This window comes from Methylobacterium oryzisoli (assembly GCF_046557895.1).
In the GTDB taxonomy this organism is placed as follows: domain Bacteria; phylum Pseudomonadota; class Alphaproteobacteria; order Rhizobiales; family Beijerinckiaceae; genus Methylobacterium; species Methylobacterium oryzisoli.
Window position 1 is genome coordinate 1 of record NZ_JBKIBX010000008.1, and the last position, 99,533, is coordinate 99,533.

Sequence of the window (99,533 nt, forward strand, 5' to 3'; positions counted from 1 at the left end):
CCGTGGTCCACGTGACCGATCGTCCCGATGTTGCAGTGCGGCTTCGTCCGCGAAAACTTTTCCTTGGCCATATCCCTCACCTGCGGCAAGCCCGCCCACGACGTCCAAGCCGGGCGGAAGGCGCGGCCCGCTTAGAGGGTCTGCGGGCCGCGATCAAGTGCGGCCGTGCGCCGGCGCCCGCGCGGAGGACCGGCCGCGCGCGCGCGAACAGGCCCGGGCAGGGCCGGAACCCTCCCGGGGCAGATCATCGCGGGGAATGAGACGGAAGGTTCCGGCGCGTCAGCGCAGGCGGCCGGGCCGGGCCGGCTCGAACACGATCCGCCGATGGAAGGCGCACCAGCTCTTGCCGTCCTGCACCGGCGCGCCGCAGCAGACCGCGCGGTCGTTCGGCTCGCCGATGATGAACTTGCACACGAAGGCGCCGGATTGCGCGAACGGAATCCGGTGCTCCGGCGACGGCTCCTGGACGGTTTCGGCGGGAAAGAGATGCGACATGCGCACGAGCTGATTCATCGGTGACTGGCTCACGGGCCTCCACTCGGTCCTCATCGGTGGAGGACGACAGGCCGGTTCGAGATGGGAAACACGATACGCCGCCCGTGTGGCCCGTACGGCGGGCACGGGTCGCAGGGTCGGCGCGATTCAACCAATCTGGGGAGGAGCGTGTGGGATTGCAAGGGCTTCGGCCCTCCGACCAAGGGCGTCCGGCGCAGGGCGGGGCTTCGCCGTCTGCATCGCCGCCAAGATCGCCGCCAAGATCGCCGCCAAGCCTGGAGCAAGCCCGGAGGCCGCGGCGCTTCGGCTTCCGCTGCCGCGAAAAGCGGTCTACGCCCGGTCCCGTGGGGCCTGCGCGCCGTCAGGCTCGCGTCGGAGTTCCGCCCATGCGTTTCCTCGTGACGGGTACGGCCGGCTTCATCGGCTTCCATCTCGCCCGCCGCCTGCTCGCCGCGGGCCACGCCGTCACCGGCATCGACGGGATGACGGATTACTACGACGTCGCCCTCAAGGAGGCCCGGCTGGCGGAGCTCGCCGCCCTGCCGGACTTCACGGCGCGGCGCTTCATGCTGGAGGAGCCGGGCGCCTTCGCGGTGGCGATGGCGGAGGCGAGACCCGACATCGTCCTCCATCTCGCGGCCCAGGCCGGCGTGCGCTACAGCCTGGAGAATCCCGGCGCCTACGTGGCCTCCAACATGGTCGGCACCTACGAGGTGCTGGAGGGCGTGCGCCTTCATCCCGTGCGCCACTTCCTGTTCGCCTCCACCTCCTCGGCCTATGGCGGCAACCGCGCGGTGCCGTTCCGCGAGACCGACGCCACCGCCTCCCCGCTCACCATCTACGCCGCCTCCAAGATCGCCGGGGAGGCGATGGCGCATGCCTACGCGCATGTCTGGGGCGTGCCGACCACGGCCTTCCGCTTCTTCACCGTCTACGGCCCCTGGGGGCGGCCCGACATGGCGCTCTACCTCTTCACCCGCCGGATCCTGGCGGGCGAGCCGGTGGAGGTCTACGCCCACGGACGGGCCGAGCGCGACTTCACCTACATCGACGACCTGATCGAGAGCATCTGGCGGCTGACGGCGCTGCCGCCCGCCGTCGGCGCTCCGGTCTCGGCGGCCGACACGCTGAGCCCCGTGGCGCCCTACCGCCTCGTCAATATCGGGGCGGGCCGCCCGGTGAGCGTGAGCGCGATGCTCGACGTGCTGGAGGCGGCGCTGGGCCGTAGGGCCGAGCGCCTGCTGAAGCCCCTGCCCCCGGGCGACCTCGTCCGCACGGTGGCGAGCGCGGATCTGCTGCGCGACCTCACCGGCTACGTCCCGGCCACGCCGATCGAGGTCGGGATCCCGGCCTTCGTGGCGTGGTATCGGAAGCATTACGGTGAGGAGGCGGCCCCTGCCCCGTGAGTGCGGCTTGTCACGCTCCGCGGGGGCGTGCTCAATCGAGGGCATGTCCCACTCCCTCGACACGTCCGGCGAGAATGCGGCCGAGAGCGCGATGACCCCCGCGCCCGCCGGCGCCCCGCGGCAGACGCGGCGCTACGCCCAGAAGCGGGACGCCATCCTGCACGCCGCCGCGGCCCTGTTCAACGAGGCGGGGGTGAAGGGCGCGACTCTGGCGGACGTCGCCCGCGGCGTCGGGCTGATGACCAACAGCGTCACCTACTACTACCGCCGCAAGGAGGACCTCGCCGCCGCGTGCTTCCTGCGCACGATCGCGGTGCTGGACGATCTGGTGGCGCAGGCCGAGGCGGCGCCCGACCCGGCGGCGCGGCTGGCCCGCCTCCTCGACCTCTACTGCGCCCGGCGCGCCGCCGTGGCGGCCGGGGACGAGCCCGACACCGCGGTGCTGCACGACGTGCGCGCCCTGCCCGAGCCGCAGGCGGAGGCGGTCTTTTCGGCCTATGCGGGCCTCTTCCGCCGCCTGCGCGGACTCTTCGACGGCGAGCACCTCGACCGGGCCGAGCGCAACGCGCGCACGCACCTCCTGCTCTCGGTCGTGCACTCGGTCCGGCTGTGGATCGGCCGCTACGAGCCGCGCGATTACGGCCGCGTGGCCGCCCGGGTCACCGACCTGCTCGTCGAAGGGCTCGCCGGGCAGGCGGCCCCCTGGGCGCCCGGCCTGCTGCCGGAGCCCGTGCCGCCGCTGCTGCTGCGCGAGCCCGAGAGCGAGATCTCGCCGGAGGCCTTCCTGCGGGCGGCCACGATCCTCATCAACCAGCAGGGCTACCGCGGCGCCTCGGTGGAAAAGATCTCGGGGCTTCTCAAGGTCACCAAGGGCTCGTTCTACCACCACAACGACAACAAGGACGACCTCGTCGCCAACTGCTTCGCGCGCAGCTTCGCGCAGATCCGGGCCGTGCAGGACGCCGCCGACGCGGCCGGCGGGACCGGGTGGGAGCGGATCTGCACCGCCTCGGCGACGCTGGTGCGCGCGCAGCTCGGCCCGGCGGGGCCGCTCCTGCGGGTCACCGCCTTCAGCGCCCTGCCGGAGGGGCTGCGCACCGAGACGCGCCGCACCATGAACCGGCTCGCGGAGCGGTTCACCTTCTGCCTCGTGGACGGCATGGCGGACGGCTCGGTGCGCGCCCACGACGCCGGCATCGCGGCCCAGCTCGTCAGCAGCATGATCAACGCGGCGGCCGAACTCCCCGCCTGGGTGCCGGGCGTGACGCCCGAGACGGCGGCCGACCTCTACGCGCGCCCGCTCTTCCTCGGCCTGTTCGCCCCGCCGGCGTAGAAAGACCGGTACGGCGGAGCCGGCGTGCGCGGCGGGCCCGCTTTCGAAAACACGGTTTTGCTCGCCCGCGGTTGGCGCTAGGGTCGCGTCCGATCAGGCGCCGGGGCGGACGCGACCCCGGGCACGGGAGGAAGCTGCGATGGATTTCACCCTCTCCGAGCGGCAGCGGCACTGGCGCGACCGCGTGGCCGCGTTCATGGACGAGCACGTCCGTCCCGCCGTGCCGACCTACAAGGCCGAGATGGAGGCGTTCGGGACGGATCGCTGGCAGCCCGTGCCGGTGATCGAGCGCCTGAAGCCGCTCGCGCGCGAGGCGGGCCTCTGGAACCTCTTCCTGCCGCCCTCGCCCCAGCACGACGAGGGCGACTTCCGCGGCGCCGGGCTCACCAACCTCGACTACGCGCTCTGCGCCGAGGAGATGGGCCGCATCTCCTGGGCCTCCGAGGTGTTCAACTGCTCGGCGCCCGACACGGGCAACATGGAGGTGCTGCACCGCTACGGCTCCCCGGCCCAGAAGGCGCGCTGGCTCACCCCCCTGATGGCCGGCGAGATCCGCTCGGCCTTCCTGATGACCGAGCCGGACGTCGCCTCCTCGGACGCCACCAACATCGAGACGCGCCTCCGCCGCGACGGCGACCACTACGTGATCAACGGCCGCAAGTGGTGGTCCTCGGGCGTGGGCGATCCGCGCTGCGCCGTCGCGATCGTGATGGGCAAGACCGACACCGGCGCCCCCCTGCACCAGCAGCAATCGCAGATCCTCGTGCCCCTCGACACGCCCGGCGTGACGGTGGTGCGGATGCTGCCGGTCTTCGGCTACGACGACGCGCCCCACGGCCACGCCGAGGTGATCCTCGACGACGTGCGCGTGCCGGCCGAGAACCTGATCCTCGGTGAGGGCCGCGGCTTCGAGATCGCGCAGGGGCGCCTCGGCCCGGGCCGCATCCACCATTGCATGCGCACCATCGGCGTCGCCGAGGAGGCGCTCGCCAAGATGTGCCGCCGCCTGCTGGAGCGCGTCGCCTTCGGCAAGCGCATCGCCGACCACTCGGTCTGGGAGCAGCGCATCGCGGAGGCGCGCATCGACATCGAGATGACGCGCCTCCTCTGCCTGAAGGCCGCCGACATGATGGACCGGGTCGGCAACAAGGGCGCGAAGCTCGAGATCGCGATGATCAAGGTCGCGGCCCCCCGGATCGCCCTCAAGGTGCTCGACGACGCGATCCAGGCCTTCGGCGGCGCGGGCGTCAGCAGCGATGCGGGCCTCGCCTACGCGTATGCCCGCATCCGGACGCTGCGCCTCGCCGACGGCCCGGACGAGGTGCACAACCGCTCGATCGCCCGCCTCGAACTCGCGCAGTACGGCAACCGCGAGCGGCCGAAGGGCTGATGGGGCGCGGCTCAGGCGACGGACTCGCCCGTCTCCCGGCAGCCGCACGCTTCGAGGCCGCCGCGCATGTGCGGCGGCACGGGGGCCTCCGCCGTGACCGGCGGCTTCTTCGGGTAGAGCGGCAGGCTCAAGGCCCGGGCGTGCAGCTGCAGGCCGGGGCCGCCGTGGCGCGGGGCGCCGCCGTAGATCGTGTCGCCGCGGATCGGCCAGCCCATCGCGGCGCAGTGCACGCGCAGCTGGTGCGTGCGCCCGGTCACCGGTTCGAGGGCGAGCCACGCCGTGCCCGGCCCGCGGCCGAGCACCCGCCAGCGGGTCAGCGCCGGATCGCCCGCCGGATCGGCCTTCATCCACCAGCTGCGCGGATCGTCCGAGCGCCGCGCCAGGGGCAGGTCGATGGTCCCGGCCTCCTCCGCGGGACCGCCCTCGACCAGCGCCCAGTAGGTCTTGTCCACCGCGCTCCCGGCGAAGAGCCGGCCGAGCCGCGCCAGCGCCTTGGCGTGGCGCCCGAGCGCGAGGCAGCCCGAGGTGTCCCGGTCGAGGCGGTGGGCCGCCTCCGGGCGGCGCGGCAGGCCGAAGCGCAGGCCGTCGAGGTGCTGGACCAGGGTCTCGCCGCCCCGCGGCCCCGGATGCACCGGCAGGCCGGCCGGCTTGTCGATGACGAGCACCAGGGCATCGCGGTAGAGCACCCGCGAGACTATGTCTTCGACGATCATGGCGGCCCCGGTCGTCCTCGAAGCTGGTCGCGGCGGCCGGGACGATCCCGGCGCCCAGACCTCTGGAGCAAGTGCGGATGAGCGACAACACCAAGCCGGGGTGGTTCGGCCGCCTGTTCGGACGAAAGGGCGAGACCAAGGAGGCCGAGGAGGCGCCGCCGACCGTCACGCCGTCGGAGGGGGAGCCGGACTACGCCACCGCGGCCGAGGAGAACCCGGCCGCGAGCCCGACGGTCACCGAGGCCTCGCCCGACACGGAGACCGACCGCGACCTCGCCCCCGAACTCGCGGGGGCCGATCTGCAGCCGATCGACGGCGAGCCCGAGCGCCCGCCGGGCGGCACCGCCGGGCAGGCGCCGGCTACGCCAGAGGCGCCCGACGGCGCCGTGGAGGAGCCGGAGGACGAGGATGACGGGGCGGATCATCCCCTCGCGCTTGCGCCCCAGGCTGCGCCTGACGAGGCGGGCGAGAAGCGCGGCTGGTGGAGCCGGCTCACCGGGGGGCTGCGGCGCACCTCCTCGGCCCTCTCGGAGCGCGTCACCGGCCTCTTCACCAAGCGCAAGCTCGACGCGACGACGCTGGAAGAACTGGAGGACGCCCTGATCCAGGCGGATTTCGGCGTCGAGACCGCCATGCGGATCTCGGAGGCGGTGGGCAAGGGCCGCTACGAGAAGGGCATCGCCCCCGACGAGGTGCGGGCGATCCTCGCGGCGGAAGTAGAGCGGGCGCTCGATCCGGTGGCGCGGCCCCTCGTGGTCGAGGGCGGGCATAAGCCCTTCGTGATCCTGATGGTCGGGGTCAACGGGGCCGGCAAGACCACGACGATCGGTAAGCTCGCCCAAAAATTCCGGGCGCAGGGGCGGAGCGTGATGTTGGCGGCCGGCGACACCTTCCGGGCCGCCGCCATCGAGCAGCTCAAGGTCTGGGGCGAGCGCACCGGCGCGCCCGTGATGGCCCGGCCGCAGGGCGCCGACGCCGCCGGCCTCGCCTTCGACGCGCTGCAGGCGGCGCGCGAATCCGGCACCGACGTGCTGATGATCGACACCGCCGGCCGGCTCCAAAACAAGGCCGGACTGATGGCGGAGCTGGAGAAGATCGTGCGGGTGATCACCAAGCTCGATCCGGAGGCGCCGCACGCGGTGCTCCTCGTCCTCGACGCCACGGTGGGCCAGAACGCCATGAGCCAGGTCGAGCTCTTTCAGAAGACCGCGGGCGTCACCGGCCTCGTGATGACGAAGCTCGACGGCACGGCGCGGGGCGGCATCCTGGTGGCGCTCGCCGCCAAGTTCGGCCTGCCCGTCCACTATATCGGGGTCGGCGAGGGCGTGGACGATCTCGAAGCCTTCGCGGCCCGGGACTTCGCCCTGGCGATCGCGGGCCTCGACAAGGACGGCTGAGACTGGCTCCGCCTAGCGGAGCCAGTCTCAGCAGCCCGCGCGGCGCTTGAGCGAAGCCCAAATCCGCCATCCCGAAGGGATCACGCGAATTTGGCACGAGATCCCTGTGTGATCCGGTTCACGGATCGCCCGGCCGTCCGCGGCGACCCTGGCGTCGGGAGGGCCACCATCGCGGCTCCCCGACACAGGAGGGCGGCATGGCTACGATCACCGGCGACCAGAACTGGTTCTTCAAGGACGATACCCTCGTCGGCGGCGAGGAGGACGACGTCATCTACGGCCGCGACGGCAGGGACAAGATCCACGGCGGCAACGGCCAGGACACGCTCTACGGGGGCAACGGCGACGACACGCTGAGCGGCTGGGGCGGGCGCGACGTCCTCGACGGCGGCTACGGCAACGATTCGATGGCCGGCGGCACCAGCGGCGACACCTTCATCGACATCGTCGGCGTCGACACGATGAACGGCGGCGACGGCGACGACCACGTCGACTACTCAGGGTATGCCGGCTGCGTCGTCGTCGACCTCGTCCAGGGCACCGCCCGGCAGGAGAGCCGCCTGTTCGTCGTCGGCGAGGGCGAGCGGTTCGTCGGCGAGGGCACCGACACCCTGATCTCGATCGAGGATGTTTCGGGCGGCGATTACGGCGACACGATCCGGGGGGACGGCGACGGCAACCGGCTCTCGGGCGGCTACGGCGGCGACCTGCTCGACGGGCGCGGCGGCGACGACGTGCTCGGCGGCGGGGCCGGGACCGACACGCTCACGGGCGGCAGCGGCGCCGACACCTTCCTGTTCGATTCGAGCCTCGCCTCGGCCGGCATCGACCGCATCACCGACTTCAACGCCGCGGACGACCGGTTCCGGCTCGACCGCAGCATCTTCACGGCTCTCGATTTCGGGACGCTGTCGGCGAGCGAGTTCAGGATCGTCGACACCGCGGCGCCGACCGGGCTCGACGCCGACGACCGGATCATCGTCTCGTCCTGGAACGGCTACGTCTACTACGATGCGGACGGCTCAGGCTCCGGCGGCGCGGTCGCCATCGCCGACCTCGACGTGGCCGACATGGCAGGGATCAGCGCCCAGGATTTCGTCGCCCTGTGAGGCGGCGCGGGACGGCGCCGGCCACGTCCGGCGCCGTCCTCACGGCAAGGCGGTCGCGATGTCGGTCCGCGCGAAGTCGCCGCCCTTGTAGAGAAGCGGCGCGTCGAGCGTCCGGGCGAGCGCGTAGGCGAAACAATCGCCGTAGTTCAGCCCGGCCGGGTGCCGGCCCTTGCCGAAGCGCGCGAAGGCGTCGGCGGCGCTGCGGGCGAGGGCATGATCGACGGGCAGGATGTCGATGCCGCGGCGCTGGATCCACGCGTCCAGTGCGGCGCGACCGCCGAAGCGGCTCTCCGCGATCATCGCGCATTCGAGATAGTTGCCGGCCGACATCACGCACCGACCGGCCCGGGACATGGCCTCCGACAGCGCATCGGCATCCGCCTCCAGGGTGGCGATCGCCACAAAGACGGAACTGTCGACCACGATCACGACGGCAGGCCGGACTCGTCGTAGCCGAGCACGTCGTCCGGACTGCGTGCGTCGAGCACGTGACCGGTGCGCCATTGTGCCTGCAACGCGCGGTCCGCTGCCAAGCCCTCGGCGATACGGCGCTCCACCGTTCGTTCCTCCGTCAAGCGGTCGCGCTCGCGGCGCAGCAGATCCAGCAGCAGGTCGCCCGGATCGCGCCCGGTCTGCGCTTCGATCTCGGCAAGCAGCGCCTCGGCTTCGGGGTGATCGATGGCGATGGACATCGTGCGGCCTCGGGACGGGATGCGGGCGGAGCCGCGACAGTCTAATGGTCGGACGGCCGCTGCGCGATGCCGTGCGCGACCGGTTCCAGATCAGGCCCCGTCCATGAAGACCGAAGACGTTCCGCCCAAGACCCACCTGCCGCCGCTGGTCAAGCTCGCCCTCGAACTCGGGCCGCTCGGCCTGTTCTTCCTCGGCAACGCCTACGCGGACCGGTTCGGGGTCGCGCCCGACCACAGGCTGTTCGCGGCGACCGGGCTGTTCATCGCCGCCACGCTCGCGGCGCTCGCCATCCACTACGTGCTGGTGCGGCGCCTGCCGATCATGCCGCTCGTCTCGGGCGTCGTCGTGGTGGTGTTCGGCGGGCTCACGCTCGCGCTGCAGGACGAACTCTTCATCAAGCTCAAGCCCACCATCGTGAACAGCCTTTTTGGCGCGGTGCTGCTCGGCGGCCTCGCCTTCGGCAAGCCGCTCCTCTCCCTCGTCCTCGACAGCGTGTTCGATCTCGACGAAGAGGGCTGGCGCAAGCTCACCTTCCGCTGGGGCCTGTTCTTCTTCGTGCTGGCGGCGCTGAACGAGATCGTCTGGCGCACCCAGACCACGGATTTCTGGGTCGGGTTCAAGGTGTTCGGCATCATGCCGCTGACCATCGCCTTCGCGCTGGCCCAGACCCCGCTCCTCCTGCGCCACGAGCGCAAGGCCGAGGGGGCCTGACCGGCGGGAAAGGCCGATGGGAACCGCGGGCGGGATCGCGCGATTCCCGCCCTCATGGACTCCGTCGACGATCTCGCGCGCAAGGCGCTCGTCATCCATCGCAGGCTCTGCGCCCTGTACGGCTGCCCGATCCCGTACTTCCACAGCCTCGATCCGCTGAGCGAACTCGTCTCCTCGCTCCTCTCCCACCGCACCCGCAACGCGGAATCGGGCCGCGCCTTCAAGGCCCTGCGCGCCCGCTACCCGGACTGGGCGGCCCTGATCGAGGCGCCGACGGCGGAGGTCGAGGCCTTGATCGCGGGCGTCACGTGGCCGGAACTCAAGGCGCCCCGGATCCAGGCGATCCTGCGGGCGGTGCGCGGGCAGCACGGGGCGCTGAGCCTCGACTTCCTGGGGGACCTCGACGTGCCCGCCGCGCGGGCGTGGCTCGAAGCGATCCCCGGCGTCGGCCCGAAGACGAGCGCGGCCGTCCTCTCCTTCAGCACGCTGCGGATGCCGGCCCTGCCGGTGGACAGCCACCATCACCGCGTCGCGCAGCGCACGGGCCTGATCGGCCCGCGGGTGGATGTCGGCCCGTCCCACGCGATCCTGCGGGCCCAACTGCCCCCGGACTGGAGCGCGCAGGCCCTCTACGACAACCACGAGGTGCTGATGCTGCACGGCCAGCGCTGCTGCCATCACCGCGCGCCGGCCTGCGGGCGCTGCCCCCTCCTCGACCTCTGTCCGACCGGCCTCGCCCGGCAGGCGCCGCCTGCCGCAGAGGGGACGAGGTCCTGTGCCGCGCCGCAGCCGACTTGACCGGCCGGAGGGGATGGGTTCAGAACGCCGCGCCCGCGGGCCGCTCCCCACCCTTCTTGCCGAGGTCACCCGACGACGATGCCCGCGTTCCAGGAACTCGTCTTCTCCGGCGTCCAGCCGACCGGAAACCTCCACCTCGGCAACTATCTCGGGGCGATCAAGCGCTTCGTCGCGCTGCAGCCGGCCTACGAGACCTGCCTGTACTGCGTGGTCGACCTCCACGCGATCACGGTCTGGCAGAACCCCGACGAACTCACCGCCCAGATCCGCGAGGTCACGGCGGCGTTCCTGGCGGCCGGCATCGATCCCGCCCGCTCGATCGTCTTCAACCAGAGCCAGGTGCCCCAGCACGCCGAACTGGCCTGGATCTTCAACTGCGTGGCCCGCCTCGGCTGGCTCAACCGCATGACGCAGTTCAAGGAAAAGGCCGGCAAGGACCGCGAGAACGCCAGCATCGGGCTCTACGACTACCCCGTGCTGATGGCCGCCGACATCCTGGCCTACCGGGCCACCCACGTGCCGGTGGGCGAGGACCAGAAGCAGCACCTCGAACTCACCCGCGACATCGCGCAGAAATTCAACAACGACTTTTCGGCCGCGATTACCGCGCGGGGCCACGGCGAGGCCTTCTTCCCGCTCACCGAGCCGCTGATCGGCGGTCCGGCCGCGCGGGTGATGAGCTTGCGCGATGGCACCAAGAAGATGTCGAAGTCGGACCCTTCCGACTACTCGCGCCTCAACCTGACCGACGACGCCGACGCCATCGCCCAGAAGGTGCGCAAGGCCAAGACCGACGCCGAGCCCCTCCCCTCCGAGGTCGCCGGCCTCGCCGGGCGCCCCGAGGCGGACAACCTCGTGGGCATCTTCGCCGCCTTGCGCGACGTCACACGCGAGGAGGTGCTGCGCGACTACGGCGGTGCGCAGTTCTCGGCCTTCAAGGGCGCGCTGGTGGATCTCGCCGTCGAGGCGCTTGGGCCGGTCGGCGCCGAGATGAAGCGCCTCGTGGCCGATCCGGGCCATATCGACGCCGTGCTGGCGGATGGCGCCGCCCGGGCCGAGGCCATCGCGGCGCCCAACCTCGGGGCCGTGAAGGACATCGTGGGCTTCGTGCGGCGGCGCTGAGGCCGCGCCTCACGCCGTTTCCGAGGCCAACTCCCGCTCCGCCCCGCGCGCGAGCACATCGGCTCGCGTGAGCCCGTGGCGCGCCGCGTAGTCGTCGATCCGCTCCCAGAGATCGGTCGGCAGATCGCTCGGCATCGCGCCCTCGGCGTCGACCAGCACCGCGATGCCGTCGCGATTCTCCGGATCCGCCATGATCGCGTCGAGAGGCGATGGCGCCGGGATCGCCTCGCCGTCCTGAAGCATTCCGTCGAGATGCAGGGCCAGCGACTCGGCGGCCATCCGGCGGGCCTCGTCCAGCGTGCGGCCTGCGCTGATGCAGCCGGGCAGGTCGGGGAACGAGACGCCGTAGTCGCTGCCGGCATCCTTATGGATCAAGGCGATGAACGAGCGGAGCATGATCTCATCTCAGGCGTAGGCCCGCCTGCTTCTCGATGTTGCGCAGCGTACCGATCGGCAGGTCGCGCTTGGGATGCGGCACGGTCACCCGGCCGGCCTTGCGCGGATGCCGAAACTGCACGTGGCTTCCCTTCTGCGCGACCCTGTACCATCCATCCGCTTCGAGGACCGCGATCAAGGTCCGGCTGTCCATCCGCGGTACCTGCCGTATCGGTTCGATCGTGCAATGGAACTGCGGGTGGGGCAAGCCGCGTCCCGTTCAGAAGGAGACCCGATCCGTGCCGATCCAAGCCCTGATCTTCGACGTCTTCGGCACCCTGCTCGACTGGCACGGCGGCGTCGCCCGGGAGGCCGAGCGCCTGCTCGGGACCCTGCGGCCCGACCTCGACGGCGGCGCCTTCGCCCGCGCGTGGCGCGACTGCTACCAGCCCGGCATGGAGCCGATCCGCGCGGGCGCGCGCGCCTACGCGGATCTCGACGTGCTCCACGCCGAGAGCCTGGACGACCTGCTTGCCGCCTGGCGCATCGACGGCGTCGCGCCGGAGGCCAAGCGGGAACTGGTGCGGGCGTGGCATCGCCTCGACGCGTGGCCCGACGTGGCCGACGGGCTCGCCCGCCTGCGCACGCAATTCCTGCTCGCCCCCTGCTCGAACGCGCATGTGCGGCTCGCCATCGCGCATGCGCGGCGCAACGGCCTACCCTGGGACGCGGTGCTCGGCGCCGAGTTCGCCCGCGACTACAAGCCCAAGCCCGCCGTCTACCTGCGCGCCGTCGAGGCGCTGCGGCTGGAGCCCGCCGAGGTGATGATGGTGGCCGCCCACAGCTTCGACCTCGTGGCCGCGGCCGGCTGCGGGCTCGCCACCGCCCACATCGCGCGTCCCGACGAGAGCGGCCCCGGCACCGGCGAGGCGGCCCCCGCCTGCCCGGTCGACGTGGCAGCGCGCGACCTGCGCGACCTCGCCGACCGGCTCGGCTGCTGAGGGAGCGCCCTCAGCCCTGGCCGCGAGCCACCCGGGCCTCGTAGGCCGGCAGGTCGATCAGCCCCTCGGCCTTCGCCCGCGCGGCATCGCCCTCCGGCAGCACCTCCTGCAGCAGGTCGATGCGCTTCCAGAGCGCCTGCGGCGTCTCCCGGTCGGCCGCCGGCACGTACCGGGAGGTCTGCTCCTTGCGGTAGGTGTGGACGTAGCGCGGGCAGTTCACCCAGACCTTCGCGACCGCGACCCGCACGAGGTACTTCGCCTCCGGATAGGCGGCGAGCAGCGGCCCCTCGCGCTCCAGCCGCGCGTTGCCCTGCACGCGCAGCCGGTGCGGCGTCTCGAAGTCGATGAACAGGAGGCCCACCCGGCCCTGCCCGGCGATGTTGCCCACCGAATAGAACATGCCGTTGCCGTCGTAGCCCGGGAAGACCAGGGTGGTGGCGTCCGCCACCCGCACGAAGCCCGGCGCGCCGCCCTTGTAGGAGACCGTGGGATTCCCCTCGGGATCGACGGTCGAGAGGAAGAACATGTCCCGCGCCTCGATGAAGGCGCGCTCCTCGTCGCGGATCTCGGCGTGGACGAAGTCGGTGTCGAGCCACTCGGCGAGCCGCGTCGTCCCGAACTCCTCCTGCAGGGCGCGATGCGCCGCGGAGTAGAGCGAGCCCATGTGTCCTCCTCGTGCCGTTGGCTTGGGCCGCCGTCGGCGGCCGGGCGGATCGTCGCCGGACGGCGTCCCGCGCGCAATCGGCCGGAAGTCCGGTCGGGACAGTCTCCCGCGCGACGATCCCTGGCTCCGGGCACGAAAACGCCGGCCCCGCGGGAGCGGGGCCGGCGCGACGGGCGGCGAAGGACCGGTCCGTTGAGGCCGATCAGTTCTTCGACTTGTCGACCAGGGCTTTTTCCTTGATCCACGGCATCATGCCGCGCAGGCGCTCGCCGACCTCCTCGATCGGGTGGGCGGCGTTGCGGGCGCGGGTGGCCTTGAACGAGGTCTGGTTGACCCGGTTCTCCAGCATCCAGTTGCGCGTGAAGGTGCCCGACTGGATGTCGGTGAGCACGCGCTTCATCTCGGCCTTGGTCTCGGGCGTGATGATGCGGGGACCCGTCACGTACTCGCCGTACTCGGCGGTGTTCGAGATCGAGTAGTTCATGTTGGCGATGCCGCCCTCGTAGATGAGGTCGACGATCAGCTTCACCTCGTGCAGGCACTCGAAATAGGCCATCTCGGGGGCGTAGCCCGCCTCGACCAGCGTCTCGAAGCCCGCCTTGATCAGCTCGACGAGACCGCCGCAGAGCACGACCTGCTCGCCGAACAGGTCGGTCTCGCACTCCTCCTTGAAGGTCGTCTCGATGATGCCGGCGCGACCGCCGCCATTGGCCGAGGCGTAGGAGAGCCCGAGATCGTGGGCGTTGCCGGACGCGTCCTGCGCGATGGCGATCAGGGTCGGCACGCCGCCGCCGCGCAGGTACTCGGAGCGCACCGTGTGGCCCGGGCCCTTCGGCGCGACCATCAGGACATCGAGGTCGGCGCGCGGCTCGATGAGGTTGAAGTGCACGTTGAGGCCGTGGGCGAAGAGCAGCGCCGCGCCCTGCTTCATGGTGCCGTGCAGCGAGTCGCGGTAGATGTCGCCCTGCAGCTCGTCGGGGGTGAGCATCATGACGACGTCGGCCTGCGCGGCGGCCTCGGCCACCTCCATGACCTTGAAGCCCTCGGCCTCGGCCTTCTTGGCGCTGGCCGAGCCCTTGCGCAGGGCGATGACCACGTCCTTGACGCCCGAATCGCGCAGGTTCAGCGCGTGGGCGTGGCCCTGGCTGCCGTAGCCGACGATGACGACCTTCTTGCCCTTGATCAGATTGATGTCGGCGTCGCGATCGTAATAGACCCGCATGGCGGCTCCCCCCTGTGTCGAGTTGGTGGAGGTGGATGTTCACGCTCCGGGCGCTGGAGCGGCCGTGCGATGCGGCGGCCTTTTAGCCGGGCGATCCGCGACAGGGAATAGGCTTGCGGCACAAGCGGGGCCGGAAAGACGGCCAAAGCGCCCTGAACCACCCGGCGGGCGCGGGAGCCTCAGGGTCGTCCCTCGGGCTCCGGCGCGGGCCGGAAGGCCCGCTCTAGCGCGCCCGGCCCCCGCTCACCACATGTCGAGCGCGACGCGGGCCTCGTCGGACATCCGGCTCTGATCCCACGGCGGGTCGAACACCATCGTCACCGTGCAGCCCTGCACGCCCGGCACGGCCGAGACGGCGTTCTCGACCCAGCCGGGCATCTCGCCCGCCACCGGGCAGCCCGGGGCCGTCAGGGTCATGTCGATCGCCACGTGGCGGTCGTCGGCGATGTCGACCTTGTAGATCAGGCCGAGCTCGTAGATGTCGGCCGGAATCTCGGGATCGTAGACGCTCTTGAGGGCGGCCACGATGCCGTCGGTCAGCCGGTCGATCTCCTCGGGCGGGAGCGCGGAGCCGGTCTCGGGCGCGGTGTCGGTCATCGGCGGGTCCTACGCGAACATCATCTCGGCCTTGGCGAGCGCCGCCACCAGCGCATCGACCTCGGCCTGCGTATTATACAATCCGAACGAGGCGCGACAGGTCGAGGTCGTGCCGAAGCGCGCGAGCAGCGGCATCGCGCAATGCGTGCCGGCCCGCACGGCCACGCCCTGGCGGTCGATCACGGTGGCGATGTCGTGGGCATGCGCCCCCTTCACCTCGAAGGAGATCACCGCCCCCTTCTCGCGCGCCCGCCCGATGATCCGCACGCTGTTCATCTCGGACAGGCGCTGGTGGGCGTAGGCCGAGAGGGCCGCCTCGTGGGCGGCGATGCGCTCGCGGCCGAGCTCCATCATGAATTCGAGCGCGGCCCCGAGGCCCACCGCCTCGATGATCGCGGGCGTGCCGGCCTCGAAGCGGTGCGGGGGCTCGTTGTAGGTGATCGCGTCCTGCGTCACCGTCTGGATCATCTCGCCGCCGCCCTGGTAGGGCGGCAGCCGCTCCAGCCACGCCTTCTTGCCGTAGAGCACGCCGATGCCGGTCGGCCCGTAGACCTTGTGGCCGGTGAAGACGAAGAAGTCGCAGTCGAGCGCCTGCACGTCGATCGGCTGGTGCACCGCGCTCTGCGCCCCGTCGAGCAGCACCGGCACGCCGTGCGCGTGGGCGATGCGCACGATCTCGCGGGCCGGCGTCACCGTGCCGAGCACGTTCGACATGTGGGTGATCGCCACCATCTTGGTGCGCGGCGTGAAGAGCTTCTCGTATTCCTCGACGAGGAAGTTGCCCTCGTCGTCCACCGGCGCCCACTTGATCACCGCCCCGCGGCGCTCGCGCAGGAAGTGCCAGGGCACGATGTTGGAATGGTGCTCCATGATCGAGAGGATGATCTCGTCCCCCTCCCCGATCAGCCCGGCCCAGCCCATCGACGAGGCGACGAGGTTGTAGGCCTCGGTGGCGTTGCGGGTGAAGATGATCTCGTCGGTGGAGCCGGCGTTGAGGAACTGGCGCGTGGTCTCGCGGGCGCCCTCGAACCCCTCCGTGGCGGCGTTCGCCATGAAGTGCAGGCCGCGATGCACGTTGGCGTAGGCCGTCTCCATCGCATTCGTCATGGCGTCGATCACCGCCCGCGGTTTTTGCGCGGAGGCGGCGTTGTCGAGGTAGACGAGCGGCTTGCCGTAGACGGTCTGCGACAGGATCGGAAACCGCTCCCGGATCGCCGCGACGTCGTAGGGCTGCAGGACGGGTGCGTTCATCGCCATCTCTTTTCGTCTGAGGCCGCGGGGCCGGCCCGGTGCCGGCCCCGTGCGGGGCTCACCGGCGGCCGGCGAGCCAGGTCTCCACGACGCCGATCATCGCCTCGCGGGCGCCCTCGTGAGTGATCGATTCCAGCGCCTCGCCGAGGAAGGCCTGGACCAGCAGCCCCTCGGCCTCGGCTCGCGGCAGGCCGCGGGCCATGAGGTAGAACAGGAGGTCGTCGTCGATCGCCCCGCAGGTCGCGCCGTGGCCGCAGGCCACGTCGTCCGCGAAGATCTCCAGTTCCGGCTTGTTCATCATCTGCCCCTCGTCGGAGAGGAGGAGGCAGTCGGACTTCATCTTGCCGTCGGTCTTCTGGGCGACCTGCTGCACGATGATCTTGCCCTGGAACACGCCGGTGGCGTCGCCGTCGATCACGGTCTTGAACTGCTCGCGGCTCACCCCGCCGACGGCCGCGTGATCGGCGAGCAGCGTCGAATCGGCGAGTTGCCCGTCGCCGAGCATCGTCGCGCCGTTCACCGCCGCGGTGGCGTCGTCGCCCGCGAACAGCAGGTAGATCTGGTGGCGGGAAAACACCGCGCCGGCCACCACGTTGACGGTCTCGACATGCGAGCCCGCGCCGAGCCTCACCGAGATGGTCGAGAGCGCCACGGCCTCGGCGCCCTCGGCGTTGAGCCGGGTGTGGCGCAGCACCGCCCCGTCCTCGATGATCGCATCGAGGGCGTCGTTCGGCTGGTAGGCGGTGCCGCCCGGGCCCTCGTGGCTCTCGAACAGGGTGAACTCCGCCCCCTCCTCCAGCACCACCAGGGTGCGGGTGGCGGTGGAGAACGCCTCGCCGCCCGTGGCGACGAAGCGCAGGTGCACGGGCCGCTCCACCTTGGCGCCGGCCTCGACCCGGATCAGCGCGCCGTCCGCCATGAAGGCGGTGTTGAGCTGGTAGATCGGGTTCTCGTTCGCCTGCGCCACCGGGGCGAAGCGCTGGGTGAGCGGGTCGCCGTCGGTGAGCGCCTCCGTCAGCGGCGTCACCGTGACGCCGGCCGGGAGCGCGCCGAGGTCCGAGAGCGCCGGGACGAGGTGGCCGTTGACGAAGGTCAGCCGCGCCGCCTCGGTCTCCGCGAACCCCTTGGCGGCCTTGACGGCCTCGCGCGCCGTCTCGGCGCCCGGCGCCTCGGCCGGCGGGGCCGCCTCGCGCAACGCCGCGCGCAGGTCGGAGTACTTGAACGCCTCGACCCGACGATGCGGCAGGCCGGCCGCCTCGAAGAAGCGGAAGGCCTCCTCGCGGGCGATGGCCGAGCCCGGCAGCTTCAGGCGCCGGACCTCGAACAGCTTCGACAGGCCGGTCTCGGCCGCCGTGCGCAGGGTGGTGATGTCCGCCATGGTCACGCCGCCTCGGTCGCGCGGTACTCGGCGTAGCCGCTGGCTTCGAGTTCGAGCGCCAGTTCCTTGCCGCCCGACCGCACCACCCGGCCCTGCGACATGACGTGCACGGTGTCGGGCACGATGTGGTTGAGCAGGCGCTGGTAGTGGGTGATGACGAGGAAGCTGCGGTCCTTGGCGCGCAGCGCGTTCACACCCTCCGACACGATGCGCAGCGCGTCGATGTCGAGGCCGGAATCGGTCTCGTCGAGGACGCAGAAGCGCGGCTGCAGCAGCGCCATCTGCAGGATCTCCATGCGCTTCTTCTCGCCGCCGGAAAAACCGACGTTCAGCGCCCGCTTGAGCATGTCGCGGTCGATCTCGAGCGTGTCGGCGGCCCCGAAGACGCGGCGCATGAAGTCGGGGGTCGACAGCTCCTCCTCGCCGCGCGCCTTGCGCTGCGCGTTCAGCGCCGATTTGAGGAACGTCATGGTGGCGACGCCCGGGATCTCCAGCGGGTACTGAAAGGCCAGGAAAATTCCGGCCGCCGCGCGCTCGTCGGGCGCCATCTCCAGGATATTCTCGCCGTCGAGCAGCACCTCGCCGTCGAGCACCTCGTAATCCGCCTTGCCGGCGATCACGTAGGAGAGGGTCGACTTGCCCGAGCCGTTCGGGCCCATGATGGCCGCCACCTCGCCGTCGTTCACGGTGAGGTCGAGGCCGTTGAGAATGCGGTTGTCCTCGATCTGGACGACGAGATTCTTGATTTCGAGCATCGGATTCCAAAGTCCTTCGAATTGTCTGCGCAGGGATCGCGTGACGGCGGTCCTCGCCCGACGGCCGCCGCTGCGGCCGTCCCGGGTCGCGAGGCCGGCATCTCCGGGACGGGCCTGCCGCGGGCCGCGCGGTCCGGGGTGACGGCGCGCCCCGGGGGCCCGCCGCACCCGGCCGCGTCAGCCCACCGAGCCTTCCAGGCTGATCGAGATCAGCTTCTGGGCCTCGACCGCGAACTCCATCGGCAGTTGCTGGAGCACGTCGCGCACGAAGCCGTTCACGATCAGCGCCCGCGCCTCCTCCTCGCCGAGGCCCCGCTGCTGGCAGTAGAACAGCTGGTCCTCGGAGATCTTGGAGGTGGTGGCCTCGTGCTCGAACACGGCGGTCGCGTTCTTCGACTCGATGTAGGGCACCGTGTGCGCGCCGCACTGGTCGCCGATCAGCAGCGAATCGCAGTTCGTGAAGTTGCGGGCGTTGGTCGCCTTCCGGTGCGCCGAGACGAGGCCCCGGTAGGTATTCTGCGACCGGCCGGCCGAGATGCCCTTCGAGATGATCCGGCTCGTGGTGTTCTTGCCGAGATGGATCATCTTGGTGCCGGAATCGACCTGCTGCATGCCGTTCGACACCGCGATCGAGTAGAACTCGCCCTGCGAACCGTCGCCGCGCAGGATGCAGGACGGATACTTCCAGGTGATGGCCGAACCGGTCTCGACCTGCGTCCACGAGATTTTCGAGTTCGTGCCGCGGCAATCGCCGCGCTTGGTCACGAAGTTGTAGATCCCGCCGCGGCCCTGGGCATCGCCCGGGTACCAGTTCTGGACCGTCGAGTACTTGATCTCGGCATCGTCCAGGGCGATGAGCTCGACCACCGCCGCGTGGAGCTGGTTGTCGTCGCGGCGCGGCGCCGTGCAGCCTTCGAGATAGGAGACGTAAGAGCCCTTGTCGGCGATGATCAGGGTGCGCTCGAACTGGCCCGTGTCGCGCTCGTTGATGCGGAAGTAGGTCGACAGCTCCATCGGGCAGCGTACGCCCGGCGGGATGTAGACGAACGACCCGTCCGAAAAAACGGCCGAGTTCAGGGTCGCGAAGAAGTTGTCGGTCACCGGCACGACCGAGCCCAGGTACTTGCGCACGAGGTCCGGGTGCTCGCGCAGGGCCTCGGAGATCGGCATGAAGATGACGCCGGCCTTGGCGAGCTCGGCCTTGAAGGTGGTGGCCACCGAGACCGAGTCGAACACGGCGTCCACCGCCACGCGGCGCTCGGGCGCGATGCCCTCCAGCGCCTCGACCTCGCGCAGCGGGATGCCGAGCTTCTCGTAGGTCTTCAGGATCTCGGGATCGATCTCGTCCAGCGACTGCGCCGCCTTCCGCTTCGGGGCGGCGTAGTAGTAGATGTCGTTGTAATTGATCCGGTCATACGACACGCGCGCCCATTCCGGCTCCTTCATGGTGAGCCAGCGGCGATAGGCGTCGAGCCGCCATTCCAGCATCCATTCCGGCTCGTCCTTCTTGGCCGAGATGAAGCGGATCACGTCCTCGGAGAGGCCCTTCTCGGACTTCTCCATCTCGATCGTGGTCTCGAATCCGTACTTGTACTGATCGACGTCGATGGCACGAACGCGATCGATCGTCTCCTGCACTGCAGGCATACCCGTCTCCTACCGCTGACGGCTTCAAGGGCCGCGGGTTGATGACACGGCCGGTGCGGGGCACGCGCTCACGCGGCCCTCTCCCGGCGCTTATATAGGGACGAAATCAGCCGATCGAAGACCGCGAGGAAGCGATCCACGTCCGATTGCCGGCTGTTCCATCCCAAACTCACACGCAGCGACCCGGCGGCAAGCGCCGCCGGCACCCCCATGGCGGCCAGCACCGACGAGCGTCCGACCTTGCCGGAGGCGCAGGCCGATCCCGACGAGACCGCGACGCCGTCGAGGTCGAGCGCGATCAGGGCGGTCTCCGCCGCCAAGCCCGGCACCGCGAAGCAGGTCGTGTTCGGCAGGCGCTCCGCCCCCTCCCCGAACACCACGGCGTCCGTCGCCCGGGCGCGGATCCCGGCCTCCAGCGCGTCCCGCAATCCCGCCAGACGCGCGGCTTCCGCCGCCCGCGCGCGGCCTGCGATCTCGGCCGCGACGCCCGCGCCGACGAGGCCGGCCACGTTCTCGGTGCCGCCGCGCAGGCGCGCCTCCTGCCCGCCGCCGCGGTGAAAGACCGGATCGAGGGTGACGCCGGGCGCGAGCACCAGGGCGCCCACGCCCTTCGGCCCGGCGAACTTGTGCGCCGACAGGCTCAGCGCGTCGAGGCCGCACGCCGCGAGGTCCAGGCCCACTCGCCCGGCGGCCTGGACCGCGTCGCTGTGGACGAGCGCGCCGCCATGGCGGCGGGCGAGTGCCACCACCGCATCGAGGGGCTGGATCACCCCGGTCTCGTTGTTGGCGGCCTGGACCGAGACGAGGACGCCCTCGCCCGCGAGCCCGGCGAGGCGCGCCTCCAGCCAGCCGAGATCGATCACCCCGCGGGAATCGACCGGGATCTGGTCCACCGACGCGGCGGGAAAGCGGTGGCCGGAGAGCACGCAGGGGTGCTCGGCGGCGCCGACGAGCAGGCGCGTCGGCACGGGCGCGTCCCGGCGCCGCAGCCCCCCGGACAGGGCGGCGTTCGCCGCCTCCGTGCCGCCGCTCGTGAACACCACGGTCCCGGACCCCGCGCCCGCCAGCGCGGCGATGCGCGCGCGGGCGGTCTCCACCGCCGCCCGGGCGGCACGGCCCTCGCGGTGGATCGAGGAGGCGTTGCCCGGCAGGTCGAGGAGCGCGCGCGCGACCGCCTCCGCCACCTCCGGCCTCACCGGCGCGGTGGCGTTGTGGTCGAGATAGATGCGCGGTCCTGCCTCCATCCGCCGATTTCCTTTGCCTTGCCCCCGGGTGGGCGTGCTAAGGCGCGAGCGCAACACGCTTTCCGCACGCCGCCGGAGGGCAGGCGATCGTCCTGGCCACTCAGTTTGGAATTGTTCTAATCGGTTAGAACCATTCTAAGAGTGCTTGTAGGCTAGAGCGTCCCCGAGTCAAGGCTCGCACCGGACCGGACGCAGTCGCATTGCTTCCCTCAGCCGCGAGGCCAAGCCCAAGAGGTTCGTGAATGCCCGAGGTCATCTTCGCCGGTCCGGCTGGCCGCCTGGAGGGACGTTACCAAGCCCCCAAGCAGAGGGGCGCCCCGATCGCCATCGTGCTGCATCCGCACCCGCAATTCGGCGGCACGATGAACAATCAGATCGTCTACAACATGTTCTACACGTTCGCGAACCGGGGCTTCGCGGCCCTGCGCTTCAACTTCCGCGGCGTCGGCCGCAGCCAGGGCTCCTTCGACCACGGCGCGGGCGAACTCTCGGACGCGGCGGCCGCCCTCGACTGGGTTCAGGCGGTCAACCCGGAGGCGCGGGCCTGCTGGATCGCGGGCGTGTCGTTCGGGTCGTGGATCGGGATGCAGCTGCTGATGCGCCGGCCGGAGGTGGAGGGCTTCATCTCGATCGCCGCGATGGCCAACCGCTACGATTTCAGCTTCCTGGCCCCCTGCCCCTCCTCGGGCCTGTTCGTGCACGGCTCCGAGGACCGGGTGGCGCCGGCCCGCGAGGTGATGCCGGTGATCGAGAAGGTGAAGACCCAGAAGGGCGTCATCATCGAGCACCAGGTCGTCGAGGGCGCCAACCACTTCTTCGACGGCAAGATCGACGAGCTCACCCAGACGGTCGAGACCTACCTCGACAAGCGCCTCGGCAAGAAGGACGAGGCGGCCGCGTAGGCCTCGCTCGCCGCTCCGGCGGTCGGAACGATGCCGCGGCAACGCACTGAGCGGACGTGGTTTTGGCGATTCTGCTCAGGCGCCCCGCGTGATATCCTGCGCGTCGTCGCGTAGGGGCGAACCGGATGTCACCTGTCGCTGCCAGAGCGGATCACGCGCGGCCGGTCTCGGCGCACGCCTTCCGCGCCTTCCAGGCCACGCGTCCGGACGGCGAGCGGTGGGAACTGATCGCAGGACATCCGGTGATGATGGCGCCCCCGACCCTGGCCCACAACCGGATCGCCGGGAATCTGGAGCGCCTCCTGAACGATGCCCTGGCCCGGCACGACCCGGGCCGGCTCGCCAACCAGCGCCCCGGGATCGAGATCGGCCAGCCGGACGATCTCTACTGGCCCGAGCCGGACGTGGCGGTGATCGATGCCGACTTCGCGCCGGGCCAGCGTTTCGTGGACCGGGCCTACCTGCTGGCCGAGATCGTGTCGGCGAGCGATCGCGACGTGGTGCCCGGCGGCGCTGAGCCCTGGCTCACGGTCAAGCGCAGGCTCTACCGGGCGCATCCGGCCTGCACCGCGATCCTGGTGATCGAGCAGGATCGGATCGCCGTCGAGGTCGAGTCGCGCACCGGGGCCGGCTGGTCCGCCTCCGGCCTCGGGGCCAGCGACCGCCTGGTGCTCCCGGCCTTCGGCCTCGATTGTCCGGTGGTCGGGCTCTATGCGGGCACGCCCGCGGCGCGCGGCTGACACCTCACGCCGCGTGCACCACCGGCACTGCGGGCGATCCTTCCCATTCCGAGTTAGCCGGGATCGACTCGCCCTTCATGATGACGGTGAGCGGGCGCAGGCGCGCGTAGTCGCCGACCGACGAATCGTACAGCACCGTGGCGAAGGCCCCGACCGTGACGCCGGTGCCGACATCGACCCGCCCGACCTTCATCACCCGGTCCTCGTAGAGGTGGGTCTGCAGGGCCGACATGCGGTTGACGACCGAAAAGTCGCCGATCGTCACGCAGTCGAATTCGGTGATGTCGGTGGAGAGCAGGCAGACGCCCTGGCCGGTCCGGGTGCCGAACAGGCGCAGCACCCAGGGCAGGAAGGGCGTGCCCATCAGGTGCTCCAGCAGCACCTTGCCGGCGAGCCCCCAGTACATCACCGCCACCGCCTCGGTGCGCATCGCCCACCACGACCACATCGGGTGCATGCCGGGCCGGTAGGCGCCCATCAGCAGCCACTTGACCGCGACCACGACGAGCGTCTGCAGCACCGCGATGACGAGGCTGACGGCCACGAACCCGAAAGCGAGCCCGGTCCAGTCGCCCGCCAGGATGGCCGGATAGAACACGAAATCGATCGCGATGATCGCGAAGGTGATGAACAGCATCGGCGAGAAGGACGAGGTGAAGGCCTCGAACACGCCGCGCCCGAGGCGGGGCCAGAGTCCCGGCTCGAAGGTCTGGCGCTGGCCGACATCGACCCTCTGGCGGGTCGGCAGCTTGATCGGCGGCGAGCCGAACCACGTGTCGCCCGGGGCCATGCGGTCGTTGGCCGGGGGCTTCGACTTGATGCCGATGAGCACGTCGTCCGGGATCGTGGCACCCGGCGGCACCACCGCGTCGTTGCCGACGAAGACCCGGGCGCCGGTGCTGACGGGTTCGAGCGTCATGTAGCCGTGGCGCACCTCCTCCTCGCCGTACACGACCTCGTCGGCGATGAAGTTGCGCGCTCCCACGCTCGCGAGGTCGTAGCGGCCCGCGAGGTTGGTGGAGATCTCGGCCCCCTGCCCCATCCCGGCGCCCATCAGCCGGTACCACGCCCGCATGTAGACGGTGGCGAAGAGGGAGGAGAGCGTCTCCAGCATCACCTCGGCGGCGAGCGCCACCGCCCATTTGCGCAGGTAGACGCCGCTGTGGAGCGCGTAGCGGCCCGGCCGCAGCCGCGGCAGCACCAGCCAGCGGATCGCCGCGATCAGGAAGACCGTGCCGGCCGTCATCAGCATGGCGGTCGGCCAGGTGAGGAGCGGCAGGTAGTAGTGATAGTCGATGTCGGTGAGCTCGCCGAGCCGGTCGCTGATCTGGTCGAAGATGTAGAAGGCCGGGAAGATCGGCAGCAGGCCGATGGCCGGCACCGCCGCGAGCAGGACCGCGTAGGCGGCCAGGAAGGCGGCCTGGCGCGCGCCTGAGACGGGCGGCGCCTCGGGGAGCGCCGCGACGTCGACCGTGCCGACCTTGCGGCCGGGTGAGCCGTCCCAGATCTCCGCGTCCCCCACCACCGTGCCGGCCGGCACCGTGGTCAGGTCGGCGATCTCGGCATGATCGCCGATCCGCGCGCCGACGCCGATGACGCAGGACGTGCCGATCGAGGCCCCGTCCCCGATCGCCACGCGGCCGATCACGAGCTCGTCGCCCACCACCTCCGCGTTGGCGATGACGCAGCGCCCGCCGAGCGAGGCGCCGCTGCCGATGCTCAGGAGGTCCGGCGCGCCGACGTCGATGTCCGACACGATGGCGTCGCGGCCCACCTTGGCGCCGAGAAGCCGCAGGTAGATGCGGATCATCGGCGAGCCCTGGAGCCACTTCACGTGGACGAGGGGCGTGAGTCGCTGGGTCAGCCACCAGCGGAAATAGTAGACGCCCCAGAGCGGATAGCGCCCCGGCCGGGTGCGCCCGAGCACCAGCCACTTCGTCGCGATGGCGATCAGCGCCGTGACGGCGTTGAGCCCGATATAGACGAGCAGCAGCACCGCCATCTCGCCGAAGAAGCCGAGTTCGCCGCCGGTGATCAGCAGGTAGGTGACGAAGATGCCGAGCCATTGCGCCGTGGAGAGCGCGATGACGAAGGGCAGCACCAGCCCCTGCGCGAGGCCGCATAGGAAGCGGCGCATCAGCGGCGGGGTCGCGAAGGAGAGGTCGTGCGTGGCGGTCTCGGCGCCGACGCCGCCGGTGCGCGCGATCAGGCTGTCGGCCATCGCCCGCAGGGTCCGGTGCGCGTAGACGTCCTGCAGGGTGATCGAGGCCAGCGCCGGCGCCTCGCGCACGCCCGAGACGAACCGGGCGGCGAGCAGCGAGTGGCCGCCGAGATCGGCGAAGAAATCGGCCTCGAAGGGGATCGCCTGCTCGCCGAAGGCGCGCTTGGCGGCGACGAGCAGCGCCGCCTCCGTCTCGTTGCGCGGCTCCTCCTGCTCGCCGGTCGCGGCGGGCTGCGTCAGCGGCAGGGCCCGCAGGGCCTTGCGGTCGACCTTGCCGGAGGCGGCGAGCACCGGCAGCGTGGCGACCAGTTCGAAATGCCCCGGCACCATGTAGGGCGGCATCTCCGCCCCGAGCTGCGCGCGCAGGCGCGGCGTCTCGATCACCGCGCCGCGCTCGGGCACCAGGAAGGCCACGAGCCGGTCGACGCCGTCGTCCTGGCGCAGCACCACGGCGGCCTGCCCGATGCCCGCCTGCGCCCGGATGCGGGTCTCGATCTCGCCGAGTTCGACCCGGAAGCCGCGGATCTTGACCTGATCGTCGATCCGGCCGTGGAAGAGGATGCGCCCCTCCGGATCGAGGGAGACCGCGTCGCCGGAGCGGTAGAGCACCGGGTCCGCGCCGTCGCCGCCGAAGGGGTTGCGGATGAATTTCTCGGCCGTCAGATCGGGCCGGGCGAGGTAGCCCGCGGCCACGCCCGGCCCGCCGATCAGGAGTTCGCCCTGCACGCCGGGACCGACGAGCGCGAGCGCCTCGTCGACGATGTAGGCCGTGTAGTTGGGGATCGGTCCGCCGATGGTCACCGGCTCGCCGGGGCGGATCTCGGCCGCGGTGGCCACCACCGCCGCCTCGGTCGGCCCGTAGGTGTTGAACAGGCGCCGCCCCGGCGTCGCCCAGCGCGCCACCAGCGGCTCGGGCAGCGCCTCGCCGCCGAGCAGGATCAGCCGCAGGGAGGGCACGTCCCGGGTCATCAGGGCGAGCAGCGTCGGCACCGTGTCGAGCACGGTGATCCCGGCCTCGGCGAGGAGGTCGGGCAGCGCCTCGGCGTCGCCCATCATCGCCGGGCTCGCGACGAACAGCGTCGCCCCGACGAGGTAGGGGACCCAGATCTCCTCCATCGAGAGATCGAAGGCGACGGAGGCGCCCTGGAACACCACGTCCTCGGGCGCGACGCCGTAGAGGTCGTTGGCCGAGCGCAGGAAGTGGCAGATGTTGCGGTGGCTGATGACGATGCCCTTGGGCACGCCGGTCGAGCCCGAGGTGTAGATCAGGTAGGCGGGATGATCGGGCGTGAGGCCGGCGGCGCGCAGGTCCGGGGCCGGGCCCTGCGCCGCCTCCGCCACCTCGGCCGGCGTGAGCGCGGGCACGCCCTGCGGCGCGCGGGGCTGCAGCGCCTGCGAGACCACCAGGGCCTTGGCGCCCGCATCCTCCAGGCAGACCGCGACCCGGTCGGCCGGCGCCTCGGCGTCGAAGGGCAGCCACGCCGCGCCCGACTTGGTGATGCCGATCTGCGCGACGAGGAGGTCGGGCGAGCGGGCCATCCACAGCCCGACCACGTCGCCCGGCCCGATGCCGCGGGCAGACAGCCCGCCGGCGATCGCGTCCGAGCGCGCGTCGACCTCCGCGTAGGAGAGGCGCGCGCGCGCGGCATCCGCCCCGTCGACGAGGGCCGGGTGATCGGACCGCCGCCGCACCGTGTCGCGGAAGATCTCGGCCAGCACCTCGTCCCGCAGGAGATCCGGCCGGACAAGCCCGCGCAGCACGGCCTGCGGGCTCTGGATCGGGCGGGCGGTCTGACTCATCGTCTGCTCCACGGGCGGGGAACGACGCCGACGACGGCGACGCAGTTCCGGACCGTCCGGCCGTCAGCATGGCGCGGTGGGGTGCGAAGGGCGGTGTCGTGGAGCACGGCGTTGGCGCGCAAGGTGGACGGGAACGGGGCCGGTTCGTGGCAGAGCGGCGGCGGGCCGGTCCCGCCTCGCCCGTGGCTTACCGCGCCGGCTCCGCCCGCGTCCACCGGGAAGCGGGGCGCGGGAATGCTGAGCCGCACGAGCGGCCGGCCGCGGCGCCGTGCGATCGACGCCGCGCTGTGGGGTTGCCGCAACAGGGGTGATCGGGGCGTGCGGCCCCGCGCCGTCAGGCCCTCAGGGCATAGACCGGCGCGGCGTCCGGCGCCTCGGGCGCGCCCGGCATCAGGCTGGCGCCGAGCTGGCGGGCGGCGAACTCGATGAAGGCGCGGGCCTTGGCGGGCATCAGGCGCGAGGTCGTGACGATCGAGACCGGGAGCGGCGGACCGCTCCATTCCGGCAGGACACGCACCAGGGCGCCGATCTTCAGGTCGGCCTCGGCGTCGAGGAGCGGCAGGAGCGCGAGGCCGCGCCCGTCGAGGGCGAAGCGCCGCGCGAGCGGCAGGCTGTTGGAGGACACGGCCGCGCTCACCGTGACGGCGCGCGTCTCGCCGCCGCGCGACAGCCGCCAGGAAACGTCGCACGCGGTCTGGCCCGCCACCACGGCGGCGTGCTGCGCGAGATCCTCCGGCTGGCCCGGCATCCCGTCGCGGGCGAGGCAGGCCGGCGCGCCGAACACGCCGGTGGCGAGGCACCCGACCCGCCGCGCGATCATCGAGGCCTCGCGCGGTTCGTCCGTGACCAGCGCGAGGTCGTAGCCCTCGGCCGCGAGGTCGGCCACAGAGGGCCGCAGGTCGAGATGGACCCGGACGTGCTCGTGCTCGCTCATGAAGTCCGCCACCACGGCGGGCAGGTGGTCGAGCGCCCAGCCCTCCGGCGGCGCGGCGATCCGCAGGAGGCCGCTCGGCCCCCGCGCCTGCGCGATCAGGTCGTCGAAGGTGCGCTGCGCTTCCTCGACGAGGCGGAGCGCCTGTTCGTAGAACGCCTCGCCGTAGGGAGTGAGCACGAGCTTGCGGGTGGTCCGGTCCAAGAGACGCAGGCCGATCGTCGCCTCGAACTGGGTGATGCGCCGGGAGAGGGACGAGATCGGCACGTCGAGGGCCGCCGCGGCTTGGCTGAAGCTCTTGCGCTTCGCCACCTCGACGAACAGGGCCATGTCGCGCAGCACTTGCGGATGAGCCAAGCCTTCCTCCGGAACAGCCGCGGACGCAGGGTCACGCTCACCGGAGATTGCCTCTCTAGGTGTGATTTTTCAACTCTAGATGCGGAAATTTCGTCAGATGGAACGGCATCTTGCCACGGATGGATTACAGTTTTCCACAATCATGCGTTGTTCTTGGGGTGGCGCGGCACTTGCCGCAGGATCAGGTGCGGACGGGCGGCCAGCAGCGTGCCGGCCGCGAAGGTCGCGGCGGCGAGCGTCGCCGTCCCGGCGAGCCCGATGAGCGGCCCGGCCGCGCCCGCAGCGGCCGCGCCCGAGACGCTTCCGAGGTTGAGCACCGCCATGTAGAGCTCGAACTGGGTCGCGGCGCTGCCGCTGCCGCGGCTGGCGCCCATCAGCGCGGGCACCAGCGCGACGACGAGGAGCGCCGGGGCAAGGCTCGCCAGGGCGAGGATCGCCGCCCCCGCGGCGTCCGCGCGCCCGGCCGCGATCAGCAGGGCGATCCCGCCGAAGGAGGCCGCGCAGGCGAGGAGCAGCCCCCGCAGCGCCGGCACCGGTCCCGCCCGGTCGGCCCAGAATCCCACCGCGAGGGCGCCGAGCGTCCCGGCGAGGAGGCCGAGGCCGGCCTGCGCGCGCGACAGGGCGCCGGACTCCCAGCCGATTTCTTGCACCAGGGCGACGCCGAGCCGGACCTCGAACAGGGCGAGGGTGAAGTCGATCGCGAAGCAGAGCGCGAGGAGCCGCAGGGACTGCGGCCGGCGCATCGCGGCGAGGAGCCGGCGCAGGAATCGCCCGAGGGGCCGGCGCCGGCCCGGCCCGCCCGAGACCCGGCGGGACGGCAGGATCAGCGCGTCGCCCGGCGCCTCGCGCACCGCCACGGCGAGCAGGCCCGCGAGCCCGCTCGCGGCGAGCAGGATGCGGACGCTCGCCGGGAAGCCGAGGGTGCCGAGCGACCACGAGAACAGCAGCGTGCCGGCCGCGGTGCCGAGCACGAATCCGGCGCGGCTGCAGGCGCTGGTGCGGCCGAGTTCGGCTGTCGGCACGTGGTCGAGGATCAGGCGGTCGGCGGCGGTGTCCATCAGGGCCGCGAAGGCGCTGTGCAGGCAGAAGACCGCACCCACGAGGCCGAGCGACCGCTCGTCCGGAATGAGCAGCAGCAGCGCCAGCGCGGCCTGCGCCCCGAGGAGCCCGGCGATCAGCCACGCGCGCCGCCGGCCGAGGCGGGAGGGCCCCGCCCGGTCGAGGAGCGGACCCCAGAGCAGCGGCTGCACCGCCCAGGGCAGGCCGGCGAGGGCGAAGTGCTGCCCGACCTCCCCGGCCGACATCCCCAGCCCCGCGTAGTGGTTGGCGAGCGCCGTGAGCGAGAAGCCGGCCACGAGGCCCTGGTAGGCATAGGCCGCCAGGAACGCGGCGTAGCGCCATGCGGGGCGCGCCAGGGTGGGGATCGCTGTCATCCGGGCTCCTCGTCGCACGCCATCCTGGCGGGACCGGGGCTCGCAACCTGGCAGGTCTCGCCGTCCTCGGCGCGGTTGACGCGGCGGCGCCCGGCGGGGCAACACCGCCGCGCCGACGGCGAGGATGTCGGCGGAATGCCGGAGCCCCGCATGTCCCACCCCGTCTCCCCGCTCGCGCCGCAGACCTTCCCCGACCTGCCGCCCATCGCGGGCGTCCGGCTGGCGACCGCCCAGGCGGGGATCCGCTACAAGGGCCGCACCGACGTCCTGTTCCTGCTGATGGAGCCCGGCACGCGCGCCGCCGGCGTGTTCACGCGCTCGAAATGCCCCTCGGCCGCGGTGGATTGGTGCCGCGAGCATCTGGCCGGGGGCGCGGCGCGGGCGCTCGTGGTCAATTCCGGTAACGCCAACGCCTTCACGGGCCTGAAGGGCCGCGAGGCGGTGGCCAGGACCGCCGCCATCGCCGCCCAGGCGGCGGGCTGCGCGGCCGAGGAGGTCTTCGTCGCCTCCACGGGCGTGATCGGCGAGCCGCTCGATGCCGGGAAGTTCGAGGGCGTGCTGGAGGATTGCGCCGGCCGGGCCGAATCCGGGGCCGCGCACTGGACCGAGGCCGCGCGCGCCATCATGACCACCGACACCTTCCCGAAGCTCGCCACGCGCCGCGCGCGGATCGGCGACACGGAGGTGACCCTCAACGGCATCGCCAAGGGCGCGGGCATGATCGCCCCCGACATGGCGACGATGCTCTCCTTCGTGTTCACCGACGCCGTGCTCGACGCGGCGGTGCTGCAGCACCTGCTCGGCCAGGGCACGCGGCGCAGCTTCAACTGCGTGACGATCGACGGCGACACCTCGACTTCAGACACGCTGATGCTGTTTGCCACCGCCAAGGCCGGCAACGCGCCGGTGGCGGACCCGGCCGACCCGCGTTTGGCGGCCTTCGCCGCCGCCCTCGATGACCTCCTGATCGAGCTGGCGCAGCTCGTCGCCCGCGATGGCGAGGGCGCGCGCAAGTTCGTGACCGTGGAGGCCGAAGGCGCGGTGGACGACGCCTCGGCGCACCGCATCGCCCTGTCGATCGCCAATTCCCCCCTGGTGAAGACCGCGGTGGCGGGCGAGGACGCCAATTGGGGCCGGGTGGTGATGGCGGTGGGCAAGGCCGGCGAGCCGGCCGACCGCGACCGCCTCGCGATCTGGTTCGGCGACGTGAGGGTCGCGGTCGAGGGCGCGCGCGATCCGGCCTACGACGAGGCCGCGGCGAGCGCCGTGATGCAGCGGCCCGAGGTGACGATCCGGGTCGATCTCGGCCTCGGCGCGGGCCGGGCGCGGGTGTGGACCTGCGACCTCACCAAGGCCTACGTCGAGATCAATGGGGATTACCGCTCGTGAGATGCCCCACCGTCCTCGCCCCCTTGGTCCTCGCCGCCTTCGCTCTCGCGGCGCTCGCTGCGCCGGCCGCGGCCGACGAGGGGCGCATCACGGTGATCGGGCGTGCCAGCATCGAGGCCGTGCCGGATTTCGCCACGGTGGAGATCGCCGTGGAGAGCCGCGGGCCGACCGCCGCAGCGGCCCTCGACCAGAACTCGACGGCGGCCCGCAAGGTGATCGCCTTCGCCAAGGAGTTCGACGCCGAGACCGCCACCACGGCCGTGATCCTGCAGCCGGTGACGCGCCCGGTGCGCGATGCGAGCCGCATGGGGCAGGAGGCTCCGGACGGCTACCGGGCCTTCAACGCCGTGCAGGTGCGCCTGAAGGCCCTCGGACGCCTCGGCGAGCTGATGCGCCGCAGCCTCGACGGGGGCGCGGACCGGATCGGCGGCGTGACGTTCGGGCTGCTCGATCCGACCAGGACCGAGGACGAGGCCCGCACGGCGGCCGTGAAGGACGCGATCCGCCAAGCCCAGGGCCTCGCCGAGGCGGCGGGCGTGCGGCTGGGCGCCGTCGAGCAGATCGTCTCGCCGGCGCGGACGGACGGGCCGGTCTATGCCGGCCGCGCCATGGCCGCGAAGGCGCGCGGGCCGAGCGTGCCGCTGGAGGCCGGCACCGTGACGGTGGAGGCGGCCGTGGAGGCGACGTGGCGCATCGCGGGCGCGCCCTGAGCGGCCCGCCCGCCGCTTCCCAAACGCGCCGCGCCGCGCTAACCGCCCCGCATGGCCGATCCCGCCCCGCTCAAGCTCCTCCTCGTCGTCGCCGTCGCGCTCGTGGATGCGGACGGGCGGGTGCTGCTGGCGCAGCGTCCGCCCGGCAAGACGCTCGCCGGCCTGTGGGAGTTTCCCGGCGGCAAGATCGAACCGGGCGAGCGGCCCGAGGAGACGCTGATCCGCGAACTCGCGGAGGAACTCGGCATCGCCGTGAAGGAGGCCTGCCTCGCCCCCCTCACCTTCGCGAGCCACGCCTACGAGAGCTTCCACCTGCTGATGCCGCTCTACATCTGCCGGCGCTGGGAGGGGTTCGTGCAGGCCCGCGAGGGGCAGGCGCTGAAATGGGTGCGCCCGCGCGACCTCGCCGCCTACCCGATGCCGCCCGCCGATCGGCCGCTGCTGCCGGCCCTGGTCGATCTTTTGGGTCCTTGAGTCTTCCGGGACGCTGAGCGCCATCGCCCGCGTCACCCCGCCCGGGCCTCGCGTCCTTCTGCGCGCCGGTGCAGGCTCAGTCCGTGAACTCCTCGATCGCGTCGACCTTGTTCGGGTAGAAGGCGATGTGGTCCTTGATCTGGGCCACCGCCGGATAGGGCGCCTCGTAGCTCCACACCGCGTTCGGCCGCTCCACGCCCCCCGCCGTGAGCGCATAGTAGCTCGCATCACCCTTGTAGGGGCAGTGCGTGACGTGGCTCGTGCGCTCGTAGAGGTCCCAGGCGGCGTCCTCGCGCGGGATGTACTGCACGGGCGGCAGCCCGGCCTCCGCGAGCGTCAGGGCCCGGGTGGTCTCGGCGACGATGACCCCGCCGAGCATCACGCGGATGCGGTGCGGGTTCGGCGTGATGGTGATCGGGTGGTCGGGGCCGGGTTCCTTCATGTCGAACTCCTGTGCTCGGTGGTGCCCAGCGCGTCGGCGAGGCGCATCTTGGCGCTGCCGGGCCGCAGCGGCTTCTGCTGGCTCTCGTGCGGCACCCAGCCCGAGAGCCAGATCACCTCGAAGGTGGCGCGCACGCGCCCGTCGGGATCGGCGAAGCGCGCCGCGTAGAGGGCGGCGGCCCGCATCAGGGTGGCACGGCGCAGCGTCCCGCGCCGCTCGCGCAGCGCGTTGGTGAGCCCCATCGCCCGCAGGTCGCGCATCAGCCCGAACGGGTCGGCGTAGCGCACCGGCAGGGTCTCGCTGTCGGCGACCGGCAGGGCGAAGCCGGCCCGTTGGAGCAGGCCGCCGAGGTCGCGCACCTCCGCGAAGGGGGCGACGCGGGGGCTCACGCCGCCCTCGACCTCGCTCTCGGCCTCGGCGAAGACCTGCCGCAACTCGGTGAGCGTGCGCCCGCCCAGCAGGCAGCCGATAAAAAGCCCGTCCGGCTTCAGCGCCCGCCGGATCTGGATCAGGGCGCCCGGCAGGTCGTTGGCGTGCTGGAGCGACAGCAGGGACACCGCGAGGTCGAACCGCTCCTCGCCGAAGGGCAGCGCCTCGGGGTCGCCGACCGCGAGCGCGACGCCCGCCTGCGGCGCCTCCGTCAAGGGCGCCTCGGCTATGGGCGCGAGGCGCACCACCGCATCCGCCCGGCCGCTCGCGCGGAGCCACGCGGCGGCGGCCGGGACCGGCGTGCCGCAGTCGAGCGCCAGGGGGAAGCGGCGCAGCACGGTGCCCATCCGCTCGCCGAGATCGTCGAGCGCCCGCGCGACCAAAAAGTCCGCGAAGCCGAGGCGGTGCGCCCGCGCGAGGCGCCGCCGGATCAGCCCGGCATCGAAGAGGGACGGCATGGACATCGCCGGTAGATGGCGCGATGGCGCCCGCCGCGCCAGTGCGGCGGATCCGGACGGCGACCGTGCCGCGCCGGATCCGGTTGCGGGCCGCCGGTCCGGCGCTAGGCTGGCCCGGTTGACGCAAGGAGAGGACGGCGCGTGGACGAGACTTCCAGCCCGGTCCGGCCCGACCCGGCGCGCCTCCTGCGCCTGCTCGCTTCGGTGCCGGGGCTCGCGGGGCGCGGCCTCGTCGGCCTGATCTATCCCCCCGTCTGCATCGCCTGCGAGGGCGCCACGGGCACGCCGCACGCCCTCTGCCCCGCCTGCTGGAGCGGCATGCGCTTCATCGAGCGGCCCTTCTGCGAGCGGCTGGGAACCCCCTTCGCGGTCGATCTCGGCGTGCCGGGACTTCTGTCCCCGGCCGCGCTGGCGGACCCGCCGGTCTTCGGGCGGGCGCGGGCGGTGGCGCGCTACGACGACACCGCCCGGCGCCTCGTCCACCGGCTGAAATACGAGGACCGCCTGGATCTCGCCGGGCCGATGGGCCGGATGATGGCGCGGGCCGGCCGCGATCTCCTCGCCGAGGCTGACGTGGTGGTGCCGGTGCCGCTCTGGCGCTGGCGGTTGTGGCAGCGGCGCTTCAACCAAGCCGCCCTGCTCGCCCGCCACGCGGCGCGCGGCAGCGGCGTGCCGGTGGAGCCGGGGCTGCTCGCCCGCGTGCGGCGCACCCGGCCGCAGGTCGGCCTCAGCCGGGCCGGCCGGGCCGAGAACCTTCAGGGCGCGCTGCGGGTGCCGCCGGCCGCGAAGGCGCGGCTCCAGGGCCGGCGGGTGCTGCTCGTCGACGACGTGACGACCACCGGCGCCACCGCCAACGCCGCCGCCCGCGCGCTCCTGCGCGGCGGGGCGGCGGCGGTCGACGTGCTCACCTTCGCGTGCGTGGTGAACGACGGGCTCGGGCCGGCCGCCTGAGCATCATCCGCCGCATCGGGGACCGCTTCGGCGGCGAAGAGGGTGCGGGAACGAGAGCCTCCGCAGACCGGCCTGGGACCAATCTGCGGCGCCGCCGCTCACACCCAGCGGCGCCCGGCCGTGTCGAGCACCAGCACCCGGCCCTGCCAGATGTCCAGGTGCGCCGCCTCGGCGGGCGTCGCGTGGCCGAGGGCCACCAGGATCGCCCGCGCGACGCCGCCATGCGCCACCATCACGGTGGGGCCGGCCAGGGCGTCGAGCACGGGCCGGACCCGCTCGACCAGCATCGCGTAGCTCTCGGCGCCCGCACCGGGCGGGCAATAGCCCCAGCGGTCGCGGTCGCGCGCGGCGGCGCGCCCCGGATCGGCGCGACGGATCTCGCGCCACGTCAGCCCCTCCCAGGTGCCAAAGCCGATCTCCCGCAGGCGCGGCTCCAGCGCGTAGGCGGCGGGATCGAGGCCGAGCGCGGCGCGCAGGCCTTCCATGGTCCGGCGGGTGCGGGTGAGCGGGCTCGCCACGTATACGGGCCGGTCCGCCTCGCCGGCCAGGATCCCGGCGAGGCGCCGCCCCGCCTCCTCGGCCTGCGCGACGCCCTTGGCGTTGAGCGGCGTGTCCTGCTGCCCCTGCAGCCGGCCTTCGGCGTTCCAGTCGGTCTCGCCGTGGCGGACGAGGTAGAGCGGGGAGCGGGTCATCGGCAGGGCGGCACGGAACGGGGGTCGAACGGCTCCGTTATCGCTGGCATTTCCCGCTCCTCCCCAAGACTGTCCCGCTCTCCCGATGTCGAAGAAGACGAAGTCTGACAAGCCGCATCACGACGGTCACCCGCGGCCCTCCTCGGCCAGCTGGGCCGCCGAGGCCGGCGGCTTCGCCGCGACGAGCCCCGGTTCGCTCGCGGCCCACGTGCCGGTCCGGCCCGACCCCTGCCCGGGCATCGTCGTGAGCCGGCCGGGCCGGCCCGTCGATCTCGCGGCGGTCGATCCCGACGGGCCGCCCGATTCGGACGGGAAGGCCGCCGCCGAGACGGCGCTCGCCGCGGAGCGGGCGCGCATCGTCGATCTCCAGGAACGGCTCTACGCCGAGCACCGGCGCAGCCTGCTGGTGGTGTTCCAGGCGATCGACACCGGCGGCAAGGACGGCACCATCCGCCATGTTTTCGAGGGCGTGAACCCGCAGGGCTGCCAGGTGTGGTCGTTCAAGACCCCCTCGACGGAAGAACTCGATCACGACTTCCTCTGGCGCTACCACCAGCACACGCCGGCGCGCGGCATGATCGGCGTGTTCAACCGCAGCCACTACGAGGACGTGCTGATCGTCCGGGTGAAGAACCTCGTGCCGGAGGCGGATTGGCGGCTGCGCTACGACGTCATCAACGATTTCGAGCGGCTGCTGACGCTGTCCGGCACCACGGTGCTGAAGTTCTTCCTGCACATCTCCCGCGACGAGCAGAAGAAGCGGCTGGAGAGCCGGCTCGCCGACCCGCACAAGCGCTGGAAGTTCGACCCGGCCGACCTCGTGGAGCGCCGCGCCTGGGACACCTATCAGGCCGCCTTTCAGGACGCGCTGACGCGCTGCGCCACCGACCACGCGCCCTGGTACATCGTGCCGGCCAACCGCAAGTGGTTCCGCAACCTGCTCGTCGCCCGCACCATCGCCGACACGCTGGAGGCGATGGATCCGCGCTTCCCCGCGCCGCCCGAGGGGCTGGACGATCTCACGGTGCCGGATTGACGGTCGGCCGGGCGGGCCGCAGGCCGCGCCGCATGGCGGGCTCCTCGACCACGAGCCAGCTCGCGATGCCGAAAAGCCCCGCGAGGCCGAGCGCGATCAGGGTCACCGACCAGGGCGACAGGCCCGGCGCGTACAGGACCAGCTGGTTCTGGATCGGCCACGCGTAGAGGTAGAGGCCGTAGGACGGGTCGAGCCGGTTCGCCGCGAGGCTCGCCGCGCCCGGCGGCACCGCGAAGGCGAACCAGAAGACGAGGTAGCCGCCCAGCACCACGAAGGCTGGCTCGGCGAGCGGCGCGCTGAACAGGAGCGGCACGAGGAGCGCGGCCGCGAGCGCCGCCCCGCGCCCCGAATAGGCGATGCGGTGGCGCCAGAGGTAGAACGCCCCGCCGCAGCAGAAGACGGCCGCGAAGCGGATCATGCTGGCGAGCCGGAACCCCGCCTTGTCGGAAAACCCCAGCGCCGGGATCTGGCCGCGCAGGGCGTAGAGGAGGCAGAGGCCGGCGAGCAGCGCGAGGAAGACCCGCGGTCGCCGCAGCACGCCGAGGATGCCCAGGAGAAGGACGAGGAGGTAGCAGCCGAACTCGTAGGAGATCGTCCACATCGAGCCGTTCAGCAGCGGATAGGGCAGCCCCGCGAAGGCACCCGGCACGTCGGGCGGTGCGAGGAGCGCCATGCGGCCCAGCGCCTTCAGCCACGCCGCGGGCGTGACGACCCCGCCCGCGAGCGGGGCCACGACGGCGACGCAGACCAGGGAGGCGACGAGGAAGCCCGGATAGATCCGCAGGATGCGCCGCGCCAGATACGCACCGGGCGAGACCGCGCCGAGGTAGCTGCGGGTGATGAGGTAGCCGCTGATGAGGAAGAATCCGTCCACCGCCACCTCGCCGAAGGAGACGGTGCCGAAGACCCGGGTGAGGATCTCGCGGGAGCGGTTGCCGTCGATCAGTTCCGGCGAATGGGCCACCACCACCAGGGCGGCGAACAGCAGGCGCAGGAGGCCGAGGTTGTTGGCGCGGTGGGACGCGGCCTCCTCGGGCCGCCGGGTCACGATCATGTCTGCCGTCTCGGAGCGGGCCGGCGCGGCCACGCTCAAGGATCGGGACCCTAGAGGGGTTTCCCGGTGGTGTCCGGCAGAATTCCGGGTCAAACCGGCGGAAGCGCGGCGGCGTGGCCGTAGGGACGCGAAGGCCCCGTGCGGGCTGGACAGGCCGCCCGACGCCTGCCATCGTGGCGCGAAACATCATTTCGCAGGGCGGAAACGCGCATGATCAGTGCGGATCTTCGGGGACGCTGCGTCCTCGTGACGGGCGGGGCGTCGGGCATCGGGCTCGCTGCCGTCACGCTGTTTGCCCGCTGCGGCGCGGCGGTGGCGCTCAACCACCTGCCGGAGGATCCGCGCGGGCCGGAGGCCGTGGAGCGGCTCAAGGGCGATGGCCTCTCGGTCGTCGGCATCCCCGGCAACGTGGCGGTGCCCGGCGAGGCCGAGGCGATGGTGGCCCGCGCGGTCGAGGCGCTGGGCGGGCTCGACGTGCTGCTCAACAACGCCGGCACGCCGGCCTCCAGCCAGCCGATCGACTTCACCGACCTCGACGCGATGACCGAAGAGTTCTGGCAGACGATCCTGACCACGAACCTGATCGGTCCCTATCGCTGCGCGCGGGCGGCGGCGCCGCACCTGAAGACGCGGCGGGGCTGCATCGTGAACACAGCCTCGATCGCGGGGCTGGGGCGGCGCGGCTCCAGCATCGCCTACTCGGCCGGCAAGGCCGGGCTCGTCAACCTCACCCGCAGCCTCGCCCGGGCGCTCGCCCCGGAGGTGCGGGTCAACGCCGTCGCTCCCGGCCTCGTGGAGACGCCCTGGACGCAGGGCTGGCCCGAGGCGCGCAAGGCGACGACGCTCTCGCGCACCCTGCTCGCCCGCCTCGCCAAGCCCGAGGACATCGCCGAGACGATGCTCTTCCTCGCGGCCGGTGCCGCCTACATTACCGGCGAGACGATCGTGGTGGATGGCGGCCACGACTGAGGCGGTCGCGGAGCCTCCGGGCTCCCGTCCACGGACCCACGAGGAGCACCGCATGTCCCGCAAGACCGTCATCACCTGCGCGCTGACCGGCTCCTTCGACACGCCGTCGAAGAACCCGGCGGTGCCGGTGAGCCCGGAGGCGATCGCGCGATCGGCGATCGAGGCGGCGCAGGCCGGAGCGGCGGTGGTGCACATCCACGTGCGCGACCCGAAGACGGCCAAGCCCAGCATGGACCTCGCCCTCTACCGCGAGGTGGTGGAGCGGATCCGCGAGCGTGACGGCGACGTGATCCTGAACCTCACCACGGGCGCGGGCGGGCGCTACGTGCCGGGCGAGCCCGATCCGGCCCAGGCCGGCCCCGGTACCAGCCTCGCCTCCCCGGAGGTGCGCACGCGGCACGTCACGGCCCTGCGGCCGGAGATCTGCACGCTCGACGTGGCGACGATGAATTTCGGCGAGCACACCTTCCTCAACACGCCCGCGCACCTGCGCGCCATGGCGGCCCGCATCGCGGAGGCCGGCACGCGCCCGGAGATCGAGGTTTTTGACCTCGGCCAGATCGAACTCGCCAAGCACCTGATCGCGGAGGGACACCTCGCCCGCCCGCCGCTGTTCCAGCTCTGCCTCGGCATCCCGTGGGGGGCGCCGGCCACGCCCGAGACGCTGCTGCAGATGCGCGACCGGCTGCCGCCGGACGCGGTGTGGTCGGCCTTCGGCATCTCGCGGGCCGAATTCCCGATGGTGGCGCTGGCCGCCACGGCCGGCGGCCACGTGCGGGTGGGCCTGGAGGACAACCTCTATCTGTCGCGCGGGCAGCTCGCGCCGAGCAACGCGGCGCTGGTGGAGAAGGCCGCGACGCTGCTCTCGCTCCTCGACTGCGCCCCCGCCACGCCGGCCGAGGCCCGCGCCCTGTTCGGGCTCGCCCCGCGCTGACGCTCAGGGTCCGGCGGGCGTCCCGCCTCTTCTAGGGGATCAGGCGCGCGACGACCGCGCGCACGTGGGCGCGATCCATCGGCTCCGGATCGACCGACCGATGGATCGAGAGGCCCTCGATCAGGGCATCCAGCACCTTGGCGGTGTCGGGCGCGAAATGCTGCCGGAGCGCCGCCCGGCTCTTCTCCATCCAGTCCTGCATGACCCGCCGCAGCGGCGGATTGCGGGCCGCGAACGCGTAGAGTTCGTAGCTCAGCAGCATGGTGCGGGGCGTGGCCCAGCTCTCGTCCACGATGAGGTCGACCACGGCCTCGCAGGCCTCGTCCGGGGTCGCGGCGGCGGCCAGCCGCTCGGTGAACCGCGCCGACACGGTGTCGGCGAGCAGCGTGAACGCCTCGGTCAGCACCTCGTCCAGGCCCGCGAAGTGGTAGGTCATCGAGCCGAGCGGCACGTCGGCCGCCGCCGCGATCCGGCGGTGCGTCGCGCCGGCGACGCCGTGCTGGGCGATGACGTCGAGGACCGCCCGCAGGATGCGGGCGCGGCGGTCCGGATCGTAGCGGCGCGGGGACGTGGGCACGCGATCCTCCTGAGGGCGGCGAACCCCGCCGCCCGGCGGCGGTTGGCATTCTGGGACGATGCGTACATATGTACGCATCGCCGGGAGGGCATGGAAGCGCCTCCCTGAGGCGCGGTGGGCGTGAGCCCCCCACCGGCCCGGCTCCGAGGATGGGGAATGCCGATGCGCAGCGAACGCGAGAAGATGCTGGCGGGCGAGCTCTACGACGCGCTCGATCCCGAGCTGGTGGCGGACCGCTACCGGGTCCGGGACCTGTGCCTGAGGCTCAACGCCACGCGCGACGAGGAGGAGGCGCTGCGCCGCGACCTGTGCAAGCAGATCTTCGGCAAGGGCGGCGATACGGTCTGGATGCAGCCGCCGTTCTTCTGCGATTACGGCTCGAACATCGAGCTGGGCGAGCGCGTCTACTTCAATTTCAACTGCGTGGTGCTCGACGTGTGCCGGGTGCGGATCGGCGATTTCACGCTGTTCGGCCCGGCCGTGCAGATCCTGACGCCGCTGCACCCGTTCGACGCCGCCCTGCGCCGCAAGCAGGAGAACGGCAAGCCGGTCGACATCGGCTCGGACGTGTGGGTGGGCGGCGGCGCCCTGATCCTGCCGGGCGTGAGCATCGGGTCGCGCACCGTCATCGGCGCGGGCAGCGTGGTCACGCGCGACGTGCCGGAGGGGGTTTTCGCGGCCGGGAATCCCTGCCGCGTCATCCGCGAGATCGGCGAGGACGAGCGGCAATCCTACGCCTCCGCGCCCTGAGGGCGAGACCGTCCGGCCCACCCGAACGCGGAGCGGATGGGCCGATCTGCCGGGAGGGCGCCGTCGTCGACGGCTCCCGAGCCCCGGCTCTGGTGGTCTTAGGCGCGCCCGCCCCGCACTGCCGCAATGCCCGCGAGTCCGGCGAGCGCCAGCGAGATCAGCACGTTCCAGCCCGCCAGCGACAGGCCGAGGAAGCGCCACGCGGCCTCGGTGCAGCTCACCACGCGGGTCTGTTCGAGGGTCTTGAGGAAGTCCTTGACGTCGGCGGGACCGGCGCCCGCGCCGCCGCCGCAATCGCTCGGTCCGGGCCAGAAACCCCACTCCGCGCCCGCGTGGTAGGCCCCGAGGCCCGCGCTGGCGAGGAACAGCAGCGCCAGCCCGGCCAGCACCCAGCGGGCGAGGCCGCGGGGCAGCAGCGCCGCTGCCGCCGCGAGCGGCAGCGCGAGGTAGTAGGGCTGGCGCTGCTCCAGGCAGAGCTTGCACGGCACGTAGCCGAACCCGTGCTGGAAGATCAGCGCGCCGCCCAGCGTGGCGGCGGCGGCGAGGAGCACGAGGAGCGCCGCCGGGCGCGGCGCGGTGAGCGCGGTCATCGAACGCCTCAGAGCAGGTAGCGGAACCCGACGAAGCCGAGCACCACCACCGCCGCAAAGCCTCCCGCGACCGCGTTCAGGTGCCGGTCGAGCACCGTGCGGATGCCGACGCCGTAGCGGTTCACGAGGCCGGCCAGAGCGTAGAACCGCGCGCCGCGCGTGACCAGCGACAGGAGCGTGAACCACAGGAGGTCGTAGCCCGCGAAGCCCGACGTGATGGTGACGAGCTTGTAGGGGATCGGCGTGAGGCCCTTCAGCAGGATCACCCAGTGGCCGTACTGGGCGTAGGATTCGCGAAAGGCCTCAGCCTTGGCCGAGAGCCCGTAGAGGCTGAACAGCCAGACCCCGACCGAATCGTAGAGCAGCGCGCCGATGGCGTAGCCGAGCAGGCCGCCCGCCACCGAGGTCAGCGTCGCCACGAGGGCGTAGCGCCACGCCCGCTCGGGCCGGCTCACCACCATCGGCACCAGCATCACGTCGGGCGGGATGGGGAAGAACGAACTCTCCGAGAAGGAGACCGCGCCGAGCGCGTAGGGGGCCGTGGGCCGCGCGGAGAGCGCGAGGATCCACTCGTAGAGGCGACGGAGCATCGATGCGGTTGCCTGCGTGTGTGGGAGTGCGGTCGCGCCCTCTCAACACAGGATTGCGGCAGGGACGAGGGCGCCCGGGGCCCGCACCCTGCCGGCGAGGCAGGGCACGGGTCCGCGGGCGTGCAGTCTGGCGCAAGGAGGCGCCGCGCCGGCCGGTTCTTCCGGGGGAGCGGGGCCGCCCCGCGGGGGCAGGCCCCTCCCCGGCCCGCGGGCGGTCCCGGTGGCCGGGACCGCGCCTCATACCAACGGCCCAGGATGCTGACGCATCGGGCCGTTGAGTTATCTCGAATTTTCGACATCAAGCCAAGGGCTTGACGAAAATTCGAGAGCGGAACCAACGGTCATTTCCAATGACCGTTGGTATCAGAGCGGCTTCTTCAGCAGCCGGGCGAAGAGCCCGACGATGCCCTCGCGGAACAGCAGCACGCAGACGACGAACACCACGCCCTGGATGATCGTCACCCAGGCGCCGAACTGCGCGAGGTAGTTCTCCATCGCGATGATCACGAAGGAGCCGAGGATCGGCCCGAACACCGTGCCCATGCCGCCCACCAGCGTCATCAGCACCACCTCGCCCGACATCGACCAGTGCACGTCGGTGAGCGAGGCGAGCTGGAACACGATCGCCTTGGTGGCGCCGGCCACGCCCGCGAGCGTGGTCGAGAGCACGAACACCGCGAGCTTGTACTGGTTGGCCCGGTAGCCGAGCGAGATCGCGCGCGGCTCGTTGTCCCGGATCGCCTTCAGCACCTGGCCGAACGGCGAGTGGATGATGCGGTAGATCAGCAGCAGGCCGGCGAAGAAGATCAGCGCCACGAGCGCGTAGAGCACCCGGTCGTCCGCGAGGCTGATGACGCCGAACAGGTGGCCGCGCGGCACCGCCTGGATGCCGTCCTCGCCGCCGGTGAACTTCGCCTGCAGCGAGAAGAAGAACACCATCTGGGCGAGCGCCAGGGTGATCATCGAGAAGTAGATGCCCTGGCGCCGGATGGCGAGCGCCCCGAACACGAGGCCGAGCAGGGCCGCGGTCAGCGTGCCGGCGAGGATCGCCAGTTCCGGGGTGAGGCCCCAGTGCTTGGCGCCGTAGGCCGAGACGTAGCTCGCCATGCCGAAATAGGCGGCGTGGCCGAAGCTGAGGAGTCCGCCGTAGCCGAGCAGAAGGTTGAAGGCCAGCGCGAACAGCGCGAAGCACAGAACCTTCATCAGGAACACGGGGTAGAGGACCAGCGGCAGGACCGCGAGCGCGACCGCGATGCCGATGAAGACCATGCGGTGGAACGCCTTGGCGTCCTTGCCCTCCGGCAGGGCGGGGGCGATCGGGGTGGCGTCGTCGGACGCCGTGGCGGCGGAATGGGCCATCTCAGGCGGTCCTCGCGGAGGCGGAGAGCGGAAGGGCGGACATCAGGCGGTGCGTCCGAACAGGCCGGCGGGCTTCACCAGAAGCACCAGCACCATGATGACGAAGATCACGGTCGAGGAGGCTTCCGGGTAGAAGACCTTGGTGAGGCCCTCGATGAGGCCGAGGGTGAAGCCGGTGATGATGGAGCCGAGGATCGAGCCCATCCCGCCGATCACTACCACGGCGAAGACCACGATGATGATGTCGGCGCCCATGTTGGGGTTCACCGAGTAGACGGGGGCGGCGAGCACGCCCGCGAAGGCGGCGAGCGCCACGCCGAAGCCGTAGGTGAGTGTCAGGAGCAGCGGCACGTTCACGCCGAAGGCCTGGACCAGCGTCGGGTTCTCGGTGGCGGCGCGCAGATAGGCGCCGAGCTTGGTCTTCTCGATGATCAGCCAGGTGGCGAGGCAGACGATCAGCGAGGCGACCACGACCCAGCCGCGGTAGTTCGGCAGGAACATGAAGGGCAGGCGCTGGCCGCCCGAGAGTTCGGACGGGATCGCGTAGGGCAGCCCCGAGACGCCGTACTCGTTGCGAAACAGGCCCTGGATGATCAGCGCCAGACCGAAGGTGAGCAGCAGGCCGTAGAGGTGATCGAGCTTGTAGAGCCGGGCGATCAGCACCCGCTCCATGATCACGCCGAACAGGCCGACCGCGAGCGGCGCGAGGAGCAGCGCCCACCAGTAGCCGATGCCGGCGTAGTTGAGCAGCATCCAGGCCACGAACGCGCCCATCATGTACTGGGCGCCGTGCGTGAAGTTGATGATGTTCAGGAGGCCGAAGATGATCGCGAGGCCGAGCGACAGGATCGCGTAGAACGAGCCGTTGATGAGTCCGAGCAGGAGTTGCCCGAACAGCGCCTGCATGGGAACGCCGAAGATCATGGTCATGGCTGGTCAGCGACTCGTGCGGGGGGAAGGCCGGGGCAGGCGTCCCGGCGGTATCATAACAGGGCTCGCGGGCCGCGGCACCGGAGCCCTGCGCCGTCGCGGGGTGCCGGCGCGGAGGGTGGCCGCGCCGGCGCCCGGGTCAGCTCTTGGTCAGCTCTTGCCGACGAGGGGGCAGCCGCCCTCGCTCATCGGCCGGAACGCCTCGTCGCCGGGAATGGTCGCCAGGGTCTTGTAGAGGTCCCACGGGTCCTTCGACTCGGCCGGCTTCTTGACCTCGAACAGGTACATGTCGTGGATCTTGCGCCCGTCCGGCCGGATCGTGCCCTTACCGAACAGCGGGTCGTCGGTGGGCAGGTCCTTCATCTTGGCGACCACCTGACCGCCGTCCTTGGCCGATTTCATCGCCTCGACGGCCTTCAGGTAGTGGATCACGCTACCGTAGACGCCGGCCTGCACGGCGGTCGGCTTCTTGCCGTTGAAGGTCTTGGCGAAGCGGTCGGAGAAGGAGCGCGTGGCGTCGTTGAGGTCCCAGTAGAAGGGCTCGGTGAGCACCAGCCCCTGCGCCACCTTCGGGGTGAGCGAGTGCACGTCGGAGGAGAAGACGAGGAGGCCCGCGATGGCCTGGCCGCCCTCGGTGATGCCGAACTCCGCCGCCTGCTTGATGGCGTTGATGGTGTCGCCTCCGGCATTCGCCAGCCCGATCACCTTGGCGCCCGACCCCTGCGCCTGGAGCAGGAAGGACGAGAAGTCGGCGGTGGGGAACGGCGTCTTGACCGAGCCCACCACCTTGCCGCCGTTCTTGGTCACGACCGCGGTGGTGTCGCGCTGCAGCGCCTGCCCGAAGGCGTAGTCGGCGGTGAGGAAGAACCACGTGTTGCCGCCGCGCTTGACCATGGCGCCGCCGGTGCCGTTGGCGAGCGCCACCGTGTCGTAGGTCCAGTGCACGGTGTTGGGCGAGCATTGCGCGCCGGTGAGATCGGCCGTGCCGGCCCCGGAATTGACGAAGGCCTTGTTCTTCTCGCGCGTCACCTGGCTGATCGCCAGCGCCACCGAGGAGGTGGGCACGTCGAAGATCGCGTCCACGCCGTCGCGGTCGTACCACTGGCGGGCGAGCGAGGCGCCGACATCCGGCTTGTTCTGGTGGTCGGCGGAGACGATCTCGACCTTGAGGCCCTTGTCGGCGGCCTTGAAATCCTCCACCGCCATGCGGGCGGCCACCACCGAGCCCTCGCCCGAGATGTCGGCGTAGACGCCCGAGCGGTCGTTCAGGACGCCGATCTTCACCGGCGTCTGCGCCTGGGCCGCGGCCGTCATCAGGGCGCCGGCCGCACCGGCGAGCAGCAGTCGCTTCAGCATCGCAATCCTCCTCCTGTGGCGGAGCCCGCACCAGGCGCCGCGCTTCGTTGTTGGCCTCGACCCGGAACGGCCCGGGCCGGCGGATCCCTCGGCGGAGGGCCCCCGGGGCCGACTCCGCTCCGGGTCGTGTTCCTGCATCACGATCGCCGTCGACCCTGTGACGGACGCGGCGGATGACGCGGCGCTCACGGCTGCGCCCGGTCGAGCCGCACCACGCTGCCCCGTCCGACGAGGGGGCAGCCGCCCTCGCTCATCGGCCGGAACACCTCGTCGCCCGGGATCGTCGCGAGCGTCTTGTAGAGGTCCCATTCGCCCTTCGATTCCGAGGGCCGCTTCACCTCGAACAGGTACATGTCGTGGATCTTGCGTCCGTCCGGCCGGATCGTGCCCTTGCCGAACAGCGGGTCGTCGGTGGGCAGGTCCTTCATCTTGGCGACCACCTGACCGCCGTCATGCGCCGAGCCCAAGGTCGCGACGGCCTTGAGGTAATGCAGGACGCCCGCATAGACCCCCGCCTGGGCGGCGGTGGGCTTGCGCGCGCCGAAGCGGGCGGCGAAGCGGTCGGAGAAGGAGCGCGTGGCGTCGTTGAGGTCCCAGTAGAAGGGCTCGGTGAGCACCAGCCCCTGCGCCACCCGCGGGGTGAGCGCGTGGATGTCGGAGGAGAAGATCAGGAGCCCGGCGAGCGCCTGCCCGCCCTCCGTGATGCCGAGCTTGGCGGCTTGCCGGACCGCGTTGATGGTGTCGCCTCCGGCATTGGCCAGCCCGATCACCTTGGCGCCCGAGGCCTGCGCCTGGAGCAGGAAGGGCGAGACGTCGGAGGCCGGGAACGGGGCCTTCACGGCTCCCACGACCCGCCCGCCCCGGCCGGTGATCACCGCGGTGGTGTCGCGCTGCACCGCCTCGCCGAAGGCGTAGTCGGCGGTGATGAAGAACCACGTGTCGCCGCCGCGCCTGACCATGGCGCCGCCCGTGCCGTTGGCGAGCGACACGGTGTCGAAGGTCCAGTGCACGGTGTTGAGCGAGCATTGCAGGCCGGTGAGGTCGGCGGTGCCCGCGCCCGAATCCACCAGGACCTTGTTGCGCTCGCGGGCGACGTGGTGGACGGCGAGCGCCACCGAGGAGGTCGGCACGTCGAAGATCGCGTCCACGCCGTCGCGGTCGTACCACTGACGGGCGATGCTCGCGCCGAGATCGGGCTTGTTCTGGTGGTCGGCGGAGACGATCTCGACCTTGAGGCCCTTCTCGGCGGCTTTGAAATCCTCCACCGCCATGCGGGCGGCCACCACCGAGCCCTCGCCCGAGATGTCGGCGTAGACGCCCGAGCGGTCGTTCAGGACGCCGATCCTCACCGGCGTCTGGCCCTGGACCGACCCCGCCGTCGCCAGGGCGAGGACGACGGCGAGGAGGAACGGCTTGCGCATCACACCCCGAGATAGGCGTGGAGCTTGTCGATGTTGGCGTCGAGGTCGGCGTTGGGGATCATGTCGATCACCCGGCCCTGCTCCACCACGAAGTGCCGGTCGGCGACCGTCTGGGCGAAGCGGAAGTTCTGCTCCACCAGCACGATCGTGTAGCCCTCGCTCTTGAGGCGGGCCAGCGTCCGGCCGATCTGCTGCACGATCACCGGGGCGAGGCCCTCGGTCGGCTCGTCGAGCAGGATCAGCTTGGCGCCGGTGCGCAGGATGCGGCCGATCGCCAGCATCTGCTGCTCGCCGCCCGAGAGCTTGGTGCCCTGGCTGCCCGAGCGCTCCTTGAGGTTCGGGAACAGCGTGTAGATCTGGTCGACGGTCAGCCCGCCGGGCTTCACCCGCGGGGGCAGCATCAAGTTCTCGTAGACCGAGAGGCTGGAAAAAATGCCGCGCTCCTCCGGCACGTAGCCCAGCCCGAGCTTGGCGATGTTGCGCGAGGGCATGCCGATGGTCTCGGTGCCGTCGTAGCGGATCGAGCCCTTGCGCTTGCCGAGGATCCCGATGATCGCGCGCAGCGTCGTGGTCTTGCCGGCGCCGTTGCGCCCGAGCAGCGTCACCACCTCGCCCGGCCTCACGTCGAAGGTGATGCCGTGCAGCACGTGGCTCTCGCCGTACCAGCCCTCCAGGCCCTGCACGGAGAGGAGCGGGGCCGTCGCGGCCGCCTTCGTCGTCTTGAGCGCCGCCTCAGCCATGACCGGCTCCGATATAGGCCTCGACCACCCGGGGATCCTTCGAGACGGTGGCGTAGTCGCCCTCCGCCAGCACCTGGCCGCGGGCCAGCACGGTGATGCGGTTCGACAGCGAGGCCACGACCGAGAGGTTGTGCTCGACCATCAGGATGGTGCGGTCCTTCGAGACGCGCCGGATCAGCGCCGCCGTGCGCTCGACGTCCTCGTGGCCCATGCCGGCCATCGGCTCGTCGAGGAGCAGCATCTCGGGATCGAGGGCGAGCGTGGTGGCGATCTCGAGCGCCCGCTTGCGGCCGTAGGACAGCTCCACCGCCGGCACCTCGGCGAACTCGGCGAGGCCCACCGCCTCGACCAGCGACAGCGCCTCCTCGTTGAGGGCGCGCAGGACTTTCTCGGAGCGCCAGAAATCGAAGGAATCGCCGCGCTTGCGCCGCTGCAGGGCGATCCGGACGTTCTCCTTCACGGTGAGGTGCGGGAAGACGGCCGAGATCTGGAACGAGCGCACGAGGCCGAGGCGGGCCACGTCGGCGGGCCTCATCTTGGTGATGTCGCGCCCGTTGTAGCGGATCGAGCCCGCGGTGGGCGTGAGGAACTTGGTGAGCAGGTTGAAGCAGGTCGTCTTGCCGGCGCCGTTCGGCCCGATCAGGGCGTGGATGGTGCCGCGCGCCACCCTCAGCGCGACGTCGTTCACGGCCCGGAAGCCCTTGAACTCCATCGTCAGGCCTTCGGTCGACAGGACGATGTCCTGCGGGGAGCCGCCCGGTCGGGGCGCCTCAGCGTGGACGGTGGGTTGAGCCATCGCGATGCGTCACCCCTGCGTTTCCTCGATTGCGCCTATGCGCCCTTGGTATGGCCTCACAGCATGGCGCCAGGGGCTGAGTCAACCGGCGCCGCCGTTTCCGGCGCGGATGACGCCTCATCCGTTCGATTGAGTCCGATTGCTGCCGTTGCGGCGCTCTTGTCTGGTCGAAGCCGCGACTTTCCCGGATCGATCGGGCCCAACCGGCACGATCAGCGCGAGAAAGCGGGCTCCCGGGCGGGTTTCCGGGCGGGCGGGTCCGCCGCGCTGCAGGGCGCCCCCGCCCCGTCCCGTCCGCCCGGCGCGCAGGTCTCCTCCAGCCACAGGGCGAGGACGAGCGCGCCTGCTGCCGGCACCGCCAGCGCCACGAAGGCCCAGGTCCATCCGAGATGGATCGCGAGGAGGCCGCCGACCCACCCCGAGAGCGCGCCGCCGACGCCCTGGACGGCCGCCACCGTGCCGAGCGCGGTCTGGGTGCGGCCGGACCCCCAGGTGAGGTCGGCCACCACCACCGGGACCGCGACGCCGATCACGCCGGACGCCACCCCGTCGAGCACCTCCGCGAGGATCAGCCAGGCCGGGTCGTCGAGGAAGGCGGAGAGCAGCGCGCGCACCGGCAGCACCGCGCAGGCGACGAGCAGGAGCTGGCGGCGCCCGCGCCGGTCGGCCATCGAGCCGGCGAGCAGCGCCACCGGGATCATCACGAGCTGCGCCACGATCACGTAGCGGGCGGTCCAGCCGGTGCCGTCCTGCCCCGCCGCCACGAGCTTCTGGCCGAGCAGGCTCAGCATCGAGCCGTTGGAGAGGTTGAACAGGGCGAGCGCCGCCGACAGGAGCAGCAGCCGGCGGTCGGCCAGCACCGAGAGGATCGCCGACCGTTCCGGCTTGTCGTCCGGATCGTCCTCCTTCCAGCCGACGGCCCGGCGGGCGTTCCAGCTGGTCTTCGGCGTCATCAGCGCGGCGATGATCGCGGCGGCGGCGAGCAGCCCCAGCACCCAGAAGGCCACCACCGGCCCGACATACGGCGTGCCAAAGCCGATCACCAGGGCGGCGCCCAGGATGCCGACGTGGTTCCAGGCCTGGTTGCGCCCCTGCTGCCTGGGAAAGGCCTGCTTGCCGACCATGCCGAGGGTCAGCGCCGCCACGGCCGGCACCACGAGCGTGCCGCCGAGCGCGGCGACGAACTGCGCGGCCAGGACCGCCGGGAAGGAGCGGGCCACCATCAGCAGGAGCGTGCCGCCGAGGATCGCCGCGCAGGCCGCCGCGATCAGCAGGCGCGGGCGCCCGGCGCGGTCGACGAGCGCGCCGAGCGGTCCGCTCAGCGCCAGCGTGGCGAAGCCCACGAGCGTGGTGAGGAGGCCGACCTGGCTCGGGCTCCACCGCGCCGTCTGCGCCAGCCACGTGCCGAGAAAGGGGCCGAGCCCTCCCTGGATGTCGCCGACGAAGAGGTTGATGAGCGCGAGATGGGAGGTGGCCTGCATCGACGCGAAGATCCTCGTGCGAGCCGTTGCCGGCCGGTGGGCAATAACGCGCCTGAGGCGAAAAGGGTCTGCGAGCGGGGCCGTGTCACGGGCTCGGCACCGCGCAGGCCGCGGCGATGCGGGCGAGCAGCGGGTCCGCGACGCCCATCGCCACGAGGTGCTGGTGGGTGTTGCGCACGTAGTCGGGATTGGCGCCCGAGCGCCCGAGCCCCTGGCGCACGAGGCGCAGCAGCTCCGGCTCGGGCAGGCGCCCGGCATATTGCGGGTGGGTGCGATCGACGAGGTATGTGACGGCGCTCACGCGCCGCCCGTTGTCGAGGTTCACCCCGAGCACCCGCTCGACATAGACCGCCGTTACCTGCTCGCGCTCGCGCAGGTAGGCCAGCGTGGCGGCCGCCTCGGGCTCCGCCACCCGGAAGGCGACGCCCCGACAGCTCCCGCCGCGATCGAGGCCGAGCACGAGGCCCGGCCGCTCCGGCGTGCCGCGGTGGACGTGGGAGAGCACGCAGAGCGCCCGGTGGTAGCCCCGCAGCCGCGCGGGCCGGCGCTCGATCACCGGAAAGCCCGGGCGCCACATCAGCGACCCGTAGCCGAACACCCACAGGTCCACGGGCGCCGTTCTGGTCTCCATCCTCTCCTCCGGCTTCCCTTTCCCGGCTTCCCTTGCAGGCGGCGGCCGGTAGCAGCTAGGGAAGCCCCGATTCAACGGCAACCCGGCACGAGCCGCCGGGACAGCGGGAGAGGTGGCCGATGACGCAGGCGCCGGAGACGACGGATCCGAAGCCCGCCGGCAGACGGCGCGGGCGCATCGGCCTCTTTCTGCCCTTCGGGCTGCTCCTCCTCGTCGCGGTGCTGTGGTCGGCCGGCTGGGTCTGGGTGCGGGGCCGCGCCGCCGAAGAGATCGACGCGTGGTTCGCCCGCGAGGCCCAGGCCGGACGCACATGGACCTGCACCGACCGCGCGGTCGGCGGCTATCCGTTCCGGCTCGAACTGCGCTGCGCGGCCTTACGCTTCGTGCGGTCCGACGTGACCTTCACGGTCGGGCCGGTGGTGGCGGTGGCGCAGGTCTACCAGCCGCGCCACGTGATCGTGGAGGCGACCGGCCCGTTCCACGTCGAGCAGGACGGCAAGGTCGGCGACGTCGACTGGCGGCTCCTCGAAGGCTCGATCCACCTCGCCGCCGGCGGGTTCCAGCGCGTCTCCCTCGTGGCCGACGCGCTGAAGGGACAGGTCGCGGGCGTGGAGCCCCAGCCGATCCCCTTCACGGTGGGCCATCTGGAGGTGCATGCGCGCCCGACCCCCGGCCGCTTCGACACGGAGGGGGCGGTGGACGTGAGCGCCCGCGTGGCCAAGGCCACGCTGCCGCTGCTCGATCCCCTGCTCGGCGGCCCGGAGCCGGCCGACCTGGCGCTCGACGCCACGGTGAACCGGGCGGCGGGCGTGCGCACGCGACCGCTCGCCGTGGAGCTGGAGCGCTGGCGGAATGCCGGCGGCAGCGTCGACCTCACCCGCCTCACCGCCGAGAAGGGCAAGAGCCGGCTGCAGGTGCAGGGGGCCCTGCGACTCGACGAGACCCACCGCCTCGCGGGCGAGCTCGACGTGCGGACCGCCGGCCTCGACGCGGTGATCGCGCCGCTGATCGCCGAGCAGCTCGGCGGGCGGATCGGGGGCGACGGCGCGGCGCTGATCGGCAACCTCGTCGGCCAGTTCCTCGGGGGCGGCCGGCGGCGCGAGCCCGCGCCGGGTGCGGGACCCGACGGCACGCTGAAAGCCCTGCCGCCGGTGCGCCTCGCGGGCGGGCGGGTGTCCGTCGGTCCCTTCGCGATCCCGAACCTGCGCCTCGATCCCCTCTACTGAGCCGCGATTGCCGCGCCGGCTCAGTTGATCGGGTCCTCCGCGCCGCGCGGCGTCATCGCCTGTTCCAGCTTGGTGAGGAGGTCGCGCAGCGAGATGATCGCGTCGAGGTTGCCGCGCAGATGCGCCACGGTGGCGCGGCGTACGACGACCTGGCCGTTCTCGTCGAGTTCCTGCAGGGCGGCCGTGAGCAGGATGCGCCCCACGCCGCCGGATCCGCCGGCCGCGGTGGCATCCTCGAAATAGATCAACGGCGCGTGGCCGATATCGATCGTCCCCACCGCATCCGAGGCCGCTCTGACTGCAGCAATCCGCCTGTCGCCCATCGCCGTCGGCCCCTCTACTCGCTCTGGTTACTCACGAGACGACAAGTCTCGCGCCGAGAAGACGGCAAAAATTTGGGCGAGAGTATTTCACGTATGTTAATCGAGCCCGATGCAATTGAGGGTGGTCTAGAAGACGACAGCGGTTGTGCGGCGCCGCTCGGCCCTCCGGGGTGTCACGCCGCCAGCCGGAGATCCGGGTCGGCGGCGTGGGCGACACCGTGGGCGGCGGCGCCGATCTGATCGAGCTGGGAGCAGTGGAGGAGCCGGACCTCGAACGCCGCGGCGAGCGTGCGCACGGCACCGCCGATGCGGCCGTTGGTGACGATGCAGGCGACGTTGCACGCCTCGCGCCGCGCTGCCGCCACCACCTCCTGCACCGCACGGCACTCGATCTCGGTCGCCGCGTGGTGGAGATGGGCGGCCACGCGGTTGCGGCCGTTCTCCAGGATCAGGTGGGCGCCCTCCCGCCGGTCGGTTCCCTGCGGCAGGACCGTCCAGTCGAGGTGCTTCAGGCACCGTGCGACCAGCCGCGAGAAGGCCGCCGAGGAGACGCTCGCCCGGTCGAGGAAGGTCCAGGACTCGATCTCCCGGTTCAGCAGACCGGCGAACTCGGCGTTGAGCGCGCGCTCGAAGTCGCCCGGCGTGACGAGGATCCGGTCGCGCCCCGGCACGTGGGTGCGATAATGCTCGCGCAGCTGCTGGCGCCAGCGCGTCTCGAACTCCTCCGGTGACCGCGACCAGTGTTCGAGCCAGCGCTTCTCGATGACGTAGCGCTCCGCATGCGGCCGCAGGACGTCGCGGCATCGGGCCGTCAGACGATTGCGGCGATGCGCGACGAGCATCAGTGCCGCCGAGATCACCGCGACGGCTGCGATCACTGTCGTCGTCATGCTGATTGCGCCGTCTCGTTCGGGAGCCGGCAGAAGTCTCGGCCGGCCTCGCTTAACCGAGCGTTTCGGCGCGCCCAAGGTGTCGTCCGCCCGCAGGCGGGTCGTGTTCAGGGTGAATCGCGCGTCAACGCCGCCCTACGACCGCTGCGCCCCGGCATTGCTCGGCGCCGTGCGGTCGTCCTCGTGGGTGTGCGGCGTGGTGGTGCCGGTCTCGCCCGGGTCGCGCGTGCGCAGGCGCTCGGGCACGGTCTGGTCGGGTGCCGGGATGTTGGGCGCCTGTTCGCGGCTCTTCTGCGGCGTGTCGACGGCCTGCGCCAGCAGCACCGCGCCGATCGTGCCGAGCACGAGACACGCGTGACGATTCATCGACGTCATGGCGGGCGCTCCTCCTCTGCAGCAGGGAATGATCCGCACGGTCGAAGGGTTCCGGCGAGGGATGGCGAACCGGAGCGGCGCCGGCCCTCGATCAATGCAGGGCGAGGCGGGCGGTGCTCCCGGGACGACCGGTATTGTTCGTCGCGGTGCACGATCGCGATTGTGCGAGCCGGAGGGAGTCCGGGCGTGTAGCTTTACCGGGCGGGATCTGCCGTGATGGCGGCGCATCTCCGCCAACAGATGTCACTCGGTGAAGGGAACGCCCATGAAACGAACGCTGCTCGCACTGGCCACGATCCTCGGCCTCGTCGCGTCGGGTGCGCAGGCCCAGGAATCCTATCCGTCGCGGCCGATCACGGTGATCGTCCCGTTCGCGGCCGGCGGCACGACCGACATCGTGGCCCGGCTCATGGCCGAGCACATGAGCCGCACGGTCGGACAGCAACTGGTGGTCGAGAACGTCACCGGGGCGGGCGGCACCCTGGGGGTGACCCGGGCCTCCCGGGCGGCGCCGGACGGCTACACCCTCCTGATGGGCAACCTCGGCACGCAGGCGGCGAGCGTCGGGCTCTATCCGAAGCTGGCCTACGATCCGCGGACGGACTTCGAGCCGATCATGAACTCGGCCGCGACGCCCATGCTGGTCGTCGCCAAGAAGGACCTTCCGGTCAAGGACTTCAAGGAGTTCGTCGCGTACCTCAAGGCCAACGCCGCGAAGATGAACTACGGCACCGGCGGCGTCGGCTCGACCTCGCATCTGACCTGCCTTTTTCTCGAAACCCTGCTCGGGGTGAAGCCGCAGCACGTGCCCTACCGCGGCTCGGGGCCGGCGCTCACCGCGCTGCTCGGCGGCCAGGTCGATTACGTCTGCGACCAGACGGTCGGGATCGTGCCGACCGTCCAGGCCAAGCAGGCCAACGGCCTCGTCGTCGCGGTCGAGCACCGCCTCGCCGTCGTGCCGGATGTCCCGACCTCGGCCGAGCAGGGCCTGCCCCAGTTCCAGGCCACCGGCTGGAACGCGCTGTTCGCCCCGAAGGCCACGCCCAAGGAGATCGTCGCCAAGCTCAATGCGGCCGCCCGCGCCGCACTGGCCGACCCGACCACACGCAAGCGCCTCCTCGACATCGGCGCGGAACTCCCCGACGAGGCGGGCCAGACGCCTGAGGCGCTGGGCAAGCTCGTCAGCTCCGAGATCGACAAGTGGGTGCCCATCATCCGCTCGGCCGGCGTGACGGGCCAGTAGGCCGACAGCCCTCGCCCCCGGGAGCGGGAGAGCCGGCGCCCTCCCGTCGCCCCGCTCGGGCGGCCCACACGCCCCCATCGTGTGGTATACTGAATACCTTGGTCCCCCTTTCCGGCCCGTACCGGTCCGGCTACTCGGATCGGCAGGCCGGCCATTGACGCCCGCCACATGGTGTCAACTGGCGTCAACGGCCCCGCTTCGCTAGTCTTCTGGCGTATGCGGACGGCGAGGCGGGCCGGGAACCGTTGTCGCCCCTGTGGCACACATCGGCGCTTCGATAGAACGGCAGCACGCATTCGGGGGAAACCATGCCGCGCAATGTCCTGATCCTGGGAGCCTCGTACGGCTCGTTGCTCGCAACGAAGCTGCTGATGGCCGGTCATAACGTGACGTTGGTCTGCCGACGGAAGACGGCCGACCTTGTCAACCGGGACGGGACCGAAGTCCGCATCAAGCTGCGCGACGAGCCCGATCACCGGGCCATCCTGTCGCGCGACCTGCCCGGCACGCTGGACGCAGCGCCGCCCGAGGCCATCGATCTGTCCCGCTACGATCTCGTCGGCCTCGCCATGCAGGAGCCGCAGTACAACAACCACACGATCCGCGTCCTGATGATCAAGATCGCCGAGGCGAAACTGCCCTGCCTCTCGATCATGAACATGCCGCCCCTGCCGTATCTCAAGAGAATTCCCATCGTCGCGGGCATGGACCTCGAAGACGCCTACACCAATGCCGGCGTCTGGGACCGGTTCGAGCCGGGATTGGTGACGCTCTGCTCGCCCGATCCGCAGGCCTTCCGGCCGCCCGACGAGGCGGCGAACGTCCTTCACGTCGGGCTGCCCACGAACTTCAAGGCCGCGACCTTCGCCGACGAGACGCACAACCGCCTGCTCCGGGATCTGGAGGCGGACATCGACGCGGTGCGGCTCGACGGCCAGGACGTGCCGGTGAAGCTCAAGGTGTTCGATTCGCTCTTCGTGCCGCTGGCGAAATGGTCGATGCTGCTGACCGGCAATTACCGCTGCATCACGCCCGACGAGCCGCAATCGATCCGCGACGCCGTGCACGGCGACCTCGCACGGTCGCGCACGATCTACGAGCACGTCGACGCCGTCGCGCGGCGCCTGGGCGCCGATCCGGAGGATCAGGTGCCCTTCGAAAAATACGCCAAGGCGGCGGAGGGGCTGCTCAAGCCCTCTTCGGCGGCCCGGGCGGTGGCGAACGGCGCCCCCTTCATCGAGCGGGTGGACCTGCTGGTGAAGCTGATCTCGCATCAGCTCGGCATGCCCACCCCTGAGATCGACCGGACGGTCCAGATCGTAGATCGCAAGCTCGAAGAGCGGATCATCGAGGGCTGAAGGGAAGCCGGCTGTACGGGCCTGATTCGACGGCCGCAATTTTCTCGCGGGTTCCCCTCTCCCGGGTGGGCTTGCGGATTCACATGTCGCCGAATGAGGCGCGGGATCCCCTCTCCCGAGCGGGCTTGCGGATTCACACTTCGGGTCGGGCACGTTCTCCTCTCCCCGCGTGCGGGGAGAGGGCTTCGGACCCCTTGTCGGGTCCGAAGCGAGGCGGCAGCCGAGGGTGAGGGGGCGGTGCCGAATGAGGCTCCTCAGGAAACGCCCCCTCACCGTCGCGGCGAACCTCCGGTTCGCTGCTCGCTGCTTGCACGACAAGGTGCAAGCAGCCCTCTCCCCGCACGCGGGGAGAGGAGATCCTGCGTCTCACGCGGCGAGGTGTGAATGCGGTAGCCCGAGCGGGAGAGGGTAGCGGCCGGCGTGCCGTCGGGCGGTCCATCCCGTCGCGTTCCTCCGGACATCCGCTCGCAACCGCTTGACCCCGAGCGTCTTCGCCTACCAAGCTCCGGCAGCCCGATCTTGCGCAAACACCCCGGACCACGTGCCCGGGGGCAGGACCAATCGGAGGCAGTCACCCGGATGGCGATCGATCAGGCTCAGGGGCAGCCCCCCTCCTCCACGGCGCTCGAACGCGACGCCCGCTTGGTCTCCACCGACCACAAGGTCGCGCCGAGCGAGATCGCCATCGGCGTCGTCATCGGGCGCGCCGCGGAGTATTTCGACTTCTTCGTCTTCGCGATCGCCTCGGTCGTCGTCTTTCCCAAGGTCTTCTTCCCCTTCGCGGAGCCCGTGACCGCGACGCTCTACTCCTTCGCCATGTTCTCGCTGGCCTTCATCGCCCGGCCGGTCGGATCGGTCATCTTCACGGCGGTCGACCGCCGGCACGGCCGCAGCATCAAGCTGACCATCGCGCTGTTCCTGCTCGGCTTCTCCACCATGGCGATCTCGTTCCTGCCGAACTACGCGCAGATCGGCGCCTGGTCGCTCTACCTTCTCGGCATCCTGCGGTTCGGGCAGGGCCTCGCCCTCGGCGGGGCGTGGGACGGGCTCGCCTCGCTTCTCGCGCTCAACGCGCCGATCGAGCGCCGCGGCTTCTACGCCGCCATCCCGCAGCTCGGGGCGCCGCTCGGCTTCATCGTCGCCAGCACCCTGTTCGCTTTCTTCATGCTCAACCTCGCCGAGGCGGACTTCTTGGACTGGGGCTGGCGCTATCCCTTCTTCTGCGCCTTCGCCGTCAACGTGGTGGCCCTGTTCTCGCGGCTGCGGCTCGTGGTGACGGACGAGTTCGTGCGCCTGCTCGAACGGCGGCGGCTCGAACCCTCGCCGATCCTGCCGCTGATCCGCAGCCACGGCACGGACCTCCTCGTCGGCGCGCTGGTCCCGCTGGCGAGCTTCGCGCTGTTCCACCTCGTGACGGTGTTTCCCATCAGTTGGATCATTCTGTTCACGCACCGCTCGGCGGGCGAGTTCCTGATGGTGCAATGCTCGGGCGCCTTCATCTGCGCGGTGGCGATCGTGGCCTCGGGCCTGATCGCGGATCAGATCGGCCGCCGCATGCTCCTCCTGATCTCGGCGGGCCTGATCGCCGTCTTCGCGATCTGCAGCACCATCGCGCCCCTGCTGGTGGAGGAGAACGCGATCGGCCAGACGATCTACGTCAATGCCGGCTTCCTGCTGCTCGGCCTGTCCTACGGGCAATCGTCCGGCGCGGTGACGTCGCGGCTGGAGCAGCGCTACCGCTACACCGGGGCCGCCCTCACCAACGATCTCGCGTGGCTGCTCGGGGCGGGCTTCGCGCCGCTGATCGTCCTGTTCCTGTCGGCCCGCTACGGGCTGGCCTGCGTCGGCCTGTACCTGCTCTCCGGAGCGGTCACCACCCTGCTGGCGCTCACTTTCTCCCGGTCGGAGATCCGACAGGTGTGAGCCGAGCGGACGCCGACGCATCCGCTTCCTCCGAACGCGTCTCGCCGCCGTGCGGCGAGGAACCCTGGAGTGACCGCCCTGGCCATGCTCTCCGCTCCACCGTCCGCGGCCGCCCGCCCGCGCGGATTCCTCCCACGCGGGTTCTCGGCGCGCCATGCCGTGCGCGGGGTGGCCCTGGTCGCCGTCGCGGCGCTGCTCGCCGGCTGCAACCTGACCGTCATGAACCCCTCGGGCGACGTGGCGATCCAGCAGCGCAACCTCATCATCGTCGCCACCGTGCTGATGCTGCTCGTCATCGTGCCGGTGATCGCCCTCACCTTCCTGTTCGCGTGGCGCTACCGGGATTCGAACCCGGAGGCGACCTACGACCCCGACTGGCATCACTCGACCCAGCTCGAGGTGGTGATCTGGACCGTGCCGCTGCTGATCATCATCGCGCTCGGCGCCATGACCTGGATCAGCACGCATACGCTGGATCCCTACCGGCCCCTCTCGCGCCTCGCGCCCAACAAGCCCGTGCCGGAGGGCACGAAGCCGCTGACGGTCGAAGTCGTCGCGCTCGACTGGAAATGGCTGTTCATCTACCCCGACCAGGGCGTCGCGAGCCTGAACGAGATGGCGGCGCCGGCCAACGTGCCGATCGCCTTCAAGATCACCTCCGCGTCGGTGTGGAACACCTTCTACGTTCCGGCCCTCGCCGGCATGATCTACGCCATGCCGGGCATGCAGACGAAGCTCCACGCCGTCATGAACAAGGAGGGCGACTTCACGGGCCTGTCGGCGCATTACAGCGGCGCGGGTTTTTCCCGGATGAATTTCGGCTTCCGCAGCCTCAGCCAGCAGGGCTTCGACGAGTGGGTGGCGAAGGCCAAGGCGTCCGGCGCGTCCCTCGACCGCACGGCCTATCTCGACCTCGAGAAGCCGAGCGAGGCGGTGCCGGTCCGCTACTACGCCGCGGTGGAAAAGGGCCTCTACGACGCGATCCTCGGCCTCTGCGTCGAGTCCGGCCAGATGTGCGTGGCCGAGATGCACCACATCGACAAGACGGGCGGCGGCGGCAAGGACAGCGAGGCGAACCGCGACCGGCTCGACTACGACAACCGCCGCCTGGAGACCGGGCACGAGCCGCCCGGGGCCACCGTGCCGGCCACGGGCCGCCCGGCCAAGGATCCCGTCCAGCCCGAGGGCATGATGCCCCGCGACCAGGAGCGCGACGGCGTCAGCAACCCCACGCCCGCACCCGGTCCGGGCCAGGGCGGCCCGCCGCCGGATGCCGAGCGGGGCGCGGCGCCGCCCCAGCTGCGCGACCGGCCCTCTGACCGCCACCAGCACTGATCGGAGCGAGCATCCGCATGTTCTCGAACCTCGATCTGCAGCAACTCGTCTTCGGGCGCCTGACGCTCGAAGCGATCCCCTACCACGAGCCGATCCTGCTCGTGACCTTCATCGTGGTGGCCGCCGGCGGCGTGGCGCTGCTCGGCGCGATCACGTGGTTCGGCCAATGGGGCTACCTGTGGCGGGAGTGGTTCACCAGCGTCGACCACAAGAAGATCGGCATCATGTACGTGGTGCTCGCCGTGGTGATGCTGCTGCGCGGCTTCGCCGACGCCGTGATGATGATCACCCAGAAGGCGCTCGCGGTCGGCGCCTCCGAGGGCTACCTGCCCCCGCACCATTACGACCAGATCTTCACCGCCCACGGCACCATCATGATCTTCTTCATGGCGATGCCGTTCGTGACCGGGATCATGAACTACGTCATGCCGCTGCAGATCGGGGCGCGGGACGTGGCGTTCCCCTTCCTGAACAACTTCAGCTTCTGGATGACGGCGGGCGGCGCGGCCCTCACCATGCTGTCCCTGTTCGTGGGCGAGTTCGCGCGCACCGGCTGGCTCGCCTACCCGCCGCTGTCGGGGGCGGCCTACAGTCCCGGGGTCGGCGTCGACTACTACATCTGGGGGCTGCAGGTCGCCGGCGTCGGCACCACCCTGTCCGGGATCAACCTGATCACCACCATCGTGAAGATGCGCGCCCCGGGCATGAGCATGATGAAGATGCCCGTCTTCTGCTGGACGACGCTCTGCAGCAACGCCATCATCGTCACGATCTTTCCGGTCCTGACCGCGACCCTGGCCCTGCTGACCCTCGATCGTTACGTGGGAACCCACTTCTTCACGAACGATTTCGGCGGCAACTCGATGCTGTACATGAACCTCATCTGGATCTGGGGGCATCCGGAGGTGTACGTGCTGGTGCTGCCGGCCTTCGGGATCTTCTCGGAGGTGGTGTCGACCTTCTGCAGCAAGCGGCTGTTCGGCTACACGTCGATGGTCTACGCCACGGCGGTGATCGCCTTCGTGTCCTGGCTCGTCTGGCTGCACCACTTCTTCACGATGGGGTCGGGGGCGAGCGTCAACGCCTTCTTCGGCATCACCACCATGATCATCTCGATCCCGACCGGCGCGAAGGTGTTCAACTGGCTGTTCACCATGTTCCGCGGGCGGATCCGCTTCGAGACGCCGATGATCTGGGTGATGGGCTTCATCCCGACCTTCGTGCTCGGCGGGCTGACGGGCGTGCTGCTCGCGGTGCCGCCCGCCGACTTCGTGCTGCACAACAGCCTGTTCCTCGTCGCCCACTTCCACAACGTCATCATCGGCGGCGTGGTGTTCGGGCTCCTGGCGGGCGTCAACTACTGGTTCCCCAAGGCCTTCGGCTACAAGCTCGATCCGTTCTGGGGCAAGGTCTCGTTCTGGTGCTGGCTCGTCGGCTTCTGGGTCGTGTTCACGCCGATCTACGCGCTCGGCCTGATGGGGGTGACGCGCCGGACCCAGCACTTCGCCGACCCGGCCGTCCAGCCCTACCTGACGGTCGCGGCGTTCGGCGTCTTCATCATCATGGCCGGGATCGCCACGTTCCTGATCCAGCTCGTCGTCAGCTTCTTCCGGCGCGAGCAGCTGCGCGACCACACCGGCGACCCCTGGGGCGGGCGCACGCTCGAATGGTCGACCTCCTCGCCGCCCCCGCCCTACAACTTCGCCTTCACGCCGGTGATCCACGACCTCGACGCCTGGTGGGACATGAAGCGGCGCGGCCACAGCCGTCCCCTGGACGGCTACCGGCCGATCCACATGCCCCGGAACACCAGCGCGGGCGTGATCCTGGCCGGCCTGAGCACCGTGCTGGGCTTCGCGATGATCTGGTACATCTGGTGGCTGGCCGCCCTGACCTTCGTCGCCCTGATCGCGGCCGCCATCCTGCACACGTTCAACTATAGCCGGGACTACTACATCCCGGCCGAGGAGGTCGTCCGGTTCGAGGACCGGCGAACGGCGCAACTCGCGGACAGGGTCTGAGCCGATGCACGAGACGACCGCCCCACCCGGCGCCGCGGCGCCGGTCTTCTACCAGCAGGAGGAGCACGCCCACGGCGAGAGCGGCACGCTCCTGGGCTTCTGGCTCTACCTGATGAGCGACTGCCTCATCTTCGCGGTGCTGTTCGCGACGTTCGGGGTGCTCGGCCGCAACTACGCGGCGGGTCCCTCGGGCGCCGACCTGTTCGACCTGCGGCTCGTCGCGCTCAACACGAGCCTGCTGCTCCTGTCCTCCATCACCTACGGCTTCGCCATGCTGGAGGTGGAGCGCGAGCGGGTCGACGCGACCCTGCGCTGGCTGGCGATCACGGGCGTGCTCGGCGCGGCCTTCCTGGGCTTCGAGCTCTACGAGTTCGCGCACCTCATCCGCGAGGGCGCCACGCCGCAGCGCAGCGCCTTCCTGTCGGCCTTCTTCACCCTGGTCGGGACGCACGGGCTGCACGTCACCTTCGGCATCGTCTGGCTCGTCACGCTGATGGTGCAGGTGCGCCGCCGCGGCCTGATCGCCGAGAACCAGCGCCGGCTGATGTGCCTGTCCATGTTCTGGCACTTCCTCGACGTGGTCTGGATCGGGGTGTTCACCTTCGTCTACCTGATGGGGTCCATGCGATGAGCGCCACGGCCGAGGCCGGGACCGCCCGGCAATCCCAACGTGACGGGCATGCGGACGGACATGCCGACGGGCACCACAGCCCGGGCGCGCACGGCACCTTCAAGAGCTACATGACCGGCTTCGTCCTGTCGGTCATCCTCACCGCCATCCCGTTCTGGCTCGTGATGGCCGACGTGCTGGGCGACACGCTCAAGACCAGCATCGTCATCATGGCGCTGGCGGCCGTGCAGATCGTGGTTCACATGATCTACTTCCTGCACATGAACACGAAGTCGGAGGGCGGCTGGACCTTCCTGGCCCTGCTGTTCACGCTCACGCTGGTCGTCATCACGTTGGTCGGTTCGATATGGGTGATGTACCACATGGACCAGAACATGATGCCGATGAGCCCGCACGAGGCCCTGCAGCGCCCCTGACGGGCCGGCGGATCGCCGCGCTGATCGCCTTCGACCTCGCGGCGCTCGGCATCGTGCTCGGCCTGTGCGCGCTAGCCGCGTGGCAGATGCACCGCCGCACCTGGAAGCTCGACCTGATCGCGCGCGTGGAGGCGCGGGTCCATGCGAGTCCGGTGCCCGCGCCGGGGCCTGAGCGCTGGGCCGCGGTCTCGCCCGCGGCGGACGAGTATCGCCGCGTCACCGCGCGCGGTGCGTGGCGCGGCGAGCGCTCCACGCTGGTCCAGGCCGTGACGGACCGGGGCGGCGGCTACTGGGTGATGACGCCGCTCGCCCGGGACGACGGGACGGTGATCCTGGTCAACCGCGGGTTCGTCCCGGCGGACCAGCGTGCGCCCGCCGCCTGGGAGCCGCCGACCTCGGGACCCGTCACCGTCACGGGCCTTCTGCGCATGACGGAGCCGGGCGGCGGCTTCCTGCGCGCGAACGATCCCGCCGCCGACCGCTGGTACGCGCGCGACGTCGCGGCGATCGCGCGGGCGCGCGGTCTCGCCGAGGTGGCGCCCTACTTCATCGACGTCGAGCGGGGCGGCGGCGAGAGCGCTCTGCCGGTGCCCGGACTGACGGTCATCGCCTTCTCCAACAACCACCTCGTCTACGGGATCACCTGGGGTGTCCTGGCGCTGATGGCGGCGGCCGGCGCGGTTTTCGTCAACCTCGACCTGCTGCGGCCCGGCCGGGGGGCACGCGCAGCCGTCTAATCCCGGCAGGCCAGGATGCGTGCGCCTCGGGCCGTCCAGGGTCGTCGCGTTCTCGACGTGAGAACCGACGATGCTGCCGGGCGTGTGCCGCGATCGGCGGCCGTCACGCCGCGTGCCGCCCGCCCGCACCGCGCGCGATCACCTCGTCCCAGGGCGTCGGAGAGGGAAAAACCTCCGCCAGGAAGCCCAGGAAGGCCTTGACGTTCGGGTTGCCGCGGCGGCTCTCGGGCCAGAGCGCCGTGATGACCGAACGCTCGACCGCGAAGTCCCGCAGGATGGGCACGAGGGCTCCGCGCGCGACATGCGGGGCGGCGATGTAGGTCGGCGAGATGCCGATGCCGCCGCCGGCCTCCATGATGGCCGCCACCGCGTCGCTGGAATCCGTGACGATCCCGGCCTCGGGCGTGCGTTCGACCGTGCGGCCCCCGATCCGGAACGGCCAGCGCAGGGCTTGGCCCGTGCTCTGGAAGCGGAAATTCACGCAGTCGTGGTGGACGAGGTCGTCCGGGTGCGCCGGACAACCCCGCAGGGCGAGGTAGGCCGGCGAGGCGAAGGCGCAGAGCCGGTGCGGCGCGAGGCGGCGGGCGATCAGGCGGGAATCGGCGAGGTCGCCGACCCGGATCGCGACATCGATGCCCTCCGCGATCAGGTCCGCGAAGCGGTCGCCCAGGCGCAGGTCGACCGACAGCTTCGGGTAGCGCGTGCGGAACCGCGGCAGGGCCGGGGCGAGCAGGTGCACGCCGACCGGGAACGGCGCGGTCACCTTCAGGGTGCCGGCCGGTTCCGATCGGGCCGCCACGGCGGCTTGCTCGATCTCCTCGGCCTCGCGCAGGAGGCGCAGCGCCCGCTCGTGCAGGTCGTGTCCCTCCGGCGTGAGCGTGAGCGAGCGCGTGGTGCGGGTGAACAGGCTCAGGCCCAGCCGGCCCTCCAGCCGCTGCACGCTCTTGCTGACGGCCGAGGGCGAGAGGCCCAGGGAGCGCGCCGCGGCGGTGTAGCTGCCGAGCGAGGCCGAGCGCGCGAAGGCGATGAGGCCGGTGAGACGGTCGAGGCCGATTTGTTCCATGGCGGCATCACTGAACCGAAGATTGCCCCGATTTTCAAGCTTCAAGCCCGGATCCATTCTGCTGCTCACCGGCGCGGCCGTGGTGTCGAGGAGAAGGATCGTCATCGTGACCAGCACCCTGCAGGACCGCACCGTCGTCGTCTTCGGTGGCACTTCGGGCATCGGCCTCGCGGCCGCCCGGCAGGCCAAGGCCGTGGGAGCCAAGGTCATCGTCGTCGGCCTCAACCCCGAAGGCGCCGGGCGCGTCGCGGCGGAGAACGGCTTCGACGGCTGGCGCGCCGCGGACGTGACCCGCCCCGAGACCATCGCCGCGGCGCTCGCCGACATCCCGCACGTCGATCACCTCGTGCTCCTCGCCGGCACCTTCGTGGCCGGCAGAGTCTTGGAGGCCGAGGTGGATCACCTGAAGCGCGCCTTCGACGAGCGGATCTGGGCGGCGGTGCACACGCTGCGCACCCTCGGCGACCGCTTCGCCCGGGACGGGTCCGTCACCTTCATCTCGGGGGCGCTGGCCGAGCGCCCGACCGCCCAGGGCACCGCCGTGCTCGCCGCGGCCTCGGCGTCCATGGAGGCGTTCGCCCGCGGCCTCGCGCTCGAACTCGCACCCCGCCGCGTGAACACGCTGTCTCCGGGCCCGATCGACACGCCCCTGCTGGCCAGGACCCTGGGGGCCGGCCGCGAGGCCTACGTCGCCGCGCTGAGCGAGACGCTGCCGGCCCGCCGCCCGGGCACGGCCGAGGAAGCCGGCGCCGCGATCGTGTTCCTGATGAGCAACGGCTTCATGACCGGCGAGACCCTGCACATCGACGGCGGCTCGCGGCTGGTCTGACCCGATCGGACATCCCTCACTGTCCGGAGGCATCCGATGTCCATCACCACTCCGACACCACGGCCGGAACCGGATTACGACCGGCTGTTGCGCGCCAACCTGGAGCGCGTCTTCAACGAGCGCGATGCCGGCAGGCGCGCGGCGGCGCTGGAAGAACTCTTCGTGGCCGAGCCGGTCATGTACGAGCCCGACGGCGTCGTGCAGGGGCGGGCCGCGATCGCCGCGGTGGCCGGCCGCCTGCTGGACCGGTTCGGTCCGACGTTTCGCTTCACGCCCGTCGGCCGGGCCGTCGGGCACCACGGCCTGGCTTCGCTGCCGTGGCAGGCGGGTCCGGAGGGCGGTCCAGTCACCGTCACCGGCACGGACGTGGCCGAGGTCGTGGACGGCCGGATCGCGCGCCTCTGGGTCCTCCTCGCGCCAACGGCCACCTGAGACCGACGAGGCCGGGCAGGCACCCGGCCGACGCGCCCTGGCTTCACTGCGGCACTCCCCGGTCGCGGCGGCTCGCCCGTCGCCCGGGCCGGCGCTCAGCGCGACAGCAGGGTCGGGAAGGTCATCGACTGAAGGAGGGTCCGGCTCGCGCCGCCCAGGATCGCCTCGCGCAGGCGCGAGCGGCCGTAGGCACCCATCACGAACAGCCCGGCGCCGCGATCCGCGGCGTGGGAGAGCAGCGCCTCCCCGACCGGCAGGTCGGCCGGCACGACGTGGAAGGCGGCATCGATGCCGTGCCGGGCGAGGTGGACCACCATGCGCCGTCGCGCGTCCTCCGGCGGCGGTTCGTCGGTCACCGTCACGATCTCGACCCGCTCGGCCCGCTGCAGCAGCGGCAGGGCGTCGCCGAGCGCGCGCGCCGCGGTCGCGCTGCCGTCCCAGGCGACGACCGCGCTGGCCGCCCGGAGCGGGCCGGCCTGGATGTAGGGCACGACCAGGACCGGGCGGCCCGTCCGGAAGAGCAGGGTGTCCAGGTAGGCGTCGCTCGGCTTCGGCGCATCGGCGTCGGCCTGCTCGATCACCGCGAGATCGCTCAGGCGCGCGTGCCCGGCGAGGCATTCCGCGGCGTCGGTCACGGAGGCGCAGATCGCGGTCGCCTCGCACGACAAGCCTGCCTCCCGGGCCGCGGCGGCGGCGTCCCTGGCCGCCCGGGCCGCTTGCTCCCGCGCGGCCCGCTCGGCGGACGCCACCATGTCGTAGCGCACCTCGGCCTGCGCGTAGGTCCCGAACGGCACGATGGGCTGCACGCTCACGGCCGAGACGGACGCCCCGAGATCCGCCGCGAGCGCGAGGCCGCAGGGCAGCGCGCGGCGGCCCACGCCGTCGACGACGATCGTCAGATCCCGGATCATGGCCGTGCCCCCGCGCTGGATTGCGGACCCATGATCGCACGGGCGGGCAGCGCGCGCCTTGATCGACCGCAATCCGAGGCCGCGCCCGGCCGGTACGCGCCGGTCCGTCGGACGACGCGTCAGTCGAGGTCGGCGTGGCCGCGGCGATGGTCGTGGTCGGCGATGACGCGCCTCAGGAGGCGGTTGAGCAATTCCCGGTCCGCGGCGCTCAGGGCCGCCACCGTCAGGGCGTGGGCCTCGCGGGCCGCCGGCTCCATCGCGGCGTGAAGCGCCTCGCCGTCCGGCGTCAGGCGGCAGACCTGGGCGCGGCGGTCCGCCGTCGAGGTCGCCCGGCTGACCAGGCCGCGCGCCGCGAGCCGCTTCAGGGCGCCGGTCGTCGTCGTCCTGTCGAGCGCCACCGCGTGGGCGAGCGTCGTCTGGTCGGCCTCCCGCAGATCACGCAGCTGCGAGAGCAGACTGTACTGCAGCGGCGTGATGCGGAATTCGGCACAACGCTCCGAAAACAGGCTGACGTGAATCTGATGCATCCGGCGCGCGAGGAAGCCGGGCCGCTCCCAGAGGGGCCAGGTCCCCTCCCCGTAAGTCCCCTCCCCGACCGCCCCCGTCTCCGTGCTCGCCGCCTCCGGCCCGCCGCCTCCCGAAACCTCCTCCACGTCCCCCTCCGTCGAACCATTCCAGATCTTGGCACGCCGCATGCAGAGCCAGATGCGAAGCATGCTGCGCATTTTCGCATGAACCGGGCCGGCTCGCACCGGCCGTGACACGAGGTCGAGGGAATGGACAATCGCCGCTACGATCTGCTCCTGCGCGGTGGGCGCGTCATCTGCCCCGTCTCCGGCATCGACGGCACCCGCGACGTCGCGGTGCGGGACGGGCGCATCGCGGCGGTCGAGGAGGCGATCCTGCCCTCCGCCGCCGCCGAGGTGATCGACGTGTCGGGCAAGCTCGTCCTGCCCGGCATGATCGACACCCATGCCCACGTCTACCAGTACGTCACCGGCCGCTTCGGCCTGAACCCCGACATGGTCGGCGTGCGCTCGGGCGTCACCACGGTCGTGGACCAGGGCGGGCCCTCCTGCATGACGCTGCCGGGCTTCCGCCACTTCATCGCGGAGAGATCCGACACGCAGGTGCTGGCCTTCCTGTCGGCCTACCTCGTCGGCGGGCTCGAAGGCCACTTCTACCCGAACCTCTACAGCCCGGATGGGGTTGACATCGACGCGACCGTGAAGTCGGCGACCGAGAACCGCGACCTCGTGCGCGGCATCAAGGGCCATGCCGAGATCGGCGGCTTCGCCCGCTGGGGCATCAAGGTCATGGAGATGGCCGCCGAGATCAGCCGGCGGGCGGACCTGCCCCTCTACGTGCATTTCGGCCAGCTCTGGGGCCTGCCGGAATCGGGCGCCAACGGCGAGGACGCCAACACCATCATGGAGCGGGTGATCCCGCTCCTGCGCCCCGGCGACGTGCTGGCCCATCCCTTCACCCGCCACCCGGGCGGCTTCATCAACGAGGAGGGCGTGGTCCATCCCATCATCCGCGCGGCGATGGAGGCGGGGCTGAAGGTCGATGTCGGCCACGGCAGCCATTTTTCCTACCGCGTCGCCCGCGCCTCGCTGCCGGCCGGCGTGATCCCCTACACGCTCGGCGCCGACATGCACGGCTACAACACCGAGGTGCCCGAGGTGCGCAAGCCCGCCGGCACCCCGGACGAGCACCACGACGACGAGAACCACCCCTTCCTCGGCCAAGCCCGCTTCAGCCTCACCCAGGCGATGAGCTCGATGATGGCGCTCGGCATCCCGCTGGAGGAGGTGGTGCCGATGGTGACCTCGCACCCGGCCGAGATGCTGCGGATGAGCGACCGCATCGGCGCCCTGACGGTGGGCTTCACGGCCGACGTCTCGGTGCTGCACGACGAATGCGGCCGCTTCCTGCTGCGCGACAACGAGGACACGAAGGTGGTGGCCGAGCGCCTGCTGCGCCCCGCCTTCTGCCTGCGCGCGGGGAAGCGCTTCGAGGCCGATTCGCCGATCCTGCCCCGCGCGATCGCGGCCTGAGGCCCCGTCATGAGCCAGGAGGGCGTCGGGGCACGCCTGCCCCGCAAGGAAGACGAGCGCCTGATGCGCGGGCGCGGCCAGTTCGTCGGCGACATCCGCCTGCCCGGCATGCAGGACGTGGCCTTCGTGCGCAGCCCGCTCGCCCATGCGCGCATCCGCGCCATCACGGTGCCGGAGGCTTTTCGCGATCGGGTGTTCACCGCGGCCGATCTCGACGGCGTGCAGCCGATCCGGGCGGTCTCGGGGCTGCCCGGCTTCAAGGTCTCCGAGCAGCCGGTCCTCGCCACCGGCAAGGTGCGGCAGGTCGGCGAGCTCGTGGCGATGTGCGTGGCCCCGACCCGCGCCGAAGCCGAGGACATCGCCGCCTCCGTGGTCCTCGACCTGGAGGAACTGCCGGCCGTCCACGACATGCTGGCGGCGCGGGATCCCGGCTCCGCCCTCGTCCACGAGCATTGGGGCGACAACGTCTTCCTGGAGACGCTGGTCGACGTCGGCATCGCCGCGGCGTTCGACGCGCCGATCAGGGTCAGCCGCACCATCTCGACCGGCCGGCAATGCATGGCGCCGATCGAGGGCCGCGGCACCGTGGTGCAGGTCGACCACCGCCTCGACCAGCTCGTCGTCCACACCGCGAGCCAGATGCCGCACATCGTGCGCAACGGGCTGTCGGAGTGTCTCGGCATCGAGCAGGGCCGCATCCGCATCGTCTCGCCGGATGTCGGCGGCGGCTTCGGCTACAAGGCGATCCTGCTCGCGGAGGACGTCGCCCTGTGCTGGCTGGCCCTGCGCCGCGGGCATCCGGTGCGCTGGCTCGAGGATCGCCGCGAGCACCTGACCGCCAACGCCAATTGCCGCGAGCACCATTACCGCATCACGGCCTATGCCGAGCGCGATGGCACCCTGCGGGGCATCGACTGCGAGGCCACGGTCGATTCCGGCGCCTACTCGGCCTATCCGTTCTCGGCCTGCCTGGAGGCCGCGCAGGTCGCCAGCATCCTGCCCGGCCCCTACGACTTCCCGGCCTATCGCTGCCGCACGTGGTCGGTGGCCACCAACAAGTGCCCGATCCTGCCCTACCGGGGCGTGGCCCGCACGGGCGTCTGCTTCGCCCTCGAACTGGTGCTGGACGCGGTGGCGCGCGAGGCCGGGATCGCGCCGGAGACCGTGCGCGAGAAGAACCTCGTGCGGCCCGGGCAGATGCCGTTCGAGAACATCACGAAAAAACATTTCGACAGCGGCGACTACCCGCAGGCGCTCGCCCGGGCGCTCGGCGCCATCGACGTCGCTTCGGTGCGCGCGCGCCAGCGCGGCCCCGAGCCGGACGGCCGCCGGATCGGCCTGGGCCTCGCGGTCTACTGCGAGCAGGCGGCCCACGGCACCTCGGTGTATTCCGGCTGGGGCATCCCGATGGTGCCGGGCCACGAGCAGGCGAGCGCCCGCCTCACCCCGGATGGCGGCCTGGAACTGCGGATCGGCGCCCATTCCCACGGCCAGGGCCTGGAGACGACGCTGGCCCAGGTCGCGCACGAGATCCTGGGCGTGCCGGTCGCGCGCACCCGCCTCGTCCACGGCGACACCGCGATGACGCCCTACTCCACCGGCTCCTGGGGCTCGCGCGTCATGGTGATGGCCGGCGGCGCGGTGGCGGCCGCCTGCGAGACCCTGCGCGAGCGCGCGATCCGGATCGGCGCCCACCTGCTCCAGGCGCGGCCGGAGGCGTGCCGCCTCGAGGCCGGCCACGTGGTCGGCCCCTCCGGGGACGTGCCGCTCGAAGCCATCGCCCGCACGTGGTACCGGCGCCCGCAGGACCTCGCGCCCGACGTCGATCCGGGCGGGCTGGAGGTCACCGCCGGCTACAAGCCCGTGCGCGATTCCGGCACCTTCTCGTACGCCGCCCACGCGGCCGTGGTGGCGGTCGACCCCGATCTCGGGACGGTCGAGATCCTCGACTACGTCATCGTCGAGGACGGCGGCACGCTGGTGAACCCCCTGGTGGTGGATGGCCAGATCTACGGCGGCCTCGCGCAGGGGGTGGGCACCGCCCTCTACGAGGAGATGCGCTTCGACGCCCGCGGCCAGCCGCTCGCCTCGACCTTCGCCGATTACCTGCTGCCCGGCGCCGCCGAGGTGCCGATGGCCCGCATCGACCACATGGAGACGCCCTCGCCCTACACGCGCTTCGGCCAGAAGGGCATCGGCGAGGGCGGGGCCATCGCGCCCCCGGCGGCGCTCGTCAACGCGATCAACGACGCGCTGTCCGGCCTCGGCGTCGAGATGCTGCACTCGCCCGTCACCCCGCGGCGGATCGTGGAGGCGGTGCTCGCCGCCCGCGCGGTGCCCGCCCGCACGAGGGCGGCCGCATGAAGCCCTCCGCCTTCGCCTGGGAGCGCCCGGGCAGCCTGAAAGCCCTCCTCGACCGCGTTGCGCAGGCGCAGGGCCGCGTGAAGCTGATCGCGGGCGGCCAGTCCCTCGGGCCGATGCTCGCGCTGCGCCTCGTCGAGCCGGATCTCGTCCTCGACATCACCGGCGTGCCCGAGCTGCGCGAGGCCCGTGCCGACGGCGGCACGCTGGTGCTCGGCGCCTGCGTCACCCACGCGGACATCGAGGACGGGCGCGTGCCCGACCTCACCGGGGGCGCGCTGCAGCGGGTGGCGGCGGCGATCGCCTACCGGCCGGTGCGCAACCGCGGCACGGTCGGCGGCAGCCTCGTCCACGCCGATCCGGCGGCGGACTGGGTGAGCGCGCTGACCGCGCTCGGCGCCGAGGTCGACCTCGCCAGCCGCGCCGGGCGCCGTCGCCTGCCGGTCGAGCGCTTCGTCACCGGGGCGCTCGATGTGGCGCTCCGGCCCGACGAGATCCTGCTCGGCATCCGCGTGCCGGCCCTGCCGGCGGGCACGGCCTGGGGCTACGTCAAGCACTGCGCCAAGATCGGCGAGTTCGCCCACGCCATCGGCGCCGTGCGCCTCGACCCCGCCGCCGGCACGGGCCGGGCGGTGATCGGCGCCCTCGAGGGACCGCCCCTCCTGTTCGCCGACGCCCGCCCGCTCTTCGGCGGACGCATCGGCCCCGATTGCGCGGAGCGCTTCGACGCGGGCGCCGCCGATGCCGCCCTCCTGGCGGCCGGCCTCGCGGATCCGGTCGCGCGCCACGTCCACGTCACGGTGCTGGCCCGCGCGGTGGCGCAGGCCCTCACGCCCTCCCCCCTGCCGCTCCCGGAGGCCGCATGAGCGCTGGACTGGCGGAATCCGCCCCGGGCCATCTCGCCCTGGCCTTGACGGTGAACGGACGGCCCGTCCGCATCGCGGCGGAGCCGCGCAGCCATCTCGGGGACCTGCTGCGCGAGGGGCTGAACCTCACCGGCACGCATCTCGGCTGCGAGCACGGCGTCTGCGGCGCCTGCACGGTGCTCCTCGACGGCGAGCCGGCCCGCGCCTGCCTGACCTTCGCGGGGGCCTGCGCGGGGGCAGCGGTGACCACGGTCGAGGGCCTCGACGAGGACGAGGTCGCGGCGGAGCTGCGCGCCGCCTTCCACCGCGAGCACGCCCTCCAGTGCGGCTACTGCACCCCCGGCATGCTGGTGGCGGCGCGGGATCTCGTGCTGCGCCTGCCCGCGGCTGACGAGCGGCGGGTCCGCATCGGTCTCGCGGGCAACCTCTGCCGCTGCACCGGCTACGCCGGCATCGTGCGGGCGGTGACGGACGTGATCGCGGCGCGCCGCGCCCGCGGCATCGGCCCCGAGACGGGGGCCGCCCGTCCCCTCGGCCCGGTCGGCGCCCGGTTGGGCGAGACGGTGGCCGCGCCCCATTCTGCGCCCGCGCGCCCGGCCCGGATGGCCGCCCCGGCCGCCGCCGCGGACCTCGCCGACACCTTCGCGCCGGCCCACCGCTTCGCGCAGGCGATCGAACTCGCCCATCCGCCCGAGGCGGTGTTCGCGCTGCTCGACGACATCGAGGCGGTGGCCGCCTGCCTCCCCGGCGCCGTGCTGACCGGCCGCCCGGAGCCCGACACGGTCGAGGGCGGGCTGCAGGTGCGCATCGGGCCGATCGGTGCGACCTTCCGCGGGCGCGCCCGCATCCAGCGGGACGCGGCGGGGCTGAGCGGGCGCGTGCGCGGCGCCGGCAGCGACGCGGGCGGGCGCTCGGCCACCGAGGGCGAGATCCGCTACCGCGTCGGTCCGGGCGCCACGCCCGGCACGGCCAGGGTCGACCTCGACGTCGGCTACACGCTCACCGGGCCGCTCGCGCAGTTCGGCCGTCCCGGCCTCGTGCGCGACCTCGCCGGCCGCATCGCCACGGATTTTTCCCGCAACCTCGACGCCCGGCTCTCCGGGGCCGCGGCCCCGCCGCCGGCCGGACTCAACCCCCTCCGCCTCGCCCTGTCCGTGCTGCGCGCGCGCCTCGCCGCGTGGTTCGGCCGCGCCTGACCTCACCCCGAAAGCGTCCACCACCCTTCACTGGAGACACGAGAATGCACGGCAGGCTCACCCTCACCACCGCGATCCTGCTGGCCCTCGCGGCCACGGCTTCGCGGGCGGACACGATCCGCATCGGCGTCAACGAGCCGCTGACCGGGGCCTTCGCGGCGTCGGGCACCTACGTGGTCAACGGCGCCCGGATCGCCGCCGACGAGATCAACGCCAGGGGCGGCGTGCTCGGCAAGAAAATCGAACTCGTGATCGAGGACAACAAAAGCAACCCGACCGAGGCCGCCGCGGTGGCCGAAAAACTGATCACCAGCGACAAGACCCCGGTGATGATGGGCGCCTGGGGCTCCAGCCTGACGCTCGCGGTGATGCCCAAGCTCACCGAGTACGAGGTGCCGATGCTGGTCGAGACCTCCTCGTCGGGCAAGATCACCACCTCGGGCAACCCGTTCGTCTTCCGCATCTCCCCGCCCTCGGCCCTCGAAGCCGAGACCTTCGCGCCGATGGTGGCCAAGCTCGGCATGAAGAAGGTCGACTTCCTGGTGCTCAACAACGATTTCGGCCGCGGCGCGGCGGTCGATTTCGGCAAGATGCTGAAGGAGAAGGGCGTCCAGGTCGGGATGACCGAGACCATGGACCAGGGGGCGCAGGACATGAGCGCCCAGCTCGCCAAGCTGAAGGCCTCCGACAGCGACACGATCATGATCACGAGCGCCGTCGATCAGCTCGTGCTGCTGTTCAAGCAGATGTCGGCCATCGGGCTCAAGAAGCGCGTCATCACCACCGGCGGCTCGCAGAACCCCGACCAGATCATCGCGCAGGCCGGCTCGGCCGCCGACGGCACGCTCCACCTCACCACCTTCCTGCCCTGGATCCCCGAGAAGACCCCGGATCCGAAGGCGACCGAGACCTTCATCGGCGAGTGGAAGAAGCGCGGCTTCCAGTTCGCGGGCGTCACCGAGAGTTTTCGCGGGTACGACGGCATCCGGGCGATCGCGCACGCCATCGAGAAGGCCGGCAAGGCCGAGCCCGCCGCCATCGCCAAGGCCTTCTGGGCGGTGGACTTCACCGGGCTCAACGGCCCGATCCGCTTCGCCAAGTCCGGCCCGGCCGGCAAGGAGAGCGGCCAGAGCAAGCCCGACGTCTACCTCATCGAGATCAAGGACGGCCGCGTCGTCGTGCCGACGTTGTGAGGCGAGGTGGGGGAGCCCTCTCCCCTCGCGCACACGGCTGTCCGGGAAAAACCGATGTCGCGGGAACCCCTCTCCCGTGCGGGAGAGGGGTAGGGGTGAGGGTCCCGGGAGGGGGCAGCAAGTAGGCGGGACGCTGCCGCTACCAGCACTGAGGTTGGTTGCTGAACCTGAAGCGTTCCGCTCCCCTCACAAACCCTCCGCGCTTCACTGCGGCTCCCTCCCGGACCCTCACCCCTGCCCCTCTCCCGCACGGGAGAGGGGTTCCCCGCGCCACCGATCGTCCCCGGACAGCAACGCCCTCGCCCGCACCGAGGGAGGACGTCTCATCAAGACCCGCACCCCGCCCATCCACCCCTCCGAGGGCCGCTCATGGACCAGCTGATCCAGCACCTCGTCAACACGCTCGTCCTGGGCGGCACCTACGCCCTGCTCGGGATCGGGCTCACCCTGATCTTCGGGATCATGAACGTGGTGAACTTCACCCACGGCGCCCTCTACACGGTGGGCGCCTACGTCATGTACCTCGCGGTCGCGGCGCTCGGGCTGAACTTCTTCCTGGCGCTGCCGGTGGCGATCCTCGGCGGCCTCCTTTTGGGGAGCGCGATCGAACTCGTGCTGCTGCGCCCGTTCCGGGGCTCGGATATCGACACCACCATGCTGGTGATGATCGGCGCCGGCATCGCCCTGCAATCGGGCCTGCTGTGGATCTTCGGCGGCGTCGCCAAGGCGATCCCCTCGCCCTTCCCCGAGGCGCCGCTGCAACTCGGCCCCGTCTCGGTCTCGTGGCTGCGCCTGTTCGTGCTAGGTGCCGCGCTCAGCCTGATCGCCGTCACCTACGTGCTGATCAACCGCACGAAGCTCGGATTCGCCATGCGCGCGGCCTTCCAGGACGCCGACACGGCGGCGCTGATGGGCGTCAACGTGCGCCTCATCGACACCGCGACCTTCGCGCTCGGCTCCTCGCTGGCCGCCGCGGCCGGGGCGCTGCTCGGCCCCGTCTACGTGGTGTTTCCGCAGATGGGCGGCCTCGCCGAGGTGAAGGCCTTCGCCATCGTGATCCTGGGGGGGCTGGGCAACATCACCGGGGCGGCGATCGGCGGCTTCATCCTGGCGCTGGCCGAGGAGCTCGGCGCCGGCTACGTCTCCTCCGGCTACCGGGACGCGATGGGCTTCCTGATCATCATCGCGGTGCTGCTCTACCGGCCGACCGGCCTGTTCGCGAAGGCGGAGCGCATCGGATGAGACGGCTCCTCCCCCTCGCGCTGCTCGCGATCCTGCTCGTCCTGCCGCTGCTGCTGCAGGCCAACCCCTACCTCCTCAACGCGCTGATCATCACCGGCATCCTGACCATCGGCGCGATGAGCCTGAACCTGCTGCTCGGGTTCACCGGGCAGCTCAGCCTCGGCCACATCGCCTTCTTCGGCATCGGCGCCTATGTCAGCGCGCTGACCAGCCTCGGCTTCGACATCGAGATCGGCTTCGGCCACCGGATCGTGCACGAGCCCTGGCCGCCGGCGGTGGGCTTCCTGCTCGCGATCCTGGCGGCGGGCGCCTGCGGCTACCTGATCGGGCGCCTCTCCTTCCGGGTGCGCGGCGCCTACTTCGTGATCGTGACGATCTCGTTCGCCGAGGTGGTGCGCCTCGTCGCCCTCAACTGGGTCGAGCTGACCCAGGGGCCGCTCGCCCTCACCAACATCCCGCCGGTCACCCTGGGCCTGCCCGGCCTCGGCCACTGGACCCTGCGGACGAAGGTGCAGAACTACTACCTCGTGCTCGCGGTCGGCACGGTCTGCTATCTCCTCGTCGCGCGCCTCGTCGGCTCGCGCTTCGGCCGGGCGATGCGGGGGCTCAAGGAGAACGAGCCGCTCGCCCTCTCGGTCGGCATCAACGCCACCCGCACGCTCACGGTCGCGGCGGTGATCTCGGCCGCGATGGCCGGCGCGGCGGGCAGCCTCTACGCGCATTACCTGCGCATCATCGACCCCGACGTGTTCCTGTTCTCCACCACGGTGAGCATGGTCATCATGGTGGTGGCGGGCGGCAAGGGCACGCTGATGGGCCCGGTGGTCGGCGGCCTGATCTTCGGCCTCCTGCCGGTGGGGCTGCGCCCCGTGATGGCGCCCGAGGCGCAGTGGATCGTCTACGGTATCGTGCTGATCGTGATCCTGTTCGTGATGCCGCGGGGCATCGTGCCGGGCCTCGCCGGCCTCCTCGCGTGGCGCCGGTCCGCGCCCGCCCCTCTCCTCAAGCCCAGCCCGGCGGTGCAGCGATGAGCGCGATCCTCTCGGTCGAGCATGTCGGCGTGCGCTTCGGCGGCCTCGTCGCCATCGCCGACCTGCATTTCGACGTGGCGCAGGGCGAGATCGTCAGCCTGATCGGCCCGAACGGGGCCGGCAAGACCACCGCCTTCAACGTGATGACGGGCTTCCTGCGGCCGAGCCAGGGCGAGGTCCGCTTCCGCGGCACCGCCCTGACGGGCCTGGCCCCGCACGAGATCACCCGGCTCGGCCTCGCCCGCACCTTCCAGCGCACCAGCGTCTTCCCGGACGACACGGTGTTCGACAACGTGATGATCGGCCTGCACCGCCAGGGCGCGCGGATGAGCCGCGCGCCCCTCCTCGACGCGCTCATCGGCCGTGCGGGCGCGGGCGAGCGGGAGCTGCGCGCCCGCGCCGAAGACCTCCTCGACCGGGTCGGCCTAGCTGGGCGGGCGCAGGAGAAGGCGGGCGCGCTGGCCTACGGCGAGCAACGCCTCGTCGGCGTGGCACTGGCGCTCGCCACCGAGCCCGCCATGCTGCTCCTCGACGAGCCGGTCTCCGGCATGAACGCCTCGGAGACGCGGGTCTTCGTCCGCCTGATCCGCCAGATCCGGGAGCGCGGCGTCACCATCCTGCTCGTGGAGCACGACATGCCGATGGTGATGGAGGTCTCCGACCGGATCGTCGTCCTGAACTACGGCCGCCTGATCGCCGAGGGCGCACCGGAGGCGATCCGCAGCGATCCGGCGGTGATCGAGGCCTATCTCGGCCAAGGCCAGGCCGCGCGCCGGGCCGCCGCCGCGGTCCAGGAGGCGGTCCATGCTTGAGATCCGCGACCTCGTCTGCCGCTACGGCCACGTCACGGCGCTGAAGGGGATCACCATCGAGGTCCGCGAGGGCCAGCTCGTGGCGCTCGTGGGGGCGAACGGCGCCGGCAAGTCGACGACGCTGCGGGCGATCTCCGGCCTCGTGCCGGCGCGCTCGGGCGCGATCCGGCTCCTTGGGCGCGACATCACGGGCGCGGAGCCCCGCCGCATCCTGGCCGCGGGCATCGCCCATTGCCCGGAGGGCCGGCGCGTCTTCCCGCAGATGACGGTGGCCGAGAATCTCGCCATGGGTGCCTACCTGCGCGGCGACCGGGCGGGCGTGGCGGCCGATCTCGACCGCATCTACGGCGAGTTCCCGCGGCTCGCCGAGCGGCGCGATCAGGCGGCCGGCACCCTCTCGGGCGGCGAGCAGCAGATGCTGGCGATCGGCCGCGCCCTGATGGCGCGCCCCAGGCTCGTGCTCTTCGACGAGCCGTCGCTCGGGCTCGCCCCCAACATCGTCGAGCGGATGTTCGCGGTGATCCGGGGCATCCGCGACGCGGGCACCACCGTGCTGCTGGTCGAGCAGAACGCCTTCGCGGCGCTCGAACTCTGCGACCACGCCTACCTGCTCGAGACGGGGAGCATCGTGCGCGAGGGACCCGGCGAGGCCCTGATCGCGGATCCGCATGTCCGGGAAGCCTATCTCGGCGGCTGAGGGAGGCGGGCCGGTCCGGATCCGCCTCGGTCCTCCCACGCTTCTGGGCGCGCGGGCGCTGCTCCCGGTCGCGGCGGGGCCGCATCGGCTCGTCCTCGTGCGGGACGGCGATCGGATCGTCGCGGCCGAGCGGGCCTGCCCGCACGAGGGCGCCGACCTCGCGCTCGGCCGCTGCGCGGCGGGCCGGCTGCACTGCCCCCGGCACCTCGCCTCCTTCGACCTCGCGAGCGGCGCCGTCTCCCCGGGCTGGTTCTTCCGCGCCCTGCGGCTGTTCCCGGTCGAGATCGCGGACGACGGGGTGTGGGTGACGATCGACGGGGGCGGATCGGCGCCGTAGCCGCGCGCCGCGTCCGTGCGTCGGGATAGCCACGCCTCACGCGGGCGACGACGCCGGTCATCCCGCCCCGACACCGGACACGCCACGAGGGAGGAGCATCCCGCCTGCTCGCCGCCCGTCAGCGGACCTCACCGGTCCGGCTCCCCCACGCAGCGCAAATCAACTCGTCGCAGCGTCGGGCGTCGACGCCCAATTTTGCCGTAAGGCAGATTTGAGAGCGGCGTCGATGGGCTTCTCGATCAATCGCCAGATGACGATGCTGCCGCAGATCACCGTGGGCACGGCAATGGCGTACAGGATCGGGATGTATTCGGACCCGACCTGAGGGCCGAATCTCCGCCAGATCTGCACGATCGCGGCAAGGGCGAACATGTGGGACAGGTACATGGCGTAGGACACGTCGCCCATGAGCTTGAGAAACTTGAACGACCTCCACGAAATGCATGCGGCAGCGAAGACCAGGGCCGCGGCGATGACGCCGAAGCGCAGGACTCGGTAGGCCGGATCCACGATGGGCAGGGCGATGATGAGCGCGCACGCCAGAATGAACACCGCGCACGCGACCGGCTGGCTCTGAATCCTCCACCGCCGCCAGATCGATGCCGCGATGATGCCGAAGCAGAACTCAAGCACGATCGGATCCGTGTAGAACCCGAGCGGCCCCGGCGCATCGTTCAGGATACCGACCAGCGCCAGCGCCCCGAGTGTCGCGACCACGATCGTCCCCACTTGGCCCTGCCGCTGGGCGCCGCAGGCCATCGCCACAGCGAATACCGAGTAGAAGAACATCTCGTAATTGAGCGTCCAGCCAGTCGGCAGGAGCGGCAAGGACAAACTCGGCGCGACGGGACTCGCCATGGGAATAAAGAGCAGGGATGCGATGAGATGATCCGCATTAACGAACGACGATTTCACTGATTGCCCAAGTTGCGGAAACAGCAAGATAATAAACACCATTGAAAATGTTGCCAGCCAGTAGAGCGGGACGATCCTGAGGAGTCTGCGCACGAAGAATTCGCGTGCATCAAGGGCTGAGCCGCCATCTGTCGAGTGATACATGATGAATCCGCTGATCACGAAGAAGACGTCGACGCCGGCCTGCAAGCTCGCCAGTGCGCGATAGCCTTCGTAGGTGTGAGACAGATGGAGCTCAATATGGAAGAAGACGACCGATAGAGCTGAAATGCCTCTAAGATATTGAATGCCAATGATTTCTTTTGGCATGGCTATCCCCCAGGTCGTCTTATATTGATTAGTAGAAGGCTGCTCTCGGCTGCAAAGAACGGCTAGATGACGTTTCCCCGATCAGTCAAGCAGGAAGTGCGCTGGCGCTTGGCGGGAGGGCGAGACTGGTGCTGTCGGCATTCGCAAGTCTCGCCCAGGCTGTTGTCCGCCGTCCTGTTACTGCCCTTCGGAGGTTTCTCGTCATGGCGCGAGGGGGCCTGGAGCAGCCGGTCCCGCATCCCGGTGGTGCCGGAAGTCCGGTCAGGACCGGGTGTCGGCCGCGGAGATCCTGAGCATCCGCTTCCCGCCGTTCCGAATCGGACTTGCGGGACCATTCGGGAGCGTTCCGGCCCCGGGAGGCCCCCACCCCGGCGTTGCGCGGCGCGCGGTCTTGTGCTTTGGTCCAACCGTCCGAACAGGGCGATGCGGGAGAGCCCAGCCCGGCTCGATGAGCCGGGTATGGCGCCGACGGAGCAACCACCCCCGGAAACTCTCAGGCACAATCACCGTATCGTTGGACGATCTGGAGAGAGGCGCCGTCCGGCGCCCACCGAAGGAGAAACCTCGCACGCCCGTGCGGGGGAAGCTCTCAGGTACCCGTGACAGATGGGGGTGGCCGCGGTGCGATCAGCGCCGTCGGTCTTGCCTGTCGCGGAGGATCCCGAGATGTCAGCGCAGCCCGTCGAACCGGTTGCTCTCCGAAACACGCCCCTGCACGACCTGCACCTGCGCCTCGGCGCCCGCATGGTGCCCTTCGCGGGCTACGCCATGCCGCTGCAGTACCCGGCCGGCCAGCTCAAGGAGCACCTGCACACGCGGCAGGCCGCCGGGCTGTTCGACGTCTCCCACATGGGGCAGGTCGTGCTCTCCGGCCCCGACCCGGACGGGATCGCGCGCGCGCTGGAAAGCCTGGTCCCAGCCGATCTCGTCGGGCTGAAGGCGGGCCGCCAGCGCTACGGGCTGCTCACCGACGAATCCGGCGGCATCCTCGACGACCTGATGGTCGCCCGCTTCGACGACCGCGTCGTCGTGATCGTGAACGCCGCCAACAAGCAGGCCGACGCCGCCCGCCTGCGCGAGCGCCTGCCGGCCGGGATCACGGTCGAGGAGCGGCCCGACGCGCTGATCGCCCTGCAGGGCCCGACGGCCGAGGCGGCGCTGGCCAGGCTCGCGCCCGAGGTCGCGGCGATGCGCTTCCTCGACGTCCGCGCGGTGACGCTGCTCGGCGCCCCGGGGTTCGTGACGCGCTCGGGCTACACGGGCGAGGACGGGTTCGAGATCTCGGTGCCGGCCGAGTCCGCCGTCGCGGTGGCCGAGGCGCTGCTGGCGCAGCCGGGCGTGCAGCCGGTCGGGCTCGGCGCCCGCGACACGCTGCGGCTCGAAGCAGGCCTGTGCCTGCACGGCTCCGACATCGACGCCGGCACCAGCCCGGTCGAGGCGGGCCTGACCTTCGCGATCCCCAAGGTCCGGCGGCGCGGCGGCGCGCGCGCCGGCGGCTTCCCGGGCGAGGCCCGCATCCTGCAGGAGCTGGAGGACGGCACGGCGCGGCGGCGCGTCGGGCTCCGGCCCGAGGGGCGCGCGCCCGTGCGGGCCGGCGCTCCCCTGCTGGCCGAAGATGGCACGCCGCTGGGCCATGTCACCTCGGGCAGCTTCGGCCCGAGCCTCGGCGCCCCGGTGGCGATGGGGTACGTCGCGGCCTCGCACGCCGAGGACGGCACCCGCCTCCTCGCCGAGGTCCGCGGCCAGCACCTGCCCCTCGTCGTGACCCCCCTTCCCTTCCGTCCCGCCACCTTCAAGCGCGATTGACCGGAGTCTCCCCCCATGCTGCGTTTCACGGACGAACACGAATGGCTGAAGCTCGACGGCGAGGTCGCCACGGTCGGCATCACCCGGCACGCCACCGAGCAGCTCGGTGACCTCGTCTTCGTCGAACTGCCGAAGGTCGGCGCCGCGCTGACCAAGGGCGCCGCCGCCGCGGTGGTCGAGTCGGTCAAGGCCGCTTCCGAGGTCTATGCGCCCCTCGACGGCGAGGTGACGGAGGTCAACGAGGCGGTCGTCGCCGCGCCCGAGACCGTGAACGCCGATCCGCAAGGGTCGGGCTGGCTCTACCGGATGCGCCTCAAGGATCCGACCGCCATGGACACCCTGATGGACGAGGCCGCCTACGCGGCCCTCACGCAGTGACCGGCCGGAGAGACTGAGACCATGGCCGCCTACGATCCGTACGACTTCGCCAACCGCCGGCACATCGGCCCGACCGTGGGCGAGATGACCGAGATGCTGCAGCGCGTCGGCGCGCAAAACCTCGACGCCCTGATCGACGAGACGCTGCCGCCCGACATCCGGCAGGCCGAGCCGATCGAGTTCGGCCGCCCGCTGACCGAGCGCCGCGCGATCGAGCGCATGCGCGCGGTCGCCAACAAGAACCGCCTCCTCGTGTCGCTGATCGGCCAGGGCTACCACGGCACCACGATGCCGCCGGCGATCCAGCGCAACATCTTCGAGAACCCGGCCTGGTACACGGCCTACTCGCCCTACCAGCCGGAGATCAGCCAGGGCCGCCTGGAAGCGCTCCTGAACTTCCAGACCCTGGTCTGCGACCTGACCGCGCTCGACATCGCCAACGCCTCGCTCCTCGACGAGGGGACGGCGGCGGCGGAGGCGATGGGCATGGCGCAGCGGGTGGCCACCTCGCAGGCCGATGCCTTCTTCGTCGACAAGGACTGCCTGCCCCAGACCATCGCGGTGCTGCGCACCCGGGCCGCACCGCTCGGCTGGCGCGTGATCGTCGGCGATCCCTTCCGTGATCTCGATCCGGGAAAAGTCTTCGGCGCGCTCTTCCAGTATCCGGGCGTGACCGGCGCCATCCACGACTTCACCGGCCCGATCGAGCGCCTGCACGCGGCCGGCGCGATCGCCGTGGTGGCGGCCGATCCGCTCGCACTCACGCTCCTCAAGGCGCCGGGCGAGATGGGCGCCGACATCGCAATCGGCTCGATGCAGCGCTACGGCGTGCCGGTCGGCTATGGCGGCCCGCACGCCGCCTACATGGCGGCGCGCGACGCCTACAAGCGGGGGATGCCCGGCCGCATCGTCGGCGTGTCGGTCGACAGCCGCGGGCACCGCGCCTACCGCCTCGCGCTCCAGACCCGCGAGCAGCACATCCGGCGCGAAAAAGCGACCTCGAACATCTGCACCAGCCAGGTGCTGCTCGCGGTCGTCGCCTCCATGTACGCGGTCTATCACGGGCCCGAGGGCCTGAAGGCGATCGCGCAGCGCGTGCACCGCGACGCCGTGCGCCTCGCCGACGGCCTGACGCGGCTGGGCTTCACGGTCGAGCCGGAGGCGTTCTTCGACACGATCACGGTCGCGGTCGGCCCGTTCCAGGGCATGATCCTGAGGAGCGCGGTCGAGAACGGCGTGAACCTGCGCAAGATCGGCGAGGACCGCATCGGCATCACGGTGGACGAGCGCACGCGGCCGGACATCATCCAGGCGGTGTGGCGCGCCTTCGGCGGGACGGACCTCGCCTACGACGAGGCGTGGCCCGAGGCGCGGCTGTCCGCGGGCTTGGCTCGCAGCTCCGCCTTCCTCACCCACCCGATCTTCCACATGAACCGGGCCGAGAGCGAGATGACGCGCTACATGCGCCGGCTCGCCGACCGGGATCTGGCGCTCGACCGCACCATGATCCCGCTCGGCTCCTGCACCATGAAGCTCAACGCCACGGCCGAGATGCTGCCGATCTCCTGGCCGGAGTTTTCGGAGATCCACCCCTTCGTCCCCGAGGACCAGGCCCTGGGCTACGCCGAACTGATCGAGGACCTGTCGCAGAAGCTCTGCGCCATCACCGGCTACGACGCCATCTCGATGCAGCCGAACTCGGGCGCGCAGGGGGAGTACGCGGGGCTTCTCGCCATCCGCGGCTACCACCACGCCCGCGGCGAACCGCACCGCGACGTCTGCCTGATCCCCTCCTCGGCCCACGGCACCAACCCGGCCTCCGCGCAGATGTGCGGCATGACCGTGGTGGTGGTGGCGGCCGACCCGCAGGGCAACGTCGACGTGGAGGATTTCCGCCGCAAGGCCGAGCAGCATGCCGACCGGCTCGCCGCCTGCATGATCACCTACCCGTCGACCCACGGCGTGTTCGAGACCCGGGTGCGCGAGATCTGCGAGATCGTCCACGCCCATGGCGGCCAGGTCTACCTCGACGGCGCGAACCTCAACGCTCTGGTCGGCCTCGCCCGGCCCGGCGACATCGGCGCCGACGTCAGCCACCTCAACCTGCACAAGACGTTCTGCATCCCGCACGGCGGCGGCGGTCCCGGCATGGGGCCGATCGGCGTCAAGGCGCACCTGATCCCCCATCTCCCGTCCGATCCCCGGACGGGCGAGGCGGGCGCGGTCTCGGCCGCACCCTTCGGCTCGGCCTCGATCCTGCCGATCTCGTGGAGCTACTGCCTGATGATGGGTGGGCGCGGCCTCACGCAGGCGACCCGCGTGGCGATCCTCAACGCGAACTACATCGCCGAGCGGCTGAAGGGCGCCTACGAGATCGTCTACACGGGCCGCAACGGGCGCGTGGCGCACGAGTGCATCGTGGACGTGCGCCCCTTCCAGAAGAGCGCCGGGATCAGCGTCGAGGACATCGCCAAGCGGCTGATCGATTGCGGCTTCCACCCGCCGACGATGAGCTGGCCGGTGGCCGGGACGCTGATGATCGAGCCGACCGAATCCGAGACCAAGGCGGAGATCGACCGCTTCTGCGACGCCATGCTGTCGATCCGGGACGAGATCCGGGCGATCGAGGAGGGCCGGTCCGACCGGACCAACAACCCGCTCAAGCGCGCGCCGCACACGGTGCAGGACCTCGTCGGCGCCTGGGAGCGGCCCTACTCGCGGGAGGCGGCCTGCTTCCCGGCCGGCTCGCTCGGCATGGACAAGTACTGGCCCCCGGTGAACCGCGTCGACAACGCCTACGGCGACCGCAACCTCGTGTGCAGCTGCCCGCCGGTGGAATCCTACGCTTCGGCGGCCGAGTAGGCCCGTCCGGCCCGCGCCCTCAGCCTCACCTGAGGGCGCGGGCGCATCGGGTCGGCCCCGGTGTCAGGCTGCCGGATTCCGCACGACGATCACCGCGTCGAGGGCGAGGCAGGCCGCGTCGTCCGTGCCGACCAGGATCGGGTTGACGTCGAGGCTGTCGATCGCCGGATCCTCCATCAGGCGCCCGACCGCGCAGACGGACGCCACGAAGGCGTCGAGGGCGAAGGGCGGCTCGCCCCGCACGCCCGCGAGGATCGGGGCGATGCGCAGGCGCCCCAGCGCCGCACGCACCGCCTCCGGGCCGAAGGGCGGCAGCAGGATCTGCGAGTCCGGCAGGGCCTCGACGTAGCGCCCGCCGTCGCCGATCACCACCACGGGCCCGAAGCTCGGATCGCGGTGGGCGCCGATCAGCAATTCGCGCCGGCCCTGCGCCATGGCGGCGACGATCACCCCGTCGAAGGCCGCGCCCGCCCGCGCAAGCCCGTCGCGGCAGGCCGCCACCGCGCGCGCGACCGCCTCCGGCTCGCGCAGTCCGAGATGCACGAGGCCGAATTCCGACTTGTGCGGCACGTCGCGCGAGCAGCCCTTGACCGCGACGGGCGCGCCGAGGGCGTCGAGGGCCGCCAGCGCCTCCTCCTCGGTGCGGCAGAGGCGGTGGGGCACCACGGGCAGCCCCGCGTCGGCGAGGCGCGCGAGGCTCTCGGCCTCGTTGAGGAGGCGCACGGGTCCGGTGTCGGGCCGCCGCGGCGCTGCGGGAGCGGCGTTGCCGGCCCGGGCGATCAGCTCGTGATGGGCGATGAACTGGTGCAGGGCGTGCACCGCCCCGCCCTCCGAGGCGAAGACCGGCAGGCCCTGGTCCCGGAAGGCCGTGGCGACGCTCGGCTGGGGCGCGTTCACCACCACGGGCTTGCCGGTCTCGGCCGCGAAGGCGGCGGCGTCGCGGGCGAAGGCCGGCACGTCGTAGCCCTGGCCCGCCACCGGCACCCCGATCAGGAAGGCGTCGGCGGAGGGGTCGGCGGCGATCACCGGCAGGATCTCGCCGAACAGGCGGCTGTTCGTCAGGAGGGCGGCCGTGATGTCGACCGGGTTGGCGGTGGCCGCGAAGCTCGGCAGGATGGTGCGCAGCCGCGCCTGGGTGTCGGGCGCGAGCGGTTCGAGCGGCATGCCGACCGCGCTCGCCGCGTCGGCGGCCAGCACGCAGGTCGCCCCCGAATTGCTGATCGCCACGAGGCGCCGCCCCGCCGGCCGCCAGCCCTTGAGGTAGAGTTCGGCCGCCGCCACGAGGTCGCCGGTGTCCCGGGCGCGCCAGATGCCGTGCTGCTCCAGGAAGGCGTCCACCACCCGGTCCTCGTTGGCGAGCGCGCCCGTGTGGGAGAGGGCCGCCGCCTGGCCGGCGGGGGTGCGGCCGGACTTGAGCGCGATGATCGGCAGGTCGCGCGCGCGCGCGACCGCCGCGGCCTGCGCGAGGTGGTGCGGGTCGGGGATGCTCTCGAGGTAGAGGAGGAGCAGGCGCAGGCCCGGATCCTCCGCCACGCTGGCGGCGAGCTCGCACACGGTCACGTCGGCGTCGTTGCCGGTGGCGTGGGCATGGCGCACGCCGATGCCGCGCCCGCGCAGCAGCCCGTAGGGCACCACGCTCATGGCGCCGCTCTGGCTGACGATGCCGACCGGCCCGTCCGCGGGGGGCGCCTCGATGAACATCGTCGAGAAGCTCGCCACCGCCCCGGTGCCGAAATTGGCGAGCCCCTGCGAGTTCGGCCCGACGATGCGCAGGCCCCGGGCGCGGGCGCGGGCCGCCATCTCGGCCTCGCGCGCCTTGCCGCCCGCGGTCTCGCCGAAGCCCGAGGCCATCATCACCGCGACCTTGACGCCGAGCGCCGCGCACTCGTCGAGGGCCGCCACCGCCGCCTCGCCCGGCACCGCGATGATCGCGAGGTCGGGGGCGGCGTCGAGGTCGGAGAGCCGCGGCACCGCCTTCAGGCCCTGCACCTCGCTGCGGTTGGGGTTGATCGGGTGCACGGCGCCGCGGAAGCCGAAGCGCGAGAGGTAGAGGAGCGGGCGCCCGCCGATCTTGTTGGGGTTCTCCGAGGCCCCGATGACCGCGATCGAGCGGGGATCGAGGGCGGCCTTGAGGGAGGCGGTCATGGGAGGTCCTTGCGGAAGACGGGGACCAGTCCGTCGCCGAAGGGCGCGAAGCGGACCGTGACGGGATCGCCGATGGCGAGGTCGCCCTCGCCGTGGGCCATCAGGCGAAAACCCTCCGCGGCGTCGACGAGCAGGATCGTGTAGGGCGCGTGCGGGCGCAGCGCCTCCGAGGGCGCCCGGGCGACCGTGGTGAGGGCGTGGACGATGCCCCGCCCCGAGGCCGCGCGAGTCTCGGTGCCGGTGGCGCCGCAGGCCGGGCAGAAGCGGCGGGCGAAGGTCCAGCGGTGCCCGCAGGCGTGGCATTCCTGATAGGCGAGGCCGGGCTGGCCCCGCGTCCAGTCGGCGACGGGTTCGCTCATGCGGCCTGCTCCAGAACGAGGCTGACATGGGAGGAGAGCACGCCGCCATCCCCATGCAGCAGGGCGAGCGCGGGGACGCGTCCCTGCCGGTCGCCGGCCGCCCCGCGCATCTGCAGCCACGCCTCGGCGAGATGCGCCATCGCGCCGCCGACGCCGCAATGGCCGTAGGAGAGGAGGCCGCCATGGGTGTTGAGGGGCATCGGCCCGTCCGGCGAAAAATGGCCCTCGCGGGCGAGGCGCCCGGCCCCGCCCCGGGGCGCGAGGCCGATCTCTTCGAGCAGGATCGCCAGCGTGATGGTGAAGCTGTCGTAGATGCCCGCGTAGGCGACGTCGCCGAGGCCGCGCCCGGCCTGGGCGAGGGCGCGGGCGCTGCTGTCGCCCGCCCCGAAGCGGGTGAGCGAGGGCGCGGCGCTGACGTGCTGGTGGGTGTGGGCCTGGGCCGCTCCGGTGATCCGCACCCCGCCGTGCCCCTGCGCGCGCCCCGGCGAGCGGGCCACCACCACGGCCGCGCCGCCATCCGAGACCGGGCAGCAATCGAGCAGGCGCAGCGGCGTGGCGATCGGCTTGGAGGCGAGCACCTCCGCGGCCGCGACGGGGGTGCGCAGGTGCGCGCCGGGGTGGCGGACGGCGTTGGCGCGCATCAGCACCGCGAGTTCGGCCAGATCCTCCGGGGGCGCGCCGTGCTCGTGGGCGTAGCGGCTCGCGACGAGGCCGTAATAGGCCGGGATGGTCGGGCCGAGCGGCACCTCGTAGACCGGGTGCCCGACCTGCGCGAGCGTCTGCACGGCGCTGTCCCGGCTCTGGCCGGTGAGGCGGTTCTCGCCCGCCACCACGAGGATGCGCTCGGCCGCTCCCGCCCCGACCAGGAGATGGGCGAGCATCACCATGGCGAAGCCCGTCGCGCCCCCGAGCTGCACCGCGTGCGCGTAGGCGGGCGCGAGCCCGAAATGCTCGCAGAAGACGGTCGAGAGCATCAGGTGCGGCAGCGTGGTGGAGTAGCCGCAGATCACCCCGTCGATCTCGCGCCGCTCCAGCCCCGCGCTCGCGAGCGCCTGGGTCGCGGCCTCGCTCATCAGGTCGAGGGTGGAACGGCCCTCCAGGCGCCCGAACGGGGTCAGCCCGACCCCGGTGATCCAACTCATGCCGGGTCCTCCTTCATGCCGGGTCCTGCCGCCGCGCGGGCACGCGCTCGCGCTCCATCAGGTTGGCCTCGCGCGCCAGCGCCTCGGCGAGCAGCGTCTCCCGCTCGTGCAGGCGCGCGGTGAGGGCCGCGATGCTGAGGGCCGCGACCGTGCGGCCGGTCTCGTCGCGCACCGGCACGCCGATGGCGCCCATCGTGTCGACCACCCGGTCGAGCAGGATGACGTAGCCGCGCGCCCGCGCGGCGGCGATCGCCTCGCGGATCTCGGGCAGGCCCAGGCGCGGATAGGCGTCGAGGCGCTGCGCGACGATGCCGAGGATCGCCTCCACCTCCCGGTCCGGCAGCCACGCGAGCAGCGCCAGCGCGCCCGCCCCGACCCCGAGGGGCCGGCGGCTGCCGATGTCGAGGTAGTTGGCCCGGATCGGGTAGGGGCCGATCTCGCGCTCGACGCAGACCGCCTCGACGCCGCTGCGCACCGAGAGCAGCACGGTGTCGCCCGAGAGTTCGGCGAGCCGCACGAGGCTCGGGCGCGCGAGCGCCCTCAGGTCGTCGGGCCGCCCGGCGCTGGCGGCGAGCGCCAGCAACTCGCTCCCGGGCCGCCAGCCGCGCTCGCCGGGCACCCGCGCCACGAAGCCCTCCTGGGCCAGGGTGTCGAGGATGCGCAGGGCCGTCACCTTGTTGAGCCCGGTCTCGGCCGCGAGGTCGGTGAGGCGGCGCGGGCCGGGCCCCGCGAGCGCCCGCAGCAGGGCGCAGACCTTCTGCACCGCGTTGGGCTCCGCCGCGGGTTCGGAGGGCGGGACGGCCTGCGGTCCCTCGGCGGCCTTGCGTCGCGCCATGCGGTCAGGCCGCCTCCGCTCCGCCGAGATAGATCCGGCGCAGCAGGGCGCTGTCCTGCAGCGCCGCGGCCGTGCCCTCGCCCGCCACCGCCCCGGTCTCCAAGAGGTAGCCGTAGCCCGCGTGCCTGAGCGCCTTCTCCACCAGCTGCTCGACGAGCAGCACCGCCGTCCCGCCGCGCGCGAGCCGGCTCGCCACGTCGAGGATGCGGTCGACCACCACGGGGGCGAGCCCGCCCGACGGCTCGTCGAGGATCAGCAGGCGCGGCTCGGCGATCAGCCCCTGCGCCACCGCCAGGATCTGCTGCTGGCCGCCGCTGAGGCGCGAGGCCTGCTGGTGGCGCTTCTCGGCGAGTTCGGGGAAGTCGGCGTAGATCCGCTCCAGGCCCGCGCGCGCGTCGGCCCCGCGGCCCGCATAGGTGCCGATCAGGAGGTTGTCCTCGACGCTGAGGCTGGTGAAGACCCGGTGGCCTTCGAGCACCTGCACGAGGCCCGCCCGCACGATCTCGCCCGGGCTCGCGCGGGTGATGTCCGTGCCCCCGAAGGTGACGCGCCCGCGCTGCTTGGGGATCAGCCCCGAGAGCGCGTGCAGGATCGTGCTCTTGCCCGCGCCGTTGCGCCCGAGCACGACCACGAACTCGCCCGCATGGACCGCGAGGCTGACGCCGTGGACCACGTGGGCCTTGCCGTAGGCCACGTGCAGGTCCGCGACGTCGAGGAGGACGGGGCCGGGCCGGGACATCGTCAGGCTCCGAGATAGACGCGGACCACCTCCGCGTCGCTGCGCACCTCGTCGGGGGTGCCGTGCTTGATCAGCCGCCCGCGGTCGAGGGTGGTGACCCGGCCGCAGACCCGGAAGACGAAGTCGGTGTGGTGCTCCACGAGGAGCACGCCGACCCCGCCGTCGCGGATGGTGCGCACGATGTCGGCGAGGTGGGCGATCTCGGCCCCGGTGAGGCCGCCGGCCGGTTCGTCGAGGAGCAGGAAGCGCGGGCGCAGGGCGAGCGCCCGGGCGATCTCCAGGAAGCGCTGCTCGGCATGCTCCAGCAGGTTCGCCCGCCGGCCGATCGCGTGGCCGAGCCCGACCCCGTGCACGAGGTCGGCGGCCCGCTCGCGCAGGCCCTTCTCCTCGCGCAGCACGGCCGGCAGGCCGAGCGCGGTGGCGAGGAAGCCCGCCCGCACGTCGCGCCACGCGCCCAGCATGGCGTTGTCCAGCACCGTGAGGTGGCCGAGGAGCCGCGGCTTCTGGAAGGTGCGGGCGATGCCGAGCCGCGGGCGGCGCTGCACCGAGCGGCGCGACAGCGCCTCCCCGTCGAGGCGCACCTCGCCCGCATCCGGGCGGTAATAGCCCGAGAGCAGGTTGAGGAGCGTGGTCTTGCCCGACCCATTGGGGCCGATCAGGCCGTGGATCTCGCCGGGCCGCAGGTCGAGCGAGACCGCGTCGAGGGCGGTGACGCCGCCGAAGCGCTTGGTGACGGACTCGGCCGCGAGGCTTTTCGCGGTGGGCGTGGGCAGGGCTGCTGCGGCGCTCACGGCAGGGCCTCCCGGGCGAGCGCCGGCGCCTCGGCGGGCTGACCGGCATCGGCCGGCGCGGCGCCGAGCGCCCGGCGCAGGCGGGCGAGGTCGGGGCGGACCTCGTGGCTGCGGTGCGGCTCGCCCTTCAGGCGGGCGGCCAGCACCTCGACGAGCCGGCCGATGCCCTCCGGCACCAGCAGCACCACGACGAGCAGGGTCAGCCCGTAGAAGAACGTGCCGAGCTTGGCCAGCGGCGCCACCAGCTCGGGCAGAGCGGTGAGCACCGCCGTGCCGATCAGGGGGCCCAGGATGCTGCCGCGCCCGCCGATGATGATGCAGACGAAGAAGAACAGCCCGATCTCGAACACGAAGGTGTCGGGCGTGATGTAGGTCTGGAGCGCCGCGAACAGCGCCCCGCCGATGCCGGCGGTGACGCCCGAGAACACGAACACCGTGAGCTTGACCCGGAAGACGTTGATGCCGACCGAGGCCGCCGCGACCTCGCTGTCGCGCACCGCGATCAGGGCGCGGCCCCACATCCGCCGGGCGATGCCCCAGGTCATGGCCGTCACGGCGGCGCCGATGGCGAGGATCAGCCAGTACTGGCCCCAGGGCGTGTGGAAGGGTGCCGGGAAGCCGGGCACCGACAGCCCGGTGCCGCCGCCCGTGAGCCCGCCCCAGGCCAGCGAGAGCTCGGTGACGATGAGCGCGAAGGCCATCGTCGCCATGGCGAAGTAGAAGCCCGGCAGGCGCAAGGACGGCAGGCCGAGCAGCAGGCCCGCCGCGCCCCCGAGCGCGCCGCAGAGCGGCAGGACGAGGAGCGGGTCGAGCCCCAGCGTGCCGGCCAGCACCGCGAAGCCGTAGGCGCCGACCGCGAGCAGGCCGACATGCCCGATCGAGAGCTGGCCGGCGAAGCCGACCACGAGGTTGAGGCCCGCCACCAGCACCCAGTAGGCGCCGATGAGCGAGACGAGGTGCAGCTGGTAGAGGTCGCCCGACCACCAGGGCAGCGTGACGAGGGCGAGGCCGGCGAGGACCAGCGAGAGGCCAGAGGCGGAGGCGCGCATCAGACCGGCCGCACCCGCCTGGCGCCGAGCAGCCCCTCGGGCCGCACGAGGAGCACCAGCATCAAGAGCCCCACCGCGATCGTCTGCTGGTACTCGCCCCCGAACCAGTAGGTCGCGAAGGCCGAGAGCAGGCCCAGGCCCGCCCCGCCCAAGAGCGCGCCGAGGTTGCTGCCGAGCCCGCCCACCGCGAGCGCGATGAAGCCGTTGAGGGTCAGCGACAGGCCGAGCGCGAAGAACGCGAAGGTGAGCTGCCCGGCCGCGAAGCCCGCGAGCCCCCCGAGTGCCCCGGCAAGCAGGTAGGAGGCGAGGCGCACCCGGTCGGTCGGGATGCCGCGGGCGCGCGCCGCGAAGGCGTCCTCGGAGGTGGCCTGGAACAGCTTGCCCCACAGGGTCAGGCGGTAGAAGGCTTCGAGCCCGGCCGTCATGATGAGCACGGTGAGGATCGGCAGCCAGTACTTCTGGTCGAGGAGCCCGGCCGAGAAATCCTGCGGGATCAGGCGGGGAAACGGCTTCGGCTCGGTGCCCCACCACAGGCCGACCGCCTGCTGGAGCATGGTGGCGAGCGCGAGCGTCGAGAGCAGCCACAGGTGCTCGTCGGAGCGCGCCAGCACCCGGCGCACGCCGACGATCTCGGTGACCCCGCCGAACAGCGCCCCCACCAGGACCGCGCCGATGAGGCCCACCGGAGCCGGCAGCCCGAGCCCGGTGATGAACCACGCCCCGAACACGCCGCCCAGCATGCAGAGGTGGCCGGTCGTGACGCTCAGCACCTTCGAGGTCGAGTACATCACGTTGTAGGCGAGCGCCGTCGCCGCGTAGACGGCGCCGATGGCCAGCCCTGAGACGATCACGGCGAGCATGGGGCGGCTCCCTGCGAGGCGCGGCGGTCCCCTCCCTGGTTCGGAGGACGAGCGTATCGGGTCACCGCGGCGCCGCGTCGTAGCAGCCGTCGCGGAAGGTGTTGGCGATGTTGGCCACGATGTTGCGGTCGGGGAAGCCGTTGTGGTTCTCCGGGCTCCACGTGTAGGTGGCGTAGACGCCGGGGAAGTCCTTGGTCCCCTCCAGCACCGCCTTGATCTTCTGCGGCTCGGTGGAGCCGGCTTTCTTCACCGCGTGCTCGATGATCTTCACGGTGTCGTAGCCGAGTGCGACCCACCAGAAGGTGAAGTCGATCTTGCCGCCGAGCGCGGGCTTCACCGTGTCGATGAGCGCCTGGGTGCGCGGGGGCAGCTTGCCGTCCACGTAGGTGGTGCTCTGGTAGCCGGCCGCGAAGGCGTTCTGCCAGTAGTCCGGCTTGTTGAGCAGGCCCTTGATCGGCAGGGCCATCACCGCGGGGTGGCCCACCACCGGCACGTCCCAGCCCATGTCGCCGCGGGTGTTGAGGATGCGGGCCATCAGGCCGGTGGCCGCGGTCCAGGGCATCACCACGTCGGCGCCCGCGGCCCGGGCCTTGGTCATCTCGTCGGTGAGGTCGGTCTTGTTGGGGTCGATCAGCACCGAGTAGACCGGCTTGACCCCCGCCTGCTCCAGGAGCGCCGCCGCGGTCTTGGCGCTCGACGTGCCGTAGCCCGAGGTGTCGCCGATCACCGCGACCTTGCGGCGCTTGAGCACGTCGAGGGCGTAGGCGTTGCCGCCGGAGATCCACTGCGTGTTGGTGTTGATGGCCCGGAAGGCCAGCGGGTACTTCCTGGCGTCGATCAGCTCGTCGATCGAGCCGATGACGATGTTGGGGATGCCGGCCCGCGCCACGATCGGCACGGTGGCGAGCGACTCGCCCGAGTTCACCGGGCCGATGATGAACTGCACCTTGTCGCTGAACAGCAATTGCTGGGCGAGGTTCACCGCCTTGGTGGGCTCGCCCGCGGTGTCGCGGGTGAGCAGTTCGAGCTTGCGGCCGTTGATGCCGCCGGCCCGGTTGATCTCGTCCACCGCGAACTGGACGCCCTGGTTCTCGGCGATCGCCGCCGAGGAGAGCGGCCCGGTCAGCGAGGAGAGCCAGCCGATCTTGATCGATTCCTGAGCCCGCGCCGCGCCGGCCCCGAGAACCAGCGCGCAGAGGCCGAGCGCGCGCACCCACACCGGTGTCCGCATGTGACGTTTCCTCCGGGGGTCGGGCGTCGTGTCGGCCCGTTGCGAAGATGGTTGCGTCTGGCGGAAGACCTGTCAAGATCGTTCCGACGGAAGGAACGGATTTGCCGGTTTCTTCGCGAGTGCAGCGGATAGTGCCGCTTCATCGTTTCGCCAGACGGAACAACTGTCGGCGGCATCGTCTCGGGGAGGAGACATGACGGGACTGCGCATCGGCTCGGGCTCGGCGTGGTGGGGCGACCGGCTGGAGCCGGCCCGCCGCAATGCCGAGGAGGGCGACCTCGACTACCTCTGCTTCGAGACGATGGCGGAGGCGACCGTCTCGGCGGCCCAGGTGCGCAAGCGCCGCGACCCGTCCTTCCCGGGCTACGACACCTATCTCGACGACCGCATGCAGCGGGTGCTGCCCGGCTGCCTGCGCCGGGGCACGAAGATCATCTCCAACCAGGGCTGGATCAATCCGGAGGGCGCCGCCGAGCGGATGGTGCACTGGCTGCGCGAATGCGGCGCCCCGAAGGGCACGGTGGTGGCGGCGGTGTCGGGGAGCCTGATCACCGACCGCGTCCTCGACATCGCCGGCCCGCTGATGGAGGACGGCCGGCCCGCCGCGGCGCTCGCCGGCTCGATCGTCTCGGCGGAGGCCTACATGGGCGCCGAGCCGATCGTGCGGGCGCTGCGGGAGGGGGCGGCGATCGTCGTCACCGGCCGGGTCGCCGACCCGTCGCTGTTCATGGCGCCGATGATGCACGAATTCGGCTGGGACCCGCTTGACCATGGGCGCCTCGGCCCCGGCAACGGCATCGGCCACGTGCTCGAATGCGGCGCGCAGGTCACCGGCGGCTATTTCTGCGATCCCGGCTTCAAGGACGTGCCCGAGCCCTGGGACCTCGCCTTCCCGATCGCCGAGGTGGAGAGCGACGGCAGCGCGGTGATCACCAAGGTGGCCGGCAGCGGCGGCGCCGTGACCCTGCGCACCCTCAAGGAGCAGCTGTTCTACGAGGTGCACGATCCCGGCCGCTACATCACGCCCGACGTGGTGGTGGATTTCACCACGACGCAGCTGGAGGAGGTCGGCCCGGACCGCGTCCGGGTGAGCGGCATCTCCAGCCAGCCGCGCACCCCCACCCTCAAGGTCTCGATCGCCTGCCAGGAGGGCCATATCGGCGAGGACATGTTCTTCTACGCCGGGCCGGGGGCGCTGCGGCGGGCGGAGCTCGCCAAGCGGATCCTGGAGGAGCGCTTCCGCATCGTCGGGCTCGACGCCGAGGAAATCCGCATCGATTTCGTGGGCGTCAACGCCATCCACGGCGGCCTCTCGCCGCGCGGAGCCGAGCCCTACGAGGTGGCGGTGCGGGTGGCGGCGCGCACCCGGACCCGCGAGGAGGCCCTGAAGGTCGGCCGCGAGGTCGACGGCATGGCGGTCTCCGGGGTCGGCATGACCGGCAAGCGCGTGCCGCACCAGGACCGCACCCGGGAGATCATCGGCGTGTGGTCCTCGCTGGTGCCGCGCGAGGCGGTGACGCCGGTCATCACCTATTACGAGGCCTGAGCTGATGCGCCTGCCCCTCCAGCACGTCGCCCACGTGCGCTCCGGCGACAAGGGCAACACCTCGAACGTCACGGTGATCGCCTACGAGCCGGACCTCTACCCCTACCTCAAGGACCAGCTCACCGCGGAGGCTTTCAGGGCCTTCTACGCCGGGATGGTGACCGGACCGGTCAGCCGCTACGCGGTCGATCACCTCGGCGTCCTGAACTTCGTGGCCGAGGGGGCGCTCGGCGGCGGCGTCTCGCGCTCGCTCTGCCTCGACAATTACGGCAAGGCGCTCTCGGCCGCATTGCTCGGCTTCCCGCTCGACATCCCCGACCGCCTCGCCAACCGCCTGCGCAACCACCACCCCGCCTCCGAGGAGAGCACCGCAGAGGAGAGCCCGGTATGAGCGCCGTTCCGGAGAGCCTGCGCGAGATCGCTTCGGGGCTCCTGTTTCCCGAAGGACCGGTGGCGATGCCGGACGGCTCCGTGCTGGTGGTCGAGATCGGCCGCGGCACGCTCACCCGGATCGCGCCCGACGGCACCAAGACCATCGTCGCCGAACCCGGCGGCGGGCCGAACGGCGCCGCCATCGGCCCGGACGGGCGCTGCTACCTGTGCAACAACGGCGGCTTCCGCTGGACCCCGCCGGGCGATCCGAGCGGCTACCGCCCGATCGGGCAGGCCGAGGATTACTCGGGCGGGCGGATCGAGCGCGTCGACCTCGCCACCGGCGCCGTGGAGGTGCTGTACACCGAGAGCACGAACGGCCCGCTCAAGGGGCCGAACGACCTCGTGTTCGACGGCCTCGGCGGGTTCTACTTCACCGATCTCGGCAAGGTGCGGGCCCGCGAGCAGGACCGCGGCGCGGTCCACTACGCCCGCGCGGACGGCAGCCTGATCCGGGAGATCGTGTTTCCGATCCTCACCCCGAACGGCATCGGCCTCTCGCCGGACGGGCGCATTCTCTACGTCGCCGAGACCGAGACGGCGCGGCTCTGGGCCTTCGACCTCGACGGGCCGGGGGAGATCCGCCGCGAGCCCTTCCCCTCCCCGCACGGCGGGCGCCTCGTGGCCGGGCTGCCGGGCTATCACCGCTTCGACTCGCTCGCCGTCCAGGCCGACGGCGGGATCTGCGTCGCGACGCTGGTGAGCGGCAGCATCAGCATCGTGTCGCCGGACGGATCGTCCGTGCGGCACGTGCCGATGCCGGAGCGCTGGCCCACCAACATCTGCTTCGGCGGGCCGGATCTCGCCACGGCCTTCATCACCCTCTCGTCCACCGGCCGGCTCGCCACCATGCCGTGGGAGCGCTCCGGCCTGCCCCTCCACCACCTGAACCCGCGGGGCTGACATGCCGCACGCGCTCGTCGTCGGCGGCCTCGGGGTCGTCGGTCAGGGTCTCGTCCGCCACATCGCCGGCCGGCCGGGCTGGCGCGTCACCGCCCTGTCGCGGCGGGCGCCGCCTGCGCCCTCCCCCGCCCGCTTCATCCCGGTCGACCTCCTCGACCCGGCCGACGCGGAAGAAAAGCTCGCGGGGCTCTCCGACGTCAGCCACGTCTTTTTCGCCGCCTACGCGGAGCGGCCGAGCCCGGCCGAAGAAGTCGCGCCCAACCTCGCGATGCTGGAGACGGTGGTGCGCCGGATCGAGCGGACGAGCGCGAGCCTCGCCCATGTCAGCCTGATGCAGGGCACCAAGGCCTACGGCACCCATCTCGGTCCCTTCAAGACGCCGGCGCGCGAGACCGATCCGCGCCACATGCCGCCGAATTTCTACTACGACCAGGAGGATTTCCTGCGCGCGGTGAGCCGCGCGGCGGGCTGGACGTGGTCGGCCCTGCGCCCGCGCACGGTCTACGGCTTTGCCGCCGGCAGCCCGATGAGCATGACGGCGGTGATCGGCGTCTACGCGTCGATCTCGAAGGAATTGGGCCTGCCGCTGCGCTTTCCCGGCACGCCGGGCGGCTACCGGGCGATCCAGCAGGCGGTGGACACCGACCTCCTGGCCGAAGCCGCCCTGTGGGCCGCCACGGAGCCGGCCTGCGCGGGCGAGATCTTCAACGTCACCAACGGCGGCCTCTTCCGCTGGGAGCACCTGTGGCCGTGCCTCGCCGCGTGGTTCGACCTGCCCTGCGGGCCGGTCCAGACCCTGCGCCTCGCCGAACAGATGGCCGACAAGGCGCCGCTCTGGGCGCGGATGACCGAGACGCACGGTCTCACGCCCATCGCCTACCGCGACCTCGTGGCGTGGAAGTTCGGCGATTTCCAGTGGCACGCCGACTACGACAGCCTCGTCGAGACCACCAAGATCCGCCGCTACGGCTTCCACGCCATCGTGGACGACGAGGAGATGATGATGCGCCAGATGGCGGAGTTGCGCGCCGAGCGGGTCATCCCGTAGCGGCCGGGGCGTTGCCCGCCCGCCGGGCGATCCAGTCGAGGATGCCCGGCCAGAGCGTCAGATGAGCCGCCGGAGCCACCAGCGGACCGAGATGCTGCAGCATCGGGCCGGGTCCGGGCGCGTAGGTCATTGTCTCCGGCGGCGGTCGCGTGATCAGCGCCAGGCCCCGCTCCAGAGAGGAGGGCGGCACGACGCCGCCGGCCGGGTTGATCACCGCCAGGATCGGGGTGCGCAACGCCGCGATCCCGATCTCGCGCCCGCCGATCGGCAGCGTGCCGGCCCGGAAGCGGTCCTCGCGGTAGAGCTGGTCCACGACGTCCTCGAAGAACTGCCCGGGCAGCGGGAATTCATCGAGCGCCCAGCGGGCCACCCGCAGATGCACCGTGAGCGCGAGCGGGTCGGTCAGGCACGCGGCGAAGTCGGCCAGGGGCTGAAGGCGGAAGACGTCGGGGGCCGCCCCGAGGCTGAGGGCGGTGATGGCCGAGCCCGGCACCGGCGCGCCCAAAGCCGCGCGCAAGGTCCGCGCATGCGGGATCGCCGCCGCCGCGCGGGCGATCGGACCGCCCTCCGCCCCGAAGGCGAGCGGCGCGTCCACCAGGACGAGGCCGCCGACCCGGTCGGGGTGCAGGGCGGCGAAGATGGCCGCGAGGGTGCCGCCCAGCGAGTGGCCGGCGATCACCGGCAGTACCCCCGGGGTCTCCGCCGCGCTTTCCGCCGCGATGGCGTTCAGCGCCGCCGCGGGCAGGCGTTCGGCGAAGTCGGCGAGCCCCCATCCGTCGTCCGCGGCGGTCGGGTCGCGCCACTCGATCAGGTAGACGCGCAGGCCCCGCGCCAGCGCGCGCTGCACCACGCTCACCGGCGGGAGGAGGTCCCAGATGTAGGGCCGCTTGAAGGGGGCCGGGCAGATCAGCAGCGCCGGGCCGTCGCCCTGCCCCGGCGCGTGATAGGCCCGCACCCGCGCGCCGGGCCACTCGGCGAGGATGCGGGAGGGCGTCTCCTGCGGCCCGCGGCCGAGCGCGTCGAGCATCCGCCCGGCCTCGCGGCGCAGCGCGTCGAGCCCCGCGCTCACGGCCGGACCGCCGAAGGCCCGCGGCCGAAGGGCCTCACGGCGCCTCGCCCGCCATGAGCCGCGAGAGCGTCGTCGCGAGCCCGGTCACCAGATCCGGTTTGAGCAGGAACGCCGCGCCGTCCGGGACGGACCATGAGGGATCGTCGGAATGGCCCGACGTGACCACGACGGCGACATGCGGCAGGGAGGCCCGCACGCGATGGGCGAGTTCGTGCCCGTCGAACGGGCCGGGTTCGTGGGCGTCCACCACGAGGCCGCGGATGCCGGGATCCGCCGCCAGGGCGGACAGGGCCGCATCCGTGGTCGGCGCCGTCACCACCGCAAAACCGCTCTGACGGAGCAGGTCCGCGACGGCCTCGCGCTCGGCGGCCTCCTCTTCGACCAGCATGACGACGGGAGAAGCGTCTGGGTCCATCGCAAGGCTCCTGGGGCCGGCCGCGGTCGCGGCGGCGCCTCCCTGCTCAAACCCTCAAGGACCGCGCGCGGATCCGAAGCCGCCGGAGCCGCGCGCCGGATTGCCGGGGCGCGCGCCGTGATGTTCAAGGGGCCAGCTCCGCCGCAGCGCCAGGAGGTCAGCATGGATGCCCCGCTCCCGCTCAACACCGAATTCCTGTTCCGCCTCAGCCTGTCGGTCGCGGCCCCGCAGGTGGTCGGCCCGACCCGCAGCGGGACGCTCCGGATCGTTCCGGTCACGGGCGGCACCTTCGAGGGCCCGCGCCTGCGCGGCGAGGTGGCCGCGGGCGGCGCGGGCGACTGGCTGCGCGTCGAGCCCGACGGCACGACGCATCTCGACGTGCGCCTGACGCTCCGGGAGAGCGGGGGCGGGCTGATCTACTGCCAGTACACCGGCCTGCGCGCCGGTTCGCCCGAGGTGATGGAGCGGCTCGGCCGCGGCGAGGCGGTGGAGCCGGCCGCCTACTACTTCCGCACGGCCGTGCGGTTCGAGACCGGCGCGGCCGACCTCGCGTGGCTCAACCGCCTCATCGCGGTCGGGGTGGGCCAGCGTCCGCCGACCGGACCGGTCTACGACATCTACGCGATCCTCTGACCCGGCACGGCCCGCGTCCCGCCGGCCGCATCAGGACACCTCGAACGCCGTCTCGATCTCCACCGAGATGTTCGAGGGCAGCGAGATCATGCCGACCGAGGAGCGGGGGGGGGG

The 99,533-nt window shown here is 71.7% G+C and carries 98 protein-coding genes and 1 riboswitch; of the genes, 48 read left to right on the plus strand and 50 right to left on the minus strand.

Translation table 11 applies throughout. The annotated features are described in order from the left end of the window. Window positions 1–279 precede the first annotated feature (279 nt). Window positions 280–621 carry a GcrA family cell cycle regulator gene (locus tag ACKUB9_RS09825; protein ID WP_407521636.1) on the minus strand — a complete coding sequence of 114 codons (342 nt, stop codon included), beginning with the start codon at window positions 619–621 and terminating at the stop codon, window positions 280–282. Between the two features lie 260 nt (window positions 622–881). On the opposite strand from ACKUB9_RS09825, the gene ACKUB9_RS09830 reads away from it, so the two are divergent. The 3 genes from ACKUB9_RS09830 to ACKUB9_RS09840 all read left to right on the plus strand — a co-directional run bounded on the left by ACKUB9_RS09830 (window position 882) and on the right by ACKUB9_RS09840 (window position 4,624). Beyond that, complete coding sequence (locus ACKUB9_RS09830) at window positions 882–1,901, plus strand: NAD-dependent epimerase/dehydratase family protein (RefSeq protein WP_407521634.1); 1,020 nt, start codon at window positions 882–884, stop codon at window positions 1,899–1,901. Between the two features lie 43 nt (window positions 1,902–1,944). After that, window positions 1,945–3,234, plus strand: coding sequence for a TetR/AcrR family transcriptional regulator (locus tag ACKUB9_RS09835; protein WP_407521631.1), 1,290 nt, complete (start codon window positions 1,945–1,947; stop codon window positions 3,232–3,234). Between the two features lie 139 nt (window positions 3,235–3,373). Further along, window positions 3,374–4,624 (plus strand): acyl-CoA dehydrogenase family protein, encoded by a 1,251-nt coding sequence (locus tag ACKUB9_RS09840; protein ID WP_407521628.1) that lies wholly within the window; start codon window positions 3,374–3,376, stop codon window positions 4,622–4,624. A gap of 11 nt (window positions 4,625–4,635) precedes the next feature. On the opposite strand, the gene ACKUB9_RS09845 is transcribed toward ACKUB9_RS09840, so the two are convergent. After that, window positions 4,636–5,337 (minus strand): RluA family pseudouridine synthase, encoded by a 702-nt coding sequence (locus tag ACKUB9_RS09845; RefSeq protein ID WP_407521626.1) that lies wholly within the window; start codon window positions 5,335–5,337, stop codon window positions 4,636–4,638. 77 nt (window positions 5,338–5,414) lie between these two features. Here ACKUB9_RS09845 and ftsY point away from each other — a divergent pair, with 77 nt between their 5' ends. Both ftsY and ACKUB9_RS09855 read left to right on the plus strand, forming a co-directional pair. Then, window positions 5,415–6,734: a signal recognition particle-docking protein FtsY gene (ftsY, locus tag ACKUB9_RS09850; RefSeq protein WP_407521624.1), complete on the plus strand. Its 1,320-nt coding sequence runs from the start codon at window positions 5,415–5,417 to the stop codon at window positions 6,732–6,734. Between the two features lie 197 nt (window positions 6,735–6,931). After that, the gene (locus tag ACKUB9_RS09855; RefSeq protein ID WP_407521621.1) at window positions 6,932–7,843 is read left to right on the plus strand and encodes a calcium-binding protein; all 912 of its coding nucleotides are present in this window, start codon (window positions 6,932–6,934) and stop codon (window positions 7,841–7,843) included. A 39-nt stretch (window positions 7,844–7,882) separates the two neighbouring features. Here ACKUB9_RS09855 and ACKUB9_RS09860 read toward each other — a convergent pair whose 3' ends face one another. Together ACKUB9_RS09860 and ACKUB9_RS09865 are read right to left on the minus strand one after the other, a co-directional pair. Beyond that, window positions 7,883–8,266: a type II toxin-antitoxin system VapC family toxin gene (locus ACKUB9_RS09860; RefSeq protein ID WP_407521619.1), complete on the minus strand. Its 384-nt coding sequence runs from the start codon at window positions 8,264–8,266 to the stop codon at window positions 7,883–7,885. Window positions 8,267–8,268: 2 nt separating this feature from the next. After that, window positions 8,269–8,535 (minus strand): type II toxin-antitoxin system VapB family antitoxin, encoded by a 267-nt coding sequence (locus ACKUB9_RS09865; protein ID WP_407521617.1) that lies wholly within the window; start codon window positions 8,533–8,535, stop codon window positions 8,269–8,271. Between the two features lie 103 nt (window positions 8,536–8,638). On the opposite strand from ACKUB9_RS09865, the gene ACKUB9_RS09870 reads away from it, so the two are divergent. The 3 genes from ACKUB9_RS09870 (at window position 8,639) to trpS (ending at window position 11,167) form a co-directional block, all read left to right on the plus strand. Further along, window positions 8,639–9,247: a septation protein A gene (locus ACKUB9_RS09870; protein ID WP_407521615.1), complete on the plus strand. Its 609-nt coding sequence runs from the start codon at window positions 8,639–8,641 to the stop codon at window positions 9,245–9,247. A 54-nt stretch (window positions 9,248–9,301) separates the two neighbouring features. Further along, entirely contained in the window at window positions 9,302–10,045 is a 744-nt protein-coding gene (locus tag ACKUB9_RS09875; protein ID WP_407521612.1) for an endonuclease III domain-containing protein, read from the plus strand. A 78-nt stretch (window positions 10,046–10,123) separates the two neighbouring features. Beyond that, complete coding sequence (gene trpS, locus ACKUB9_RS09880; RefSeq protein WP_407521610.1) at window positions 10,124–11,167, plus strand: tryptophan--tRNA ligase; 1,044 nt, start codon at window positions 10,124–10,126, stop codon at window positions 11,165–11,167. A gap of 9 nt (window positions 11,168–11,176) precedes the next feature. Here the strand turns inward: trpS and ACKUB9_RS09885 are convergent, their stop codons facing one another. Together ACKUB9_RS09885 and ACKUB9_RS09890 are read right to left on the minus strand one after the other, a co-directional pair. Continuing rightward, window positions 11,177–11,563, minus strand: coding sequence for a type II toxin-antitoxin system HicB family antitoxin (locus tag ACKUB9_RS09885; RefSeq protein ID WP_407521607.1), 387 nt, complete (start codon window positions 11,561–11,563; stop codon window positions 11,177–11,179). Between the two features lie 4 nt (window positions 11,564–11,567). After that, the gene (locus ACKUB9_RS09890; protein ID WP_407521604.1) at window positions 11,568–11,756 is read right to left on the minus strand and encodes a type II toxin-antitoxin system HicA family toxin; all 189 of its coding nucleotides are present in this window, start codon (window positions 11,754–11,756) and stop codon (window positions 11,568–11,570) included. An 85-nt stretch (window positions 11,757–11,841) separates the two neighbouring features. On the opposite strand from ACKUB9_RS09890, the gene ACKUB9_RS09895 reads away from it, so the two are divergent. Next, window positions 11,842–12,543, plus strand: a complete 702-nt coding sequence (locus ACKUB9_RS09895; protein WP_407521601.1) for a haloacid dehalogenase type II — start codon at window positions 11,842–11,844, stop codon at window positions 12,541–12,543. A gap of 10 nt (window positions 12,544–12,553) precedes the next feature. On the opposite strand, the gene ACKUB9_RS09900 is transcribed toward ACKUB9_RS09895, so the two are convergent. From ACKUB9_RS09900 to ACKUB9_RS09935, 8 genes are all read right to left on the minus strand, one after another. Further along, a complete protein-coding gene (locus ACKUB9_RS09900) occupies window positions 12,554–13,207 on the minus strand; it encodes a pyridoxamine 5'-phosphate oxidase family protein (RefSeq protein WP_407521598.1) in 654 nt (217 codons plus the stop codon). Between the two features lie 202 nt (window positions 13,208–13,409). Beyond that, the gene (ilvC, locus tag ACKUB9_RS09905; RefSeq protein WP_407521596.1) at window positions 13,410–14,429 is read right to left on the minus strand and encodes a ketol-acid reductoisomerase; all 1,020 of its coding nucleotides are present in this window, start codon (window positions 14,427–14,429) and stop codon (window positions 13,410–13,412) included. 243 nt (window positions 14,430–14,672) lie between these two features. Beyond that, window positions 14,673–15,026 (minus strand): SUF system Fe-S cluster assembly protein, encoded by a 354-nt coding sequence (locus ACKUB9_RS09910; RefSeq protein WP_407521594.1) that lies wholly within the window; start codon window positions 15,024–15,026, stop codon window positions 14,673–14,675. 9 nt (window positions 15,027–15,035) lie between these two features. After that, entirely contained in the window at window positions 15,036–16,277 is a 1,242-nt protein-coding gene (locus ACKUB9_RS09915; protein WP_407521591.1) for a cysteine desulfurase, read from the minus strand. Between the two features lie 58 nt (window positions 16,278–16,335). Further along, on the minus strand, window positions 16,336–17,655 hold the full coding sequence (gene sufD / locus ACKUB9_RS09920) for a Fe-S cluster assembly protein SufD (RefSeq protein WP_407521589.1): 1,320 nt from the start codon (window positions 17,653–17,655) through the stop codon (window positions 16,336–16,338). A 2-nt stretch (window positions 17,656–17,657) separates the two neighbouring features. After that, complete coding sequence (gene sufC, locus ACKUB9_RS09925; RefSeq protein ID WP_407521587.1) at window positions 17,658–18,410, minus strand: Fe-S cluster assembly ATPase SufC; 753 nt, start codon at window positions 18,408–18,410, stop codon at window positions 17,658–17,660. Between the two features lie 177 nt (window positions 18,411–18,587). Further along, a complete protein-coding gene (gene sufB / locus ACKUB9_RS09930) occupies window positions 18,588–20,057 on the minus strand; it encodes a Fe-S cluster assembly protein SufB (protein WP_407521584.1) in 1,470 nt (489 codons plus the stop codon). A 68-nt stretch (window positions 20,058–20,125) separates the two neighbouring features. Then, complete coding sequence (locus ACKUB9_RS09935) at window positions 20,126–21,301, minus strand: cysteine desulfurase family protein (RefSeq protein WP_407521581.1); 1,176 nt, start codon at window positions 21,299–21,301, stop codon at window positions 20,126–20,128. 242 nt (window positions 21,302–21,543) lie between these two features. On the opposite strand from ACKUB9_RS09935, the gene ACKUB9_RS09940 reads away from it, so the two are divergent. Together ACKUB9_RS09940 and ACKUB9_RS09945 are read left to right on the plus strand one after the other, a co-directional pair. Next, on the plus strand, window positions 21,544–22,203 hold the full coding sequence (locus ACKUB9_RS09940; RefSeq protein WP_407521578.1) for an alpha/beta hydrolase: 660 nt from the start codon (window positions 21,544–21,546) through the stop codon (window positions 22,201–22,203). Window positions 22,204–22,328: 125 nt separating this feature from the next. Beyond that, the gene (locus ACKUB9_RS09945) at window positions 22,329–22,943 is read left to right on the plus strand and encodes a Uma2 family endonuclease (RefSeq protein ID WP_407521576.1); all 615 of its coding nucleotides are present in this window, start codon (window positions 22,329–22,331) and stop codon (window positions 22,941–22,943) included. Between the two features lie 4 nt (window positions 22,944–22,947). On the opposite strand, the gene ACKUB9_RS09950 is transcribed toward ACKUB9_RS09945, so the two are convergent. The 3 genes from ACKUB9_RS09950 to ACKUB9_RS09960 form a co-directional block, all read right to left on the minus strand. Beyond that, window positions 22,948–26,964: a Pls/PosA family non-ribosomal peptide synthetase gene (locus ACKUB9_RS09950; RefSeq protein ID WP_407521573.1), complete on the minus strand. Its 4,017-nt coding sequence runs from the start codon at window positions 26,962–26,964 to the stop codon at window positions 22,948–22,950. A 334-nt stretch (window positions 26,965–27,298) separates the two neighbouring features. Then, window positions 27,299–28,252 carry a LysR family transcriptional regulator gene (locus ACKUB9_RS09955; protein WP_407521571.1) on the minus strand — a complete coding sequence of 318 codons (954 nt, stop codon included), beginning with the start codon at window positions 28,250–28,252 and terminating at the stop codon, window positions 27,299–27,301. 140 nt (window positions 28,253–28,392) lie between these two features. Further along, entirely contained in the window at window positions 28,393–29,685 is a 1,293-nt protein-coding gene (locus tag ACKUB9_RS09960) for an MFS transporter (protein WP_407521568.1), read from the minus strand. Between the two features lie 150 nt (window positions 29,686–29,835). Here ACKUB9_RS09960 and argJ point away from each other — a divergent pair, with 150 nt between their 5' ends. The 3 genes from argJ to ACKUB9_RS09975 are packed head-to-tail and all read left to right on the plus strand — an operon-like array spanning window position 29,836 to window position 32,258. Beyond that, entirely contained in the window at window positions 29,836–31,074 is a 1,239-nt protein-coding gene (argJ, locus tag ACKUB9_RS09965) for a bifunctional glutamate N-acetyltransferase/amino-acid acetyltransferase ArgJ (RefSeq protein WP_407521565.1), read from the plus strand. After that, window positions 31,071–31,784 (plus strand): SIMPL domain-containing protein, encoded by a 714-nt coding sequence (locus ACKUB9_RS09970; RefSeq protein WP_407521563.1) that lies wholly within the window; start codon window positions 31,071–31,073, stop codon window positions 31,782–31,784. Before argJ ends, ACKUB9_RS09970 begins: the two co-directional genes overlap by 4 nt. A 51-nt stretch (window positions 31,785–31,835) precedes the next feature. Further along, entirely contained in the window at window positions 31,836–32,258 is a 423-nt protein-coding gene (locus ACKUB9_RS09975) for a (deoxy)nucleoside triphosphate pyrophosphohydrolase (RefSeq protein ID WP_407521561.1), read from the plus strand. Between the two features lie 76 nt (window positions 32,259–32,334). Here ACKUB9_RS09975 and ACKUB9_RS09980 read toward each other — a convergent pair whose 3' ends face one another. Then, complete coding sequence (locus tag ACKUB9_RS09980; RefSeq protein WP_407521559.1) at window positions 32,335–32,700, minus strand: DUF427 domain-containing protein; 366 nt, start codon at window positions 32,698–32,700, stop codon at window positions 32,335–32,337. Continuing rightward, window positions 32,697–33,593, minus strand: coding sequence for a methyltransferase domain-containing protein (locus ACKUB9_RS09985; RefSeq protein ID WP_407521557.1), 897 nt, complete (start codon window positions 33,591–33,593; stop codon window positions 32,697–32,699). The genes ACKUB9_RS09980 and ACKUB9_RS09985 overlap by 4 nt, the downstream gene beginning before the upstream one ends. 180 nt (window positions 33,594–33,773) lie before the next feature. Between ACKUB9_RS09985 and ACKUB9_RS09990 the strand changes: the two genes are divergently transcribed. Continuing rightward, window positions 33,774–34,538, plus strand: a complete 765-nt coding sequence (locus ACKUB9_RS09990) for a ComF family protein (protein WP_407521657.1) — start codon at window positions 33,774–33,776, stop codon at window positions 34,536–34,538. 98 nt (window positions 34,539–34,636) lie between these two features. On the opposite strand, the gene ACKUB9_RS09995 is transcribed toward ACKUB9_RS09990, so the two are convergent. Further along, the gene (locus ACKUB9_RS09995) at window positions 34,637–35,230 is read right to left on the minus strand and encodes a histidine phosphatase family protein (protein WP_407521555.1); all 594 of its coding nucleotides are present in this window, start codon (window positions 35,228–35,230) and stop codon (window positions 34,637–34,639) included. Window positions 35,231–35,315: 85 nt separating this feature from the next. Here ACKUB9_RS09995 and ACKUB9_RS10000 point away from each other — a divergent pair, with 85 nt between their 5' ends. Continuing rightward, window positions 35,316–36,266, plus strand: a complete 951-nt coding sequence (locus tag ACKUB9_RS10000) for a polyphosphate kinase 2 family protein (RefSeq protein WP_407521553.1) — start codon at window positions 35,316–35,318, stop codon at window positions 36,264–36,266. On the opposite strand, the gene ACKUB9_RS10005 is transcribed toward ACKUB9_RS10000, so the two are convergent. Further along, a complete protein-coding gene (locus ACKUB9_RS10005) occupies window positions 36,250–37,320 on the minus strand; it encodes an acyltransferase family protein (RefSeq protein WP_407521551.1) in 1,071 nt (356 codons plus the stop codon). The two genes, ACKUB9_RS10000 and ACKUB9_RS10005, sit on opposite strands and share 17 nt — an antisense overlap. A 210-nt stretch (window positions 37,321–37,530) precedes the next feature. Here ACKUB9_RS10005 and ACKUB9_RS10010 point away from each other — a divergent pair, with 210 nt between their 5' ends. Next, complete coding sequence (locus ACKUB9_RS10010) at window positions 37,531–38,289, plus strand: SDR family NAD(P)-dependent oxidoreductase (protein ID WP_407521549.1); 759 nt, start codon at window positions 37,531–37,533, stop codon at window positions 38,287–38,289. Between the two features lie 52 nt (window positions 38,290–38,341). Beyond that, window positions 38,342–39,223, plus strand: a complete 882-nt coding sequence (locus ACKUB9_RS10015) for a beta-keto acid cleavage family enzyme (protein ID WP_407521547.1) — start codon at window positions 38,342–38,344, stop codon at window positions 39,221–39,223. A gap of 31 nt (window positions 39,224–39,254) precedes the next feature. On the opposite strand, the gene ACKUB9_RS10020 is transcribed toward ACKUB9_RS10015, so the two are convergent. Next, window positions 39,255–39,800 (minus strand): TetR/AcrR family transcriptional regulator, encoded by a 546-nt coding sequence (locus ACKUB9_RS10020; protein WP_407521545.1) that lies wholly within the window; start codon window positions 39,798–39,800, stop codon window positions 39,255–39,257. Between the two features lie 162 nt (window positions 39,801–39,962). Here ACKUB9_RS10020 and ACKUB9_RS10025 point away from each other — a divergent pair, with 162 nt between their 5' ends. Further along, the gene (locus ACKUB9_RS10025; RefSeq protein WP_407521543.1) at window positions 39,963–40,550 is read left to right on the plus strand and encodes a sugar O-acetyltransferase; all 588 of its coding nucleotides are present in this window, start codon (window positions 39,963–39,965) and stop codon (window positions 40,548–40,550) included. A gap of 98 nt (window positions 40,551–40,648) precedes the next feature. Here the strand turns inward: ACKUB9_RS10025 and ACKUB9_RS10030 are convergent, their stop codons facing one another. From ACKUB9_RS10030 to ACKUB9_RS10075, 10 genes are all read right to left on the minus strand, one after another. Further along, window positions 40,649–41,140 (minus strand): disulfide bond formation protein B, encoded by a 492-nt coding sequence (locus ACKUB9_RS10030; RefSeq protein ID WP_407521541.1) that lies wholly within the window; start codon window positions 41,138–41,140, stop codon window positions 40,649–40,651. A gap of 8 nt (window positions 41,141–41,148) precedes the next feature. After that, entirely contained in the window at window positions 41,149–41,730 is a 582-nt protein-coding gene (locus ACKUB9_RS10035; protein WP_407521539.1) for a YqaA family protein, read from the minus strand. A gap of 363 nt (window positions 41,731–42,093) precedes the next feature. After that, on the minus strand, window positions 42,094–43,089 hold the full coding sequence (locus tag ACKUB9_RS10040) for a branched-chain amino acid ABC transporter permease (protein WP_407521537.1): 996 nt from the start codon (window positions 43,087–43,089) through the stop codon (window positions 42,094–42,096). A 42-nt stretch (window positions 43,090–43,131) separates the two neighbouring features. Continuing rightward, on the minus strand, window positions 43,132–44,019 hold the full coding sequence (locus tag ACKUB9_RS10045) for a branched-chain amino acid ABC transporter permease (protein WP_407521535.1): 888 nt from the start codon (window positions 44,017–44,019) through the stop codon (window positions 43,132–43,134). A gap of 150 nt (window positions 44,020–44,169) precedes the next feature. Beyond that, the gene (locus tag ACKUB9_RS10050; RefSeq protein ID WP_407521533.1) at window positions 44,170–45,375 is read right to left on the minus strand and encodes an ABC transporter substrate-binding protein; all 1,206 of its coding nucleotides are present in this window, start codon (window positions 45,373–45,375) and stop codon (window positions 44,170–44,172) included. Between the two features lie 185 nt (window positions 45,376–45,560). After that, window positions 45,561–46,796, minus strand: coding sequence for an ABC transporter substrate-binding protein (locus ACKUB9_RS10055; protein WP_407521531.1), 1,236 nt, complete (start codon window positions 46,794–46,796; stop codon window positions 45,561–45,563). Beyond that, complete coding sequence (locus tag ACKUB9_RS10060) at window positions 46,796–47,536, minus strand: ABC transporter ATP-binding protein (protein WP_407521529.1); 741 nt, start codon at window positions 47,534–47,536, stop codon at window positions 46,796–46,798. The genes ACKUB9_RS10055 and ACKUB9_RS10060 overlap by 1 nt, the downstream gene beginning before the upstream one ends. Further along, complete coding sequence (locus ACKUB9_RS10065; protein ID WP_407521527.1) at window positions 47,529–48,332, minus strand: ABC transporter ATP-binding protein; 804 nt, start codon at window positions 48,330–48,332, stop codon at window positions 47,529–47,531. Before ACKUB9_RS10065 ends, ACKUB9_RS10060 begins: the two co-directional genes overlap by 8 nt. Window positions 48,333–48,544: 212 nt before the next feature. Continuing rightward, on the minus strand, window positions 48,545–49,813 hold the full coding sequence (locus ACKUB9_RS10070; protein WP_407521525.1) for an MFS transporter: 1,269 nt from the start codon (window positions 49,811–49,813) through the stop codon (window positions 48,545–48,547). A gap of 85 nt (window positions 49,814–49,898) precedes the next feature. Further along, window positions 49,899–50,444, minus strand: coding sequence for a gamma-glutamylcyclotransferase (locus ACKUB9_RS10075; RefSeq protein WP_407521523.1), 546 nt, complete (start codon window positions 50,442–50,444; stop codon window positions 49,899–49,901). Window positions 50,445–50,563: 119 nt separating this feature from the next. Between ACKUB9_RS10075 and ACKUB9_RS10080 the strand changes: the two genes are divergently transcribed. Next, window positions 50,564–51,670, plus strand: coding sequence for a DUF2125 domain-containing protein (locus ACKUB9_RS10080; protein WP_407521521.1), 1,107 nt, complete (start codon window positions 50,564–50,566; stop codon window positions 51,668–51,670). A 20-nt stretch (window positions 51,671–51,690) separates the two neighbouring features. Here ACKUB9_RS10080 and ACKUB9_RS10085 read toward each other — a convergent pair whose 3' ends face one another. From ACKUB9_RS10085 to ACKUB9_RS10095, 3 genes are all read right to left on the minus strand, one after another. Continuing rightward, window positions 51,691–51,948: a hypothetical protein gene (locus tag ACKUB9_RS10085; RefSeq protein WP_407521519.1), complete on the minus strand. Its 258-nt coding sequence runs from the start codon at window positions 51,946–51,948 to the stop codon at window positions 51,691–51,693. A 218-nt stretch (window positions 51,949–52,166) separates the two neighbouring features. Continuing rightward, window positions 52,167–52,883: a restriction endonuclease gene (locus tag ACKUB9_RS10090; protein WP_407521517.1), complete on the minus strand. Its 717-nt coding sequence runs from the start codon at window positions 52,881–52,883 to the stop codon at window positions 52,167–52,169. Window positions 52,884–53,018: 135 nt separating this feature from the next. Continuing rightward, window positions 53,019–53,258, minus strand: coding sequence for a hypothetical protein (locus ACKUB9_RS10095; RefSeq protein WP_407521515.1), 240 nt, complete (start codon window positions 53,256–53,258; stop codon window positions 53,019–53,021). 265 nt (window positions 53,259–53,523) lie between these two features. On the opposite strand from ACKUB9_RS10095, the gene ACKUB9_RS10100 reads away from it, so the two are divergent. The 8 genes from ACKUB9_RS10100 to ACKUB9_RS10135 all read left to right on the plus strand — a co-directional run bounded on the left by ACKUB9_RS10100 (window position 53,524) and on the right by ACKUB9_RS10135 (window position 62,922). Then, window positions 53,524–54,501 carry a tripartite tricarboxylate transporter substrate-binding protein gene (locus tag ACKUB9_RS10100; RefSeq protein ID WP_407521513.1) on the plus strand — a complete coding sequence of 326 codons (978 nt, stop codon included), beginning with the start codon at window positions 53,524–53,526 and terminating at the stop codon, window positions 54,499–54,501. A gap of 308 nt (window positions 54,502–54,809) precedes the next feature. Beyond that, complete coding sequence (locus tag ACKUB9_RS10105) at window positions 54,810–55,859, plus strand: ketopantoate reductase family protein (protein ID WP_407521511.1); 1,050 nt, start codon at window positions 54,810–54,812, stop codon at window positions 55,857–55,859. A gap of 579 nt (window positions 55,860–56,438) precedes the next feature. Then, window positions 56,439–57,782 carry an MFS transporter gene (locus ACKUB9_RS10110; protein ID WP_407521509.1) on the plus strand — a complete coding sequence of 448 codons (1,344 nt, stop codon included), beginning with the start codon at window positions 56,439–56,441 and terminating at the stop codon, window positions 57,780–57,782. A 69-nt stretch (window positions 57,783–57,851) separates the two neighbouring features. Next, window positions 57,852–59,117 (plus strand): ubiquinol oxidase subunit II, encoded by a 1,266-nt coding sequence (gene cyoA, locus ACKUB9_RS10115; protein WP_407521507.1) that lies wholly within the window; start codon window positions 57,852–57,854, stop codon window positions 59,115–59,117. A 17-nt stretch (window positions 59,118–59,134) separates the two neighbouring features. Then, window positions 59,135–61,138, plus strand: coding sequence for a cytochrome o ubiquinol oxidase subunit I (cyoB, locus tag ACKUB9_RS10120; protein ID WP_407521505.1), 2,004 nt, complete (start codon window positions 59,135–59,137; stop codon window positions 61,136–61,138). A 4-nt stretch (window positions 61,139–61,142) separates the two neighbouring features. Next, the gene (gene cyoC, locus ACKUB9_RS10125) at window positions 61,143–61,769 is read left to right on the plus strand and encodes a cytochrome o ubiquinol oxidase subunit III (protein ID WP_407521503.1); all 627 of its coding nucleotides are present in this window, start codon (window positions 61,143–61,145) and stop codon (window positions 61,767–61,769) included. Next, the gene (gene cyoD, locus ACKUB9_RS10130) at window positions 61,766–62,185 is read left to right on the plus strand and encodes a cytochrome o ubiquinol oxidase subunit IV (protein WP_407521501.1); all 420 of its coding nucleotides are present in this window, start codon (window positions 61,766–61,768) and stop codon (window positions 62,183–62,185) included. The genes cyoC and cyoD overlap by 4 nt, the downstream gene beginning before the upstream one ends. An 86-nt stretch (window positions 62,186–62,271) precedes the next feature. After that, window positions 62,272–62,922, plus strand: a complete 651-nt coding sequence (locus ACKUB9_RS10135; RefSeq protein ID WP_407521499.1) for an SURF1 family protein — start codon at window positions 62,272–62,274, stop codon at window positions 62,920–62,922. Between the two features lie 103 nt (window positions 62,923–63,025). On the opposite strand, the gene ACKUB9_RS10140 is transcribed toward ACKUB9_RS10135, so the two are convergent. Further along, window positions 63,026–63,985: a LysR family transcriptional regulator gene (locus ACKUB9_RS10140; RefSeq protein WP_407521497.1), complete on the minus strand. Its 960-nt coding sequence runs from the start codon at window positions 63,983–63,985 to the stop codon at window positions 63,026–63,028. Window positions 63,986–64,091: 106 nt separating this feature from the next. Between ACKUB9_RS10140 and ACKUB9_RS10145 the strand changes: the two genes are divergently transcribed. Further along, window positions 64,092–64,814 (plus strand): SDR family oxidoreductase, encoded by a 723-nt coding sequence (locus tag ACKUB9_RS10145; RefSeq protein WP_407521495.1) that lies wholly within the window; start codon window positions 64,092–64,094, stop codon window positions 64,812–64,814. Between the two features lie 36 nt (window positions 64,815–64,850). Next, the gene (locus ACKUB9_RS10150) at window positions 64,851–65,246 is read left to right on the plus strand and encodes a nuclear transport factor 2 family protein (RefSeq protein ID WP_407521493.1); all 396 of its coding nucleotides are present in this window, start codon (window positions 64,851–64,853) and stop codon (window positions 65,244–65,246) included. 95 nt (window positions 65,247–65,341) lie between these two features. On the opposite strand, the gene ACKUB9_RS10155 is transcribed toward ACKUB9_RS10150, so the two are convergent. Both ACKUB9_RS10155 and ACKUB9_RS10160 read right to left on the minus strand, forming a co-directional pair. Beyond that, window positions 65,342–66,157, minus strand: a complete 816-nt coding sequence (locus ACKUB9_RS10155) for a universal stress protein (protein ID WP_407521491.1) — start codon at window positions 66,155–66,157, stop codon at window positions 65,342–65,344. Between the two features lie 119 nt (window positions 66,158–66,276). Next, window positions 66,277–66,873 carry a MarR family winged helix-turn-helix transcriptional regulator gene (locus ACKUB9_RS10160; protein ID WP_407521489.1) on the minus strand — a complete coding sequence of 199 codons (597 nt, stop codon included), beginning with the start codon at window positions 66,871–66,873 and terminating at the stop codon, window positions 66,277–66,279. 60 nt (window positions 66,874–66,933) lie between these two features. Here ACKUB9_RS10160 and ACKUB9_RS10165 point away from each other — a divergent pair, with 60 nt between their 5' ends. The 10 genes from ACKUB9_RS10165 to ACKUB9_RS10210 all read left to right on the plus strand — a co-directional run bounded on the left by ACKUB9_RS10165 (window position 66,934) and on the right by ACKUB9_RS10210 (window position 77,952). Further along, window positions 66,934–68,217 carry an amidohydrolase/deacetylase family metallohydrolase gene (locus ACKUB9_RS10165; protein WP_407521487.1) on the plus strand — a complete coding sequence of 428 codons (1,284 nt, stop codon included), beginning with the start codon at window positions 66,934–66,936 and terminating at the stop codon, window positions 68,215–68,217. Between the two features lie 9 nt (window positions 68,218–68,226). Further along, window positions 68,227–70,581, plus strand: a complete 2,355-nt coding sequence (locus tag ACKUB9_RS10170) for a xanthine dehydrogenase family protein molybdopterin-binding subunit (RefSeq protein WP_407521485.1) — start codon at window positions 68,227–68,229, stop codon at window positions 70,579–70,581. Continuing rightward, on the plus strand, window positions 70,578–71,444 hold the full coding sequence (locus ACKUB9_RS10175; RefSeq protein WP_407521483.1) for an FAD binding domain-containing protein: 867 nt from the start codon (window positions 70,578–70,580) through the stop codon (window positions 71,442–71,444). The genes ACKUB9_RS10170 and ACKUB9_RS10175 overlap by 4 nt, the downstream gene beginning before the upstream one ends. Beyond that, on the plus strand, window positions 71,441–72,640 hold the full coding sequence (locus ACKUB9_RS10180; protein ID WP_407521481.1) for a xanthine dehydrogenase family Fe-S subunit: 1,200 nt from the start codon (window positions 71,441–71,443) through the stop codon (window positions 72,638–72,640). Before ACKUB9_RS10175 ends, ACKUB9_RS10180 begins: the two co-directional genes overlap by 4 nt. Before the next feature lie 44 nt (window positions 72,641–72,684). Continuing rightward, on the plus strand, window positions 72,685–73,833 hold the full coding sequence (locus tag ACKUB9_RS10185; protein ID WP_407521479.1) for an ABC transporter substrate-binding protein: 1,149 nt from the start codon (window positions 72,685–72,687) through the stop codon (window positions 73,831–73,833). Window positions 73,834–74,202: 369 nt separating this feature from the next. Then, window positions 74,203–75,075, plus strand: coding sequence for a branched-chain amino acid ABC transporter permease (locus ACKUB9_RS10190; RefSeq protein ID WP_407521477.1), 873 nt, complete (start codon window positions 74,203–74,205; stop codon window positions 75,073–75,075). Then, window positions 75,072–76,106: a branched-chain amino acid ABC transporter permease gene (locus ACKUB9_RS10195; RefSeq protein WP_407521475.1), complete on the plus strand. Its 1,035-nt coding sequence runs from the start codon at window positions 75,072–75,074 to the stop codon at window positions 76,104–76,106. Before ACKUB9_RS10190 ends, ACKUB9_RS10195 begins: the two co-directional genes overlap by 4 nt. Continuing rightward, window positions 76,103–76,918, plus strand: a complete 816-nt coding sequence (locus ACKUB9_RS10200) for an ABC transporter ATP-binding protein (protein ID WP_407521472.1) — start codon at window positions 76,103–76,105, stop codon at window positions 76,916–76,918. The genes ACKUB9_RS10195 and ACKUB9_RS10200 overlap by 4 nt, the downstream gene beginning before the upstream one ends. After that, complete coding sequence (locus tag ACKUB9_RS10205) at window positions 76,911–77,615, plus strand: ABC transporter ATP-binding protein (protein WP_407521470.1); 705 nt, start codon at window positions 76,911–76,913, stop codon at window positions 77,613–77,615. Before ACKUB9_RS10200 ends, ACKUB9_RS10205 begins: the two co-directional genes overlap by 8 nt. Continuing rightward, window positions 77,587–77,952 (plus strand): Rieske (2Fe-2S) protein, encoded by a 366-nt coding sequence (locus ACKUB9_RS10210; RefSeq protein ID WP_407521468.1) that lies wholly within the window; start codon window positions 77,587–77,589, stop codon window positions 77,950–77,952. Before ACKUB9_RS10205 ends, ACKUB9_RS10210 begins: the two co-directional genes overlap by 29 nt. A 159-nt stretch (window positions 77,953–78,111) precedes the next feature. On the opposite strand, the gene ACKUB9_RS10215 is transcribed toward ACKUB9_RS10210, so the two are convergent. After that, window positions 78,112–79,176 (minus strand): acyltransferase family protein, encoded by a 1,065-nt coding sequence (locus ACKUB9_RS10215; protein ID WP_407521466.1) that lies wholly within the window; start codon window positions 79,174–79,176, stop codon window positions 78,112–78,114. 513 nt (window positions 79,177–79,689) lie between these two features. Next, window positions 79,690–79,792: riboswitch (glycine riboswitch) on the plus strand. A 50-nt stretch (window positions 79,793–79,842) separates the two neighbouring features. Between ACKUB9_RS10215 and gcvT the strand changes: the two genes are divergently transcribed. Genes gcvT through gcvP form a run of 3 tightly spaced genes read left to right on the plus strand, consistent with a single transcriptional unit; the run spans window position 79,843 to window position 84,222 of the window. Further along, window positions 79,843–80,982, plus strand: coding sequence for a glycine cleavage system aminomethyltransferase GcvT (gene gcvT, locus ACKUB9_RS10220; RefSeq protein ID WP_407521464.1), 1,140 nt, complete (start codon window positions 79,843–79,845; stop codon window positions 80,980–80,982). Window positions 80,983–80,997: 15 nt separating this feature from the next. Further along, the gene (gcvH, locus tag ACKUB9_RS10225; protein ID WP_407521462.1) at window positions 80,998–81,360 is read left to right on the plus strand and encodes a glycine cleavage system protein GcvH; all 363 of its coding nucleotides are present in this window, start codon (window positions 80,998–81,000) and stop codon (window positions 81,358–81,360) included. Window positions 81,361–81,381: 21 nt separating this feature from the next. Continuing rightward, the gene (gcvP, locus tag ACKUB9_RS10230) at window positions 81,382–84,222 is read left to right on the plus strand and encodes an aminomethyl-transferring glycine dehydrogenase (RefSeq protein WP_407521460.1); all 2,841 of its coding nucleotides are present in this window, start codon (window positions 81,382–81,384) and stop codon (window positions 84,220–84,222) included. 63 nt (window positions 84,223–84,285) lie between these two features. On the opposite strand, the gene ACKUB9_RS10235 is transcribed toward gcvP, so the two are convergent. From ACKUB9_RS10235 to ACKUB9_RS10275, 9 genes are all read right to left on the minus strand, one after another. After that, entirely contained in the window at window positions 84,286–86,367 is a 2,082-nt protein-coding gene (locus ACKUB9_RS10235; RefSeq protein ID WP_410823274.1) for an acetate--CoA ligase family protein, read from the minus strand. Beyond that, the gene (locus tag ACKUB9_RS10240; RefSeq protein ID WP_407521454.1) at window positions 86,364–86,726 is read right to left on the minus strand and encodes a Zn-ribbon domain-containing OB-fold protein; all 363 of its coding nucleotides are present in this window, start codon (window positions 86,724–86,726) and stop codon (window positions 86,364–86,366) included. The genes ACKUB9_RS10235 and ACKUB9_RS10240 overlap by 4 nt, the downstream gene beginning before the upstream one ends. After that, window positions 86,723–87,868: a thiolase family protein gene (locus ACKUB9_RS10245; RefSeq protein WP_407521452.1), complete on the minus strand. Its 1,146-nt coding sequence runs from the start codon at window positions 87,866–87,868 to the stop codon at window positions 86,723–86,725. The genes ACKUB9_RS10240 and ACKUB9_RS10245 overlap by 4 nt, the downstream gene beginning before the upstream one ends. 13 nt (window positions 87,869–87,881) lie before the next feature. Further along, window positions 87,882–88,703, minus strand: coding sequence for an IclR family transcriptional regulator (locus ACKUB9_RS10250; RefSeq protein WP_407521450.1), 822 nt, complete (start codon window positions 88,701–88,703; stop codon window positions 87,882–87,884). Between the two features lie 4 nt (window positions 88,704–88,707). After that, the gene (locus ACKUB9_RS10255) at window positions 88,708–89,442 is read right to left on the minus strand and encodes an ABC transporter ATP-binding protein (RefSeq protein ID WP_407521448.1); all 735 of its coding nucleotides are present in this window, start codon (window positions 89,440–89,442) and stop codon (window positions 88,708–88,710) included. A 2-nt stretch (window positions 89,443–89,444) separates the two neighbouring features. Beyond that, entirely contained in the window at window positions 89,445–90,233 is a 789-nt protein-coding gene (locus tag ACKUB9_RS10260; RefSeq protein WP_407521446.1) for an ABC transporter ATP-binding protein, read from the minus strand. Continuing rightward, window positions 90,230–91,282 (minus strand): branched-chain amino acid ABC transporter permease, encoded by a 1,053-nt coding sequence (locus ACKUB9_RS10265; protein WP_407521444.1) that lies wholly within the window; start codon window positions 91,280–91,282, stop codon window positions 90,230–90,232. The genes ACKUB9_RS10260 and ACKUB9_RS10265 overlap by 4 nt, the downstream gene beginning before the upstream one ends. Next, entirely contained in the window at window positions 91,282–92,142 is an 861-nt protein-coding gene (locus ACKUB9_RS10270) for a branched-chain amino acid ABC transporter permease (protein WP_407521442.1), read from the minus strand. Before ACKUB9_RS10270 ends, ACKUB9_RS10265 begins: the two co-directional genes overlap by 1 nt. 61 nt (window positions 92,143–92,203) lie before the next feature. Next, window positions 92,204–93,373: an ABC transporter substrate-binding protein gene (locus tag ACKUB9_RS10275; RefSeq protein ID WP_407521440.1), complete on the minus strand. Its 1,170-nt coding sequence runs from the start codon at window positions 93,371–93,373 to the stop codon at window positions 92,204–92,206. A 193-nt stretch (window positions 93,374–93,566) separates the two neighbouring features. Between ACKUB9_RS10275 and ACKUB9_RS10280 the strand changes: the two genes are divergently transcribed. From ACKUB9_RS10280 to ACKUB9_RS10295, 4 genes are read left to right on the plus strand one after another with little or no spacing between them, the layout of a single operon-like run. Then, a complete protein-coding gene (locus ACKUB9_RS10280) occupies window positions 93,567–94,919 on the plus strand; it encodes an acyclic terpene utilization AtuA family protein (RefSeq protein ID WP_407521438.1) in 1,353 nt (450 codons plus the stop codon). A 4-nt stretch (window positions 94,920–94,923) separates the two neighbouring features. Next, the gene (locus tag ACKUB9_RS10285) at window positions 94,924–95,310 is read left to right on the plus strand and encodes an AtuA-related protein (RefSeq protein WP_407521436.1); all 387 of its coding nucleotides are present in this window, start codon (window positions 94,924–94,926) and stop codon (window positions 95,308–95,310) included. Beyond that, window positions 95,307–96,254 carry an SMP-30/gluconolactonase/LRE family protein gene (locus ACKUB9_RS10290; protein WP_407521434.1) on the plus strand — a complete coding sequence of 316 codons (948 nt, stop codon included), beginning with the start codon at window positions 95,307–95,309 and terminating at the stop codon, window positions 96,252–96,254. The genes ACKUB9_RS10285 and ACKUB9_RS10290 overlap by 4 nt, the downstream gene beginning before the upstream one ends. Before the next feature lies 1 nt (window position 96,255). Further along, on the plus strand, window positions 96,256–97,302 hold the full coding sequence (locus ACKUB9_RS10295; RefSeq protein ID WP_407521432.1) for an SDR family oxidoreductase: 1,047 nt from the start codon (window positions 96,256–96,258) through the stop codon (window positions 97,300–97,302). Here ACKUB9_RS10295 and ACKUB9_RS10300 read toward each other — a convergent pair. Together ACKUB9_RS10300 and ACKUB9_RS10305 are read right to left on the minus strand one after the other, a co-directional pair. Continuing rightward, a complete protein-coding gene (locus ACKUB9_RS10300) occupies window positions 97,292–98,371 on the minus strand; it encodes an alpha/beta fold hydrolase (RefSeq protein WP_407521430.1) in 1,080 nt (359 codons plus the stop codon). The two genes, ACKUB9_RS10295 and ACKUB9_RS10300, sit on opposite strands and share 11 nt — an antisense overlap. A gap of 34 nt (window positions 98,372–98,405) precedes the next feature. After that, complete coding sequence (locus ACKUB9_RS10305; protein WP_407521428.1) at window positions 98,406–98,786, minus strand: response regulator; 381 nt, start codon at window positions 98,784–98,786, stop codon at window positions 98,406–98,408. A gap of 162 nt (window positions 98,787–98,948) precedes the next feature. Between ACKUB9_RS10305 and ACKUB9_RS10310 the strand changes: the two genes are divergently transcribed. Continuing rightward, window positions 98,949–99,419, plus strand: a complete 471-nt coding sequence (locus ACKUB9_RS10310) for a DUF3237 domain-containing protein (protein ID WP_407521426.1) — start codon at window positions 98,949–98,951, stop codon at window positions 99,417–99,419. Window positions 99,420–99,533 lie beyond the last annotated feature (114 nt).

Coding starts and splice junctions, on each gene's coding strand:
- ACKUB9_RS10180 (WP_407521481.1), top strand. CDS start 71,441: ATGAGCGCTGGACTGGCGGAATCCGCCCCGGGCCATCTCGCCCTGGCC.
- ACKUB9_RS09865 (WP_407521617.1), bottom strand. CDS start 8,535: ATGTCCATCGCCATCGATCACCCCGAAGCCGAGGCGCTGCTTGCCGAG.
- ACKUB9_RS09845 (WP_407521626.1), bottom strand. CDS start 5,337: ATGATCGTCGAAGACATAGTCTCGCGGGTGCTCTACCGCGATGCCCTG.
- ACKUB9_RS10240 (WP_407521454.1), bottom strand. CDS start 86,726: ATGAGCGAACCCGTCGCCGACTGGACGCGGGGCCAGCCCGGCCTCGCC.
- ACKUB9_RS09830 (WP_407521634.1), top strand. CDS start 882: ATGCGTTTCCTCGTGACGGGTACGGCCGGCTTCATCGGCTTCCATCTC.
- ACKUB9_RS10045 (WP_407521535.1), bottom strand. CDS start 44,019: ATGACCATGATCTTCGGCGTTCCCATGCAGGCGCTGTTCGGGCAACTC.
- gcvH (WP_407521462.1), top strand. CDS start 80,998: ATGCTGCGTTTCACGGACGAACACGAATGGCTGAAGCTCGACGGCGAG.
- ACKUB9_RS10295 (WP_407521432.1), top strand. CDS start 96,256: ATGCCGCACGCGCTCGTCGTCGGCGGCCTCGGGGTCGTCGGTCAGGGT.
- ACKUB9_RS10290 (WP_407521434.1), top strand. CDS start 95,307: ATGAGCGCCGTTCCGGAGAGCCTGCGCGAGATCGCTTCGGGGCTCCTG.
- ACKUB9_RS10190 (WP_407521477.1), top strand. CDS start 74,203: ATGGACCAGCTGATCCAGCACCTCGTCAACACGCTCGTCCTGGGCGGC.
- ACKUB9_RS09890 (WP_407521604.1), bottom strand. CDS start 11,756: ATGGACAGCCGGACCTTGATCGCGGTCCTCGAAGCGGATGGATGGTAC.
- ACKUB9_RS10235 (WP_410823274.1), bottom strand. CDS start 86,367: ATGACCGCCTCCCTCAAGGCCGCCCTCGATCCCCGCTCGATCGCGGTC.
- ACKUB9_RS10265 (WP_407521444.1), bottom strand. CDS start 91,282: ATGCGCGCCTCCGCCTCTGGCCTCTCGCTGGTCCTCGCCGGCCTCGCC.
- ACKUB9_RS10280 (WP_407521438.1), top strand. CDS start 93,567: ATGACGGGACTGCGCATCGGCTCGGGCTCGGCGTGGTGGGGCGACCGG.
- ACKUB9_RS09910 (WP_407521594.1), bottom strand. CDS start 15,026: ATGACCGACACCGCGCCCGAGACCGGCTCCGCGCTCCCGCCCGAGGAG.
- ACKUB9_RS10095 (WP_407521515.1), bottom strand. CDS start 53,258: ATGACGTCGATGAATCGTCACGCGTGTCTCGTGCTCGGCACGATCGGC.
- ACKUB9_RS10200 (WP_407521472.1), top strand. CDS start 76,103: ATGAGCGCGATCCTCTCGGTCGAGCATGTCGGCGTGCGCTTCGGCGGC.
- ACKUB9_RS10015 (WP_407521547.1), top strand. CDS start 38,342: ATGTCCCGCAAGACCGTCATCACCTGCGCGCTGACCGGCTCCTTCGAC.
- ACKUB9_RS10175 (WP_407521483.1), top strand. CDS start 70,578: ATGAAGCCCTCCGCCTTCGCCTGGGAGCGCCCGGGCAGCCTGAAAGCC.
- ACKUB9_RS10055 (WP_407521531.1), bottom strand. CDS start 46,796: ATGCGCAAGCCGTTCCTCCTCGCCGTCGTCCTCGCCCTGGCGACGGCG.
- ACKUB9_RS09950 (WP_407521573.1), bottom strand. CDS start 26,964: ATGAGTCAGACCGCCCGCCCGATCCAGAGCCCGCAGGCCGTGCTGCGC.
- ACKUB9_RS10160 (WP_407521489.1), bottom strand. CDS start 66,873: ATGCTTCGCATCTGGCTCTGCATGCGGCGTGCCAAGATCTGGAATGGT.
- ACKUB9_RS10025 (WP_407521543.1), top strand. CDS start 39,963: ATGCGCAGCGAACGCGAGAAGATGCTGGCGGGCGAGCTCTACGACGCG.
- ilvC (WP_407521596.1), bottom strand. CDS start 14,429: ATGCGGGTCTATTACGATCGCGACGCCGACATCAATCTGATCAAGGGC.
- gcvP (WP_407521460.1), top strand. CDS start 81,382: ATGGCCGCCTACGATCCGTACGACTTCGCCAACCGCCGGCACATCGGC.
- ACKUB9_RS10305 (WP_407521428.1), bottom strand. CDS start 98,786: ATGGACCCAGACGCTTCTCCCGTCGTCATGCTGGTCGAAGAGGAGGCC.
- ACKUB9_RS10285 (WP_407521436.1), top strand. CDS start 94,924: ATGCGCCTGCCCCTCCAGCACGTCGCCCACGTGCGCTCCGGCGACAAG.
- ACKUB9_RS10245 (WP_407521452.1), bottom strand. CDS start 87,868: ATGAGTTGGATCACCGGGGTCGGGCTGACCCCGTTCGGGCGCCTGGAG.
- ACKUB9_RS09935 (WP_407521581.1), bottom strand. CDS start 21,301: ATGGAGGCAGGACCGCGCATCTATCTCGACCACAACGCCACCGCGCCG.
- ACKUB9_RS09995 (WP_407521555.1), bottom strand. CDS start 35,230: ATGACCCGCTCCCCGCTCTACCTCGTCCGCCACGGCGAGACCGACTGG.
- ACKUB9_RS10255 (WP_407521448.1), bottom strand. CDS start 89,442: ATGTCCCGGCCCGGCCCCGTCCTCCTCGACGTCGCGGACCTGCACGTG.
- ACKUB9_RS09840 (WP_407521628.1), top strand. CDS start 3,374: ATGGATTTCACCCTCTCCGAGCGGCAGCGGCACTGGCGCGACCGCGTG.
- ACKUB9_RS10210 (WP_407521468.1), top strand. CDS start 77,587: ATGTCCGGGAAGCCTATCTCGGCGGCTGAGGGAGGCGGGCCGGTCCGG.
- ACKUB9_RS09945 (WP_407521576.1), top strand. CDS start 22,329: ATGTCACCTGTCGCTGCCAGAGCGGATCACGCGCGGCCGGTCTCGGCG.
- ACKUB9_RS10110 (WP_407521509.1), top strand. CDS start 56,439: ATGGCGATCGATCAGGCTCAGGGGCAGCCCCCCTCCTCCACGGCGCTC.
- ACKUB9_RS10075 (WP_407521523.1), bottom strand. CDS start 50,444: ATGGAGACCAGAACGGCGCCCGTGGACCTGTGGGTGTTCGGCTACGGG.
- trpS (WP_407521610.1), top strand. CDS start 10,124: ATGCCCGCGTTCCAGGAACTCGTCTTCTCCGGCGTCCAGCCGACCGGA.
- ACKUB9_RS10155 (WP_407521491.1), bottom strand. CDS start 66,157: ATGATCCGGGATCTGACGATCGTCGTCGACGGCGTGGGCCGCCGCGCG.
- ACKUB9_RS10105 (WP_407521511.1), top strand. CDS start 54,810: ATGCCGCGCAATGTCCTGATCCTGGGAGCCTCGTACGGCTCGTTGCTC.
- ACKUB9_RS10310 (WP_407521426.1), top strand. CDS start 98,949: ATGGATGCCCCGCTCCCGCTCAACACCGAATTCCTGTTCCGCCTCAGC.
- ACKUB9_RS10040 (WP_407521537.1), bottom strand. CDS start 43,089: ATGGCCCATTCCGCCGCCACGGCGTCCGACGACGCCACCCCGATCGCC.
- argJ (WP_407521565.1), top strand. CDS start 29,836: ATGTCCCACCCCGTCTCCCCGCTCGCGCCGCAGACCTTCCCCGACCTG.
- sufB (WP_407521584.1), bottom strand. CDS start 20,057: ATGCCTGCAGTGCAGGAGACGATCGATCGCGTTCGTGCCATCGACGTC.
- ACKUB9_RS10065 (WP_407521527.1), bottom strand. CDS start 48,332: ATGGCTCAACCCACCGTCCACGCTGAGGCGCCCCGACCGGGCGGCTCC.
- ACKUB9_RS10195 (WP_407521475.1), top strand. CDS start 75,072: ATGAGACGGCTCCTCCCCCTCGCGCTGCTCGCGATCCTGCTCGTCCTG.
- ftsY (WP_407521624.1), top strand. CDS start 5,415: ATGAGCGACAACACCAAGCCGGGGTGGTTCGGCCGCCTGTTCGGACGA.
- ACKUB9_RS10070 (WP_407521525.1), bottom strand. CDS start 49,813: ATGCAGGCCACCTCCCATCTCGCGCTCATCAACCTCTTCGTCGGCGAC.
- gcvT (WP_407521464.1), top strand. CDS start 79,843: ATGTCAGCGCAGCCCGTCGAACCGGTTGCTCTCCGAAACACGCCCCTG.
- ACKUB9_RS10185 (WP_407521479.1), top strand. CDS start 72,685: ATGCACGGCAGGCTCACCCTCACCACCGCGATCCTGCTGGCCCTCGCG.
- ACKUB9_RS09900 (WP_407521598.1), bottom strand. CDS start 13,207: ATGGGCTCGCTCTACTCCGCGGCGCATCGCGCCCTGCAGGAGGAGTTC.
- ACKUB9_RS09980 (WP_407521559.1), bottom strand. CDS start 32,700: ATGAAGGAACCCGGCCCCGACCACCCGATCACCATCACGCCGAACCCG.
- ACKUB9_RS10165 (WP_407521487.1), top strand. CDS start 66,934: ATGGACAATCGCCGCTACGATCTGCTCCTGCGCGGTGGGCGCGTCATC.
- ACKUB9_RS09870 (WP_407521615.1), top strand. CDS start 8,639: ATGAAGACCGAAGACGTTCCGCCCAAGACCCACCTGCCGCCGCTGGTC.
- ACKUB9_RS10275 (WP_407521440.1), bottom strand. CDS start 93,373: ATGCGGACACCGGTGTGGGTGCGCGCGCTCGGCCTCTGCGCGCTGGTT.
- ACKUB9_RS10050 (WP_407521533.1), bottom strand. CDS start 45,375: ATGCTGAAGCGACTGCTGCTCGCCGGTGCGGCCGGCGCCCTGATGACG.
- ACKUB9_RS10035 (WP_407521539.1), bottom strand. CDS start 41,730: ATGCTCCGTCGCCTCTACGAGTGGATCCTCGCGCTCTCCGCGCGGCCC.
- cyoD (WP_407521501.1), top strand. CDS start 61,766: ATGAGCGCCACGGCCGAGGCCGGGACCGCCCGGCAATCCCAACGTGAC.
- sufC (WP_407521587.1), bottom strand. CDS start 18,410: ATGCTCGAAATCAAGAATCTCGTCGTCCAGATCGAGGACAACCGCATT.
- ACKUB9_RS10000 (WP_407521553.1), top strand. CDS start 35,316: ATGTCGAAGAAGACGAAGTCTGACAAGCCGCATCACGACGGTCACCCG.
- ACKUB9_RS09835 (WP_407521631.1), top strand. CDS start 1,945: ATGTCCCACTCCCTCGACACGTCCGGCGAGAATGCGGCCGAGAGCGCG.
- cyoC (WP_407521503.1), top strand. CDS start 61,143: ATGCACGAGACGACCGCCCCACCCGGCGCCGCGGCGCCGGTCTTCTAC.
- ACKUB9_RS09875 (WP_407521612.1), top strand. CDS start 9,302: ATGGACTCCGTCGACGATCTCGCGCGCAAGGCGCTCGTCATCCATCGC.
- ACKUB9_RS09940 (WP_407521578.1), top strand. CDS start 21,544: ATGCCCGAGGTCATCTTCGCCGGTCCGGCTGGCCGCCTGGAGGGACGT.
- ACKUB9_RS10060 (WP_407521529.1), bottom strand. CDS start 47,536: ATGGCTGAGGCGGCGCTCAAGACGACGAAGGCGGCCGCGACGGCCCCG.
- ACKUB9_RS09975 (WP_407521561.1), top strand. CDS start 31,836: ATGGCCGATCCCGCCCCGCTCAAGCTCCTCCTCGTCGTCGCCGTCGCG.
- ACKUB9_RS10205 (WP_407521470.1), top strand. CDS start 76,911: ATGCTTGAGATCCGCGACCTCGTCTGCCGCTACGGCCACGTCACGGCG.
- ACKUB9_RS10080 (WP_407521521.1), top strand. CDS start 50,564: ATGACGCAGGCGCCGGAGACGACGGATCCGAAGCCCGCCGGCAGACGG.
- ACKUB9_RS10140 (WP_407521497.1), bottom strand. CDS start 63,985: ATGGAACAAATCGGCCTCGACCGTCTCACCGGCCTCATCGCCTTCGCG.
- ACKUB9_RS09915 (WP_407521591.1), bottom strand. CDS start 16,277: ATGAACGCACCCGTCCTGCAGCCCTACGACGTCGCGGCGATCCGGGAG.
- ACKUB9_RS10150 (WP_407521493.1), top strand. CDS start 64,851: ATGTCCATCACCACTCCGACACCACGGCCGGAACCGGATTACGACCGG.
- ACKUB9_RS10030 (WP_407521541.1), bottom strand. CDS start 41,140: ATGACCGCGCTCACCGCGCCGCGCCCGGCGGCGCTCCTCGTGCTCCTC.
- ACKUB9_RS09960 (WP_407521568.1), bottom strand. CDS start 29,685: ATGACAGCGATCCCCACCCTGGCGCGCCCCGCATGGCGCTACGCCGCG.
- ACKUB9_RS10005 (WP_407521551.1), bottom strand. CDS start 37,320: ATGATCGTGACCCGGCGGCCCGAGGAGGCCGCGTCCCACCGCGCCAAC.
- ACKUB9_RS10250 (WP_407521450.1), bottom strand. CDS start 88,703: ATGGCGCGACGCAAGGCCGCCGAGGGACCGCAGGCCGTCCCGCCCTCC.
- ACKUB9_RS09855 (WP_407521621.1), top strand. CDS start 6,932: ATGGCTACGATCACCGGCGACCAGAACTGGTTCTTCAAGGACGATACC.
- ACKUB9_RS10215 (WP_407521466.1), bottom strand. CDS start 79,176: ATGCCAAAAGAAATCATTGGCATTCAATATCTTAGAGGCATTTCAGCT.
- ACKUB9_RS10090 (WP_407521517.1), bottom strand. CDS start 52,883: ATGACGACGACAGTGATCGCAGCCGTCGCGGTGATCTCGGCGGCACTG.
- ACKUB9_RS09985 (WP_407521557.1), bottom strand. CDS start 33,593: ATGTCCATGCCGTCCCTCTTCGATGCCGGGCTGATCCGGCGGCGCCTC.
- ACKUB9_RS10100 (WP_407521513.1), top strand. CDS start 53,524: ATGAAACGAACGCTGCTCGCACTGGCCACGATCCTCGGCCTCGTCGCG.
- ACKUB9_RS09885 (WP_407521607.1), bottom strand. CDS start 11,563: ATGCTCCGCTCGTTCATCGCCTTGATCCATAAGGATGCCGGCAGCGAC.
- ACKUB9_RS10135 (WP_407521499.1), top strand. CDS start 62,272: ATGCACCGCCGCACCTGGAAGCTCGACCTGATCGCGCGCGTGGAGGCG.
- cyoB (WP_407521505.1), top strand. CDS start 59,135: ATGTTCTCGAACCTCGATCTGCAGCAACTCGTCTTCGGGCGCCTGACG.
- ACKUB9_RS10010 (WP_407521549.1), top strand. CDS start 37,531: ATGATCAGTGCGGATCTTCGGGGACGCTGCGTCCTCGTGACGGGCGGG.
- ACKUB9_RS10170 (WP_407521485.1), top strand. CDS start 68,227: ATGAGCCAGGAGGGCGTCGGGGCACGCCTGCCCCGCAAGGAAGACGAG.
- sufD (WP_407521589.1), bottom strand. CDS start 17,655: ATGGCGGACATCACCACCCTGCGCACGGCGGCCGAGACCGGCCTGTCG.
- ACKUB9_RS10270 (WP_407521442.1), bottom strand. CDS start 92,142: ATGCTCGCCGTGATCGTCTCAGGGCTGGCCATCGGCGCCGTCTACGCG.